92 protein-coding genes and 2 pseudogenes (2 of these 94 cut by a window edge) are annotated in these 115,343 nt (G+C 48.4%); 38 read left to right on the forward strand and 56 right to left on the reverse strand.

The window, feature by feature from the left end; translation table 11 throughout:
• Positions 1-3,428, forward strand: the 3' portion of a protein-coding gene (locus J2T16_RS14475; protein ID WP_499018575.1) for an S-layer homology domain-containing protein. It extends 2,578 nt beyond the left edge of the window; only the last 3,428 of its 6,006 coding nucleotides appear in the window; the start codon falls outside the window, past its left edge; its stop codon occupies positions 3,426-3,428.
• Positions 3,429-3,633: 205 nt separating this feature from the next.
• On the opposite strand, the gene J2T16_RS14480 is transcribed toward J2T16_RS14475, so the two are convergent.
• Both J2T16_RS14480 and J2T16_RS14485 read right to left on the reverse strand, forming a co-directional pair.
• On the reverse strand, positions 3,634-4,182 hold the full coding sequence (locus J2T16_RS14480; protein WP_154959444.1) for a helix-turn-helix domain-containing protein: 549 nt from the start codon (positions 4,180-4,182) through the stop codon (positions 3,634-3,636).
• 41 nt (positions 4,183-4,223) lie between these two features.
• The gene (locus J2T16_RS14485; RefSeq protein ID WP_336122773.1) at positions 4,224-4,589 is read right to left on the reverse strand and encodes a glyoxalase superfamily protein; all 366 of its coding nucleotides are present in this window, start codon (positions 4,587-4,589) and stop codon (positions 4,224-4,226) included.
• 309 nt (positions 4,590-4,898) lie between these two features.
• Between J2T16_RS14485 and J2T16_RS14490 the strand changes: the two genes are divergently transcribed.
• The 4 genes from J2T16_RS14490 to J2T16_RS14505 all read left to right on the forward strand — a co-directional run bounded on the left by J2T16_RS14490 (position 4,899) and on the right by J2T16_RS14505 (position 8,439).
• Complete coding sequence (locus tag J2T16_RS14490) at positions 4,899-5,576, forward strand: alpha/beta hydrolase (RefSeq protein WP_499018576.1); 678 nt, start codon at positions 4,899-4,901, stop codon at positions 5,574-5,576.
• Positions 5,573-6,346, forward strand: a complete 774-nt coding sequence (locus J2T16_RS14495) for a DODA-type extradiol aromatic ring-opening family dioxygenase (protein WP_499018577.1) — start codon at positions 5,573-5,575, stop codon at positions 6,344-6,346. Before J2T16_RS14490 ends, J2T16_RS14495 begins: the two co-directional genes overlap by 4 nt.
• A gap of 297 nt (positions 6,347-6,643) precedes the next feature.
• On the forward strand, positions 6,644-7,252 hold the full coding sequence (locus J2T16_RS14500; RefSeq protein ID WP_499018578.1) for an SMI1/KNR4 family protein: 609 nt from the start codon (positions 6,644-6,646) through the stop codon (positions 7,250-7,252).
• Positions 7,253-7,434: 182 nt separating this feature from the next.
• On the forward strand, positions 7,435-8,439 hold the full coding sequence (locus J2T16_RS14505; RefSeq protein WP_253499466.1) for a cation diffusion facilitator family transporter: 1,005 nt from the start codon (positions 7,435-7,437) through the stop codon (positions 8,437-8,439).
• 172 nt (positions 8,440-8,611) lie between these two features.
• On the opposite strand, the gene J2T16_RS14510 is transcribed toward J2T16_RS14505, so the two are convergent.
• Positions 8,612-9,199: an NAD(P)H-dependent oxidoreductase gene (locus tag J2T16_RS14510; RefSeq protein WP_090924117.1), complete on the reverse strand. Its 588-nt coding sequence runs from the start codon at positions 9,197-9,199 to the stop codon at positions 8,612-8,614.
• A 135-nt stretch (positions 9,200-9,334) separates the two neighbouring features.
• Here J2T16_RS14510 and J2T16_RS14515 point away from each other — a divergent pair, with 135 nt between their 5' ends.
• Both J2T16_RS14515 and J2T16_RS14520 read left to right on the forward strand, forming a co-directional pair.
• On the forward strand, positions 9,335-10,369 hold the full coding sequence (locus J2T16_RS14515; RefSeq protein ID WP_336121708.1) for an AraC family transcriptional regulator: 1,035 nt from the start codon (positions 9,335-9,337) through the stop codon (positions 10,367-10,369).
• Between the two features lie 152 nt (positions 10,370-10,521).
• Complete coding sequence (locus tag J2T16_RS14520) at positions 10,522-11,022, forward strand: hypothetical protein (protein ID WP_154890251.1); 501 nt, start codon at positions 10,522-10,524, stop codon at positions 11,020-11,022.
• Positions 11,023-11,319: 297 nt separating this feature from the next.
• On the opposite strand, the gene J2T16_RS14525 is transcribed toward J2T16_RS14520, so the two are convergent.
• The 5 genes from J2T16_RS14525 to J2T16_RS14545 form a co-directional block, all read right to left on the reverse strand.
• Entirely contained in the window at positions 11,320-12,039 is a 720-nt protein-coding gene (locus J2T16_RS14525) for a CPBP family intramembrane glutamic endopeptidase (protein ID WP_336121707.1), read from the reverse strand.
• Positions 12,040-12,357: 318 nt separating this feature from the next.
• Entirely contained in the window at positions 12,358-13,431 is a 1,074-nt protein-coding gene (locus J2T16_RS14530) for an ABC transporter substrate-binding protein (protein ID WP_090924112.1), read from the reverse strand.
• Entirely contained in the window at positions 13,428-14,237 is an 810-nt protein-coding gene (locus J2T16_RS14535; protein WP_090924111.1) for an ABC transporter permease, read from the reverse strand. The genes J2T16_RS14530 and J2T16_RS14535 overlap by 4 nt, the downstream gene beginning before the upstream one ends.
• Positions 14,212-15,045: an ABC transporter permease gene (locus J2T16_RS14540; RefSeq protein ID WP_090924110.1), complete on the reverse strand. Its 834-nt coding sequence runs from the start codon at positions 15,043-15,045 to the stop codon at positions 14,212-14,214. The genes J2T16_RS14535 and J2T16_RS14540 overlap by 26 nt, the downstream gene beginning before the upstream one ends.
• Positions 15,035-16,144 (reverse strand): ABC transporter ATP-binding protein, encoded by a 1,110-nt coding sequence (locus J2T16_RS14545; RefSeq protein WP_090924109.1) that lies wholly within the window; start codon positions 16,142-16,144, stop codon positions 15,035-15,037. Before J2T16_RS14545 ends, J2T16_RS14540 begins: the two co-directional genes overlap by 11 nt.
• Before the next feature lie 247 nt (positions 16,145-16,391).
• On the opposite strand from J2T16_RS14545, the gene J2T16_RS14550 reads away from it, so the two are divergent.
• The 3 genes from J2T16_RS14550 (at position 16,392) to J2T16_RS14560 (ending at position 18,365) form a co-directional block, all read left to right on the forward strand.
• On the forward strand, positions 16,392-16,643 hold the full coding sequence (locus tag J2T16_RS14550; protein ID WP_090924108.1) for a hypothetical protein: 252 nt from the start codon (positions 16,392-16,394) through the stop codon (positions 16,641-16,643).
• An 85-nt stretch (positions 16,644-16,728) separates the two neighbouring features.
• The gene (locus J2T16_RS14555) at positions 16,729-16,923 is read left to right on the forward strand and encodes a hypothetical protein (protein ID WP_090924107.1); all 195 of its coding nucleotides are present in this window, start codon (positions 16,729-16,731) and stop codon (positions 16,921-16,923) included.
• A 200-nt stretch (positions 16,924-17,123) separates the two neighbouring features.
• Complete coding sequence (locus J2T16_RS14560) at positions 17,124-18,365, forward strand: MFS transporter (RefSeq protein WP_221789659.1); 1,242 nt, start codon at positions 17,124-17,126, stop codon at positions 18,363-18,365.
• Between the two features lie 37 nt (positions 18,366-18,402).
• Here the strand turns inward: J2T16_RS14560 and J2T16_RS14565 are convergent, their stop codons facing one another.
• The 9 genes from J2T16_RS14565 to J2T16_RS14605 all read right to left on the reverse strand — a co-directional run bounded on the left by J2T16_RS14565 (position 18,403) and on the right by J2T16_RS14605 (position 32,258).
• Positions 18,403-19,656 (reverse strand): nitric oxide synthase oxygenase, encoded by a 1,254-nt coding sequence (locus tag J2T16_RS14565; protein ID WP_221789658.1) that lies wholly within the window; start codon positions 19,654-19,656, stop codon positions 18,403-18,405.
• Positions 19,657-19,783: 127 nt separating this feature from the next.
• On the reverse strand, positions 19,784-20,263 hold the full coding sequence (locus J2T16_RS14570; RefSeq protein ID WP_221789657.1) for a Dps family protein: 480 nt from the start codon (positions 20,261-20,263) through the stop codon (positions 19,784-19,786).
• Between the two features lie 404 nt (positions 20,264-20,667).
• Entirely contained in the window at positions 20,668-21,408 is a 741-nt protein-coding gene (locus J2T16_RS14575; protein ID WP_260510994.1) for an HAD family hydrolase, read from the reverse strand.
• Positions 21,409-22,300: 892 nt separating this feature from the next.
• The gene (locus tag J2T16_RS14580) at positions 22,301-26,143 is read right to left on the reverse strand and encodes a GH32 C-terminal domain-containing protein (RefSeq protein ID WP_154890235.1); all 3,843 of its coding nucleotides are present in this window, start codon (positions 26,141-26,143) and stop codon (positions 22,301-22,303) included.
• A gap of 182 nt (positions 26,144-26,325) precedes the next feature.
• Positions 26,326-27,210 (reverse strand): ROK family protein, encoded by an 885-nt coding sequence (locus tag J2T16_RS14585; RefSeq protein WP_154890232.1) that lies wholly within the window; start codon positions 27,208-27,210, stop codon positions 26,326-26,328.
• A gap of 20 nt (positions 27,211-27,230) precedes the next feature.
• On the reverse strand, positions 27,231-28,712 hold the full coding sequence (locus J2T16_RS14590) for a glycoside hydrolase family 32 protein (RefSeq protein ID WP_154890230.1): 1,482 nt from the start codon (positions 28,710-28,712) through the stop codon (positions 27,231-27,233).
• A gap of 95 nt (positions 28,713-28,807) precedes the next feature.
• Positions 28,808-30,415 carry an ABC transporter substrate-binding protein gene (locus tag J2T16_RS14595; protein ID WP_154890228.1) on the reverse strand — a complete coding sequence of 536 codons (1,608 nt, stop codon included), beginning with the start codon at positions 30,413-30,415 and terminating at the stop codon, positions 28,808-28,810.
• Positions 30,416-30,465: 50 nt separating this feature from the next.
• On the reverse strand, positions 30,466-31,347 hold the full coding sequence (locus J2T16_RS14600; protein WP_154890226.1) for a carbohydrate ABC transporter permease: 882 nt from the start codon (positions 31,345-31,347) through the stop codon (positions 30,466-30,468).
• Between the two features lie 17 nt (positions 31,348-31,364).
• On the reverse strand, positions 31,365-32,258 hold the full coding sequence (locus tag J2T16_RS14605; RefSeq protein ID WP_260510993.1) for an ABC transporter permease: 894 nt from the start codon (positions 32,256-32,258) through the stop codon (positions 31,365-31,367).
• A gap of 505 nt (positions 32,259-32,763) precedes the next feature.
• Here J2T16_RS14605 and J2T16_RS14610 point away from each other — a divergent pair.
• On the forward strand, positions 32,764-33,825 hold the full coding sequence (locus J2T16_RS14610) for a LacI family DNA-binding transcriptional regulator (protein ID WP_154890222.1): 1,062 nt from the start codon (positions 32,764-32,766) through the stop codon (positions 33,823-33,825).
• A gap of 244 nt (positions 33,826-34,069) precedes the next feature.
• Here J2T16_RS14610 and J2T16_RS14615 read toward each other — a convergent pair whose 3' ends face one another.
• From J2T16_RS14615 to efeO, 3 genes and pseudogenes are all read right to left on the reverse strand, one after another.
• Entirely contained in the window at positions 34,070-36,184 is a 2,115-nt protein-coding gene (locus J2T16_RS14615; RefSeq protein WP_499018580.1) for an FTR1 family iron permease, read from the reverse strand.
• Positions 36,145-37,423 (reverse strand): annotated as a pseudogene (gene efeB, locus J2T16_RS14620) (iron uptake transporter deferrochelatase/peroxidase subunit). Before efeB ends, J2T16_RS14615 begins: the two are co-directional and overlap by 40 nt.
• Before the next feature lie 4 nt (positions 37,424-37,427).
• Positions 37,428-38,324, reverse strand: coding sequence for an iron uptake system protein EfeO (gene efeO, locus J2T16_RS14625; protein WP_499018620.1), 897 nt, complete (start codon positions 38,322-38,324; stop codon positions 37,428-37,430).
• Between the two features lie 332 nt (positions 38,325-38,656).
• Here efeO and J2T16_RS14630 point away from each other — a divergent pair, with 332 nt between their 5' ends.
• The 3 genes from J2T16_RS14630 to J2T16_RS14640 all read left to right on the forward strand — a co-directional run bounded on the left by J2T16_RS14630 (position 38,657) and on the right by J2T16_RS14640 (position 42,703).
• A complete protein-coding gene (locus J2T16_RS14630; protein ID WP_499018581.1) occupies positions 38,657-39,601 on the forward strand; it encodes a zinc ribbon domain-containing protein in 945 nt (314 codons plus the stop codon).
• 350 nt (positions 39,602-39,951) lie between these two features.
• Entirely contained in the window at positions 39,952-40,668 is a 717-nt protein-coding gene (locus J2T16_RS14635) for a DUF3105 domain-containing protein (RefSeq protein ID WP_499018582.1), read from the forward strand.
• A gap of 313 nt (positions 40,669-40,981) precedes the next feature.
• Entirely contained in the window at positions 40,982-42,703 is a 1,722-nt protein-coding gene (locus J2T16_RS14640; protein WP_499018583.1) for a methyl-accepting chemotaxis protein, read from the forward strand.
• Between the two features lie 191 nt (positions 42,704-42,894).
• On the opposite strand, the gene J2T16_RS14645 is transcribed toward J2T16_RS14640, so the two are convergent.
• Together J2T16_RS14645 and J2T16_RS14650 are read right to left on the reverse strand one after the other, a co-directional pair.
• Positions 42,895-43,848, reverse strand: a complete 954-nt coding sequence (locus J2T16_RS14645; protein ID WP_154984433.1) for a nucleoside hydrolase — start codon at positions 43,846-43,848, stop codon at positions 42,895-42,897.
• Positions 43,849-44,116: 268 nt separating this feature from the next.
• The gene (locus J2T16_RS14650; protein WP_499018584.1) at positions 44,117-46,348 is read right to left on the reverse strand and encodes an MMPL family transporter; all 2,232 of its coding nucleotides are present in this window, start codon (positions 46,346-46,348) and stop codon (positions 44,117-44,119) included.
• 296 nt (positions 46,349-46,644) lie between these two features.
• Here J2T16_RS14650 and J2T16_RS14655 point away from each other — a divergent pair, with 296 nt between their 5' ends.
• The gene (locus J2T16_RS14655) at positions 46,645-47,280 is read left to right on the forward strand and encodes a TetR/AcrR family transcriptional regulator (RefSeq protein WP_499018585.1); all 636 of its coding nucleotides are present in this window, start codon (positions 46,645-46,647) and stop codon (positions 47,278-47,280) included.
• A 110-nt stretch (positions 47,281-47,390) separates the two neighbouring features.
• Here J2T16_RS14655 and pdxR read toward each other — a convergent pair whose 3' ends face one another.
• Positions 47,391-48,902, reverse strand: coding sequence for a MocR-like pyridoxine biosynthesis transcription factor PdxR (pdxR, locus tag J2T16_RS14660; protein WP_499018586.1), 1,512 nt, complete (start codon positions 48,900-48,902; stop codon positions 47,391-47,393).
• Positions 48,903-49,083: 181 nt separating this feature from the next.
• On the opposite strand from pdxR, the gene J2T16_RS14665 reads away from it, so the two are divergent.
• Entirely contained in the window at positions 49,084-49,665 is a 582-nt protein-coding gene (locus tag J2T16_RS14665; RefSeq protein WP_090924095.1) for a GNAT family N-acetyltransferase, read from the forward strand.
• 35 nt (positions 49,666-49,700) lie between these two features.
• Here J2T16_RS14665 and J2T16_RS14670 read toward each other — a convergent pair whose 3' ends face one another.
• Positions 49,701-50,597: a diacylglycerol/lipid kinase family protein gene (locus J2T16_RS14670; protein ID WP_499018588.1), complete on the reverse strand. Its 897-nt coding sequence runs from the start codon at positions 50,595-50,597 to the stop codon at positions 49,701-49,703.
• Positions 50,598-51,069: 472 nt separating this feature from the next.
• Between J2T16_RS14670 and J2T16_RS14675 the strand changes: the two genes are divergently transcribed.
• Positions 51,070-51,732 (forward strand): hypothetical protein, encoded by a 663-nt coding sequence (locus J2T16_RS14675; RefSeq protein WP_499018589.1) that lies wholly within the window; start codon positions 51,070-51,072, stop codon positions 51,730-51,732.
• 275 nt (positions 51,733-52,007) lie between these two features.
• Here the strand turns inward: J2T16_RS14675 and J2T16_RS14680 are convergent, their stop codons facing one another.
• The 4 genes from J2T16_RS14680 to uxaC form a co-directional block, all read right to left on the reverse strand.
• Positions 52,008-53,891 (reverse strand): ABC transporter ATP-binding protein, encoded by a 1,884-nt coding sequence (locus J2T16_RS14680; RefSeq protein WP_336121696.1) that lies wholly within the window; start codon positions 53,889-53,891, stop codon positions 52,008-52,010.
• Positions 53,888-55,615: an ABC transporter ATP-binding protein gene (locus J2T16_RS14685; protein ID WP_499018590.1), complete on the reverse strand. Its 1,728-nt coding sequence runs from the start codon at positions 55,613-55,615 to the stop codon at positions 53,888-53,890. The genes J2T16_RS14680 and J2T16_RS14685 overlap by 4 nt, the downstream gene beginning before the upstream one ends.
• Complete coding sequence (locus J2T16_RS14690) at positions 55,612-56,190, reverse strand: MarR family winged helix-turn-helix transcriptional regulator (RefSeq protein ID WP_221789646.1); 579 nt, start codon at positions 56,188-56,190, stop codon at positions 55,612-55,614. Before J2T16_RS14690 ends, J2T16_RS14685 begins: the two co-directional genes overlap by 4 nt.
• Before the next feature lie 319 nt (positions 56,191-56,509).
• Entirely contained in the window at positions 56,510-57,949 is a 1,440-nt protein-coding gene (gene uxaC / locus J2T16_RS14695) for a glucuronate isomerase (RefSeq protein WP_499018592.1), read from the reverse strand.
• 302 nt (positions 57,950-58,251) lie between these two features.
• Here uxaC and J2T16_RS14700 point away from each other — a divergent pair, with 302 nt between their 5' ends.
• Entirely contained in the window at positions 58,252-59,007 is a 756-nt protein-coding gene (locus J2T16_RS14700) for an MBL fold metallo-hydrolase (RefSeq protein WP_336121694.1), read from the forward strand.
• Between the two features lie 102 nt (positions 59,008-59,109).
• Here the strand turns inward: J2T16_RS14700 and J2T16_RS14705 are convergent, their stop codons facing one another.
• The 3 genes from J2T16_RS14705 to J2T16_RS14715 all read right to left on the reverse strand — a co-directional run bounded on the left by J2T16_RS14705 (position 59,110) and on the right by J2T16_RS14715 (position 64,681).
• Entirely contained in the window at positions 59,110-59,685 is a 576-nt protein-coding gene (locus tag J2T16_RS14705) for a hypothetical protein (RefSeq protein ID WP_253499422.1), read from the reverse strand.
• Between the two features lie 977 nt (positions 59,686-60,662).
• Entirely contained in the window at positions 60,663-62,159 is a 1,497-nt protein-coding gene (locus J2T16_RS14710) for an alpha-amylase (RefSeq protein ID WP_499018594.1), read from the reverse strand.
• 203 nt (positions 62,160-62,362) lie between these two features.
• Positions 62,363-64,681 carry an ATP-dependent DNA helicase gene (locus tag J2T16_RS14715; protein WP_336121692.1) on the reverse strand — a complete coding sequence of 773 codons (2,319 nt, stop codon included), beginning with the start codon at positions 64,679-64,681 and terminating at the stop codon, positions 62,363-62,365.
• Positions 64,682-64,902: 221 nt separating this feature from the next.
• Between J2T16_RS14715 and J2T16_RS14720 the strand changes: the two genes are divergently transcribed.
• The gene (locus J2T16_RS14720) at positions 64,903-65,400 is read left to right on the forward strand and encodes an antibiotic biosynthesis monooxygenase family protein (protein ID WP_154890182.1); all 498 of its coding nucleotides are present in this window, start codon (positions 64,903-64,905) and stop codon (positions 65,398-65,400) included.
• Between the two features lie 267 nt (positions 65,401-65,667).
• Here the strand turns inward: J2T16_RS14720 and J2T16_RS14725 are convergent, their stop codons facing one another.
• The 5 genes from J2T16_RS14725 to cidR form a co-directional block, all read right to left on the reverse strand.
• A complete protein-coding gene (locus J2T16_RS14725; protein WP_154890180.1) occupies positions 65,668-66,339 on the reverse strand; it encodes a GNAT family N-acetyltransferase in 672 nt (223 codons plus the stop codon).
• Between the two features lie 30 nt (positions 66,340-66,369).
• Positions 66,370-67,050 carry a GNAT family N-acetyltransferase gene (locus tag J2T16_RS14730; protein ID WP_499018595.1) on the reverse strand — a complete coding sequence of 227 codons (681 nt, stop codon included), beginning with the start codon at positions 67,048-67,050 and terminating at the stop codon, positions 66,370-66,372.
• A 50-nt stretch (positions 67,051-67,100) separates the two neighbouring features.
• Entirely contained in the window at positions 67,101-67,958 is an 858-nt protein-coding gene (locus J2T16_RS14735; protein ID WP_154890176.1) for a carbon-nitrogen hydrolase family protein, read from the reverse strand.
• A 238-nt stretch (positions 67,959-68,196) separates the two neighbouring features.
• Positions 68,197-68,874: a hypothetical protein gene (locus J2T16_RS14740; protein ID WP_336121691.1), complete on the reverse strand. Its 678-nt coding sequence runs from the start codon at positions 68,872-68,874 to the stop codon at positions 68,197-68,199.
• A gap of 342 nt (positions 68,875-69,216) precedes the next feature.
• Positions 69,217-70,137: a cidABC operon transcriptional activator CidR gene (cidR, locus tag J2T16_RS14745; protein WP_221789632.1), complete on the reverse strand. Its 921-nt coding sequence runs from the start codon at positions 70,135-70,137 to the stop codon at positions 69,217-69,219.
• A 199-nt stretch (positions 70,138-70,336) separates the two neighbouring features.
• Here cidR and J2T16_RS14750 point away from each other — a divergent pair, with 199 nt between their 5' ends.
• From J2T16_RS14750 to J2T16_RS14760, 3 genes are all read left to right on the forward strand, one after another.
• Positions 70,337-70,708 carry a CidA/LrgA family protein gene (locus J2T16_RS14750; protein ID WP_090921718.1) on the forward strand — a complete coding sequence of 124 codons (372 nt, stop codon included), beginning with the start codon at positions 70,337-70,339 and terminating at the stop codon, positions 70,706-70,708.
• Entirely contained in the window at positions 70,705-71,385 is a 681-nt protein-coding gene (locus J2T16_RS14755; protein ID WP_154890170.1) for a CidB/LrgB family autolysis modulator, read from the forward strand. The genes J2T16_RS14750 and J2T16_RS14755 overlap by 4 nt, the downstream gene beginning before the upstream one ends.
• 104 nt (positions 71,386-71,489) lie before the next feature.
• Positions 71,490-72,005, forward strand: coding sequence for an AbrB/MazE/SpoVT family DNA-binding domain-containing protein (locus J2T16_RS14760; RefSeq protein ID WP_090921714.1), 516 nt, complete (start codon positions 71,490-71,492; stop codon positions 72,003-72,005).
• A 105-nt stretch (positions 72,006-72,110) separates the two neighbouring features.
• Here the strand turns inward: J2T16_RS14760 and J2T16_RS14765 are convergent, their stop codons facing one another.
• The gene (locus J2T16_RS14765) at positions 72,111-72,494 is read right to left on the reverse strand and encodes a DoxX family protein (RefSeq protein WP_167375755.1); all 384 of its coding nucleotides are present in this window, start codon (positions 72,492-72,494) and stop codon (positions 72,111-72,113) included.
• A gap of 527 nt (positions 72,495-73,021) precedes the next feature.
• Here J2T16_RS14765 and J2T16_RS14770 point away from each other — a divergent pair.
• Entirely contained in the window at positions 73,022-73,309 is a 288-nt protein-coding gene (locus J2T16_RS14770; RefSeq protein WP_090921779.1) for a winged helix-turn-helix transcriptional regulator, read from the forward strand.
• Positions 73,310-73,433: 124 nt separating this feature from the next.
• On the opposite strand, the gene J2T16_RS14775 is transcribed toward J2T16_RS14770, so the two are convergent.
• The 5 genes from J2T16_RS14775 to J2T16_RS14795 form a co-directional block, all read right to left on the reverse strand.
• Positions 73,434-74,420, reverse strand: a complete 987-nt coding sequence (locus tag J2T16_RS14775) for a Gfo/Idh/MocA family protein (protein WP_336121690.1) — start codon at positions 74,418-74,420, stop codon at positions 73,434-73,436.
• Positions 74,421-74,489: 69 nt separating this feature from the next.
• Complete coding sequence (locus J2T16_RS14780; protein ID WP_336121689.1) at positions 74,490-76,148, reverse strand: glycerol-3-phosphate dehydrogenase/oxidase; 1,659 nt, start codon at positions 76,146-76,148, stop codon at positions 74,490-74,492.
• A gap of 405 nt (positions 76,149-76,553) precedes the next feature.
• Positions 76,554-78,041, reverse strand: coding sequence for a glycerol kinase GlpK (glpK, locus tag J2T16_RS14785; RefSeq protein WP_336121688.1), 1,488 nt, complete (start codon positions 78,039-78,041; stop codon positions 76,554-76,556).
• A gap of 22 nt (positions 78,042-78,063) precedes the next feature.
• Complete coding sequence (locus tag J2T16_RS14790; RefSeq protein WP_154960817.1) at positions 78,064-78,633, reverse strand: glycerol-3-phosphate responsive antiterminator; 570 nt, start codon at positions 78,631-78,633, stop codon at positions 78,064-78,066.
• A gap of 259 nt (positions 78,634-78,892) precedes the next feature.
• The gene (locus J2T16_RS14795) at positions 78,893-79,666 is read right to left on the reverse strand and encodes a GTP cyclohydrolase II (RefSeq protein WP_221789626.1); all 774 of its coding nucleotides are present in this window, start codon (positions 79,664-79,666) and stop codon (positions 78,893-78,895) included.
• A 400-nt stretch (positions 79,667-80,066) separates the two neighbouring features.
• Here J2T16_RS14795 and J2T16_RS14800 point away from each other — a divergent pair, with 400 nt between their 5' ends.
• The 4 genes from J2T16_RS14800 to gntK all read left to right on the forward strand — a co-directional run bounded on the left by J2T16_RS14800 (position 80,067) and on the right by gntK (position 84,900).
• Positions 80,067-81,341 carry an ABC transporter substrate-binding protein gene (locus J2T16_RS14800; protein WP_336121687.1) on the forward strand — a complete coding sequence of 425 codons (1,275 nt, stop codon included), beginning with the start codon at positions 80,067-80,069 and terminating at the stop codon, positions 81,339-81,341.
• 33 nt (positions 81,342-81,374) lie between these two features.
• On the forward strand, positions 81,375-82,325 hold the full coding sequence (locus tag J2T16_RS14805) for a carbohydrate ABC transporter permease (RefSeq protein WP_339833500.1): 951 nt from the start codon (positions 81,375-81,377) through the stop codon (positions 82,323-82,325).
• Between the two features lie 21 nt (positions 82,326-82,346).
• On the forward strand, positions 82,347-83,174 hold the full coding sequence (locus J2T16_RS14810; RefSeq protein ID WP_221789624.1) for a carbohydrate ABC transporter permease: 828 nt from the start codon (positions 82,347-82,349) through the stop codon (positions 83,172-83,174).
• 178 nt (positions 83,175-83,352) lie between these two features.
• Positions 83,353-84,900, forward strand: coding sequence for a gluconokinase (gene gntK, locus J2T16_RS14815; RefSeq protein WP_499018621.1), 1,548 nt, complete (start codon positions 83,353-83,355; stop codon positions 84,898-84,900).
• Between the two features lie 145 nt (positions 84,901-85,045).
• Here gntK and J2T16_RS14820 read toward each other — a convergent pair whose 3' ends face one another.
• A complete protein-coding gene (locus tag J2T16_RS14820; RefSeq protein WP_221789623.1) occupies positions 85,046-85,435 on the reverse strand; it encodes a nuclear transport factor 2-like protein in 390 nt (129 codons plus the stop codon).
• Between the two features lie 201 nt (positions 85,436-85,636).
• On the opposite strand from J2T16_RS14820, the gene J2T16_RS14825 reads away from it, so the two are divergent.
• The 3 genes and pseudogenes from J2T16_RS14825 (at position 85,637) to J2T16_RS14835 (ending at position 87,894) form a co-directional block, all read left to right on the forward strand.
• Positions 85,637-85,948: an ArsR/SmtB family transcription factor gene (locus tag J2T16_RS14825; RefSeq protein ID WP_090921693.1), complete on the forward strand. Its 312-nt coding sequence runs from the start codon at positions 85,637-85,639 to the stop codon at positions 85,946-85,948.
• Positions 85,948-86,801 (forward strand): annotated as a pseudogene (locus J2T16_RS14830) (hypothetical protein). Before J2T16_RS14825 ends, J2T16_RS14830 begins: the two are co-directional and overlap by 1 nt.
• A gap of 133 nt (positions 86,802-86,934) precedes the next feature.
• Positions 86,935-87,894, forward strand: coding sequence for an MraY family glycosyltransferase (locus J2T16_RS14835; protein ID WP_090921690.1), 960 nt, complete (start codon positions 86,935-86,937; stop codon positions 87,892-87,894).
• A 178-nt stretch (positions 87,895-88,072) separates the two neighbouring features.
• Here J2T16_RS14835 and J2T16_RS14840 read toward each other — a convergent pair whose 3' ends face one another.
• The 3 genes from J2T16_RS14840 to J2T16_RS14850 all read right to left on the reverse strand — a co-directional run bounded on the left by J2T16_RS14840 (position 88,073) and on the right by J2T16_RS14850 (position 91,295).
• On the reverse strand, positions 88,073-88,891 hold the full coding sequence (locus tag J2T16_RS14840) for a carbohydrate ABC transporter permease (protein ID WP_090921688.1): 819 nt from the start codon (positions 88,889-88,891) through the stop codon (positions 88,073-88,075).
• Entirely contained in the window at positions 88,891-89,784 is an 894-nt protein-coding gene (locus tag J2T16_RS14845) for a carbohydrate ABC transporter permease (RefSeq protein ID WP_090921685.1), read from the reverse strand. Before J2T16_RS14845 ends, J2T16_RS14840 begins: the two co-directional genes overlap by 1 nt.
• Before the next feature lie 167 nt (positions 89,785-89,951).
• Positions 89,952-91,295 carry an ABC transporter substrate-binding protein gene (locus J2T16_RS14850; protein ID WP_090921683.1) on the reverse strand — a complete coding sequence of 448 codons (1,344 nt, stop codon included), beginning with the start codon at positions 91,293-91,295 and terminating at the stop codon, positions 89,952-89,954.
• Between the two features lie 490 nt (positions 91,296-91,785).
• Between J2T16_RS14850 and J2T16_RS14855 the strand changes: the two genes are divergently transcribed.
• Together J2T16_RS14855 and J2T16_RS14860 are read left to right on the forward strand one after the other, a co-directional pair.
• Positions 91,786-92,808 carry a LacI family DNA-binding transcriptional regulator gene (locus J2T16_RS14855; protein WP_090921682.1) on the forward strand — a complete coding sequence of 341 codons (1,023 nt, stop codon included), beginning with the start codon at positions 91,786-91,788 and terminating at the stop codon, positions 92,806-92,808.
• 542 nt (positions 92,809-93,350) lie between these two features.
• On the forward strand, positions 93,351-93,566 hold the full coding sequence (locus tag J2T16_RS14860; RefSeq protein ID WP_221786633.1) for a hypothetical protein: 216 nt from the start codon (positions 93,351-93,353) through the stop codon (positions 93,564-93,566).
• Here J2T16_RS14860 and cydC read toward each other — a convergent pair.
• Genes cydC through J2T16_RS14880 form a run of 4 tightly spaced genes read right to left on the reverse strand, consistent with a single transcriptional unit; the run spans position 93,559 to position 99,768 of the window.
• On the reverse strand, positions 93,559-95,508 hold the full coding sequence (gene cydC / locus J2T16_RS14865) for a thiol reductant ABC exporter subunit CydC (protein ID WP_499018597.1): 1,950 nt from the start codon (positions 95,506-95,508) through the stop codon (positions 93,559-93,561). The two genes, J2T16_RS14860 and cydC, sit on opposite strands and share 8 nt — an antisense overlap.
• Position 95,509: 1 nt before the next feature.
• Entirely contained in the window at positions 95,510-97,351 is a 1,842-nt protein-coding gene (gene cydD, locus J2T16_RS14870) for a thiol reductant ABC exporter subunit CydD (RefSeq protein WP_499018598.1), read from the reverse strand.
• Position 97,352: 1 nt separating this feature from the next.
• The gene (gene cydB, locus J2T16_RS14875; protein ID WP_261771745.1) at positions 97,353-98,366 is read right to left on the reverse strand and encodes a cytochrome d ubiquinol oxidase subunit II; all 1,014 of its coding nucleotides are present in this window, start codon (positions 98,364-98,366) and stop codon (positions 97,353-97,355) included.
• Complete coding sequence (locus tag J2T16_RS14880) at positions 98,353-99,768, reverse strand: cytochrome ubiquinol oxidase subunit I (RefSeq protein ID WP_221786643.1); 1,416 nt, start codon at positions 99,766-99,768, stop codon at positions 98,353-98,355. Before J2T16_RS14880 ends, cydB begins: the two co-directional genes overlap by 14 nt.
• Before the next feature lie 372 nt (positions 99,769-100,140).
• On the opposite strand from J2T16_RS14880, the gene J2T16_RS14885 reads away from it, so the two are divergent.
• From J2T16_RS14885 to J2T16_RS14900, 4 genes are read left to right on the forward strand one after another with little or no spacing between them, the layout of a single operon-like run.
• A complete protein-coding gene (locus J2T16_RS14885) occupies positions 100,141-101,472 on the forward strand; it encodes a hypothetical protein (protein ID WP_336121680.1) in 1,332 nt (443 codons plus the stop codon).
• Complete coding sequence (locus J2T16_RS14890; protein ID WP_336121679.1) at positions 101,472-102,398, forward strand: glycosyltransferase; 927 nt, start codon at positions 101,472-101,474, stop codon at positions 102,396-102,398. The genes J2T16_RS14885 and J2T16_RS14890 overlap by 1 nt, the downstream gene beginning before the upstream one ends.
• Before the next feature lies 1 nt (position 102,399).
• Positions 102,400-103,839 carry a glycosyltransferase family 4 protein gene (locus J2T16_RS14895; protein WP_341181341.1) on the forward strand — a complete coding sequence of 480 codons (1,440 nt, stop codon included), beginning with the start codon at positions 102,400-102,402 and terminating at the stop codon, positions 103,837-103,839.
• Positions 103,836-104,516, forward strand: a complete 681-nt coding sequence (locus J2T16_RS14900) for a class I SAM-dependent methyltransferase (RefSeq protein ID WP_253499384.1) — start codon at positions 103,836-103,838, stop codon at positions 104,514-104,516. Before J2T16_RS14895 ends, J2T16_RS14900 begins: the two co-directional genes overlap by 4 nt.
• Positions 104,517-105,052: 536 nt before the next feature.
• Here J2T16_RS14900 and J2T16_RS14905 read toward each other — a convergent pair.
• From J2T16_RS14905 to J2T16_RS14925, 5 genes are all read right to left on the reverse strand, one after another.
• Entirely contained in the window at positions 105,053-107,041 is a 1,989-nt protein-coding gene (locus J2T16_RS14905; protein WP_499018600.1) for a tetratricopeptide repeat-containing glycosyltransferase, read from the reverse strand.
• Between the two features lie 78 nt (positions 107,042-107,119).
• Positions 107,120-109,180, reverse strand: coding sequence for a tetratricopeptide repeat-containing glycosyltransferase family 2 protein (locus J2T16_RS14910; protein WP_499018601.1), 2,061 nt, complete (start codon positions 109,178-109,180; stop codon positions 107,120-107,122).
• Positions 109,107-111,557, reverse strand: coding sequence for a glycosyltransferase family 2 protein (locus tag J2T16_RS14915; protein WP_221786659.1), 2,451 nt, complete (start codon positions 111,555-111,557; stop codon positions 109,107-109,109). Before J2T16_RS14915 ends, J2T16_RS14910 begins: the two co-directional genes overlap by 74 nt.
• A 79-nt stretch (positions 111,558-111,636) precedes the next feature.
• Entirely contained in the window at positions 111,637-113,019 is a 1,383-nt protein-coding gene (locus tag J2T16_RS14920; RefSeq protein ID WP_499018602.1) for a DUF6385 domain-containing protein, read from the reverse strand.
• Positions 113,020-113,058: 39 nt separating this feature from the next.
• The gene (locus J2T16_RS14925; RefSeq protein WP_499018603.1) at positions 113,059-113,586 is read right to left on the reverse strand and encodes a DUF6385 domain-containing protein; all 528 of its coding nucleotides are present in this window, start codon (positions 113,584-113,586) and stop codon (positions 113,059-113,061) included.
• 209 nt (positions 113,587-113,795) lie between these two features.
• Here J2T16_RS14925 and J2T16_RS14930 point away from each other — a divergent pair, with 209 nt between their 5' ends.
• Both J2T16_RS14930 and J2T16_RS14935 read left to right on the forward strand, forming a co-directional pair.
• Entirely contained in the window at positions 113,796-114,329 is a 534-nt protein-coding gene (locus J2T16_RS14930; RefSeq protein WP_499018604.1) for a hypothetical protein, read from the forward strand.
• A 30-nt stretch (positions 114,330-114,359) separates the two neighbouring features.
• Positions 114,360-114,941 (forward strand): hypothetical protein, encoded by a 582-nt coding sequence (locus tag J2T16_RS14935; protein WP_221786671.1) that lies wholly within the window; start codon positions 114,360-114,362, stop codon positions 114,939-114,941.
• A 113-nt stretch (positions 114,942-115,054) separates the two neighbouring features.
• On the opposite strand, the gene J2T16_RS14940 is transcribed toward J2T16_RS14935, so the two are convergent.
• Positions 115,055-115,343 carry the 3' portion of an MFS transporter gene (locus J2T16_RS14940; protein WP_221786672.1) on the reverse strand. The gene runs 1,079 nt beyond the window's last position, so only the last 289 of its 1,368 coding nucleotides appear in the window; the start codon falls outside the window, past its right edge — the gene reads right to left on this strand; its stop codon occupies positions 115,055-115,057.

Here is a 115,343-nt window from a genome sequence, read left to right on the forward strand (position 1 = left end):
CAAGTCAGCCGGGCAACAAGACAGTGACAGCGGGACAAACGGCAACGTTCAGTATAACCGCCAGCGGCGACGCGCCGCTTAGCTACCAGTGGAAGAAAGACGGCAATGCGCTGACAGACGACGAAAACATCAGCGGAGCAACGGCGGCGACCCTAAGCATCAGTAACACGCAATCGGGCGATGCGGGCAGTTATACCGTCGTGGTCACCAATGCAGCGGGGAATGCGTCAAGCAACGCGGCAACTCTGACGGTGAACGCTCTGACCAACGCGGCATCACCAAGCATTGATACACAGCCGACGGGCGCCACGGTTAACGAAGGTGACAGTACCCCGAATTTAAGCGTAGCGGCCAGCGTAAGTGACGGCGGAACGCTGTCCTATCAGTGGTACAGCAATTCCGTGAACAGCACGGTCGGCGGCAATGCAATTGCGGGTGCAACCAGTGCAACCTATGCCGCTCCGACAACATCGACAGGCACGACCTACTATTATGCTGTCGTGACGAACACGAACAACAGCGTCAGCGGCTCCAAGACCGCAACGGCAACGAGCAACATCGCTGCGATCAACGTGAACGCTCTGACCAACGCGGCATCACCAAGCATTGATACGCATCCAGCGGGCACCACGGTTAATGAAGGTGACAGCAGCCCGAACTTGAGCGTAGCGGCCAGCGTAAGTGACGGCGGAACGCTGTCCTACCAGTGGTACAGCAATTCGGTGAACAGCACGATCAGCGGCAATGCAATTGCGGGTGCAACCAGTGCAACCTATGCCGCCCCGACAACATCGACAGGCACGACCTACTATTATGCTGTCGTGACGAACACGAACAACAGCGTCAGCGGCTCCAAGACCGCAACGGCAACGAGCAACATCGCTGCGGTCAACGTGAACGCTCTGACCAACGCGGAATCACCAAGCATTGATACGCATCCGACGGGCGCCACGGTTAACGAAGGTGACAGCAGCCCGAACTTGAGCGTAGCGGCCAGCGTAAGTGACAGCGGAACGCTGTCCTACCAGTGGTACAGCAATTCGGTGAACAGCACGGTCGGCGGCAATGCAATTGCGGGTGCAACCAGTGCAACCTATGCCGCTCCGACAACATCGACAGGCACGACCTACTATTATGCTGTCGTGACGAACACGAACAACAGCGTCAGCGGCTCCAAGACCGCAACGGCAACGAGCAACATCGCTGCGGTCAACGTAAACATCGCGTCTACCCATACGATTGCTCCTATTGCGGATCAAACGTTAGCTGCACTTACTCAAGGTTACGCTGTGGGTACCCAAGAGACAAAAACTATCGACGTAACGAATACTGGCACGTGCGATTTGTCGAATCTGTCGGCAACGGTTAGCGGCATTCATGCTAGCGATTTTGTGATTACGCAACCAAGTACAACGTTAGTGAACGGAGCGACCACGTCAGCCTTTACGGTGAAAGCGAAAGATGGCTTACCAGCGGGAACATATACCGCAACAATAACGTTATCAGCAACCCAAATGACGGATGTGACGTTTACAGTGATGCAAGTTGTGAACATGCCGAACGCACCGGAAAATCCGCAAAACCTTGTGGCTGTCGGTAGAAACGGTGAGGTCACACTAAATTGGAGTACGGTAACGGGAGCGACGTATTACAACCTTTATATGTCGACTGATCCAAGTCAGCTTAGTACCGCTTCGGTTGTTATCATCAATTCCTCTACCTACAATGCACAAAACCTGCTAAACGGCACGACCTATTTCTTTACAGTAAGAGCAGGTAACTCGGGAGGCTTGAGTGGGGAATCGAATCAGGCAAACGCCACCCCTGCAACTGTACCGGCAGCCCCAACAAATGTTTTGGCAGTAGCTGGAAACGGAGAAGCCACCGTAACCTTTACAGCTCCAACCGAGAACGGTGGAAGCCCGATTACGGGGTATGAAGTAACCGATTCATCAGGGAATGCAGTCACAACAGGAGCGGCAAGTCCGATTGTAATTACAGGTTTAACGAATGGAACGAGCTATACATTTACGGTGAAAGCGATCAATGGTCTAGGAAAAAGTACAGCATCCGCTAATTCAAATGCGGTCATTCCGCAAAAGTCATCCGGCGGTAGCACGGTCCCGATCGATACGCCATCCGTGCCTAGTACTCCAACCATCCCGGAGAAAACGAATACGGGAATGGATATACTTGTGAATGGTAAAGCGGAAAATGCGGGGACCGTAGCGAGAACCCAACGAAACGGTCAAACCGTTACAACCGTGTTTGTGGATCAGAAAAAGTTAGAGGACAAGCTTGCTGCGGAAGGCCAAAATGCTGTGGTGGCGATACTTGTAAATGACAAATCCCATGTGACCGTCGGCTCATTGAACGGTCAGATGGTGAAAAACATGGAGGACAAGCAAGCTGTTCTTGAGATCAAAACCGATCGTGCGACCTATACGATTCCAGCGCAACAAATCAATATTAATACGATATCCGAGCAGGTCGGCAAGTCGGTAGCCTTACAAGATATCCAGGTACAAATCGAAATCTCCGAACCAACAACAGATATGGTGAAAGTTGTTGAGAATGCGGCAGCCAAGGGAACGTTCACGCTTGTCGCATCGCCGTTAAACTTTACGGTGAAGGGCATCTACGGAGATAAGACTGTCGAAGTATCGAAGTTTAATGCCTATGTCAAACGAAATATTGTGATTCCGAATGGTGTTGATCCCGGTAAGATTACCACAGGAATTGTTGTTGAGACAGACGGAACCATACGTCATGTTCCGACCAAGATTGTCGTGATTGACGGCAAATATTACGCGCAGATCAATAGCTTAACGAATAGCACGTATTCTCTTGTCTACCATCCGCTCGAATTTGAAGATGTGGCCAAACATTGGGCAAAACAAGCAGTGAGCGACATGGGATCACGGATGATTATCGATGGTACGGGCAATGGTATGTTCAGTCCCGACCGGAATATTACCCGCGCTGAGTTTGCAGCCATCATTGTTCGCGCATTGGGACTCAAGACGGAGAATGGAGCAACCTCATTCTCAGACGTACAATCAACAGATTGGTACAGCAGTGCTGTCAATACTGCTTATGCATACCACTTGATCGGCGGTTTTGAAGATGGTACCTTCCGTCCGATGGACACGATTACACGGGAACAGGCAATGGTGATCCTCTCCAAAGCAATGGCGATTACTAGTCTGAAAGGCAATCTTGCTGTTCAATCGAAAGACGTAATACTTCGTCCTTATGGAGATACGGCAGCTGTGTCTGCATGGGCGCTGAGCAGTGTAGCTGATACTGTAGAGGCTGGCATTGTATCAGGAAGAGGCGGCAATGAGCTTGCACCGAAGGATTACATCACTAGAGCTGAGGTTGCCAAAATTATTCAGGGACTATTGCAAAAATCCGGCTTGATTTAAGCAAGGGGACGACGGCAACTGAATTGTGATTTGGCACAGCTAAGACTCGCAAAGAAGAACTAATTAACTAAAACAAGGTGAGGGACACGTGTCCCTCACCTGTTTATGCTTTTGTAATACACTTGAATCAGATCTTTACTAATAAAAGCATACGGCACACATCACATTTTACATTCCGTCCCCTTCCTCAATCGCCTCACTTACCTTACTGGTTCAACAGATGATCCAGCTCCAATTCCTTGGACACCGCAATCAGAACAACGGCGGGTTCCTCGCCGATATTAGTCACTTCATGGGGTACAATCGCGTTCCATGTAAACGAATCTCCCGCTTCCAGCGTCTCCACATCTTCCCCCTGCTTCGCTTGGATGACACCTTGCAGTACCAGATGGCTCTCTTCCCCCGCATGTTTGCTGATCCCGGTCGAAGCTCCCGCTGGCAGTTCTACTATGGACATACGCATCGCACCTTTTGCCGTTAACTGCTGTACTTTAATCTGCCCGCTACCCGCTGTAGTCTCCTTGCGTTCATGCTTGCGAACCACATTCATACGCTGCTCTGATGTCAACAACAGGTAGGGTAGAGGGACGCCCAGGTAGTCCGCGATGCTTTCTAATGTAGCGATGGACGGTGACGTTTTGTTATTTTCCACATTACTGATAAACCCTTTGGACAACCCTGTCCCCTCACAGAGTTGCATAATCGTAATCTGTTTCTGTTTGCGTATCGTTCGAATGGCCAAGCCAATATCCATGTGACCGCCCTCTCTTCTCTCTAACTACCGTTTCATTGAAATCAAGATTCAACCGTTGACTCTACAAAAACAAGGCGATTGCCGAATGGATCGGTAATGGTCATTTCCCGTGAATCCCAAGGCGTTTTTTGGATACCCGGTCTCGCATATTTATATTTTTGCAAAGAAATCCGCTCATGCAGCTCCTCCAGATGCTCCGTCTCAATGCGTAATGCCGCACCAGGAGTACAGTCTCCGTGATGTTCGGACAGATGAATGACAATCTCATCCTGCGACACCTGCATGTACAGCGGCATATCGGCCTCGAATCGATGCTCCCAGTCCACTTTGAACCCCAAGTAATCCATGTAAAATTCCTTTGCCTTCGCTTCATCAAAAATTCTAAGAATAGGTACGATATGTTTCATCATCTTCTTCACGTCCTCCTCTAAAGAAATAAAAGCACAATAATTCTTATTTCAAGTTCCCTTATACAAAACATATTTTCATCATACAAAAAAAGTGTTGACCCTACAATGAAAGCATGATAGATTTTGTTCATAAATAAGAATATTATTTTCACATAGGTGAACTTTTTATTTTTAGTTTAATCCATGTCATTACTTCTTTCCACTCTTTTTGCTTCATTGGTTTGATCTATGCATTGGTTTGATATTTGCATTCATTTTATACATTCGATTTATCACAACTCATCTTTCACCTGGAGGTGTATTGGTTTGAATTCTACTTATATTCATGAGGTGAAGTTACCTCCACATTACGATAAAACCCAGCAATATCCTGTTATTTTTGCCTTGCACGGCATGGGATCAGATGAGCAGGACATGCTTCGCTTGATGGAACCTCTGTCTACCGATTTCATGATTGTTGCCATTCGTGGGCCTATTGTACAGGGCGGAGGTTATGCTTATTTTCAGATCAAAAGCATAGGCAATCCCGTTCGCGAGTTATATGATGCCTCGGTTCAAGGACTGCAACAGCTCATCATCGAGCTGTCGGCTCAATATGCCATTGATCCTGCACGGCGTTATATCGCCGGATTCAGTCAGGGCGGCATCATGGCGATGACGCTTGCCTTGGTCATGGGGGATGCCATCAAAGGCATCGTGGCTATGAGCGGATACATTCCGCAGTTTGTGAAGGAAGAATATGCTTTGCAGCCTTCATCCAATCTGTCCGCTTTTATCTCACACGGTGATCAGGATCACCTTTTCCCGTTACATCTGGGTGAAGATAATGCTTCGTTTTTCCGGAATCATACGAATCAAGTTACTTATGTGCCGTACAGCGGGGGCCACCATGTAACTCCTGAGTTATATGCCAAACTCCAACACTTCCTTCGGACGGATGCTGGGGTATCTACAGAAGATACGAAAGGAATGACTGAATCATGATGCCATCATTGTTTATCGCCCACGGCGCTCCTTCACTTGCACTGGAGGAGAATGCGTACACTGAATTTTTGCAAAAACTTGGGCAGGATCTGCCCAAGCCTAAGGCAATCGTCCTGTTCTCCGCTCACTGGGAATCGACTACACAGCTCGTATCTGCTGTAACCGGCTCATATGACACGATCTATGATTTCGGTGGTTTTCAACCCGAACTGTACCAGATCAAATATCCAGCGCAAGGACATGCAGAAACAACCGCTGAGATCGTTAAGTTGTTCACCGAAGCGGGAATATCAGTGCAGACGGATGAGATGCGCGGCCTGGATCATGGAGCATGGGTTGTACTGCGCCTGCTCTATCCCGAGGCAGATGTTCCTGTAATCGCTCTGTCCGTTAACCGTTATCTGACGGGTGAGCAGCAGTATCAGGTAGGCCAAGCACTCGCTTCTTTGCGTGAGCAAGATGTTCTTGTCATTGGCAGCGGCGGAACCGTGCATAACCTGCGCCGACTGAACTGGGAAAATCAAGGTGTGGACTCCTGGGCTATGGAATTCGACAGCTGGCTCCAAGATAAGCTTGAGCACTGGGATACGGATGCCCTCTTCGCATATGACAAGCTTGCTCCATCTGCACAGGCAGCGGTTCCTACGCCAGAGCATTTTGTGCCAATCCTGATCGCCATGGGTGCAGGAGATGAGAAGAAACAAGCCTCTCTCTTGTTCCGGGCATATCAGCTGGGTAATCTGAGTTTGTCCTGCTGGAGATTTGAATAACAAAACATGAGATCGATTTAAAACCAATAGACCACATAGAGACCAAAGCGTGAGTCACAGGGTAACCCTGCTGCTCACGCTTTTTTTTTGAGATATTGTTAGGTGGTTGAATGCAACTACATAGACCACAAGTGCACTTTTACACTTCCATATTCATTCGTTATTTAGGACTCCCGCTTGGGTCTATGGTTTCTTGTTCGAGTTTCCTGAGTAAATCTATACTAGTGGGAAACCATCTCATCAACAGATTTATTAGATGAGTATGACATGCGAACGCTCATAAGGAGGCGAAACATGATGTCAGAACCAAAGTCAGAACAACGGATCGATGAGCTCATGCAAGAGTTGATGGAACTGCTGGAAGAAAAGGTGCAGGATGAGGAAAACCAGGAGTTGCTGGAGGCCTACCGCGAACAGGAAGGAACAACCGATGAGGAGCTTGACGCGTTCGAGCAATATTACAGTATACGTCTACCGGCAGATTTCCGGGCATTCTACAAACGTAAAAATGGCAGCGGATATGCCTTTCACATCCTTTTTCCAGGTGATGCCGCACAAAATGAAGATATGGTCTTCTACATGTTATCGCTTGAACAAATGAAGAGAGAACATGACGGTACTGTAGAGATTCGGATGGAAGACTATTTTTCCGAAGAAGAAATGCTTGAACTGGACCCGCGAATCAAGCCTTATTTGCATCAGAAATCATGGATCACCTTTGGCAAGCTGGGAGGCGGATCGCTGTATTTGATGTTGGATTTTGACCCAACAGAGCAAGGAACATATGGACAGATTATTATATTCAAACATGATCCTGACTTTGTCTATTACGTGGCTGAAACCTTCATCGAATTGCTGGAGCAATCCAATCGTAATTTGCGTGAGATCGATGTGATCGAATACTAAGTCAAATTGAATGACAAACAATTATATTAACAGCCGTTATCGTCTGGATAGTGATATGACCATTGTTTCATAATGCTGGGAGTTGTAAAGGCGGTTATAATAACATTTAGTGGAAATGCACAAGCTACCGGAAGAAGGACTGTCTTTCTACACCAACTACATATCTGGGAGGAACTACCGAAGTGGCTGAACAACCGAAGTCAGAGAGCTTTATGTCTCTCGTCAAAAAAGGCAACACATCCTCTGCTGTAGCCATGGCGGGTAACGCCATACTTGCACTATGTAAAGGAGGAGCCTTTATATTCAGTGGCAGCGGCGCCATGTTCGCGTCAGCGATGCATTCACTGGCCGATGCCATTAACCAAGGGTTTGTATTTGTCGGAAGTGTATTATCCGAGAAAAAACCTACACGCCGCTTCCCGACCGGATTCGGACGGGTCATCAACATTTTCTGTATGATTGCCGTAATTGTGGTGACGATTATGGCCTATGAGACCATTCACGAAGGCATTCACCTGCTCCAGCATCCTGCTGGTCACTCAGGGGGACTGTGGATCAACATTGGTGTGCTTGTGCTTAATATTGTGATCGATGGAGCCATCCTCATCAAAGCCATGAAGGAAATTTTGAAAGAAGCTCGTGCGCCCAAAGCGACAGGGTTTGCCCTGGTGCCTGCAGCGATTAAAAATGTAGGACGCGCTGCACCTCCAACCCGCCTTGTATTTTACGAGGACGTTGTAGCTGTGCTTGGAGCAACGCTTGCGCTCGTTTCTGTTGTTGTCATTGCACTGACAAACTTCGCTTTGCTAGATGGTATTGTCACCACCATCATCGGATGCCTGATGATTGCCGTTGCTTTCCGTGTCGGCTACGACAACATGATTGGCCTGATCGGTGTCGCCGCACCGCAGGATATTGAGGACAAAGTGTCCCAGACAATTCTGGCAGACAGCCATGTAGCTGATATCCAGATGATGCGCATCATTCAAGAGGGCCGGTATTACCATGTTGAGGGTCTGATTGAGCTGACTAAGGGACTCAGCCTAGCGGATGCGGATGATATCAAGTTCCGGATTCAGGAAAAACTGATGACAAACCCGGATATTGCTGACGCGGCGATCTCGATCATTGAAGACGACGGCGTGAACAGCTGGGGAAAGAAACATTCGGATGTGTTGAAAAAGTAGCGAAAAAGCAGGTTAACAACTGACTTATCGCTGCTTCATCTGCACAACAAAGAAACGAAGCAGGAAGTGCTCTGCCTCGTTTCTTTGTGTTATTGATCCTTTTCTTTGCTCTAATCCTTTGTTCCTCACTCTTTATGAACGATTCTCATTTGATATTCCTATCCCTATTAGATCATCGTGCCTGCCTCATCCCCATTTCCATCACCTTACCCAGCCATTTCTGACGAAACGCTTCCGTGGACTTGCGGATTGGACTAATCTCGGTTACACGTACAGGGGATACCCCACTGAATTGAAGGACGTTGGATTTCATGACCCGATGACCTGCCCGTCTGTATACCAATGCATTGTAGAACCAAGGGGTGTCCATCGTCACAATAAGCTGTGCAGACTTACCTTTCAACAATTTGTCCCAGAGCGGTGAGTTGTCCCGATACCTCATAGCAAACCCGGGCAGGAAAATCCGATCAATAAAACCTTTCAACACAGCGGGCATCGTTCCCCACCACGTCGGATACACAAATACCAAATGATCTGCCCAGCGAATGAGTTCCTGTGCCTTCAGCAGATCAGGCTCGAGCTCTGTCCGCTGACGATAGCCGTATCGGAGATTAAGATTGAACTCGATCTCGCTCAGATCGATCATCTCCACCGTCCCACCTGATTTTCGTGCGCCCTCTGCGTAGGATTCTGACAGTGCCTTGCAATAACTCTGTGGATCGGGATGACCGTTAATGATGAGAATTTTATTTGCATTCATACGTATATTCCTCCTGTATAATATAGTTCATGAAGGCCGATGAAACGGACATATCACAAGCATATAGTGAAGGTAGGTATAAACAAATGATCAACGACGCCAAATCATTGCGGATTCGTGCAAACGGGAGGACTTATGAAACATCTTAACCAGAGTGTCCCGATATCCATGGTATATCCTATTTTAAAAACACTGGTACACAAAGGTTTTGAAACGGAATCCTTTTTCAAAGACATCGATGTAGATCCCTTCATCTTGGAGAACCCGGATGCCCGGATTCCCGTCACTGAATTGGAACGGATCATGCGGCGTGCTGCTGATTATGCAAACGATCCATACTTTGGATTAAACCAGGGTGGGCGGCTGGATTTTGCGGATTTAAGTCTGCCCGGATATGTCATGATGCACTCCAAAACGATTGGTGACGCACTTAGCGCGTACCAGCGGTATAACGATATTTTATATAGTGGATTTCAACTGGAGTGGAAGGTCGATGGACCGGATGTGATCATTCAGTTATCTGTTGAAAATGAAGAAATCCCCATGTCTCGCCATTGCGTAGAGGATATGACTGTATCGGTATTACATCTGATCAACAAGCTGGCGAATCACCGGGCCGTGGTACGAGAAGTTCAATTCCGTCACGAAGCCCCTGTCGAGGCAGGTGATCTGTCTGTTTACGTGAACTCCCTTGGGGTCACTCCCGAGTTTGGTGCTACCCAAACCCTTCTGCGTCTATCCAAAGAGGTCCTGACGTTGCCCGTTTTATATTCGGATGCCAGGATGTTGAAGGTTTTCGAGTCGATGGCAGAGGAGACCCGAGCAGACCTGTATGCCTCTCAGCCTTTCTCCAGCAAAGTAAGCCGTTGGATCACGGAAAGTCTGCCTTCCTTCTTCCCCACATTACAACACACGGCAGCACATCTCGGCGTGAGCATTCGCACACTCCAGAGCAGATTGCGTGAAGAAGGTACAACGTTTAACGAAATCTCCGTTCAGGTACGGAAGGAAATGGCACTACGTTACTTACAAAGAGGCAACTATGCTGTCGTCGATATCGCCTATGCCCTTCATTTTTCGGAACAAAGTGCCTTCCAGAATGCGTTCAAAAAGTGGACGGGACAGACCCCGGGTCAATACCGGGCTAATCTGGGGACTCGGCAGGGATAGGATCGCAACCCCATACCTAGACTTTAGTCTAGGTATGGTTTAACGCCAAAGACGGAGGTTCCCCTTTTCCAGTTCGTGGTATGCTGTATATAACGAAAGTGATGTTACATAATGCACGGATGGAAGATTCCATATTCAAAAGGAGAGAAATTATGGCTAAACGTACGATTCTTGCACCTGTCCTGATTTTGCTCGGTGTATACCTGATTCTGAATCAAGGCGGCACAATGGGCCCAGGCACAATCTTTGGTACTTTCTGGCCTACGTTATTTGTGATTCCGCTCGGACTGTTCTTCCACTGGTTATACTTCTCCATGATTGGCCGTGGCGTTGGATTGCTCGTTCCAGGCGGCTTGCTGCTGACCGTCGGTATTGTATGCCAGATCGCGATGCTGTTTGGTAACTGGGGTACGATGTGGCCGGGCTTCATTCTGGCGCCAGCGGTCGGTTTGTTTGAACTCTACTGGTTTGGCGGCAAAAATAAATGGTTGCTGATTCCGATTAATATTCTGACGGTTCTTTCCCTATTGTTCTTCACTGTCATGTCGATCGGTTCCGTACTGAGCAACATGAGCTATATTCAACCGTTTGTGGCCATTCTGCTGATTGTGGGCGGAGCGTATATCATCATGGGGCGCAAAAAGCCTATGTAGTGGCATGATATCCGATGAATTGGACGACTAGATTTCACTAAGCCACTCCGGGGACAGAACAACTGCGGATTGCTGTTACCCCCGGATTTTTTTGAATCTCCTATCTGATGAGAAAATCCAGTTGTAAAGGCGAGCGCTTCGCTTCCTTCGTTTGTCCTGTCCCCTCCGTTAACGTGTAATCTCATATCCATCGGATATCGCACTTCAAAGCTATTGCTTTAGAGCAGGTAAAAGAAAAGGAACATCCCTGATCCATACGTGATCAAGGGATGTTTTTATTTATTTTTGTTGTTCTTATTAGGGTGAAACTGCCTGTTCATTGGGTTTCGATTGCATAGCTATGTTGTATTTGATCCAGAAGAAAAGGATCAGAGGCAGGGCTGCGTTGGACGCGACAAAAAAAATCAGTGAAGGTATTCCGGCAAGTGGCATGTAGCTTATGCCTGTCACTTGAACGAACAACTGCTCGCCGTTTGGGCCGTCAGAGAACAGGATGGATGATGCCCCGTTCCAGCCTAGATGGCTACCTACTGCAAGAGCCATAGAACCGGTTTTGGCATACGCATATGCCCAAACCAAGCCCATGATAAAGGTCGTTATAAATACAATGAGCATAACCGGGATGTTTCCGAACACACCGTCCGTGAACCAGTGATACATCCCAAAAGCCATGGAAGAAAATACGATTCCCCATCGGACTCCTAACCCGTGAATCATAAGTACAAGCAGTGCACCACGGAAAAGCAATTCCTCAAACCAGACCGACTTGAAGTTCCACCAACTGGCTATCAAAAAATCAGCCCAGGAATATTCGGGGTCTAGCTTCCAGTTTGACATGGTGACCAGAGATTCTGTCCAGTGAACTGCCGAGGAAACGAGGATACCCAAAAGTAAGGCTATCGCAAATTGCTGGAGACGTAGACCTGCCGGACGATACCCGAGCACAGACAACGGTTGCTTGATCGTGAAACGAAGCAAGAGCCAAGATAACAGAACAAGCACGATCATGCCTAACATCACGAACCTCCTTCCCGCTTCATTTTAAGTAAAACAATTGAATTCAAACATCACATCTACACCGTCAGAGTTTCCGTTCCGTTCTCTTTCATCCCGTTCCGTTCCCTCTATCCCGATATACTTTTCATATTCGGGGTTATGGGCTTTAGTACGCACGGGTGTAAATAAAGTTCCCGGCAATCCGAATTCTCAGAGCCCGCGCCGGAATAAATCCAACGTCAAATACCCCCTGAAGCCACCAATAGGCTCAGGGGGTATTTGACGTTGCACTTGTTGTGTTCGTTGCAGTTCCCGCAGTTTGCGGAGACTGGAGGACAATTATTTACTATGCATCTTAAACTCCAGAAACAGGTCGTTATAATGCGATAGCATTTTTTTGCCCAGATTGTTGTAAACCTCCAGCTTGCTTGTCAGTGTCTCGTCTGGATAGAAGCGTTCATCCTGCGAGATATCTTCTGGCAACAGCTTAAGTGCCTCCGCATTCGGTGTCGAGTATCCCACGTACTCTGCGTTGCGTGCAGCATGATCCGGGTCCAGCATAAAGTTGATAAACTGGTGCGCGCCGTCTACGTTTTTAGCTGTTTTCGGGATGACCATGCTGTCGAACCAGAGATTTGAACCTTCCTCCGGTACCTTGTAATCCAGCTTGTCGTTCTGATCCATAATCTCCGATGCGTCCCCAGACCATACGAGTCCAACCGCGGCTTCTTCGTTCGCAAGCAACATTTTGATCTCGTCTCCAACGATGGCTCTTACGTTAGGAGTCAGGGTAGACAGCTTTTTGAGTGCAGCCTGAAGATGATCTTCATTCGTATCATTAAGTGAGTACCCCAGGCTATTCAGCCCCATACCGATGACCTCACGAGCACCATCGAGCAACAGGATCTGATTTTTCAGACGCGGGTCCCATAGGTCATTCCAGCTGTCAAATGTCAGGCCACCCACCAGTTCCGGGTTATACACAATACCAACGGTTCCCCAGAAATACGGGATAGAGAATTGGTTATCTGGATCATAGTTCAAGTTCAGGAACCGGGAATCGATGTTTTTCAGGTTAGGCAGCTTGTTGTGGTCAATCGGAACGAGCAGGTTCTCTTCTTTCATTTTGCTAATCGCATATTCAGAAGGAATCGCCACGTCAAACGTTGTGCCGCCCTGTTCAATCTTGGTCAGCATCGCTTCATTGGAATCAAACGTCTGATAGATGACCTTCATGCCAGATTCTTCTTCGAATTCCTTCAAAAGGTCAGGGTCGATATAATCACCCCAGTTGTAGATCGTCAGCGTGTTTCCGCCGGAATATCCCTGACTTTTGTTCAGATACGAAGCCAAAATCATCAGGGCGAATGCGGCCACAAACACAAGCGCGAATGTCCGTACCAACTGTTTCATGGACGCAGCCCCTTTCCTCCGGCTGGAATGCGTGATGCACGGCGGTTAATGAAGTAATATCCGACCACCAGCAACACCGTGAGCAGGAACAATAGGGTAGACAACGCATTAATCGACAGCGATACGCCCTGCCTTGCTCTGGAGTAAATCTCCACTGAAAGCGTGGAGTATCCGTTCCCTGTCACAAAGAAGGTTACGGCAAAGTCGTCGAGCGAGTACGTCAAAGCCATGAAAAATCCAGCAAAAATACCGGGTTTCACGTAAGGCAGTACCACACGCGTTAGAATTTGCCATGAACCCGCGCCTAGGTCACGAGCCGCATCCATCAAGGTTGGACTCATCTCCTGCAGCTTCGGTAGCACCATGATGACCACAATCGGCACACTGAATGCGATATGGGACAGCAATACCGACGTAAAGCCGAGTTTGATGCCAATCATCGTAAACAAAATCAGGAATGATGCACCGATAATGACATCGGGGCTAACAATCAACACGTTGTTTAGAGATAACAGTGTGTTTTTGGTCCGTTTACGACGTACATGATAAATCGCCAGTGCCCCTGCCACACCCAGAATGGTTGAAATCGCTGAGGACAACAGCGCGATAATAAACGTATTCAAGACAATAATGAGCAGCCGGGTGTCCGCAAAAACTTCTCTGTACCATTCCAGTGTAAAGCCTTCGAACCCCCGCATATGGCCACCACTATTGAATGAATAGAAAATCAGATAGGCAATCGGCGCGTACAAAATGGCGAACACAACCGCCAGATAGACGTTAGACAGCTTTCCGTTTCTTCCCATTTCGCACCTCCTTCTTGCCTGATCCGGTCAGAAACATAATGACTGCCATCGCGATAATCAAAAAGACGGCAATCGTCGAACCCATGCCCCAGTCCTGGGTAACGAGAAAATGTTGCTCAATCGCTGTACCCAGCGTAATAACACGGTTCCCCGCGATGAGGCGGGTAATCATAAACAGGGACAACGCCGGGATAAATACGGCCTGACAGCCTGATTTCACTCCGCTGATCGTCAGCGGGAAGATCACACGGCGGAACGTCAGCCACGATGAAGCGCCGAGATCCCGTGCAGCATAGATTAGGGACGGATTCATCTCCTCCAGCGCGTTAAAGATCGGCAGAATCATAAAGGGAATGAAGATGTACACCGAAACAAAGATAAAGCTGAAATCAGTGAACAAAATCTGTTGTGTCCCAATGCCCACCACTTCCAGCAGAGAGTTGGTCAGACCGTATGTGCCGAAAAGGCCAATAAAGGCGTACGCTTTTAACAACAGATTGATCCAGCTTGGCAAAATGATCAGCAACAACCACAGTTGCTTATGCTTCGTCCGGGTCAGCATATACGCCGTTGGATACGAGATAAGTAGCGAGAACGCCGTAATTAGAAATGCATACCAGAATGAACTGAGCGTCATCTGCATATACACTGGCGTAAAAAACCGCGCATAGTTGCCAAGCGTGAAGTTACCCTCCACATCAAAGAACGAATAATAAATGACCAGCAGCACCGGCGCTACAACGAACAACACCATCCATAACACATAGGGAATCAGATACGCATTGCGCGTGCTGGCTTTAGTCTGCATGAGCGGCCTCTTGGTAAGCTTCGAGTCGTCTGTCGAACTCTTCCTCAGTTTCGTTAAAACGCATAACATGAATGGCTTCCGGGTCAAAATAAAGCCCGATGCGCGATCCGACGGCCGCTTTCTTCGTCGAATGAATCAACCATTCGTTGCCTGCGTCATCGTAGGTCGATATTTCGTAATGCACGCCGCGGAACAGCTGCGAATCCACCTTAACCTTAAGCTTGCCCTGCTCCTCGGTTGTGATCTCGAAGTCCTCCGGGCGGATGACGATCTCAACAGGCTCGTCAGGCTGCAAACCCTGATCGACACATTCATACTGAGCACCTGCAAACTCAACCACAAAGTCCTGCTTCATCTTGCCGGCCACGATATTCGACTCTCCGATAAAGTCCGCGACAAAGCGGTTAATCGGCTCATCATATATATCATTCGGCGTACCACTCTGCTGAATGACACCACCGTTCAGGACAAAAATTTCATCGGACATCGCGAGTGCTTCTTCCTGGTCATGCGTGACAAAAATAAACGTAATGCCCAGCCGTTGCTGCAGCTCTCGCAACTCGTACTGCATCTCGGTACGAAGCTTCAGGTCGAGAGCCGACAAAGGCTCGTCCAGCAGCAAAATTTCCGGCTCGTTCACAATTGCGCGGGCAATCGCCACACGCTGGCGCTGTCCGCCGGACATCTCGCCAATCTCCCGGTTCTCGTAGCCGGATAGATTGACAAACTTGAGAGCTTCGAGCACTTTGCTACGAATCTCGGATGTTTTCATTTTTTTAATCCGCAAGCCAAAGGCTACGTTCTCGAATACATTCAAATGCGGAAATAACGCATAGTCCTGAAATACCGTATTCACCTGACGCTGATGCGCAGGAACCTTGTTAATCAATGCGCCGTTAAAATAAATGCTGCCCTCCGTCGGCTCCGCAAAGCCGGCAATCAGCCTTAATATCGTTGTTTTACCGCAACCGGACGGGCCGAGAAGCGTATAAAATTTTCCACGTTCAATCTCAAAGCTGACAGCTTTTAATACAGCCTCATCCTGGTCATATTGCTGTGTCACCCTCTCGAACCGGATGATCGGTTGTTGTTCTGACATGCTTCACGTCGCCCCCTTATCCTTGGGTTTATCCTAAGAAACCTTACCTATTATACACGACTTTAATTAAGCCATATCTCGAATATGAATAATTTACCCCATTTTCTTTTGTTTTGAAAGGTCAAGCGCGCACGTTAAAGATATAATATGGCAATAAATCTATTTTCTTATTAATTAGTCTTCTATACAAACGAATTAATAGATTCGGAATAGTATAACGTATATCCATCACAAGGAGGTATTCTTCATGGCTAACTACTTGTCCCCACACTCTCCAAAAAGTAAAGCTGCAAACAAAAGCAAACTGGTATCCAAAAACCGCGCAAAAAACAAATCTAAAAACAACGCAGGTAACACAAGCAAGTCAGAGCATATCCAGGAAACTGTCGTTAACGTCATTCTGCCTGAATCTAAAGAGAAAGATACACATCACCACCACCATCATCCACACAATCATCATCACCATCACTGCAATCCCGGCTGCAATCCTTACTGGTAATCTATCTATTTCAATATTTTAGCCTGTCCATGTGAATTGATAGATTCAAAAAAATAAAACGTATATTAATGAAGGAGGCTTTACCATGACTAACTTCTTCTCACCGCTCTCTCCAAAAAGCAAAGCTGCCAACAAAAGCAAACTCATCTCTAAAAATCGTGCGAAAAACAAATCTAAAAACAATGCAGAAAACACAAACCATGCAACACATATTCAAAAAACCGTTGTTAACGTTGTTATACCTGACCATGAAAATAAACACCCTCACCATCATCACTGATGGGAAAAACTGTTCAGCATTGATGTAAATTTCACAGCATAAGTCTCAGACGAAGACGTAGCAGTTACATCTGCTACGTTCCTTTTTGAGTTATTTTAATTTTTCGAAGTGATTCCAAAAGAATGAATGACGCCGGGACTCCATATCATGGAGTTGAGGTGAGGAAGACCATGGAAATGCGTCGTAATTTACCCCTTTTGATGAGTGTCTGTTTTCTTAGCCAGATGGGGGGATTTATGATTCTGCCCCTCTTTCCGATATATATCGACCAACTTGGCCTATCTGGTTGGGAGATGGGGTTCATTTTCGGATTGTTCTATTTAGGTAAAGTAGTCGGCGGGCTCCCTGCCTCTGCGCTCTATCGCCATGTAGGGGTCAAAATATCTCTCGTCCTTATGCTGCTGATGCTCGCTATATGTACAGCCGGTTTTGCCATTGCCTCTACGCCCCTGTTCCTTGGCCTGTTGCGGCTATTGCAAGGAATGGCTTCAACCGGGCTGACCGTCATCGTACGCTCCATCATCAGTGACGAAGGAAATAGCGATAACCGGGGACTATACAACGGATACATCAGCAGTAGTGAGGGTGGGGGCATGATCCTGGGGCCGGTCATCAGCGGCTGGCTTACGCTCCACGTACCGCTGTCCGTTCCGTTCTGGCTGGTTGCATGCTGTTGTCTGATCGCCATGGTTGTTGTTATGGGTATGCAAAACAAAACAACGTATGGATCATCTGGCTCAATACCTATTCTAGAGTCGAAGGATAGTGAAGTTCTTTCTTCGGCTCCTGCAGATCAAACTTCACGTCAAGAAAAGATTGCTCAGGAGTATGCCTCCAATAATACACAGTCTCGCTCAAGCAGTGGCACAGGTCCTATTCCTGTCCCACTTACAGGATACATAACGGTGCATGTCCTGGAGATGAGTGCCTATGCCGTTTTCTTGACGTATTTTGCACTCTATGCAACTCAAATCATGCAGTGGGATACCTTCTCTGCCAGTCTGGCCTTTACCATAGCCGGAATTTCTACGCTTGCGGCTGCCCCTTTTGTCGGTTTTCTCTCCGACCGCTTGGGTGATCGGCTCCTGATGTGCATGCTGGGCATGTTCCTGATCGGGGTTGAAGTCATTGTTTTTCTAAGTACTTCTGTCCACCTCTGGGTGTACATTGGCATGTTCGTCGGTGGCATTGGCGGGGCTTGTTACATGGATTCCTTTTTTGCACATATTGGGGATCACACTCCTGAAGTGAATCGAAGCTCTGTCATTGGTAAAATTGTCTCGTCTGCGGAGATCGGCTCTATGGTATCTCCTCTACTCGCAGCACTCCTGATGGAGACCTTGTCTCTATATGCTGTATTTGTCTTTAATCTTGTTCTGATCGCGGCAGCCATAGCCGTTCAAGCCATCATGCGAAGCAGGCATCGGATGAAAGAGAGCTGAGAGGACTGCTTCAAAAAATAAAACCCGCTCACACAAATTAATGTGCAAACGGGCATTTCATTGGTGTATTCCCTGCCTGTGACTGTTTGGCTTCATCGGACGCATGCTCTCGGTCGTTTTGATGATCCATGTTCTCATGGTGCTTATGGTGTTGCTCACTGATACCGACATCTGCGGCAACAGCCATCCCATCTTGAAAGCTGTATGCAGGGTCCTGATGAAAAAAGTTCGGCTTCACAATCTCATTAAGGTAGGTATTGTGAAAAATATGAGTAGTGGCTGGGGACACTGGTGGAATCAGCCACACCCAGTCTCCGGTCAGCTCGCGTCCAGCCTTTTCTTCCCGCTGTTCAAACAGAGCAAACTGTGATGCAGCTGTATGGTGGTCCACGATACTCACGCCGGCCTTCTTAAATGAATGTAGCACAGCAACATTAAGCTCCACCAGAGCCCGATCTCTCCAAAGTGTCGTTTCACTCGACGTGTTTAACCCTAGTGCAGCAGCTACATCTGGCAACTTGTTGTATCGGAATGTATCGGCAAAGTTTCGCGCTCCGATCTCCGTTTCCATATACCAACCGTTAAACGGCGCAGCCGGGTAGTTAATGCCTCCGATCTCGACCCGCATATCCGCAATCATTGGCACACCGTACCAACGCAGGCCGAGTTCAGCAATCTCCACTCGCTCCGGGTGCTCAATCTGCACTTCGATGATCTCCTGCTCTGGTATTACATACCACTCTGGGGCCTGTCCTTGAGCTTGAATAATGATCGGCAACACATCATAATCGCCTCCAGCTCCCTGCCAGCCGAGCGAATTGGCCGCTTTGGTCAGTTCAATGGAAGCAGGATCACCCACAATACCTTGCGCTGTCTCATATCCAGCATAACGGATCAACTGATGATTCCAGATACGGATGGGGGCTCCAACTGGGCCTTCTGGCGGCAAGAGGGTAATCGTCGGGATGATCTTGCCTCCGTTTGAAGCGTTATGGATATGATCCAGTACGGCCTGCGCAGCCACTCCTGCGGTATCAGCATGACGTGCATCCACAATGCGCAGCTTGTCCCAAAACAGCCGCCCGATACAGCGGTTGCTGTTCCGCCATGCCATTTTGCAGCCATGTTCCAGTTCCTCTGCAGTATGGGTATAGGTTCCCGTTTTGTCCATCTCTTGCTTAATGGCAATAAGCCGGGCCTCTGCGTCTTTACGCGTATGGCCCAGCTCTTCATAACTAGTATATATAAACCGTTCAGCTTCTTCCTGCAATCGATCCAGGTCTGTCCGCATTTCTCATTCCACCATTCTGTACATCTTGGATGCCATTATTATACGGGAAGCACACCGGATTTGTAAGCGAACGGGACGTTTGTTCACGGACTCTACATATCGTTGTCAGGGCACAGGTTAGCCTAGATTATTTGCCCAAAAATGCGTTTAACATCCAGATCTCTTTATCCAGCGCAGCAGTGAATCCGATCATCATGTCTTCTGTCGCATTGTCTTCTGCTTCTCCAGCTTCATGAATGCCTTGGCGAATCACATCAAGCATTGCATTCAGATCGGCAACAACATGTTCAACCATCTCTTCAGCAGACAGTTGTCCTTGTGCCTCCACAATTGGTGAAAGGCGAAGTTGTTCTGCAATCGTTGCTACAGGACGACCACCAATGGTCAGAAGGCGCTCAGCAACCTCGTCCATATTCGCTGTAGCCAGGTTGTACAGTTCTTCAAATTTGGCATGAAGTGTGAAGAAGTGTGGTCCTTTGACATACCAATGGAAGTTGTGCAACTTCGTGTAGAGGACAGACCAACCTGCGATCTGACGGTTCAATACCTCTTGAAGTTTAGCTGTGTTTGTTACAGAAGTGTTTGGGTTAGTTTGGATTGTACTCATGGAATTTATCCCCTTTCGAATATCTCATTTTAGTTTTGTTTGTCATATGATTTGTTTGGAATCGCTTCGTTATTCTTTTCTTTTAATTTAGACTTAATCTAAATCTTGTTTTAATTATAGCACTGACTATATACTTTGAAAAGAGCTTTGACCTCTCTTCCAAATGAAGATTCCATGAAGCCGGGCTTCATGATGAACTTTTGGGTGCTTCCACTATGAACAAGGCTGCTCATGTAGTTATACCGCCAACCTTACCGACCTTCAGTGAACATTCTCACACGTCTGAGTGAAAACAAAAAACAGCCCTTCATCTGCAATCACAGATGACAGGACTGAATGCCTTGTTAGAACATGATCATTATTTAGTTAGTTCTTAGAAGTGCTTCGATTCTCCGAGTTCCCGCCTATGAACGAACCTGTTCAAACGTAAGAAGATGACTGATTTCCTCGTAGTTCCGTGCCGTAAAATGAGGTTGATGATCCGATTCGGGCGATGCCTCACGGTGATTAAACCAGATGATCTTCCAGCCTGCATCCACCGCTCCGGCAACATCGTTGCGCCACGAATCTCCAATATAGTAGCTATGATCAGCTGTTGTTCCTGTCTGCTTGTTCACATGCTCAAACAGTCTGCCGTCCGGTTTCGCATAACCGATTTCACCGGAAATAAAGACCAGTTGCTCGTCCACCAGACCGAACACATCTAGCGCTTCTAACTTACGCCGTTGATGCTGACCTTCTCCATTCGTAATTAGCCCCACCGTATGTCCCTCCGCTTGAAGTCTGCGAATAAGATCATATGCTCCTTGGAAGGGAGTAATCTGAAACTGTCTGCTCAAATACCTTCGTTGCAGTTCTTGCGCTTGTCCAAGCTGCAGTTCAATCCCAAAATCAGCCATCGTTAGCTCGAATCTACGGCATCTCATACGCTCTACTGCATCCGGTTCAGGAACTGCTGATAGGTCTTCCTGTGCAGATAACCAGTCACTGTAGTACCGAAAACGATGATATGCCAATGCATAATCAAACGATTCCGGCAATCCGAGCACCTCCTTCAATGCTCCCCGAAGCGGCTGTAAGTGATCATATAAGGTATCATCTACATCGAAAAATATGGCTTTGGCTGTACGTGCGGTGTCCATCATCTGTGCTTGTCCTCCTGATCTGCTCTCTCTAATCTAATTCAAGTTCTAATCTATTCGTAGTATCTATTTAACACGTATTCTAAACTACTAATTATCAATTCATATGTAATCAGTGTAGTTTAAGAATGAGGGGGATTCAAGATGATTACCGAATCGAGAATTGCTCCAACAAGTTTAAAAGAGCAACTTAACAATTCCTCAAATTAAAACCTCACTGGCGAGATGATATCGGCTACACAGACAATGATCCTTTGCTGCACCGCTCATCAAGGCAAGAACAACCCAACCATTAAGTTGAACGACATGGATAACACATCTTGCGTAGAAGACAGAATGAACCTGGAGTAACGAAGGGTTCGCCTTTATCCACAGATTTCCACCTTAATTAAAGGCAAAAAAATTTTTGGGGATAACAGCAATCCAATGGTCTTCCTGATTTGCGAAGAATTGACTGTGTTACGAAGGGCTATTTCGACTTAAAATACAAAAAGAAAAGCATTCTTGTATAAACAAGAACACTCTTCTTCCTAAACAGAGGAAAGCGACACCCGCTGCCGATACATCATCGGTTTCTGCTTCAGAATCAATCCGAAGGCAGACACCAGAATATGAATTTTTACGGAGATAGAGCGTGAATCGGATTACGCCGCTGGATGTCACCGCAAAAATGAATTCTGCTGATCCATCCTAGGCCTGTTCCAGAATCACATTCGTGATCGCTCACTGGGTGGACGCATCATATTTCCGCAATATAGCTTAAATAGACAAACCCATGTGTTGCTCGAGCTTCTCCCGGAATTTCTTCTTATATAAGACTATGTTCTGATCAATGGTCACTCTCAGGAGAGTTGTACCAAATCCGAATAGCTCCTTCGAGATTTCGTTATAACCATTACTGTTGCTTCAGCACCCACTTTTGATGCTCGTTATCTTCAAGGAGTTCACCCATCACCAATTTTGACCCGTCCTCAGTTATGCCGAGTACGTTCCCATTATGAGCACTGGTAATGCGTATCGTCCCATCCTCGTTCTTGGAAATGTGCCAACGTTGATTCGCATACCCGAGATACGAATAGAGCTGAATGCGATTCTGTCCTACATCCCAATCCAGCGCCATTCCGTTCAAAGTTCGAATAGAGTAAGAGCCAGACTCATCCCCAGTTGGTACCAGCACCCATTTGAAACCTCCACTTACATTCTCTGCCTCACTAGTAACCTTTATACCTTCTCCTTCATCAGTTAGAACAGCTTGAATCACAGCAGAACGTCCTGCGTTACGAATGATCACCTGCTCCAACTCGGCTTTCTTCCTATGGGTTGCATTCACATGCTGAAAGGAGGCACTTCCTCCAAATACATGAACACCGAAATGTCCTTCCGCAAACGTCCCATCCTGAATGTCCATCATTCGCTCTCCATCAACATCAACCCGAATCCGGGGACCATCTGCCTGAATTCGAATATGATACGGTTGATCCTTACGAATGAATCTCGGAACTTGGGCAAGTACCTGCCGATTTTCGAATCTCCCGTTTACTTTATAAAAAAGTCGGACGGCCTTCATGTTGGGGTCCACATTCAAGTAATAACCGCTTCGTCCATCCTCGCTTGCACGGAATATAACAGAGCCTGCTCCCCCCTGTGCACCCAGCTTCAGGTCCACATCATATTGGAAATCTCCTGCCGTTTCCTGAGCAATATACTGTGCATCACCGCTTGAATTGCCCTGCATACCTTGGTCAGTAACAAACCAATCGGCAGATGATATATCCGACTTCCAGCCAGATAGGTTGGTATGAAATGTGCCACTGGATACCACAATAGGGATTATGGCAGAAGCTTTACCATTAGCCGTCGAGGCCGTCACCCAGACTTTTCCTTTGCCTACAGCACGAACCAGCGCTTTTGCTTGGTCAGAATGAACGATCTTCACCACTTTAGGATCACTTACTTTCCATTTCAACGGTTGAACACCTTTTCCCGGTCCGCCCTCCACCGTCGCGTACAACGTATGGGTCTGCCCTATACTCGCTGTTCTTCTATGAGTATCTGCAAAGACTTGAATCCCGGGAGATGTGCCCTCTTTCCACATATTGTCCAAGGCGTACACCTTCATGGAACTCACCTTCACTTCCCCGCCAAGGCTATAGAAAGCCATTGTTCTTCCCGCCGGGTCTGGAAAAATGACATCCGAGAAAACAACCTTGCCATCATTGCCAAAGACCTCAACGGAGGACTCATCCACAAATAAGTGTAGTTTAACCTTCTGGTTCTCCAGTGGTAACGGAGCCTCATGAACTTTGGTGAACAAGTCGGAAAAGCTCACGTCCCCCGAGGCAGTACGGTCCACAAACATATTTTGCTGATCCACCCTGTATCCTACTGTGGTTTTCTGCCCCTCCCCTTGACGCAGATGAAAACCGAACTCGGTTACAGCACGGTTAGCCGGAATTTCCACTTCGACTTCAATTTCATATGCTCCTGCGGTAAGGCCATCAAGCGGATTTTGAGATTCAGGTGCTACCCTCAACTGTTCCGTGCTGTACAGGTTTTGCCGCAGTGTCTGAAGCTCATGGATTGGTGTTTGTACCAAACGAACTCCTTCGTTCGTGGTTCGAAGTGATACTTCTCTCGGTATGGTTAGTTGCCCTTTCCAGGTAGAGGTTGGAAAGGCAAACGGATAATCCCAATTCGTCATCCATGCAAGCATGACTTTCCGCTGATCAGGCATATTTGCAAAGGACATCGATGCGTAGAACTCCTTGCCGAAGTCCGTCCTTAGCACCTGACCTGCCGGAAGATCATTCAGAAATTTCCCTTCCGCTGTCAGCTCGCCCACAAAATATTCTGCATCAGATCCCTGAGTTTGGGGATTCGCACCTGTACTGATCATCAGCACCCACTTCTGCTGCCCCGTTCCATCTACAGGTAGCTGAATGAGATCGGGACACTCCCATACACCACCACGAACGTATTTGCCGTATCCGAAGTTATCGGTTAACGTCCAATCGAGCAGATTCGTAGATGTAAAGAACCGGATGTGATCTCCGCCAGACACAACCATCATCCAGCGGTTATGCTCCTCATCCCGTACAACCTTGGGATCACGGAAATCCCAGCTTCCCGGATCATCGCCATTCTGGCCAGGATTATCAATCACGATTGGACGATCTGAAGCATACTGCCAATTCCGACCTTGATCGGTGCTGTACGCGAGACCGATACGCTGATTGCCGCCAGGTTTATCCGGATGATAGGAAGTATAGTACGCAATCAGACCTTTCCCACCTGAATTCGTGAACAGACCCGATGTATTGCTTAGATCAGCAACCGCTGATCCCGACCACACATGACCCTGATCATTCCAAGGCAAGGCAATAGGTAAGCGCTTCCATTTTATAAGATCAGTACTCACCGCATGAGCCCAGGTGCCTCCATCCTGATGAAACAGATGATACTCCCCTTCGTAATAGACCAGTCCATTCGGATCACTGACCGATCCCCGAATCGGAGAATAATGGTACTGCGGTCGATAGTTCTCCTTGTAGTAATTGGACTCTTCCGTCACAAAGATATCCTGAAAATAAGCCATACCTTGTTGAACCACAAGTCCGACATTCCCCTTGGCATAACTCGTGTCTGTGACCTCAACAGCCGGAGGGCTGTAACCATCCACATACACCTGAATCGAGCTACCCGAAGCTATAATTTCGATGTGATGCCTCGCTCCCGGCTCACTTGGGTACTTCAGATTCGAAGTGGCGAGTACAGTACCATCTGCTTTTCGAAGTTGTACCTGAACTTCTTCTCCTTCCTTCATCAAAAGTGCTTCATATCCTTTCGTTCCGTCTGTATTTGCCCTGATTAACAATGCCGCCGAGGAACTTGCATTCGTATGTGCCATGGATATATTTCCCTCATATACAAAATCAGATGCCATCTTCTCGTAAATAACCCTTCCTTTTCCCGGAGCGTCTCCCGTCCCTCGATAACCTTTCACATCCGGCTGCCAATCGCCTGTACTGTTAATTATTTTGCCTATGTTGTTATTCATGGTACTCACCTGCACATTCTGGAATAAAGCCGATCCATCCCATACATGGAGCCCCAGATGTCCTGAAGAATAGGTACTGTCCTTTACATCCATTACCGGGTCATACCGATTATCCCAATATACCAGAAGGCTCCCCCCGTCCGCTTTTACCTTCAGATGATAGATACCTCCCAATTGCAGACTCGTCTTATGTTCTACATTTAATGTTCCCGGCTGCCCGCTTGCATCTCTTAGACGTATCACACCAGCCTCTGGAACGACTTGAAGCATATAGGAAGACCAGCCTGTATCATTGGATCGAAAAATAAGACTGGCATCAGCCTTCATATTCTGAATCTTCACATCAGCTTCATAAATAAAATTATCGGCTCTTGTGGCTGATACAGCCATTACGTTCTCCCCTTCATCCGAAGTCAGATGGAGTCCTTCATCCGTATCTTCCAGACTGCCTCTACCTCGTAATGTCCAATCCGATAGATTGGTATCTGCTTTGGACCCATCAGTCAACACGGCACTCCCCTTTCCCTGTTGTTTCGCTAATCCCTCAGATGTCTGCTTTCCTCCTTGCTGAGTATCCCTATCGGTATCCGTTAGAACGGCGGTCGAATATACTCCTGCAGAAGATGAACCAAGGACACATGATAATAGAACACAACTGATGGATCGGAAGATCCATTTCATGAGCATTCCCTCTTTTCCTGTTGTAGTGGATGACACAAAAATCCCATAAGGGATGGCGCAGCAGTCTCTTCAAGCGAACATTTCGCATACATTCAGCCTTGCGACTTCCCATGCAAAACGCTGAAGCAAAAGTAAACCTGCAACCATCTCCTATGGGATACAAAGGATCAAATACTATGGATTCAACATGGCTTGTTGCTGAACGCTTCCAACCCCAATGCAAGAGCACCGCATAGTCCGGCGTGCTGTCCCAATCCGGGTTGGACAATATATTGGTCGATATGTTGCGTGATCTGAGCTGCATTCAAATATCCATTCAGGTTCTGTACAACCCGCTCCCGGATCATGGGAAGCAGATGATGTTGCTGCATCACTCCACCGCCCAAGATGACCTTTTGCGGCGAATGAAGCAGTATCGCGGTCGTAACAGACTCTGCAATGTAAAAGGATTCTATCTCCCATGCCGAGTGGTCTGCTGGAAGTTCACTACCTGGACGCTGCCAGCGGGCCTGAATGGCCGGGCCTGCAGCCATCCCCTCCAAACAGTCTCCATGATACGGGCATAATCCGGCAAAATGATCCTCTGGGTGCCTTCTCGTCCGGATGTGGCCGCCCTCAGGATGCAATAATCCATGCACGCGCTTGCCACCCGCCACAAGTCCGACCCCAACACCTGTACCGATGGTGTAATACACACAGTTGTCCATGCCTTGCGCTGCTCCCCAGGTGACTTCCCCTAGGGCAGCTGCATTCACATCCGTATCCCATCCGAATGGAATCGCGAATTCACTGTTCAAGGTTCCGACAACATTACAGTTTTCCCAGCCCGGCTTCGGAGTCGTTGTAATGTAGCCATAGGTGGGACTGCCCGGTTGCAGATCAATAGGACCAAAGGAGCCAATACCGATAGCTGCAATGTCTTTATTCCTGAAATAGTCGATAACCTTCGCAAGTGTGGTATCCGGAGGTTCCGTTGGAAAGCTGCACCAATCTTCAATTTCCCCTTGTTCGTTACCTATTCCGCAGACAAACTTTGTTCCGCCCGCTTCAATAGCTCCTATCCGCATTTCCCTGTCCCCCCTTGCGCTCATTTCGACTGACCTTTGGCTTGGATAGGGGATATTTCATAGATATGAAGCGAATTAAATATCATATCATTCTGTTCGGCATGAACAGCGATTCCTATGGAATCCGCATCCGGATAGATCAGATCGGTAATCACTGCCTCACCGTCATTGGCAAATACCTCTACGGAGGAATGATCCACAAAGATACGCAAACGTTGATTGCCACTCACCGCTTTTAACCCGGCCGTATGCCGACCCAGGAAATGCTCATGGAAATTGATAATACCGGATCGACTGCGATCGACATATACTTCACCCTGCGCGGCGTCCAGACCTACAAGCGTTTCATGATCCGCACCACTTCGTAGTACAAATTGAACGGAGGATGCTGAAGGCCATTCCGCATCAATCTCATAGTTCACAAGCTGCAATGCATTCAACTGCTCGCTTACTTGTCTGATCGACACATTCTGTAGCGACAATACGGGCTTGCGGGCCTGCTCCAGCTCACGTGCAGGATACTGAACCAGCATGACTTCTCCGTCCCTTGTCTCCAATGTCAACTCCCTCGCAATCGTCATTGCGCCGCGGTAATCTTCGGTTGGCGTCTGATTGGCGTACATCCAGTTGCTCATCCAGCCCATAAACAAACGTCTGCCATCTTCTGCCGGAATGTCCGACCAACTGACTCCTGCATAATTATCCCGGCCATGATCTAGCCAGCGAACGGTATGCGAAGCTTCGTCTGGAACAAATACCATTCCATCAAATTCTCCAGTGAAGTACTGGGTTCTGGAGCCTTCCTTGAAGGCAGGATCTGCACCAATGCTAACAAGCATCACCCATTTTTCCTTCCCTGAATCCCCATCTACTGCTAGCGGGAACAGGTCAGGACACTCCCATACGCCGTCATGCGAACCAATTCCTGCACCGAACTCACTGCCAAATGTCCAATCCTTTAGATTAGGAGAATGGTACAGACATACCGTTTGACCACAAGCGATAATCATGATCCATTCCTCAGTCTGCTCATGCCAGAATACTTTGGGATCACGGAAATCCACGAACGACTCATGCTCCAGCACTGGATTACCCTCGTATTTCACCCATGTTCTGCCGCTATCCTTGCTATAGGCGAGGCTCTGCCGCTGAATTGGGTGATCGTTCGGCACTTCTAAATGATGAGTGAAAATCGCTACCAATCCTGGCTCACCATCAAAGAATCCAGAAGTATTGTTCCAATCCACCACTGCACTGCCAGAGAATATCATGCCATGTTCATCCGGGGCCAAAGCCACAGAAAGCTCTTCCCAGTTAAGAAAATCTTTAGTTACCGCGTGTCCCCAATGCATCGGTCCCCATGTGGTGCCAAACGGATGATGCTGATAGAACAAGTGATACTCGCCTTTGAAAAATACCATTCCGTTCGGATCGTTCATCCATTTCTCCTTGGGTGAGAAATGATAGACGCTCCGGTAATCAGAAGTTGAAATTGTAGACATGTTGGTTAACTCCTTTGGACAAACCCGTGGTTGGGGACCCTGCTTCACTCGCACAATAGCTGCTATGTAGGGCAGAGTCCCCCATTCAGTTTGTTTTATTTGTTGTTGCGGTCATATCCCGCTTGTTTAATCTGAAGCCATTCTTGCAATCCAAGACGATCCAGTTCTTTCAGATAAGCGTCCCACTCCTGATCGACCTTTCCATTCTGATACCACTCCGTGCGCATACGAAGTACGTAAGCGAACAAATCCGTCTCAATGGTAGATAGGCGGTCGAGTTCATCAATGGAAAAGAACACGCTTGGATAGACGTTTTCCGCTTTCATGTGTGGAACCATAACTTTATCGAGAAGCTCCATACGCCATGCGGCATCTTCCGGTTTGGTTGTGTATTTACCGTAGTAACTGTCGAGAATCGCCAGCGGTCCTGCAATACTTGTTTTTTGTCTAAGCTCAACAGGAGCAGCGCCTTCCAGCGGAAGATGCTTCAGCATCCCCTTGGCTTCATCGAATTCAAAAATATTCTGCTGTGTCTCATCGCCGTACGTTCCCCAGTTGTTCTGTACCGATTGTAGCGGATCGTACAATTGGTCCACCCATTTCGCTGTTGATTCCAGATTTTTGTTGCTGCTCGTAATGACCATGCGTCCCCGATCCAGGCCGATTCCGTTCGTTCTTGTCACATTGGCCTCGCCACCTGGTCCAGCAACGGGGGGAAGCACATCATAGGTATCATTCATGCCTGTGATGTTGGCCTTATCCCAAGTGAAATACATCCCATACTTGTTGTCTTTGCCCTTGGCCAGATACGTATTCCAATCCTGCTGATATGCTTCCACATCCACAAGACCCTCTTTAACCAGTTCGTGAATGTATTGGACCGCTTCCTTGTAACCTTTATCAGCTGCTGTGAAAACCACTTTGCCTTCATTGGTCACCACGGTATGGTCCCAGTTCTCCCCAAGACCAAATGCCGCAAAGAGAAAGGTCAGGTCTTCTCCACCCGGCTTGTTAATGAAAGACAACGGAATTTCGTCTGCTTTGCCATTGCCGTTCGGGTCCTGGGTTTTGAATGCGATCAACACATCTTTCAGTTCTTCGGTTGTTGTCGGCATCTTCAGTCCGAGCTTGTTCAGCCATTCCACGTTGATCCAGGGTAAGTTATCCACCGCCTGAATCCGTTGTTTGCCACTGCCAAGTTCCTCAATCCAGGGGAACGAATAGATATGTCCGTCCGGAGCTGTGATCATGCTCTTGTACTCGGGTGCTTCCTCCAGCACTTTCTTAAAGTTGGGCATATGTTGCTCAATCAAATCTTCCAGTGGAATGATGGCCCCGTCCTTCGCCAGCTTCAGAAGATCATAATCCCCATAACCTGCATCAAAAATGGCATCTGGTAAATCACCGCTGGCTACCGCCAGGTTTCTTTTTTCTGCAAACACATCACTCGTATAGTTTTTCCAGTTGATATGCACATTGGTTTTCTCTTCGAGTCTTTTGTTAATCAGCTTATCGTTTGGATCAGCGGGGGCCAGCGGAGAGCTCTGGGTTATAAAATTCAATGTCACTTTGCCATCAGGTGACTGGGCTTCACTCGCAGCACCGCCTCCACCCCCGCCACAGGCTGAAAGCAGAAGCATCGTAGACAGCATGGCAATAGATGCGGTAGTAACGGCTTTTGGGGACTTGCTTACTTTTTTCATGATAATGACCTCCTTGGGTTGTGTTGGGTAACAATAATTCTAGCTGTTCATTATTTGAGCGAACCTACCATGACACCCTTCTCGAAATATTTCTGAAAGAACGGATACATGATGATGAGTGGCAGACTCGAAATGACAATCGCTGAATATTTGATCATTTCAGAGAGACGTTTCAGTTCCGCCATGGCCAGTTGATCACTAATCATGCCCGGTGCAGCCTGATTCTGAATCAGAATGGAACGCAGTACGAGCTGTAATGGATGCAGGTTCGGATTATCCAGATAGATCATAGCGTCGAAATAGGAATTCCACTGACCTACAAACGCGTACAACGCGAGGACAAAAATAATGGGTTTGGATAAAGGAATGACGATCTGAAAAAAAATCTTCATCTCAGAAGCACCATCGACATTAGCGGCTTCTTTCAGCTCCCGTGGTACGCCTTTGAAGAAGGTTCTGGACAGAATGATGTTCCAGACATTGACGGCACCAGGTAGGATAATCGCCCACACGGTATCCAGCATGCCTAGATTACGGACAAGTAGATACGTTGGAATCAATCCGCCTCCGAAGAACATCGTAATGATGAATATAATCATGAAAAAACCGCGTCCGGCCAGCCTTTCATCCGACAAGGCATAGCCTGCAAATATGGAGACGGTTACGGTCAGCAATGCAAAGGAAACCGAGTACAGCACCGCATTCGCAAAACCTCGGATCATGGCTGGATTGGACAAAATCATCTGATACCCATCCAGGCTCCAGTCGGATACATTAAAGGATAACCCCCGGTTCAGCAGCACCGTCGGGTCCATAAATGAGGCCACAACGATGTAAACCAGGGGGACGACCACAACCAGTACAGCACAGGTAAGAAAAATCGCGTTTAGTGCGAGGATCAGACGATCGAGTCCCGTATGTTTGACGACCATGGATAACCTTCCTTTCCTTAATAAAGACCTTCGCCTTCATTCAATTTTTTTACGATCAGATTCACAGTAACCAGCAATATGACATTGATGACCGAGTTGAACAATCCCACTGCGGCAGAATAAGCGTAATCCCCGGACTGCAAGCCCACCTTGTAGACATACGTGGCGATAATCTCGGAGGAAGGAAGGTTCATGGACGTTTGCATCAGGTAGGCCTTCTCGAATCCAATGGACATGATCCCACCAGCAGCAAGAATAAAGACGATAGCCATAATCGGACGAATCGTTGGAAGATCGATGTGGCGAATACGCTGAATAAGGTTTGCTCCGTCCAGATTGGCCGCATTGTGAAGTTCAGGATCAACATTAGCCAAGGCAGCAACATAGATGATGGAAGCCCAGCCTGCTCCGGTCCAAATGTCCGACAAAATGTAGATCCAGCGGAAATATTCCGGCTCAGACATGAACATGATCGGCTGACCCGTAATCCATGTAGCAATTTGATTGATCGGCCCTGTCGGTGACAGAAAAATAAACAGCATACCAACAACGACAACCACCGATATGAAGTTGGGTGCATACAGAAACAATTGAATATTTTTCTTCACGCCGGCTTTCCGTACCTGATTCAGCATGAGCGCAAGTATAATGGGAACCGGAAAGCTGAATATCAACCCAAAAAAGCTGAGTTTAAGCGTATTCATAAAAATGACATCAAAATTGGGCGAAGCCAAAAACTTCTCGAAATGCTTTAACCCTACCCACTCACTGCCCATGATACCTTTGATCGGACTAAAATCTTTAAATGCAATAACGGCTCCGTACATCGGGATGTATTTGAAGATAAGGGTCAGGATCAGAGCTGGTGCAAGCAACATATACAAAAAATAATGCTTCTTGAATTGCTGCATCCTGTGGCTGACTGATGTCCTATCTTTCAATGCCCTCCCTGTACCCTTTCGGGTATCCATCGTGTTATCCAACACTTTGACCTCCATTCCATCCTGAAGTTTACAATTGTTTGTAGTAAGGGCTTTCAAATTTACAATTGTTTATTTATTGATTTACAATTTAGCAGTAAATATAGGCATTAGTCAATACATTATGTAAAAATAAATTGTGCATGCGAACACATTTTTGTGTTCTTTTCTAAACTATACGTTTTAGAAACGCATAAATAACGCTAGTTCACATATTTAAAAACGCTTCTTTTCCCTGTGAAAACAAGAAAAAAGAACTTAGCAGTGTAAACAAGAGTGGACTATAAAGGAAAAAACAAGCGAACTATACGAACCTAAAATGTAAACTAAATTGTGCATATGTAAAATTAAGATTGCTATTTAATCCGATCTATTATACATTTGACTTAGATCATACTATGGACGATCATTTGATTAATTCGAGGTGAAGGACGAGATGGCAAAAGAAAAAGTTACGATTCAGGACATCGCGGATGCTCTGGGCCTCTCCAGAAATACAGCTTCCAAAGCCCTGAATGACAGCGGGAATATCCCGGAAGAGACACGTAATCGTGTGATTAAGAAAGCAATCGAACTTAAATATAAACAATTCGCCTATATGGAAAGCGAGCATATTGTAACCAAAGTACCACGCAACATTGCCTTGTTAACGGAAAATCTGCCTAACACATCTCATTTTGGCTCGTTGTTGATTAGTGGTCTGGAAAAAAGAATCAGCGCTGAAGGGTACAATCTTTCGATTCATATCGTTCGTGAGATGGATCAGGATGCACTTGCACTACCTAATAATTTCGATATTGCCAATGTGGACGGTATCATATGCATCGAATTGTTTGACTTGAAATATACACAACTGATTACCGATCTGGGCATCCCCACGATCTTTATCGATTGCGCTTCCAACATATGTTACCCGGAGTTTAAGGCAGATTTGCTACTGATGGAGAACGAGCACAGCATATATCAGATGACGAAACAACTCATTGAGGGCGGATGCAACACGATTGGTTTTGCCGGGGATTATAATCATTGCAAAAGCTTTAACGAACGATGGGTCGGTTATCACCGAGCCATGCTGGAAGCAGGGCTACAAGTCGATCTATCCCATTGCATTGTGGATAATGACCGTCTGTGCTTCTCCAAGCCCGGCTGGTTGAACAAGCGAGTGGCCGAACTGAAGTCACTACCTGAGGCTTATATCTGTGCCAACGACTTTATTGCAGTCGATATGATTCGGGCACTGCGAGCGAGGAAAATTACCGTTCCGGAGGATATCGTTGTATGTGGATTCGATAACGCACCTGAATCACGAATTATTGAGCCACAATTAACAACAGTTCATATCTATAGCAACGAAATGGGCATCAAGGCTGCGGAGATGCTGTTATCCCGCATCCATAATCCTTCCCAGCCATATCAAATTTCACATATTGTGACCAAACCAATTATCAGAGAGTCCACTCCTGCATTAATGAAAGCCGATCCACAGACTGTCTAATCTGTCTATATAGGGCTATCCAGAGGATTCATTTCAACCTTAACCTTGCTTTCCTTCTAAGAATCTGTTCTCCTAAAAACAAAAAGCCGTATCTCTCACATCTAATGAATCGTGAAGGATACGGCTTTCTGTATGACTGATCATGTCCGCTAAACAGTGACTATTCCCCATGTCCTTGTCCGTTGCGGCAGGGAAATTCACCCATTTTATCTCTCCATTGATTTGCAGCTCTTGCAGCTCTGTTTTACACAGAAGCTTTCGAAGCTCCCTTGATCGAACGTTTCTCGGTGCGAATCAGACTAAAAATTATATAGAGCAATACCGCCATCTGCGGAACAAAGGTTTCCCACGTTGGATACAACCCAAGCCAACTGAGAGCAGGCAGATCAGGGGCCACATGTGCAGGGAGTGTTGCCGACACCTGCAGGGCATGTATGCTCTCACCCAGAAAACGAAACACCAGATAATAGATTAGCAGCGTTGCTGTAAGGAAAAACCAACGCACGGGCAGACGCACACTGAACTGAATGATAGCTACTGCGAGAACAATAAGAATGACCAGGGCTATACCGATTCCGATAAGCAGCTGGGATAGCTGAATAGCAGGAGCCATTCCGATGTAGAAGCTGGTCGTTTCCGCACCCTCTCTTAATATGGCAAGCCCGGCTACCGCAAAAAGCGACCATAGGCTTCCTCGGGCAAGCGCCCCTCCAACCTGACGTTCTACATAGCTGTTCCATGAGCGTGCGTTAGACTTGCTATGCATCCACTGTCCAACGGTCAACATCAGCACAACCGCCGCAAGTCCGGTGTAACCTTCAATCATTTCGCGTGTACTGCCTGAAGACGCCGCAGCCAGCACCAGTGTTAACACTATAGCCATAATTGCACTAAGCAGCAAGCCACTGCCCGCACCAGCCCAGATCCAGCGATGTGCAGCAGGCTGGCCGCTCTTCTTGGCATAAGCTAGCAAAGCGGCCAAGACCAGAATCGCCTCCAGTCCTTCTCGCAAAAGAATCAGCGCCGCATCCCATGCTGTGTAAGAGGTGGAAGCCGTAAGTGGCCGCAGCCGTTCGATCATACGCATTACAACGTCGGGGGCTTTGGCGGTATTCGGCGGATTAGATACCAGATATCCCGATGCTTCCGTCATATCATTCTCGGTTGCGGTATACGAAGCAGGGGATGATATCTGCACCTGTCCTTCCACGGACGGCCAAGCAATAATAAACTCTTCCATGCCTGTAGCCGCTCCTGAGCTGTCCCCGGCCTGAATCTGTTGCTGCACCTGTTCCAGCAATTGCAACAGATCAGCTAGCGATGCAGAACCAGCGTTGATTGCTTCTTTATCCAGTTCTCCATCCTTGAGTGTACCCATACTGTAATCCGTCAGAAGCGTCACCATTTCGTTCATTTGCTGGATGGCCTGTGTTTCCTTGCGCGGTTCAGCTTGCATTGCAATCCGAATCAGGCTCATCTGTTTCTCAAGCTGGCTGTATACACCAAAGTGATCCTTACGAATCGGAGCTTCCGTGCCTTTCCAGGAAGTAACGATTCGTTTATACGTACGCTCTGCCAGTGGCCAGTCTCCTTTTTGCATTGCGACAAGACTACTGCGGGAATCCGGAAGTAAATGTGCTGCCGCCTTTCGGCCTGCGTCACTACTGCCTTGCGCACTTTGGAATGCTTCTACGTAGGCATTAACTGCCCTTGCAAGGTCAGCCAGTGCGCTCTTGGCTGTATCCGTGTCTTTGTCTTGCAGCGCTCCTTGAACCTTGACAAGTGCATCATTTACGGACGCCGCTAATGCAGTCACCTTCTCTGCATTTTGCTCCGGCTCCAATTGTGCCGCCTGTTGCCATAACGTCTGAAACTCCGTTACATCCCGATTGGCTTCGTCCAGCTTGCCCTGACCCGCCTCTACCAGTGCACTGCCTACAGGAGGAAGCAGGGCATTAAGCTGATCCAGCTTAGCCCTTTCCTTTTGTACAGTAGAAGCTTGAGCACCGGACGCATGAGCAACATCACCGAAAATAGCAGAAGTAATCGCTCCTAAGGTATAGGTACTGCTGTCAGAAGCATCTCCAGCTGCTGCAAAAAAACCTCCTCCCGCCCATGCAAAAGGAAGGACGAGGCATACGAGTATAGATAATGAAACACGCAGCAGACATCTTCTGCTGTGCTCCCTAACGGATGAAAATGTGGCTGTGGTAGATGTGCCGTTGGTCTTCATCCGTGGTTCGCTCCCCCTCTGCTCGCTGCCTGAATGTTGGCCATGCTCCTCTCGAACGATGCCTGTATATCCGCTTCGCCGCATCATCAGAACAATATCTCCCCGATATATCCACCCTGTTTGCATCCGGGGAAACAGGCAAAGACGGCACTACCCACATGCACCGTATATTCATTCAGCTTGTCACTCTTCGCCAGCCGTGTCTGGATGGGGATAAACTGCTTGTCCATATCCCGCTGGTAGATAATAAATAGCAAGCCTGCGTCGAGCTGGCCTGTTTTGGCATCGAGGCCGCTCGAATACGAGTACGAGCGGCGCAAGATCAGTTGACTCCCGTCTCCCTTGGCGAGCCGCAGATGCGATGTTGCCGGGATTAAGGGCTGTCCATCGGTGGATCTCGCCTGCAAATCCACCGGGTCGAATTCTCCACGGCTGCCAATCGGCGCGCCGCTATCACGGTGGCGACCAAACGTCGCCTCCTGATCCTTCAAGGTGGAGCGGTCCCAGACCTCCACACGCATGCGCACCCGGCGGACGGCCATGTAGCTGCCGCCGGCCATCCACCCCGGACCGTCACTCGGCTGCGCCCAGACGGTCTGGTCCATGAGAACGGCATCCGTAGTATCCGGATTGCCGGTGCCGTCTTTGAAGCCGAGCAGATTGCGCGGTGTTCCACCCGCGGGGTCGGCTCGGCCTGTGCGCTGGAAGCCCTCCTGGGTCCAGCGCAGCACCGCATGCCCTCGCGCAATACGCGCGAGGTTGCGGATTGCATGGAAGGCGACCTGCATATCGTCTGCGCAGACTTGCACGCACAGGTCGCCACCACACCACTTGGGGTCCAGCGCATCCCCGGCAAATGCCGGCAGGTCACGCAGTCCCCGCGGCTTCGGTCCCTTCAAGCCGAAGCGCCCTGTCAAACAAAGACGGCCCCACACCAAACGTCAACGTGGTACGTGACGGTGTCAGGCCTGCCGCCTCCCCCGTATCGGTGGGGGGCGTATTCAGCGTGGTGTTGTGCTCGCCGATCATCTGTCCGGAAGCCATGGCAGCCGAGGCTGCCGTCCAGTCCCGGAACAGACGGCGAAGCTCTTCCACGCTGCCTGCGGTAACGTCAAACGCCGCAAAGCAGATAAAATCCTGCGCGGGCGTAATAATACCTGCCTGATGCTTGCCATAGAAAGGCAATCCCTTATCAGCCGCCGCAGGTTCTACAGCGGCGACAGAAGAGCCTTTGCGGCCCAGCGCCATCAGTCCGCCTGTGCCGCCCCCGCCAATAAGCAGACCAAGCCCGGCTACGCCGGTCAGCTTCAGCATTTCACGCCGTGACAACGGCTTTTTCAACGAATCCTGCTTGTTCTCCGTCATCGTTCTACACTCCCAGTACCTGTCCCATATTGGACAGCGGCTCCGCGAGCGCATCGAGATTCTGGCTTAGCTTGCGCACATCCTCATCCTTCAACTTCTTGTAAGAAACGTACCCGTCACCTTCCTTGAACGGAGCCAGTTCTTTCTCCAGCGCATCGAATCGATCCGCAATCTGCTGGTTCAACTCTTTGTCCTTGGATGCCAGATCATCCTTCAGCAAGTTGTAAATCTCGCGTGCTCCTTCTACATTGGCCGCAAAATCATACAGATCCGTATGCGAATACCGCTCCTCTTCCCCGGTCACCTTGCTGGAAGATACTTCGTTCAGCAGTTCGACCGCACCCGTGACCATCAGACTTGCATCGATATCCATCGTTTCCACTTTAGCCCGTAGCAGCTTCGCATCACTGAGCAGTGTGTCTGCATATTCGCTCATGCCGTCGGTTGTTTTGTCTGCCCATAATGCTTTCTCAATCCGGTGAAAACCACGCCAGTCTGCAGCTTCAACGTCACCATCACGTGCATCAATGTTAGGGTCCAGATCACCTAGCGCCTCCGCTACCGGTTCAATCCGTTCATAATACATACGTGCCGGGGCATAGAGCAACTTGGCCTTTTCCAAGTCTCCAGCCTTCACCGCATCCGTAAACTTCTCGGTTTCCTTCACAAACGCATCAATCTGCTCTACGGCAAATGTACGATATCCCTCTACCGCAACAGAGTAATCTGCAACAGTTGCCTCTTGGCCTCCCTTGCTTGTATCCTGAGATGCTGTTTGAGCTTCACTCGTTACAGCTGTCTTCTCAGATGCCTTGTTCAAAACCGCTCCATCATTGCCACACGCTGCAAGCAGCACCGAAGTCACCATCACGACAGCTGGCAAAGTCACACTTTTTCTCATTCTCAACACGAACACTCCCCTATGAACGCAGTAATTAGGCAACAAACCCTTCAAACAATCCTTTACCGATACAGGAACGTCGAGCAGACATAAAATATCGCTCTTGACTCCCCAGCTTTTAATTGATAATGATTATCAATTTCGATAATGACATCATAATTCCGCCCCATCTTTATGTCAATATGAAAATATGGCAGGTTATTACGCCTGTTTCATTAGGTTTATTTTGGGTATTTAATTCTGCGATCCATAGACAAAGTTCGTCATAGAACGTTAAAATGAGACACAATGTTAACTTGTTCCATAATTTAAGAAATTGGAGGCTTATGAACATGAAATGCCAAGTATGTAATCATGAAAATGGAGATGCCCAGTTTTGCGAGAAGTGCGGCTCTAACCTGACGGGAACCCATGCTTCTTCTGATCCTGTGGATTCCGTAACACGCACAGATTCAGCTTCCGCTGACTCGGAATACACGCATTGGTCCAGCAACAAGGAAGCTGCTTCTCATCAACCAGAACCTACACGCTCTTCTTCGGCTTCACCTGTACCATCGCTTGTAAAAGAAACAGCAACGGTACATTCCAGTAATCATGAAGCTCCTGATCACGATACTAACCAAGGTAGCGCAGGAAATCAGTGGAACAACTTCGTTCAGAATGAAAAAGTACAGCAAGCCAAAGAAGTAAGCAAACAATACCTGACCTATTTCCTCAGCGTACTGGCTCGTCCGTATCAATCGATGAAAACCGTCGGTGAACAGCATGCTCTGAATGGGTGGCTAACGATGGCATTGTTTGCTGTATTAACCTCTACATATGTTCTGATCACATTTGGCCGCCTCGGTGCGGAAGGCATATTTGTTAGCGGATTTTTGCGCCCGCTCCTGTTTTCAGCTATTATTCTGGTTGCTGCTGTTGCGCTCATCTATGGTGTACTTAAGCTGGAACGGATTACGTTCCGTCCCAAAATTCTGGTTGCCCAGTTCGGAACCTTGCTGGTCCCTGCAATCGCTACGCTTCTGCTCGCTAACTTGATGATTGTGATCTCCTACTCGTTCGCGATCTCCCTACTGGTGCTGTCGTATATTATGGTGTTTGTTGCGATGAATACGGTGCTGTTCCAGCATCCGCTCAATCGGACCAAAGCTGCCATTGACAGCACGTACAGCGTGTTGATTGTGAATGCTGTATTGTTTTACTTAATGTATCGTTTGTTATTTTCGACTATAGCTGGCTTACTTAGCCCGTTATTCTCGCCGTTTGGACGCTTGTAAATTCGTTTCTTCTACTCAAGATTGCTGAAATGGAGACTTCCCCCGATTGTGGGGGGAGTCTTTTTCATTTGCGAAAGGCAACATTGCGCGGATCATATTCCATACACTATAATGTGTAGTGTGAAAAATATGTTTGTATTTACTTATATGAGCCAGCATTTAGTTGAAGTAACTTTGCTCTACTGTTTTTTCTTTGTTTCTTGCCTGGTTTTTAATGCTTATTAGCTTGTCTGTATGTTTTCTTTATTTTGCTTCACCTTTAACACTACAATATGTAGTGTAACTATTCATTATTTGTTGACGAAAGCGGAGGAATTGGAATGGACATGACCCACATGGATCATATGCAAATGGAACAACAAACAGGCACCTCATATCTATGGCTGATTGTTGGAGCCGCCCTGCTGCTACTCTCGATTGCCGCCTATATCTGGGCATCACGTACGCGCGGCAAAATTCTTAGCCACATGAAAAAGAATGAGCGAGCAGCTATTCAGAAGAAAAGCCGCTCGCTCCGGCTCACAGCACATGCCTTGATCGCTGTATCCATCGTAGCCTTCGGCGTATTTTTCCTTCAAGGTGCCGGAAAGACATACGATGTAGCCGACCTCCCGAACAATGCAACCATCGATGTGACGGAAGACAAATATTATGGAGCTACCCACACCGAGGAGCCAATCCAGTATGAAATGAAAATACCAACCTCGGGGCCACATAATCCACATGATATCCAATTTGGCTTTTATACCGACTTTCCCGGGTATCCTTATCTGGTTCACAACATGGAGCATGGGGACATCATCATCTATTATCGTGAAAATGCCAGTGATGAACTGAAGGATCATCTCCAATATCTCGCAAAATTTCGCCAAGCCGGGTCAGGCATTCTTGCCGTACCCAACAAAGATATTCCTGACGGTAGCGAGGTCGTTGTGACCGCCTGGACCAAAACAATGAAGCTGGACAAGTTTGATGATGCCAAGGTAGGTACGTTTATCCATCGTTACATCAATCAGGGGCCTGAGAAGATCCCGCCATCCATTCGCCAAGGCGGCGGAACAATGTAGCTTAGCAAATTTAAATGTAACGATCTCCAGAAACCTTATCTTCTGAAAAAGGAGTGCTTAAGCTCAAAAAAAATCCTTTTGAGCAAAATAAGGTCTTTCAGGAATCGTTACATTTTCAACTGTTCAAAAAAGGAGCAATTAGCGCTTCTCAGGATTGTTAGACCCCACAACTGAACGCAGCAGGACACGGCGACATAACATACCAGCGTCAACTTCCGCCCCCTCCCCTAATCCTTTCCCAATCATATGCCGATAAATTGAAGTAGAAATGCATACATAACATATACGCTCACAAGGGGGAGCAATTGGAACGATGAATAGTTTGTTTATGCGAATTTTTTTGTTTTTTTCCTGTTTGATGCTGGCTGCTGGGGCCATTTTAGGCATCACGATGTATCGGGCATCTGCTCAATTGGTTGAACAATCCATGGGGATGCAGGCACAGGCTGTAGCTGAACGGGCAGCCGCTTTGATCGATACGACACTGTATGCTCCACTCAGCACGGGGCAGGACAAAACGGCGTATTACGATACGCTGCGCGCACAACTTAGCCAGTTGCGTGAAGCCAACGGACTCAAATATTTGTACACACTTGGCACACGCGAGGAAAGTGGAAAGGCTGCGTATTATTACGTGGTAGACGGGGCCGCGCCGGATGTAGCCGAGGATGATTTTTCCCCATACGGTACAAAAGAGGAAACACTGTACGATGGCATGCTTCAAGCCTTTGCACAAGACACATCGGTTCGCGGAGAGCTTACTCGGGATGAAGATTACGGGGCTACGATTACCGCTTATGTACCGATTCATGGATCAGATGGCAAGATGTTAGGTATTGTAGGCGCAGATCTGGACTCTACCGCTGTCTATGCACTCATGTCGAGCAACCGCGTCACGATGGTTTGGACAGCACTGGCGATTGTACTGCTCAGTGTATTGCTGGTGTATATTTTCGCACGTTATCTGACAAGGCCACTGGTGAAGCTGAAACAGCTCATTACCGAAGTTGGGAAAGGGGACCTCACCGTCAATGTGGAGCTTGGACGCAAAGACGAAATTGGCCAGCTCGCTTCCGAGTTCAAACACCTGGTCACGGATACCCGGCAAGTCATGACGGGCATTCGCCAAAGCTCGGATTCCTTGCTTCACGCTGCAGAAGGTGTATCCCGGCATTCCCAGGCAACGGCCGAGGCCAGTCAGCGGATTGCAGAGCACACGAATCATACTGCACAGGGGGCTTCCGAACAGGTGGTACGCGCTGGAGAAGTCACTGTAGCCATGGAAGAAATCACACGTAGCATGCAGCATATTGCTCATTCTTCTTCCAGAGTTGCCGACGTATCACAGCAAACAACAAACGAAGCCATTCAAGGACAGGCGAAGCTGGATACAGCGATCCGCAGCATGGACGGGATTCATCAGGCCAACGTACAGATGGCCGCATCGACGACCCAGCTTACGGATTACTCCAACCAGATTGAATCGGTTGCCCACTTGATGAAAAATATTGCTTCACAGACGAATCTGCTCGCACTCAATGCCAGTATTGAAGCAGCCCGTGCAGGTGAACACGGTAATGGTTTCGCCGTAGTTGCTTCCGAGGTCCGCAAGCTTGCAGGAGAATCCGAGCAATCTTCACAACATGTAGCCGAGTTGATTGCCGAGATGACACGTCAGACCTCTTTGCTTGCAGAACATATGTCGGCAAGCACTACAGCGGTGCAATCCGGTCTGACTGTTGTGCAAGAGGCAGGTCAATCGTTCTCCTCCATTCATGGCGGCATTGAAACGATCAACGAGCGCCTGCATGAAGTGTCCGCAGCTTCTGAACAGCTGTCAGCAAGCTCAGAGGAAGTGTCGGCATCCATTGAAAACATGGAACACATCTCGCGAGAATCCTCATCCAGCATCCAGAAGGTATCGCAGGCTGCCGAAACGCAGCTACAATCCATGGGTGAGATCAGTGCTTCCGCAGAGTCACTGCGTGTTTTATCCAGCGAGCTGAATGGTCTGATCAGCCGCTTTAAGATCTAGTTCGGTGCCCGCTTGCTCCATACCAAAAAGCCGCATGGCCGTAATCCACATCATCGGGGTTCTCCCCGATCATCGGAACACAGCCTGCGGCTTTCTTTAGCTCTTACCTTTCTACCGATTCGTATCTTTGATGCGTATCGTAGAAAGGTCTTTTTATCTTACATGAAGGTCAGCCCTACGGCTGCCGATCATTAGTAACGCTGCGGAGCAGCTTTTTTACCCAAATCAGTCATGTATGTGAAAAATGCTTCCGGATCTGTATCATACACCAGTTGTACCGGACGTCCGTCCGCCTGCTCCACCGTGCGGCCTTGGCTCGGGCCATCTGGGATGACGATGCAATGCACGGTTTTTTTCTTCACGATGTCCTCGCGACCTACGGAAGCCGTAGTCAACACATCCCACAGATAATACGTGGAATTGGTTTCACTGTACACCAGTGGCGGACATCCTGCATAACAGTTCCCCAGGAAATCCACACCTTCGAAGCGGCGTTCTGCTGCCCAGCGGTTACGGACTGCGGGTGTAAGAGGTACTTTGTTAGTGCTTTCGAGTGCGACCAGATCAATCTGGATGCCGCTCTGCCATACGCGATAAGCTGCTTCCGGGTCCCAGAATACGTTCCATTCCGCCGTACCGTCATGCTCCGGCTCTTCTACGTTTCCGCGTTCGAATGTACCACCCATCCATACCAGCTTGTCGATTTTCTCTTCGATGTCCGGTGCTTCGTCCAGCGCACGCGCGAGGTCCGTCAGCGGGCCTGTGAACAACAACAGCGTTTTGCCTTCGGTATTGCGTACTTTCTCAATCAGATGCTGATGCGCAGGAATAGCGGAGAGCGGCGCTTCCATTTTGCCGGATTCATTCAGCACAGGCAGTGCATCTACATAGAATGAGTGCAGTCTCCATGCAGCTGGAAACGGGTTTTTGCCTCTGGAATTGGATTTAGCCACTTCAATAGAATACGTCCCGAAACGATCGATAATTTTACGGCTCGCATCGGTTGCCGGCTCCAAATATCCGTCTGCCGGAATAACCGATACACCGGTTACGTTTACATTGTCCATTTGCAGAAGCATAAACAGCGATACGAGATCATCCACGCCGCCGTCATGATTGAAATACACATTCAGTTTGTTCGTCATGCTTGCTTTCATCCTTCCTCTGGTTACCCCATTGATGTGAACTTGTCCGTCTGCCCAAGGCCGACGCTTCTTCTATTATGTCCCATAACCCTAAGCCGAGTAAACCTTCCACACCCAAAGAATCCCGTATCTATAGCATCCCCTGCGCATTTTTTACCAGCTTATCCATTCCATCTCAGACATACATACCCAAGGCTCTCGCCTCTGGTAAAAAGAAAGATGGACCACGGGCATCAAGCCCCGCCGTCCATCTGCCCCTCCTCCTGAATTACAGGGATCGGGTTGGTTTCTTCTCTTGCTTCTCGGCAATCTCCGTATACTTGCCTGGCCAGAAAGCCCATTTGCCCAGCAACGCTGTAATCGCTGGCACCATGAACGGACGAACCAGGAACGTATCGAGCATAACACCTACCGCGGTAATAATCCCGAACTGCACCAGCACCTGAATCGGCAATGTTGCCAGAACGGCGAACGTACCCGCCAGAATCAGACCTGCAGAGGTAATGACCGACCCCGTCTCGCCTACACCTTCTCTAATCGCCTGGCGAAGCGGCATCGTTTTGCGTTTCTGCCAGATGCTTGAGATCATGAAGATGTTATAATCCTCGCCGAGTGCTACGAGGAAGACAAAGGAGTACAGCGGGATGGCTCCCTGAATCGCTTCTGCTCCAAGTCCATAGTGGATAATGATCCAGCCTAGGCCCAGTGCGGAGAAATACGACAGGACTACAGTGACAATCAGGTATGCGGTCGCAACAACCGAGCGCAGATAGAGCAGCAGTAAGAGCGTAATCATACCGATCACGACCGGAATAATAATCTTTGCATCCCGCTCTCCAGCGACTTCGATATCATATTGTTCAGCTGTCTGTCCATCAATCCAGACTTGTTGATCGACGTTAGTAACTCCGGCATCTTTCAATGCCGCTTCGGCCGTAGCTCGCAAGTCAGGAATATGCTGCATCGCTTCAATGGAGTAAGGATTGAGATTGAACTCTACGTTATACGCCGTAATGTTGGCATTCTCCGTGCCTTGCTGCGGGTCTCCCACCTTGCTGATATAATCCAGTGATTCGAGACGTGTTTTCAGATCTGTCTCTTTGCCCCCGGCATCCACGATCACTTTAACTGGAGCGAGCTCTCCTTGCGAAAATTGCTCCCCAATGACCTTAAAGCCTTCGCGGGAAGGTACATTTTCCGGGAAGGAAGATAACAAGTCGTACGTAAATTTCACCTGAGTTGAAAATGCAGCTAGTCCACCGAGCAGCACTACCGTAATCGCCAAAACCGTCCAAGGTTTAGTCGTTACGATGCGTCCGATCCAGCTTTCACGGACTTTACGCGGAGCCGGAGCCGGTTTGCCTTTTTTCTTCGCCCGCTCCACTTCCATCTCGTGAGTACGTGGAACGAATGGATAGAATGATCCACGTCCGAAAATGGCAAGTAGCGCCGGAACCAGTGTCAGGCTTGCAATAAACATGATGAAGATGGACAGACTGAAAGGCACGGCAAAACGATGATATGCACCGTATTCAGCTAACAGCAATACGAGTAGAGCTGCGACAACCGTAAATCCACTCATCGCAATCGCGCCGGATGATCCGGTAATCGCTTGGAATATAGCTTTCTTTTTATCCTGCTCATGATAGAGAATTTGACGGTATCTGGAGATCATGAACAGACAGTAGTCCGTACCTGCTCCGAAGAGTAATACAGTCATGATGGAGATCGACTGGGCGTCAACTGTAATCCAGCCTTGATCCGCCATAAATCCTAGAATCGGACTAGTGACCATATAGGCGAAGCCTACGGCAATAATCGGAATAATCGCTAACACCGGTGAACGGTAGATCAGCAAGAGCAACACGAGTACAAGCACGACAGTTGCGATGAGCAGAGACACATCGGCGGATGAGAACAATCCGCTTGCATCAATCGATATGCCCACTGGTCCAGTTACGCGTGCAATTAACTTGCCTTCAGTATCTATAGCCGTATCAAATGGATTCATGCCGAAGATGGCTTTTGTTTTCTCCTCTAACCCTTCGACACCTGCCTTCAGTTGCTCTGAATCGGCATCTTTGTTGAAAAACAGCGGCATGACGATGGTGCTTCCGTCTTCCGAAAGCTGACCTTTAATCGCCTGCGGTGGCAGCTGATAGAGCGGTACAACCGACTGTTGCTGCTCCACCGGGTCTTGATCCAATCGCTCGGTTAACGCCTGAATCTGCTGGATCTGATCCTCTGTGAGTCCGGCAGAGTTACGCCAGACAATCAGCGCGGGTAAGCCCTCGCCGCCAGGGAATTCCTTTTTCGCTAAAGCAGCGGCCTGTACAGATGGTTTCGAATCACTTAAATCTTGTGCGTTGTTGGTCTCACGCTGATTTACTGCGGGCCACACCAGACCAAGTACAACCGCAATGATAATCCATACGAGCAGTGTCACCCATTTACTTCGTTTGCCCGCTACGAAGCGGCCATAACCTGAACCTTCCTGCATGGTCTATTCATCTCCCTAGTTTTGTTTTAATCCATATAAGTTGAACAGAAAGATGGTTTGCACAGACACTTCGATGACAGAATAACCTGGAAAGTAGCTGTGCAAAATATATAGTTCAACTCATACGAGAAATCTTTTTATCAAAAATAGCTTTTAAATTAATGTCATGGCATGGAAATGAACCATGGGTCATAATATAATCGAGTTAATTATATATACCGGAAGGTTAATTATGCAATCCCTAATTTTTTGAAAAGTCACAATACGTATTTTATCCGTAAATGAGGTCGAGTATGATGAACAAAAAAACAAGAAAAGAAGCACGCCCGACGCGTGCTCCAGGCAGACCCAAAACAGGTACAGATCAAGCTTCCGCCTACAATAACATCCTAATGACGGCCTCACGGCTGTTTATGGAATACGGATACGAAGCCGTTTCCCTTCAGCAGATCGCTTCGTTATGTCAGGTGACCAAAGCATCGATCTATTATCATTTTTCGAGCAAACCGGAACTGTTCACCATAGCCATTACCCGTATGATGGCGATGGGTATGCAGCAGACAACACTGCGGCTTGAAGAACCCGGCACGTTGTACGAACGGCTGGTCAACGTGGCGGCTGCCAAGATGCAACAGTCTCATGTGGATACGAAAACGATGATGCGTGAAGCCGAAACGTATCTGAATGCCGACCAGTTTGCTCAGATTCGGGATGCAGAACATCGTATCTTCGAAGTTCTCGCTACACATTTCCAGCGTGAGATGGACAACGGGTATTTGAGAGAAGCCAACCCCTTGTTGCTTGCTCAGGCCTTCACGTCCCTGTTGATGTTAGCCAACCGTGAAGATGTACGCCGTATGCACGATACGATTGCCGAACTGGCCGAGGAACTCGTCGGACTCTTTTTGAACGGAGCAGTTAAACATCCATAGGATGATTAGACGTGTAAACACAACTTACCCATGTGCGCATCTGGAGAACATTTAGTAAGGTTTCAGTGATCGTTAAATCGACCGAATGGCTAGTGTAACCTTGACTTAAATCAACAGATAGTCTCCCATACACGCGCCAGCGCGGCGATGCCTGGCTCGATGTTCTCTGCTTCAATGCCGGCAAATCCGATGATAAACTCTCTTTTGCCGTCAGCAGGAGCACTTCCGTCTGCCCACAGATACTCCGTCGAGGCCACACGTATACCCATCTCTAACGCCTTAGCCACCATATTGTCGGCTGGATTCGGGTTAATCAGCCTTAAGACCAGATGGAATCCGGCGTGTTCGCCCTTAAGTTCAATTCCTGGTTGATCGCCGAAATGCTGCTGAATGGCCTGCACAGTCAGGTCATGTTTGCGTTTATACAGATTGCGCATTTTACGAATATGTTTACCCAGCTCTCCTTCCCGCATGAATAACTCCAATGTCCGCTGATGCAGACGTGAAGCTGACTGTTCGAACAGAACCGTTCGATAAACCTCGCCAAAATGAGGAACGAGTTCCTTCGGGAGAACCATGTAATGCACGCAAAAAGCAGGGGCAAGCACCTGAGAGAATCCTCCCATGTAGATAACAGGTGCGTTCTCCCGCAGTCCCTGCATCGAAGAAATAGGACGACCGGAATATCTGAATTCGCCGTCATAATCATCCTCAATCAGATAGGCCCCGGAACGTTCCGCCCAGTCCAGCAAGGCGAGTCTGCGGCTGATGGGCATCGGCATACCCATGGGAAACTGATGCGACGGGGATACACCAGCCAGTGACACATCTGCCTGATCCAGTTCATCCAGATTTATGCCTTCGCTGTCCAGTGAGATTGGGATAATCTCATATCCATAATTCCGAAAGGTTCCAGGTAACAGGCGATACCCGGGGTTCTCCACGGCAATTGATCTAACCCCACCTTTGCGAAGCAAAGTCTGTGTAAGCAAGGACATGAGCAGATGTTGCTCTGCACCTATTACAATCTGCTCAGGTATACAACGAACTCCTCTAAATTGTCCTAGATAGGCCGCAATTTCATTGCGCAGTCCCCACTCACCCTGCGGGTTTCCGTAAAATAATAGACCTCTTGATTCTTCACGCCAAACCCGGTTCGCGTACTGCTGCCATTTCATATAAGGAAACAGGCTAAAATCATTATGCGACATGTGAAAATCATAGGTAACATTCGTCACCGGACGTAGGCTCTGTAAGTCTTGTGATACTTCTCTAGAACCTTCCTGCCTGTTGATCATGCTAATATGTTTAACCCCTTTTTCATTTCCTGCCGTATGTATATCGGACTTCCCCGGTAACATATCGTGATAACCTTCAACAACAGCTCGAACGCGGTAACCTCTGCGTGGCTCGCTATATACGTATCCTTCCGCAATAAGTTGCTGGTATGCCGCTTCCACTGGTGTTGTGCTTATGCCCAGCAGTTCTGCCCATTTTCGTACAGAAGGAAGGCGGCTGTGTTCCACCAATTCCCCGCGGAAAATCTCCCGTTTGATATGATCCGAAAGCTGAATATAGACGGGTACACTGTCGTGCTCATCAAGTTTAGGTAATTGCATCATAACTGACTCACTCCATCTGTCCTTTTCATTTTATTAAAACTGTATATTTGGAAGTATACAGTATTGGGATATACTCATGTCAGAAGCAAGGACTTACAAACAATATTCAGGCGAAACAACACGCTAGATGCCTTACAGGCCCCACAAGTTTGCTTGAATAGATCAGGAGGAGAACAAACCTATGTCACACCCTACATCTACAAATCGCATCGCCAAACTCATGCAGACCGAACGCATTTACCTGCGCCCATTCGATATCACCGATGTCGATGCTTATTATCCAAGCCTGTTTGAGCCCGAAATGCGTAAACAAACAGGAACTCAAGCGAGCTTTATCCGTTCTCAGGTTGAAAAGTATGTAGAGAGTTTAGCTCAAGACGACTCACGCCTGAACCTGCTTATTGCATTACAAAACACAGACGAAATCATCGGCGATGTCGCCCTGATGGACATGCATGCCAAAAATCGCAGTGCACATATTCGCATCGCCATTGATCAGCCAGCTCACCAAGGCAAGGGATATGGTAGTGAAGCCTTGCTACTTATGCTGGACTACGGCTTTGGCATTGCCAATCTGCATCGGATCGAACTGGATGTCTTTGCGTTTAACGAACGCGCCATTCATACGTATGAGAAGCTCGGCTTCCAGCGTGAAGGCGTGAAGCGGGACATGTTGTACTACAATCATCAGTATCATGATGCCATTCTGATGAGCATTCTTGAGCATGAATTCCGGGAGAAACATCTGAAAATAGACAAATGATAGAGTTCACGCAAAAAATACAAAAACCGGGGAGGTTATTCCTCCGCCCCGGTCAGGAAATGCAGATGACCCGCCAGCACCAACAGCTCGGCGGGTGTCTCCATGTACAATTCGCCATCCGTATCGGCCGGCATCGGTGCATCTGTTTTTATTTTCAACGTCGACGCCTTGAAGTAGGAAATACTCTCATTCCGCGGTTGCCATTCTCCCTCTGGCTTATGTGAAAGCACCTCACGCAGAAGTGGAATGCCTGTCTCATGAATAATAAGCACATCCAGCTTGCCATCTTGTAACGCATCCGGAGCAAACGGTAACGCATTCGTGCCCAGAAAACGTCCATTCGCCGCGTAGATCATCACCGCTTCGCCTGTTGTCCGCTCTCCATCAATCTCTAGCTCATACTGAAATGGCTCGGAACGGGTTATCGTCTGGAGTGTGCTGATGAAATAACTGACTTTGCCGAGCGCCCCTTTTAAATTCTCGTTAATATTCTGTGAAGCTTCACTGATGAGCCCTATTCCGAAAAAGTTCGTAAACACCCGATCATCTGCTCGTCCGACATCCACCGAGATAACTCGACCTGACAGCATCTCTTGTGCTGCTGTCTCCGCATCTGGGGAAATCCCAAGTGATCTTGCAAAATCATTACATGTACCGCCTGGAAGTACGCCGATCTGTGGAGGATTTTGCAAGGATGCCAGCCCGTTCACACACTCATGCACCGTACCATCGCCGCCTAGAATAAACACCACATCGAACTCTTCTCCGCGCTCCCGGCACAGCTTCTCTCCTTCACCCGGTTCATCCGTCCGAACCACGACCAATTCATGAATGGCTGGAGCAAGTACGCCTGTGACCACACCTAATGTATTCTCCCGATTGGCTTTCCCTGCATGAAGATGATGTATTAACAAGGCTTTATTCCATTCCATGCTGCTTTCCTCCATTCCAATGCTTGTTTCCCTTTACCCAAAAAGGTTGAAGTGATAAACAAAACCATGGCTCAGCGCATGAACGTGACATGCGAACCGTGGTTGTGAAGGTGAAACTTCATATGAAGAAGCGACAGACGGAATATGCATCGTTTTTGTTGTTCATGCGTAATACCAGATAGCTGTACAGGACAAGCTACTTTCATTTCATTTATGGCAACGTGAGCTGTATGTTATTATTCTATAAAAATAAAGCTTCTGTTCTGTCTGGAGCCACATGATTACCATCATTTATTATCATGGTTTCGCCTCTCCGGTCTTATAGCCATTACCTGCTTTAACCGGATGTATGCATGAGAAAAAAGGTTCCTCCGCAACCTATGAGATATAAGCAACAACTTCGCGGGAGCAACCCATTCAATTCGCTTCAAAACGGTTATATGTACACTATACACGAATGGAGGAATTCCCTATGATTCCAGCTACAATGGAGCAATTAGAGCAAGTTCGCAAGGAATGCCGTACGATGGTTCGCAAAAGAGCAACCGCTTCTGCTGGCTCCACACTCGTACCTCTTCCCGGTACAGATGTCATCGCTGATGTGGGCATGCTGATGCAGCTGTTACCTGCCATTAACAATAAATTCGGATTATCTCAAAAACAGCTCGACGGCATGGACCCTGAGACGAAGTCCATGATTTACGGATTTGTGATGTCGATCGGGAGTAAAATCATCGGCCGCATGGTCACGAAGGAATTAGTCGTTCAGGTGCTCAAACGGGTGGGTGTACGAGTAGCGACGAAATCGGTCGCCAAGTTTGTTCCGTTTGCGGGGCAAGGTCTCGCCGCCGCTCTCAGCTTCACTGCCATGCGGTATGTGGGCAACAAACACATCGACGACTGCTATGAAGTGGTTAAACGTATGATTGAACAGCGCGAAGGCCTGCCTGGCGAACCGGCAACGGCATCACTGGAGGAAGCTACCCGCCATCACCTTGAGGAAAACTTGCAGGATATAGCTGAACATGAAACAAAGCAGCATGCTGATACGAAAGAGGAAGAGGAAATCAAACAGGACCATCAGAGCACCAGTGAAGGTAAGAAGGGTTTCCTGTGGAGACCATGGCTTAAATAGTACGTTAAATTGTCTTCCATACATTGCATATCTGCAAGCGAACATGGCTGGCGGGACAAGGCACAACATCTATCCGCAGGAAAACGTTGTGGCATAGCAGTGATAACACAAACGGGACGAAGCAGTTCAATAACTGCGACGTCCCGTTTGTTTGGGTTTATGTTACACCAGAGGTGCGAAGAGCACCGTGGTGGAGGTTCTATTTTTCCAATAGAATATGGTTCTAGATGTTCCTGACGGGTCCTGACAGCCTTTTAGATATCCACTCTAGTCTGTTAGATCGCCTGCGGCTGCTGCTCCGTAAACTGACTGTTATACAGATCCGCATAGAAGCCCTGCTTCGCCATCAGTTCCTCATGATTGCCCTGCTCAATCACGTTACCATGATCCATGACCAGAATGAGATCGGCACCACGAATGGTAGACAAACGGTGAGCGATAACAAAACTTGTACGGTCTTGCATCAGCTCATTCATCGCTTTCTGGATAAAGACCTCGGTCCGTGTATCAACGCTACTGGTTGCTTCATCCAGAATCAGGATGGACGGGTTCGCCAGAATCGCTCTCGCAATCGTCAACAGTTGTTTCTGACCTTGAGAGATATTGGACGCCTCTTCATTCAAAATCGTATCGTAACCGTCCGGGAGTGTGCGAATGAAATGATCAGCATGGGCAGCTACAGCGGCTTTAACCACTTCCTCTTCAGTTGCGCCTTCCCGTCCATACGCAATATTATCCCGGATTGTACCATTAAACAGCCACGTATCCTGAAGCACCATACCGAACAGACCGCGCAGATTACCACGAGACATGTCTTTAATGTTAATGCCATCAATGGTAATCCGGCCACTCTGGAGTTCATAGAACCGCATAAGCAAGTTAATCAGTGTTGTTTTCCCGGCACCTGTCGGTCCAACAATAGCTACAGTCTGACCTGGTGCAACATTAATATTCATATTGCGAATGAGCAGTTCATCTTCTTTATAGCCAAAATCCACTGCCTCAAAAGCTACAGCCCCTGTCGGGTAACGCAACGTTGCAGGTTGTTTCGACTCAGGAACTTCCTCTTCCTCGTCCAGCAGTTCAAACACACGCTCTGCCGAAGCAATCGTTGACTGAATAATGTTGGAGATGTTGGCAATCTGGTTAATCGGCTGTGTGAATTGCCGCGAATATTGCGTAAAGGCCAGAATATCCCCGATGGAGATCGAACCCCGTGTAACAAAAATCCCGCCGACCACACAGATCAGTACATATCCCAGGTTCCCGACAAAGTTCATCAAGGGCATAATAATCCCCGAAATAAACTGAGCTTTCCAACCCGATGCATACAGTTCTTCATTCACTTTCTCAAATTGCTGTACAGATTGTTCCTCACGTCCAAAGGCTTTGACCACCTTGTGTCCGGTATACATTTCTTCTACATGACCATTCAGTTCACCGAGCGATTTCTGCTGTCCCGCAAAATGTTTCTGCGAACGGGAGGCCACCAGCATAACGACCACGACACTAAGCGGTAAAGTCAAAATCGTAATCAGCGTCATCCATGGACTGATCGTCAGCATCATAATGATGACACCCACAATCGTCACCACGGACGTAATAAACTGGGCCAAACTTTGTTGCAGCGTGTTACTGATATTGTCCACGTCATTGGTTGCACGGCTAAGCGTCTCACCATGTGTACGGGAATCGAAATATTTCAGTGGCAAACGTCCAACCTTGGCACTGATCTGCTCGCGCATATCATAGACGACCCGCTGAGCTACACCCGCCATCAGATATTGCTGTACATACGCAAAAGCAGCACTGAGCAAATACAGTCCAAGTAGCAGGTACAATACTCGCATCAGGGCTGGGAAATCAATCCCGGCTCCCTGCACACCCTGCATAATCGCAATGGCTCCATGGGCAAGAATATCTGTACCCTCTGCCATAATCTTCGGACTAATTATGCCAAACACGGTACTTAAAATGGCAGCGATCAAAACAAAGATCAGACGAGAGCTGTGTGGCCGAAGATACTGAACCAGGCGGCGCAGTGTGCCTTTGAAATCCTTCGCTTTCTCGACAGGAGGCCGCATGCCCATTCCGCCGCCAGGATGTCCTGGTCCGCCTGGGTTGCTCGGTGTTTTGCGTGGTGCTGTACGTTCACTCATGCGATCTCCTCCTCAGTCAGCTGGGAGGATACAATCTCACGATACACTTCATTGTTCTCCAGCAGCTCTCTATGTGTTCCCGAACCGACAATTTCACCCTCATCCATAACGAGGATACGATCTGCATCCATAACCGTGCTTACCCGCTGAGCTACGATCAGCACAGCCGCTTCCGTCGTTTCCGATTTGAGCGCAGCACGAAGTTTGGCATCCGTTTTAAAATCAAGGGCCGAGAAACTGTCATCGAAAATATAAATTTCAGGACGGCGAACGAGTGCGCGTGCAATGGACAAACGTTGTTTCTGTCCACCTGACACATTATTCCCGCCTTGTGCGATCAGGCTGTCATACCCTTCCTTCATCTCGGAGATGAAGTTTTCGGCTTGGGCCGTACGTGCCGCATGAATCACTTCGTCCATACTCGCATCATCCTTACCTTGCCGAATGTTATCTGCAACCGTACCGGTAAAAAGGACAGCTTTTTGCGGGACAAACCCGATTTTGGATCGAAGCTCTTCTTGTTTAAGCTCCCGCACATCGGTTCCATTCACACGCACAGTACCTTCGGTCACATCATAGAAACGCGGAATGAGGCTCAGCAATGTAGTTTTGCCTGAACCCGTTCCGCCGATAATCGCTGTCGTTTCACCGGAACGAGCCGTAAACGAAATATCGGACAACGCAGCATTTTCTGCACCCGGATAACGGAAAGTGACATGGTCAAACTCAATCGTTCCTTGCATCGATTTCATTGTGCGAGGCTGTGCAGGATCAGACAGATCAGGTTGCATATCCAGTACTTCATTGATCCGCTCAGCCGATGCTGATGCTCTTGGAATCATCACGAAAATCATGGACACCATAATCAGTGAGAACATAATCTGCATCGCATATTGTACAAAGGCAATCAGGGAACCAATGTTCATATGACCCCCATCAATACGCAGACCACCAAAGTACAGAATGGCTATCATCGAAAAGTTCATAACCAGCATCATCACTGGCATAACTGTCGCCATTAGGACATTGACCTTAATGGATGCATCTCTTAATTCCGTATTTGCCCCATTGAAACGAACACGCTCATGCTCGCCACGGTTAAAAGAACGAACAACCCGGATACCTGTCAGCTGTTCACGCAGAACCAGATTAAGCCGGTCCAGCTTTTTCTGGATTTGCTTGAATAGCGGAAATCCTTTGGAACCGATTAAGGCGATTGCTCCTGCAAGTACAGGCAGAACAACCAGGAAGATGGTGGATAGCTTCGCGTCCTGAGAAACGGCCATGAAAATCCCCCCGATACACATCATCGGAGCCATAATCATCATGCGCAGCATCATCGTTAATACGTTCTGTACCTGTGTAATATCATTGGTTGTACGCGTAATCAGTGAAGCTGTGCCAAGCTTGTCGAATTCCTGCAGCGAGAAATTCTCAACATGCCGGAACACTCGGCTGCGTAGCTGTTTGGCAAATCCGCCCGCTGTGCGCGAAGACAGATAACTCGCGATAATGGAACATGTGGTTCCGCCAATGGCAATCAGCAGCATGAAACCGCCAATTTTCCAGATATAAGGTACATCACCTTTGACGATACCCAGGTTGACGATATCAGCCATTAACGTTGGCAGGTACAGCTCCGCCATCGTTTGCATAAAGATAAGCGCCAAAATAAAAATAATCGGAATACGATAGGGCTTTAACATGCGAAATAACTTCATCATGGCGTATCATCTCCTTGTTCGGGTGTTTCTGTATCAGGTGCTTTATTGTCGTTTTCATGTCCTTCATCGTGACCAGAAACCTGTGCATCAAAGAAGGTATACACCTTGCTGAGCAGTTCCGCCAGTTGCAAACTATCCTCTTCGCCCAAATGTTCAACCAGTCTGTTGAAGGTAGCCATTCGTTCTTCATGGGCTGCACGAATAATTGCTCGGCCTGCATCTGTAATTGTAATCCGCACCGCCCGCCGATCCTCGGGGTCCATCGTCCGCTCAACCAGCCCTTCATCCTCCAGGCCACGAATCACGGGCGTAATCGTTGGTGATTTCACACGCATTAATGCGCTAATTTCGGACACTTTTAAACCCGGATGCTCCTGGTTCAGATGGCTCTCGAAATCAGGCGGATTATCCCGCCAATCCATACGCTCCCCTGGATGTGCACCATGAAGCAAACAAGCGAGTACCATAATTTCGTTGTGATTGCGCCCATGTGGTTTATGTTGTCTCCATTTGCCTTTGTTAAACTGCATAATGGAATATAAAAGCTTCTGGGCTACCGGATCTATGCCAGTCATCACATCACCCTCCTTCTTCGGAACATCATGTTCCATAAAATAATCATCGCCTGTCTATTAGATAGGACTTGTATTTAATAGCCTACCGATTTAATAGATGACCAATTTAATAGTTAATCAATTAATTAGGTTACCTAAGTATATTATCAGCTTATGTATATGTCAATCATTTCATCCATGTCAAAAGCATCCATTCTCCAAGTAACTTATAGTGCTATTTGATCACCTGTTTCATCAAGACAAAAAAAAGCCCTCCCTACCTCCGTTTGCTTAAGAACAAACCGAGGAAATGGAGAGCGTAAATCTGTTGAATCGATATTTATTTTGAAGCAGATACACTCTTCGGCACAGCAGCAAACGGGAAATAGTCTTTAGCATTATTATAGGATATGCCTTGCACGATCTGACCGAGCAGCTCCATATCGTTTGGTGCTTCACCTTGTTCTGCCCATTCACCAATCAGATTACAGAGCAGGCGGCGGAAATATTCATGTCTCGTATACGAGAGGAAGCTTCGGGAATCGGTCAACATGCCGACAAAACGGCTGAGCAATCCCACATTCGCGAGTGCCTTCATCTGAGCGAGCATACCATCCTTCGTATCATTGAACCACCATGCAGCGCCAAGCTGAATTTTACCTGGTACGCCTCCACCTTGGAAGCTACCAATAATGGCTGCCAGCACTTCATTATCCTTTGGATTAAGGGAGTAGAGGATTGTCTTTGGCAAAGCATCCTGCTGCTCTAACGTATCCAGCAATCCAATAACAGCCGCCGATAATGGCGTATCATTCACAGCATCGTACCCTGTGTCAGGCCCGAGCTTCTTGAACATTTTCGTATTGTTGTTACGCGCTGCATTGATGTGGAACTGCATAACCCAGCCGCGCTCTGCATACAGCTTGCCAAGGAATGTCAGTGTAACCGTCTTGTATCCGTCCTCTTCCGCGCGCGAAACTTTCTCCCCCGCAAGTGCTCTGGCAAAAACAGCAGCCGCTTCCTCGCGAGTTGCATCAACATACGGCACGTAATCCAGTGCGTGGTCAGAGACACGACCACCTACGGAATGGAAGAATTCCACACGGGATTCAAGCGCAGCCAGGAATGAGTCATAATCCGTAATGGCTGTGCCCGCAACCTGTGAAAGCTTGCCTACCCACTCGATGAAAGTATCCCGGTTCAATTCCAGTCCTTTGTCCGGACGGAAAGACGGCAGAACTGCTGTATCGAAACCTTCGATCTCCTGAATCTTCAAATGATATTCCAGAGAATCCGTTGGATCATCGGTGGTGCACACCACGGTGACATTGGATTTGGTAATCAGATCACGCGCACCGAAGCCTTCGCCGGTCAGTTTGGCATTTACTTTTTCCCAGATCGCTGGAGCGCTTGTCTCATTAAGCACTTCATGTACATCGAAATAACGTTGTAATTCCAAGTGAGACCATGCATACAGCGGGTTGCCAATCATCATCGGAACTGTTCTGGCATACGCAAGGAAACGTTCATAATCCGTTACCCCTTCGCCGCCCGTTACATACTTCTCTTCCACACCGTTAGCCCGCATCAGACGCCATTTGTAATGATCGCCGTACAACCAGGCCTCTGTCAGATTGCCAAATGTTTTGTTCTCGTAAATTTCCTGAGGACTGAGGTGGCAGTGATAATCCATAATCGGCATGTCTTTCGCATACTGCTCGTACAGCTTGACCGCCGTTTCATTGTGAAGTAAAAATTGTTCATCCAGAAAAGATTTCATTCGCCTTGCACGCTCCCTTTAGGTGAGTTTACGTTCATTTAGGTTCACTTTCCATCTTTACGCTACACCGTTTTCGCATAAAGTTCAATATAAAATGATAGCGTTCTCAAAAAAGGTTGGTTTAGGCACACTCTTGGAAACACAGTATACTGGATTTAACGTCAATGATACCGATTTAAAGATCGATGCTGATGTTACTAATATCAATATTGATATACTAAGATAGAATCAGTACAGGTTATTGCAATGGAAGCTTGACCCTACAGCGGTCTTACATTTGCCAAACAAGGAGATGAAATGCGATGAAAATCACTTTTCTAGGCACAGGAGATATGTTTAGTGTTGAACAGCATCACAACAGTATGCTCGCTGAATTCGGCGATACACATCTGGTTATTGATTTTCCAGAGTCCAATGCCAAAGCGCTCAAGGAATACGGATTCGCGATGACAGGTATTCATAATGTGTTTATCACCCATCTACATGAGGATCATATTAATGGGGTTCAGATGCTCGGCTATTATGGACAGATTGTCGGTGACCGCAAACCACGCCTGTTCATTCATGAAGAGTTGGTTGACCCACTGTGGAACATCCTTTCTCCAGGGATGCGGTATACAACAGACGGCGAGCGTACAATGAGTGACTATTATGATGTGATTCCGCTTCCGGATGGCGGAAGTTTTGAGCTTGGCGGGGTCACGTTTGAGACATTTCGCACACAGCATGTTCCCGGCATGGTCAGCAACGGGCTGATGGCAAAGCCTTATTTTTACTATAGTGCAGACAGCACACTGGATCGTGAGCGAGTGGAACGGGTTGCACCCGATGTGCAACTCATTTTCCATGAATGCCATATGCATGACCTGGTGATCAAATCCCATACGTCACTGAAAGATCTGGAGCAGCTACCCGCTGAAGTGAGACGGAAAACGGTACTGATGCATTATCATGATGAATATGCCGATGCAGACAAACGCGCAGCATTCAACCGTACGTACGCGGGTGATCTGCGCATGGCTGGCACGCTGGAGTCTTTTGAGTTGGGGGCATATTAGTAAACGGGCTATGGCCTACAAAATAGAACAGATCATCGGCATGGGAATGAGAGATTAGGGGGTCAGGACGATCCCTGGCCCTCCGTTCCCCCGTTATTCTCATCACTCCCAAAACTTCATATATTCAATCATTCTTGAAGATGGCTTGGCTTGAAGGTGAATATAATCCTCTTCCCGCTGATCTTCTGGTCCATATGAGATTTTGACATACACATCAGTATAGTTCTGAAGATATTCTGCGCTAATTTCGGATTTGGGTCTCAGAACATAACTTCTGGATAAGCCTAATCCCAGCGGCTCTTTATCCGGCCGCAACGTAGTTTCATATGTATTGCCCACATTCGAATGGAATAGTTCAGCTGCATCAATAACTTGAAACATATCGGGATCGAGAGTGAAGGTTTGAATGACATTCATCATCGGCATGCGAACTTCATCAATCATAACCTCATAGGTGATCCCATCCACTCCAGATTCTCGGTCAGGGTTTACATCCACCGTTGCAGCCAGATGATACTCTCCTGGCAAGGCTCCTTTGAAACTCTCCTGATCCTTTGTTACCCGCTGGGTTATATCCCTGCGTTCTGTGTTAAATGTATAGTTGTCCGCGCGCTTAACTTGTCCATTTGGCCCTTCTTCCACGCCAAAATTGCACGCCGTTAAACTTATTGCTATCACAAGTAGATAGAGGACAAGCCATAAGGGAGACGTTCTTGCTCTAACTTTTGTAGTTCTGTTTATTGTAGTTCTGGTTCTTGTAGTTCTTGTTATTGCACGTGTTGTCCTTGTTTTTGTATTGGTTTTAGTTCTACGATGCATACCAGTGCTAACTCCCTTCTCTCTTTCATATATTCCATTCTCGAAACTTATCGCCCATCCATATGAACAACATATCCGGTATGATACTTAATACGTTAATAAAAGTGTCCAACATCATTGATATTATCTTGTAAACTCGAGAGACTACCTAACTAGTCTAGATTCCAAATGAACTTTTCCCTATATTTGGAATATTGTAGCATATATTCTAATATTAATCTCACATAATCTCTGTCATGTGTGTGACGTAAGTAGTGAATATGTTGGATGGTTGGATGGTTGGTTGGTTGTTGTAGTTAAGCATAAGTGGGATGTGCGTAGAGTAGATCGAGAGTAGATAAGTCGTTAGGAAGTAGCTAGAGTAGAGGCCTGACTATATAAATGCGGGGAAATTCCATCAGTGTACACTCTGTTTTAAGTTTCCATTGTACGTTAACGATCACCAGAAGCGTTATTTGGATGAATTCGCTGTAAATGATAGCATTTGACCGAATTTCAGCAAAATAAGCTCCACTGGGATCGTTAGAATTCCAAGGACCCTGTCTGGGGGCAAATAAGGCTTCCTGAGATCGTTAGAGTTCCGTACCTGCTTCCAAACTATAAGTTACTAAAATGGGAAAACCACCTGAACTATCAGCACGCAGCAACGCGTCTGTTTGAACGTCCTCCACTCGTTGGATACTATTGGACGAGTGAAGATACCGTTCAGTTTCAGGTGGTTTATTTATAGTTGCAGTGCTGTATCATATCGACCTTTTTTACTTGTTACGTATCACTTATGCAGAGACATTGTCCTACAAATATTCACAAACAATTACTTTGGCGATTCTCAACATCTAGTTTGAGCCATCTACAGTGTCTTCACCGCAGTCCTCATTCTGCTCAGACAGTGCCCAGACGGACACCCCTCCGCCGCAGACGTGGAACGTAGCCCAGCCATCTTCCTCAATGGTGATTGAATCTTCACAACTACCGGTCAGGTCTTCCCAGACTTCCCCTGCACGATGCTCTCCGACAAACATTCTCTTCTCACCGTCATCTCCGTTTGAGATGACCACTGCGCAACCCGAGCCTTCAAACTCTTCCAATCCGCGACGAACCCAACCAATGGTGTTGGGATGATCGAAATAGTCTTCCTGCTCTCCATAAGCTTTGTTGCAACGAGCTGACAACAGAATGTCCAAAATCTCTTTTTTGCCCTCCACCGGTTCAGGTCCGCCAATCCCGTAATAATCGCCGTAAAAGACGACGGGATATCCGTCACGACGCAGTAGCGTCAGTGCATACGCGCTCGGCTTGAACCAATCGCCAACCCAGGATTCGAGCGCCTCGTGGGGCTGCGAATCGTGGTTATCCACAAAAGTCACCGCATGGGTTGGATGAGTCTGAACCAAGGTGTCGTCAAAAATTTTGGAAAGATCGAAATTGCGTCCAGCCAATGAGGCCTCATGAAATTTATAGTGAAGCGATACGTCAAACAAGTCAATTTGATAATCCACTGTATCTAAAAAGGTACGACAAGCATCCAGGTTGGGATTCCAGAACTCACCGACGATATAGAAATCTTGCCCGCGTTTGCGGATCATCTCTGCAGTAAATTCCTTGATAAACTCATGGTTAATATGTTTGATCGCATCCAGTCGGAACCCACCACATTGTAGCGTATCGATCAACCATTTGCCCCACTCGATCATCTCATGCCGTACATCCGGGTGGTTATAATCTATATTCGCAAACATCAGATAATCATAGTTGCCAAACTCATCATCGACGTTTTCATTCCAGGTTTTGTTCTCGCCGGCAATGCGGAACACACCCGTACGTTCTTCTTTTGCATCAAAATCGGTGCCGTTGAAGTGTTCGGATGTCCATTTAAAGGAAGAATATTCGTTGCCCCGGCCCGGGAATGTGAACTTCGTCCAGCCTTCGATCTCGAATGGCTCGGAAATCTCCTTCGTTCGATCATTGGGATCAACCTCGATCACTTTAAAGACTTCCTTCTCATCTGCTCCGGCCTTGTGATTCATTACGAGATCCACATAAACGACAATGCCGCTCTTCTGACATTCTGCGATGGCTTCCACCAGTTCCTGCTTGGTGCCATATTTCGTGCGTACCGTACCCTTTTGATCAAATTCACCCAGATCGTACAAATCATATACGCCATAACCTGTATCCTCTGCAGACACTGCCTTTGTTACAGGAGGCACCCATACAGAGTCTATGCCTTTTGCTTTCAGTTCCGGGGCCATGTCAGCCAGTCGCTTCCAATGATTTCCGTCTGCAGCCAAATGCCATTCAAAAAACTGCATCATGGTATGATTTCTCTTCATCACAAACCGACCTCCTTGATTTGCATTCGAAGCGGACCGCGGAACGGATAGGGTATCGCCGTTGTTCGTTCGTGCTAACCAAGTTATAACCCGATTGCCCTATGTTTCAATCATGAAAATGAAAGAATGTTAAGAAATTCAAAGAATTTTTTTTGTAAAGCACTGAAAACAGCACGATAAATACATAAAAAACGTAAACATCATCAAATCCGTTTATAATCCATCCATTCGTCAGGTAAAAGAGAACGATACGGCTCCTGCGTGAAACGGTCATCAACTAGCACGAGCACACCCTTATCTTCTTCCGTTCGAATGAGCCTGCCCCCAGCCTGAAGCACTTTATTCATGCCTGGGAAAACATAAGCATAATTAAAACCGTTACGTCCTGATTTATCAAAATAATCCTTAAGCACGTTGTTCTCCAGACCAATCTGCGGCAACCCTGCTCCTACAACGACAACGCCATTCAGACGGTCTCCTGGCAGATCGACCCCTTCCGAGAACACACCGCCCATTACAGCAAAAACAAGACGTGTGCGCTCGGGATGCGGCTGGAAAGCCGCCAGGAACTGCTCTCGCTCCTGTTCGTTCATACCTTGCTCCTGCATCACCGTATCCGCATCGCTGGCCCCCGGAAGCTGTGTATATGCTTGATAGATTTCACGCATGTACGGATAAGAAGGGAAAAAGACCAGCAGGTTGCTGCGCGGCCACTCGGATACGAGCTGCTGTAACATCTCGGCAATCGGGCGTTTGGATCGCTCCCGGTCTTTATAACGCACAGACAGAGGCATGAGCCGAACATCCAGCTGTTCCCGGTGGAACGGCGACGGAATCTGCAATGTGTAGTCCTCTTCCTCTGCCCCCAGCATATCACGGTAATAACGAAGAGGTGACAAGGTTGCCGAGAAATGAATGGTTGAGCGGAAGCCCTTCGCCGTCTGACGCAGTAGCAAAGATGGGTCCAGACAGAACAGTTTCACCCGTACCTCGCTTCGTACACACTCTGCATAGGTGATAAAACGCTCGTCATATAACCTGGCAATTCGTACGAAGTTCTGTGCTGTAAAATAGGCATCGAGCAGCAGCTGATCCATCTCAGCATTGCCAGATCCACCCTCGGCCAGACATTGCTCCGCCACCATGACAAAAGGCTCAAGCCGTTCAATCAGCTCCTCTGGCGCTTCTTGCTGAATGATCCTGCCCTCTTCTCCGCCGTTCTTACGAAGGGTGATCAGATACTTGTCGATGGCCCCGGTATAATCCACAATCGCTTTGGCGGCAGGCACACTGCTGCCCAGCGTCTGGAACTCTCTTTTGACATCGAGAAAAACGGCCTTTTCCAACTCTGCCGAGAACATCATACGCCCACGATCCACCAGATTATGTGCCTCATCTACTAGCAGCACCGTCTTGCGCTTCTGTTCCTCCAGCATCCGTTTGAGTGAAATACGCGGATCGAAAATGTAGTTGTAATCGCAGATCACCGCATCGGCTGCATATGCCGCATCCAGCGAGAACTCAAACGGACACACCCGATGTTTGCGGGCATACTGCTCAATGACTGGCCGTGTCATCAACGTTTCATGTTCCAGCATGTCCAGCACAGCACCATTAATTCGGTCATAATACCCTTCACACATGCCGCATTGTCCTGTATCGCAGGCTTCCTCGTCCTTGAAGCAAATTTTGTCCTTCGCCGTCAGGCTGATGACATGCATGTTCAACCCTTCTGCCTGCATCCGGGCAAAAGCCTCCTCCGCCGCCACTCTCGTTGTCGTTCTCGCGGTCAAGTAGAACAAACGACTGGCCTCACCTTCACCGATGGCTTTCACCGTAGGAAAGAGCACGGACATGGTTTTGCCGATGCCTGTAGGTGCTTTGGCCATAAGTCCCTGTCCTTCACGAATCGTTTTGTACACTGCACCTGCCAGCTTACGCTGTCCTTCCCTGTATTTGCGAAAAGGAAACGGCAACTCGCGCACACTAACGTCCCGCTCCGCTTCATAAGCAACAATCATCTCCGCATACGGCGCATATCCGGCGATAACTTCTCCTGCAAACTGCTCGAGCTCCTGCCGCTCCGCCATGCGGCGAAACCGCCGCTCTTCACCCGTCACCGAATGCACATACGTCAACTGCACCTGCATCCGCGGCTCATCATGCTGAGCGGCATACATAAAGGCATACATCTTCGCCTGGGCCCAGTGCACGTCGAGGCCGCCTTCCAGTTCGTCCAGGTTACCCGCCGTGGATTTGATCTCATCCACCGTTAATTGCCCCTCCAAGCGAATCAAGCCATCACATCGGCCTTCAATGACGTAGGTCAAATCCCCATGTTGAAGCTCGGCTTCGAGTACAACTTCTTTTAAATCCTCTTCGGTATATGCCTTCTGCACACGCTGATGGATTCGCGTCCCCTCCTGCATCGAGGCATTGGTGCGGAATCCCGGACGGATGCTGCCGCTCCGATAAACATACTCGACCAGTGGCCTGACTGATATCCGAATTGTTGTTTTCATACGATCACCCGTTCTGCTTGTAGTGGTTCTACTTTATCATGAAACAGGTTCCTCTAACCAGATTATTGGCAAATTGGACTCGTCCGTTCCCGTATGCTATGTTGAGTTGTATGAAGCGAACGCTCTGCTTCTCCAGCTTATTTCTGTCCTCTACGTTCTCGCGTGTAAAAGTATAGGCAAACTTATTTTGAATTTACGTATAAAGAGGAGGCAAACTTCCTATGTATATTTATTTGATCCCATCCCCGTTACCGGATGCACTTGCGGCATATCCACATCTGACACTGCGAGCTGAAGGTCAGGTACTTCTCGCTATGGAAACCACTGATCGTCTGCTGGATATTGAGTCAGATGAACAGGTAGCTTCTTATGAAGCATTCGATGATGCAGGAGCATGGGCAGGCGGTGGATTTGCTGTGCTGAACAACATTCCTGTAACCGAAGATGGCCGGAATGATTTTGAGGAACGTTTTAAGAACCGTGCCCGCAAAGTTGAAGATGAACCTGGATTCGTCGGTATTCGTGTACTCCGTCCATTGAAGGGTGATACGTATGTCGTGCTGACACTGTGGCAAACAGAAGAACATTTCAAAGGCTGGCAACAATCGCAAGCTTATAACCACGCCCATCGTAACCGCAGCACTAGTGAGGGCCTGACCGCGCAGAAGCCAACTATGTTCCCGCGACCTTCATTTGTGACCACATATACAATCGAGTAGAGAGAGTAGAGTTGGCGAGTCACGATTAGTTGGAGTTGCTTGGCTCAAACGCCTAAATAAGGCTTTATGAGATCGTTAGCGCATTCCCTCACTCTTTCCCTTTACTCAAGAAAACCACCACTGTCTTCCCAGAAGAACAAAGTAAAATACCCGTAATTCAGACTGAGAAGACTGAATTACGGGTTTTAAATTTAAACTTTAATCACACTAGCGCCATGTTCCAGCTTAAGCACCCTATTTCCTCTATATCCGCTGCTACGCATCAACTTACAACGGACGTAATGCCACGGATTCACGCGCGTTCAACTGCTCCACCATAGACAGCCATTCCTGCGGTTTGTTTGGAAGTACAGCATAGTAACGGTTCAGGAAATCGGACACCAGACTGGCTGGCAGTTCCGCAAGAGACTCATCACCCGGCATAAAGCACAGGTCCAATCCTCCCACAGCTTCACCGTCACCTTGCCAGGATGGATGAACATAAGGGAAGTCCAGGCGCTGATACCCCAGATGGGACAGCACTTCACGGCGTACATAAGGGTCCATCGGTTTGATACCGCCAAACGCGTGATCCTGAGTCAAATATGGATTGTAGATTTCAGCAAACATGCCGAACAACGATTTACCATTAGCAGCGGCGAGCTGCTGCAGATCAAGCTTGCGATGATTCGCCAAGAATGCGCCGATTCCCAAACCTTCGCGTCCGATAATCGTAAAATCAGTCATGGCCACATTCCAGTCCTCATAGTAACGGTACTCCGTCGCACCAACCACTTGGCCTTCATGTACAGCGACAAACACCCGAATGCCCGGGTCTTCCAGTGGTTCAGCCCATAACGGGAAATCGAGCACTTCCTCTGGCGGGAAAATGTCCTGCATCAACTTGTGCATTTGAGCAAACAACGGGTCCTGAATGGATGTAATACGTGTAAATTCCATAGATAAAAGCCTCCCTATTTAGATATGTATTTACTTAAAAGGATTACGCCACTCCATCAGAGCCGCGTAATGACAAGATTCCTCGTCATCCAGATAATCGGTAGCCACTCCAACAGGCATACGCCCGCATCGTAGCAGAAAAGAAATAACCGGGTCATGCCTCTCTCCAGCGGCAACCTGATCCAGATACTGTTGTGCTGACATTTGCTCAGCTACCTGGTGATATCCAGGCATCCGCCCTGCTCCAAGCAAACGATCCATCCCCTGTGCAATCACAAGATGGTACATCGCCTGCATCATCAGCTGGGCCAGCCCCCACTTACGATACTTCGGACGGACACAGAGGTCAACAATGTATAGCGTGTTCCCATCCGGCCGGTGATTGCGGATATATCCATCATCTGTGACCTCTGCCCACGTATGGCTGGATGGGTTCGCAGCATCCCACTGCATTCGCAGTGAAGTCATCGAGCCAGCCAGTTCCCCATCCACCTCGATGCAGATGGCTCCTTCAGGATAATGCTGAATATGGCTACTAAGTTGCTCTTGGTTCCAAAGAAGTTCCTCCGGATATGGGGGTGGGAAGCTCTCTGCCTGGATACGAATAAGCTCTTCAAAGTCATGGGCCACATAATTGCGGATGACCGCTGTAGCTCTACCATGTTTACCACTTCCACCGGGTGCCGTTATCAGCATTTCTTTGACATACATCCCGCTTAACCCCTCCTTTGTACAGCTTTAATCAGCTTCCAAAAACAGATCTATTCCCAATCGGTGTACAGATCTGTACGGCGGTCACGCCAAGTTGTTACCGAGCCACGTTCGCGCACCTCGTACAGCAAATCCAGATCGAGATCGGCCGTTACAATCATATCGTTGTTAATCTCACCTTCCGCAAGAATGCCGCGCGGCGGAAATGGCACATCATTCGGGGTAATGATCGCAGCTTGTCCGTAATTGGCACGCATGAAATCCACTGTAGGCAGATGGCCCACCGTTCCCGTTAATACAACGTAAACCTGATTCTCCACCGCGCGAGCATGACTCGTATACCTTACCCGGTAAAATCCGTGGCGGTCGTCCGTACAGGAAGGACAGAAAATCACATCTGCTCCCTTGGCTTTCGCCATACGCACAATTTCGGGAAATTCAATATCGTAACAAGTCAGCATCGCAATGCGGCCTTTATCCGTATCAAACACTTCCAGTCCGTCACCTGCAGCCATATTCCACTCCGTTACTTCGGTCGGCGTAATATGAATCTTCGCCTGACGTGCAATCCGTCCATCCGGGTAGAACATATGCGCTGTATTGTACAGCTTGCCTTCCCGCCGGATAACGTGAGTGCCTCCGATCAGATGCATGTTGTATTTGGCTGCAAGGGAGACGAACAACTGCTCATACTGCTCTGTAAAATCAGGCAAATCTTCAATCGTTAACGCATTCCCTTGTGCGTCTCCAATGGACATTAATTGTGTTGTAAAAAATTCAGGAAACAGCACAAATTCCGTTCCGAATTCGGAAGCTGTCCGTATGTAATGCTCCGCCTGGGCGGCAAATTCCTCAAATGAGCGGATCGTTTGCAATTGGTATTGTACAGCGGATACCCGCAGTTTCATAAGTCCCACACCTCCACCAGTATTGTGGTTATATTGTATCAATGATCCGACGATTTATCTAATGCTATAGCTACGGAGGTAAGGCAATGTAGCGACAATACTTACACGTTATTCATCCCTCTACATCCTTCACTTTTATACAAAAAAGCCTCTTCATATGATGAAGAGGCTTTAGAAGACTCATTTATTCAATCCAATACCTAGAACCCATTTATCTAATCAAATGCCTGGAACCCTTTTATTCAATATCCGAACGTTTCGCAATATTGCCGTCACCAAAGATGATTTGATCCATCTCAAACTCAACTTTGATTTTATCTAAAGGTGTCTCCCTAAGTTCAGTATCTTTATCCATAAACTGATTTAATTCGAAACTACCCTCATAAGGCGTGGAAGCTCCAGATTTGATGGGTTCATCATATTTAACGTTTAGTGACTTGATCTCATTATCGAACATGTCTTTGAAGGTAATGACCCCCTGAAACCCTTTAATATCCTTGTCCGAAATGTTCTTCAAGTCAAGCGTCATATGTATAACATCGCTGAAGATCCATTTATTCGTGTCTTTCAATGTCACACTTTTTTTGATTAAACCAACCTGCACAGACTCATCCAACAGTTTTAGTTGACTTTGTTTCTTTGCTTCAGCTTCTTCCTGTTTTCTCTTGATTTCTTCCTGTCTCTTCTTCTCTTCTTCCTCAAGCTTCAGCTGTCTTTGCTTCTCATCGGTTATAATTTGTCCCACCGTTTTAGTAGAAAGATCGGTATTGCTACCCATTGAATATAAAATGGCTTTTCCCAAGAGGTCTTTATCTTCTTGCGTGATTTCAGTGCTATTCTTGATATCCTCGGGTACCGTTTCTGAATATAGTTTTTCGGTTAACGGCTTACCACAAGCCACCAGCATAATCGTCATCAAACCAATCACTATAGACAACTTGAACCCTTTATTCGCAGTACGTTTCTTCAACTTTACACAACCCTTTCGAATTCGGAATAATTGGCAACAAACACGTCATACTTCACACGTCATAGATGGAAAATATATGTAAGCAACACGCACTCTACTCTGTATAACTTTCACAGAATTTAAATCATCTAACTTCAGAACGCCCAGGCACCAACCCATTTTTTAATGATCTTTTTCCAGCAATCTTGTATGCTTCCTTTACTAAGTATCTTCCTAAATCACACCCCCTCAGTAACTTTATATCGGTTGAAACAACAATAAAATTAGAAGAAAAGATCGATAACTCACCTATGGATGCTCAGCCTCAGCAATCGACCTTACTCTCTGTTCCCCCAGCATCGACTGTGTAAATCCAATCCATTCCCGGGTAGCAAAAGACAGATACCGATCCTTCCGCCAGATCATACCGAGCTGCCAAGGAATGACCGGTTCAATAACCGGAATGATCCGTACGCGCATATGATCAACCTCACGGCAGATCGTTTCCGGTAGCAAGGCCACACCCAGATTCGCCGCAACCATCGCACTTAACAGATCCCACTGGGAACTCTCATAGACCACACGCGGCTGGAATCCAGCTTGCTGGCAAGCCGCAATAATGCGGTCATGGAGCGCAAAATCTTCCCGAAACAAAACAAACGCATCCTGTTCCAGTTCATGGAGTGCGACCGACTCCTTTTCAGCAAGGGGATGGGAAGGATGCACGAGCAGATTAAGCTTTTCCTGAACAAACACAAAATGATCAAGCAGTTCATCGACCGTTGGCAACACCGCCACACCGATATCCAGCGCACCACTGATGACATCAGCCTCCACTTTTTTCGCCCCATCCTCGAACAATTGAATGCTCACTTGAGGATACGCTTTGTGGAACTCCCCGATAATCATCGGAAAGAAACTCGACCCCACCATTGGCGGCAGACCGATGCGCAGATGTCCCTTCTTCAGATTCATCAGATCGTCCAGCTCGGACGAAAGACTGCGGAACGATTTTTCAATCTCCAGCGCCTGCCGAAAAAAAACATGCCCGGCATCTGTTAGCTGCACCTGTTTACCGTAGCGATCCAGTAAGGTTACGCCAAGTTCCTCCTCCAGACTTTTAACGGTTTTACTAATTGTAGGCTGGGTGATATACAGCACCTCGGCGGCCTTTGTAAAGCTTTGTTGCCTTGCAACTTCGAGAAAATATTGCAAATGACGAATATCCATCTTTTCCTCCCCCTCCTATCCTGCTAGTCAAATCTATTTTAACTATAGACAAACGGAATAGTAAACATTCTTAATATGCATTTTACTCATGAAAGAATGCGTTGTAAAATTTGTGATACGAAGCAACGTTTCCATTCATTTTCATAATCATACGAATTAAATCGATCAGATACATGTTGATATACAAGGAGGGATTTGCGTGAAAAAATGGGGTGTCGGGATTGCACAAATTGCGTTATTAATGGTTTTTTCACTGCTGATGGACCTGCTGGCCCGTACTCTCCACCTGCCTGTACCTGGCTCCATTCTCGGAATGATCGTGCTGTTCATCTTGTTACAAACTGGCGTGGTGAAGCTTCGGTGGATTGAGGTCGGAGCGGCGTGGCTACTTGGTGAACTACTGTTATTCTTTATCCCGTCGGCGGTCGGCATCATGAACTACATGCCCATGCTGGAGCATGACGGATTGCAGATTTTATTTATCGTGCTGCTAAGCACGTTTCTGGTTATGGCCTGCACCGGCCTCGTTGCTACACGCATTGCCAAACGAAAGGAGCGTCACACCGGATGATTGGACTTTTATGTTTGTTGTTAACGGTCGGAATCTACATGGTTGCCAAGAGAATGTATCGCAGTCTGCCCAAAGTATATCTGTCACCGCTACTTATTACGCCGCTACTCGTTGTAGGCGTACTCCTATTAACCGGAACGGATTATGCCGCATACAGCAGCGGAGGCAAATGGCTTAGCCTTTTGCTACAACCTGCTACGGTCGCTTTTGCGGTACCGCTCTACACCTTCTTCCATGTGCTCAAAAAACATATTTCCGAGATTGTCATCAGTGTTATGACCGGATCGGTTGTTGCCGTACTCTCCTCGGCTATGCTTGCAAAATGGTTGCACCTCGACTCCGGCTTGATTCACAGTCTGATTCCGCGCTCGATCACAACGCCCATTGCGATGAATGTATCGGCTTCCATCGGAGGCATCCCGGCAGTGACGGCCGTATTTGTGATTATGACGGGGCTACTTGGGGCTATTATGGGGCCTTCCATCGTCAAAATGCTGCGTATTGATGGCGAGATTGCACGCGGTACACTCCTCGGAACAGGTGCTCATGGCACAGGAACTTCGAAAGCCTTTGAGCTGAGTTCATTGACAGGAACGATCTCCAGTATCTCCATGGTTTTGGCTGCACTCTTCACTTTAGCCGTCGCTCCCGCGCTCTCTAAACTTATTTTCCCATAATAGTTGGAATAATCCCTTTTTTTTGAAATATTATTGTTGTATTAAAGCCCTTTCTTCCTTACAATAAAGACAGGTTTTAATGTTAATATTGCGGGGGAGATGCGATGAAAAGAACCGGAATGAAGAGATCTCTGGACCGTCTCGGACGAATTGTCCTTCCTAAAGAAATGCGGGATACAATGGAAATCCATATCGGCGATCCGCTTGAATTTTTCATTGAAGGGAAAGAGTTGATTTTAAGAAAGTACAAATCAACATTGTGTATTTTTTGCGGTGACGTGGATACGGAAATGTATTTCAAAGAGCAATTCATCTGCCGGACTTGTGCAATTCAACTAAAACACCCAGATGACACTCCCGACTGGTTCGTACCTGAAAACAAACAGGTTTCTGCACCCAAAGAACGTCCTGTTGCTAAACCCGTAGCTTCCTCAGCTTCCTCTTGGGAAGAAGGAGATGCTGCGAGCAAGGACTACCCCGACCTGCGGCCAAAGACGGCGCGCATGCTGCAACAGATGAAAGAGATTATCGAACAGCACCCTGGACTCGCTCAACAGCAAATTGCGGAGAAACTTGGCATTAGCCAGGGACGTGTCTCTCAACTAAAAAAGCTATTATAGCTAGAATTTTGATACTCATGAATATACAACATACTTCCAAGCAGGAAGTTACACTGAAAAAGAACCCATTGTTCCATCGGGTTCTTCTTTTTTGTCACTATTACTTTATGCCTGTACGATATCCATATCCATATTGCTTTCTTCTTCTTCCAGTCTGTGCAGACTAACCAGTAACACGGCGATATTGGCTACAAGTAATACTGCCGGGAGAGGTATAGCCGCATATTGTGCATAGATTAGGTGGCTTCCTACAGCTCCGATCAGAATGAACGTTAGTATGCCTGAAGCCAGAATACGGGTACGCGGAATGAGCAACCCAACCGCACTAAGCAGTTCCAACGCACCGATCAAGTACATTGTCCAAGTAGGGTAAGAGAAACTCTCGAAGGTGTCAATCATCATCTCCGCTCCCGTAACTTTCGTATATCCCGTCATGACGAAAACACCCGCCAGCACCACCAAAAAAACATATCCCAACACTCTTTTCATATCTTCCATCTCCCATTCATCCAAGTATTATTTTGAGAATCTTTAACTTATTGCTAATCTCTTCTGCACAAAAATCAGCAAAATACAGTATGTATTGCAGCACTCATCTATGTAAAAGTTCCCTAGAAGAAACTGTAGTTTACTCAGGTTCCTCTGGAACTTGGATAAGGTTCTAATTTCCGAGGTTTATCCACTGCTCTGGTTGTGTGACTGCTCACCCGGAAATGGTATGTACATTTATAATACGCATTATTACTCACAAACTTACTTTTATGAAGTGAGTATATAATAATAAGATAATTTCTTCAAGTAATTTTTTGTGAAATGATGTATAATACATACAAAAGGTATGTTACAGTATATTTTGTAGTGACCACCTTTGACTTGAAGGTGCTTTTATTTTTCAGAGCGGCAGAAACTTTTGTCCTTTTATATAGGTTATATTGCACATTTGCCATGAATCGAGGTGAAACACGTTGAAGCTGAGAAAAGTAAAATCCCCAAGCCCTTGTCTGATTACACAAGCAATGGACATCATCGGGAAAAAGTGGGTACTGCTGATTATGTATCAGCTGCTGTCCGGACCAAAACGGTTCACGGAACTGGAAGCCGAGATGGCAATTAGCGGACGTCTGTTATCGGAGCGTCTGAAAGAGATGGAGACGGAAGGCATCGTAACCCGGCATATGTATCCCGAGATTCCGCCCCGTGTGGAATATGAACTTACCCCTAAAGGTAGAGCGATTGAACCTGTCATTAATCAAATCTACAGCTGGTCTTCGGACTGGTTAAAAGAACAGCAACAATTGAAGTAGTTCAGATACAAACTACAACAAGAGGTCTTATTTCACCCTAAGTTTTATACGAAAAACGCCTGCACCCGGAACCACAGAGAACATGGTTCGGGGTCGCAGGCGTTTTTGTGCGCTAACGATCTGTTTAAGCTTTGATCTTTACTGGCAGACCGGAGTCCACGGATTCCTGTGCAGCGACAGTAATTGCCTGTGTACGGCAGGCATCTGCGTAATCGGACAAAATGCGGGAACGATCTCCCGTGCGAAGTGCATGAATAAATGCTTCATTCTCCCGTTCATAGGGATTCTGTCCTGCTGAAACCTCAAGTCCTGCCATCGGATGCGAAGCCGCGCTCGGTAGCAGAAGGCGGTCGGGCGTCCAGTCCCATACACCGGCATCCGTGTAGAATTGCAGCCCTGCTCCACCCTCGCCGTCAGGCAGTAAACACGTATTCGCAATGCTTGCAATCGCACCACTTTCCAGCTTCAGCGTCACATTAGCGACATCATCAACCGTCACATGCTCATGTTTCTCATGCATGCTACGTTGGACTGCTACGGCATAAACTTCCGTCACTTCGCCTGCGCAGAAACGCAGTAGATCCACAATATGGGTTGTCTGCTCCACAAACTGACCTCCCGATCCGTCTTGACGGCGCCACCAACTAACGCCAGGCATACCGCCCATCCAGCGTCCTAGAGCCATGCCCACCTTTTGCTCCTGCATGGCTTGTCTCATGACCTGCGCAGCACCCTGATAACGGAAATGATATCCTACAGAGGTTAACAAAGAAGACTGTCGCACTTGCTCCAATATACTGAGTGGTACGTCCATTCCTGTGCTCAATGGTTTTTCCACCAGGAACGGAATGCCCCGTTTGATCAACTCTGACTCAATGAATCCGTGAGACATGGGAGGCACACAGATATATACGGCATCCAGTTTCTCACCGTCCAACATATGTTCAAGCTCATCGTATCCCGTTGCATCATACACGGAGGCCATCGCTTCTGCCTTTTCGAGTGTTGTTCCACATACACTTGCGACACGAACACCTTCCATGCGTGTAAGAATATCTGCGTGTACTTTACTAAACCAGCCTGTTCCTATGATTCCGATCTGCAATGTCATGGATGTAATCCCCTCTCTGTTACGCGCTTACATGTTCCATTCGACCCCACTCGGCAAATTCCTGCTCCCCTAGCTCTTGCCGGATGCTTCCAGCAACAGTTGATCCAATTCCTTAGCGTAGGTTGCTACCTGCTGTTCTGACCAGCCAAGCTGTTCTGCCATATACATGCTGACTGCTGATCTATAACGGCGTACCTCATCGATGCGGAAAAATAAATCACCCGTTCGCCGTACCCAGAAATCGGCTGGCGTTGCCGTCATCTCTTCCTCCATCGCGTAACGAAGCATCAGCAAAAGCTCTTGCGACATGCCGTGAAGCTCTGCCTTGGCTCGCGGGTCAGGCATGCGCTCATACAGCGCATCCACGTTGGAGCCGTACGTACGGGCAAGCCGTTCCGCCGCTTTCCGGTCCAGACCTAGCGCAACGCCATCCTTGATCTTGCGTTCGGTGTACGTGACGTATCCGGCCGAACCGCCAACATCCCCCCCGGAGATCGGCATCTTTTTGGTTACACAAGGTCCCGGGGTGTAACCAAACTCTTGTTGCATCTGACGCGCAACCAGATCCACGACCATCTCGGCCATTTTGCGATACCCCGTCAATTTACCTCCAGCAATGGTAATCAGGCCGGAATCCGATACCCAGACTTCATCCTTACGCGAAATCTCTGAAGGGCCCTTGCCCTCCTCATGGATCAGTGGACGCACGCCTGCCCAGCCTGACTCCACATCCTCTGCACGAATCTGGACATCCGGGAACATGCCGTTCACTGCATCAATGACATAATCACGGTCTGATTCCGAAATTAACGGATGAGCCGGGTCATCACGGAATACTGTATCGGTTGTACCTACATAGGTTTTGCCATCCCGCGGCACCGCAAAGACCATACGTCCATCTGGCGTATCAAAATAAACCGCTTGCCGTAGCGGGAATCGTGCGCCGTCAAATACCAGATGAATGCCTTTGGTCATCTGTAGCGTTTTACCCTGGCGTGAGCCATCCACTTCACGGAGGGTATCCACCCATGGCCCTGAAGCATTGATTACTTTTTTCGCCATAAGTTTGTAACGATTCCCGTTTAGTTGATCCATCACATGGATGCCTGTTATCGTTCCATTCTCCTTCTGAAAAGAAGTTGCTTTCATATAATTAACAGCCAGCACCCCGTGCCGCACTGCTTCCTTCATGACTTCAATCGTAAGTCTCGCATCATCCGTCCGGTACTCCACATAACGTCCGCCTCCCAGCAGTCCCTGCTTCCGCAGCAGAGGCTCACTTGCAGATGTATCACTGGCGTTCAGCATCTGGCGACGTTCACTGCGCTTCACTCCAGCAAGTCGGTCGTACACCATCAGACCCATAGATGTACTGAAACGGCCAAACGTGCCTCCCGTGTATATGGGCAATAACATCGGTTCCGGTGTTGTTACATGTGGCCCATTCTCATAAACCACCGCCCGCTCTCTTCCAACCTCGGCTACCATCTTCACTTCAAACTGCTTCAGGTAGCGCAAGCCGCCATGAACCAGTTTTGTGGAACGACTCGATGTGCCTGCCGCGAAATCCTGCATCTCCACCAGTCCCGTCTTCAATCCACGAGATGCCGCATCCAGTGCAATGCCGGCACCTGTAATGCCGCCACCAATCACCAATACGTCAAAATGTGCATTCGACATTTGTTCCATGTATTCGGTTCGTTTTGCCGCCGAGAACGTTGCTGTCATGTAAAAACCCTCCATAATTTCCCTTATTTTTCTCTAAAAAACAACAAAAAAAGGACCACGTCATTCGTTCAGCAATTGCTGAACGCACGTGGTCCCTCCCGATCTCCAGACATCATTTTTTAACTTGTAACCTAATCCTATCACAGATTTTCGGTGGCGTGAAGGCCTGATTTGACACATTATTCAAAAAAATTTAAAAAACTTTTTTTGTGCAAGGATGGAATTTCAAAGCAACCCACTAACTCTACAATTTTCCTTATTGTGGACAATACTTTCTCTCCATCCAGGAATATAATCCCTGTAAATTAAGTATCATTTTCCACCAGTAAATATCATTTATAACATATGTTTAACGAAAAAGTACAAATAACCATTTGCCTATAATGAGGAAGACGTAATTCTATTTTATTTAAAAGCCATGGCCGCCTTGATCGCTCGCTGCCAACCCGAATACAGCTGCTCCCGCTCGTCCTGGGCCATCACAGACTCAAAGACTCGCTCCGTATGATCATGTTGATTCAGTTCTTCTGTATTTGACCAGAACCCCACGGCTAGGCCCGCAAGATAGGCTGCACCGAGAGCTGTCGTTTCGTTCACTGATGGACGCTCCACAGGAATGCCCAGAATATCACTCTGGAATTGCATCAGGAAATCATTCGCCGCAGCACCTCCGTCAACACGTAACGTATGTACGGGGTATCCAGAATCGGTCACCATGGCCTCCAGTACATCCTTGGTCTGATAAGCCAGCGCCTCAAGTGTCGCGCGGATAAAATGCTCCTTCGTAGTGCCACGAGTAAGGCCAAATACAGCTCCTTTCACATCGCTGTCCCAATACGGGCTTCCGAGTCCCACAAAGGCAGGCACCATATAGACCCCGTCCGTCGAAGGCACTCGCTTCGCATAGTCCTCACTGTCTTTGGACGAACGAAGCATGCGAAGACCGTCCCTCAGCCACTGCACGGCTGAACCTGCTACGAAAATGCTGCCTTCCAGCGCATATTGAACTTTACCATCCACACCCCAGGCAATCGTTGTAATCAGCCCGTGATCCGATTGTACAGGCTCCTCGCCCGTGTTCATCAACATGAAACATCCGGTACCGTATGTATTTTTCATACTCCCCTGGATATAACATCTCTGACCAAACAATGCAGCCTGCTGATCCCCTGCCGCACCCGCGATCGGAACCCTGTGGCCGAAGAAATGGTAATCTGTCGTATGTGCATATATCTCGGAAGAGCCCCGCACTTCAGGCAGCATCGCCTTAGGGATATCCAGAATATCCAACAATTTATCATCCCACTGCAACTCATAGATGTTATACATCAGGGTGCGCGAAGCATTCGAAACGTCCGTAACATGGGTACCGCCACTGAGTTTCCAGATCAACCAACTGTCGATGGTGCCGAACAGTAACTCCCCTTTCTCCGCCCGTTCACGTGCACCAGGGACATGATCCAGAATCCATTTTACTTTTGTACCCGAAAAATAGGGGTTAATCAGCAAGCCTGTTTTCTGATGAAACAGGTCGTCCAGCCCTTGCGTTTTCAACTCATCACAGATGGATGCTGTCTGTATGGACTGCCATACCACTGCGTTATAGATCGGTCTGCCGGTTTGCTTATCCCACACCACTGCGGTTTCCCGTTGATTGGTGATGCCGATACCTGCAATCTGTGCAGGTTTGATGCCACTCTCCGCCAGACAGGATGCCATTACGGCGAGGATCGAACTCCAGATTTCGTTGGCATTTTGCTCTACCCAGCCCGGTTTGGGAAAATACTGCGGGAACTCTTGCTGTGCCATATGCACAATCTCGCCGCTATGGTTAAACAGAATTGCCCGGGAGCTAGTTGTGCCCTGGTCCAGAGCCAAAATAAATTTTTCCATACCTTGTGCCTCCAGTGTGTAATTATAATGTAAGCGTTTTCCCAAAATACTTGATCAAATCATCATTGGATGTCGTTACAGCCGCCGCTCCCACACCGAGTGCAAGTTCCACTTCTTCAGGTGTACGAATCAGCCCCCCTGCAATGATGGGAATACCTGTCCGTTCAGACACCTCCGCAATAATATGCGGAATGACTCCAGGCAATACCTCGATATAGTCGGGCTGTGTTTTGGCAACCAATTGGTAACTTTTCTCCAGTGCATGGGTATCCAGCAGGAACACCCGCTGAATCGCCGTAATGCCTTTTTGTTTCGCTTTCTGGATGATGCTGGCCCTTGTGGAGATCAGTCCAGCCGGACGAATATGCTGGCACAGATACTCTGCGGCGTACTCGTCGTTTTTCAGCCCTTGCACCAGATCGGCATGTAGCAAAATCTTCTTCCCATACCGCCGAGCCTGGTCCATCATACTTTGCAGTTGTGCAATATGCGTTTCTAACATGACCCCGTAAGTATATGGGCCTTCGATGATTGCTTCAAACTGCTTCATACTCTTCGCCGCTGGCAAAATACGTTGTCCCTCAAATGCCACCATCGTTCCCCCTGCATTCATCAGATGTCTATATTGTATAATTCGTCACACACCAACGGCAAGTGATTTGGGGGAAGTCACCAAATTCAAGAATTCAGGCGACATACCGCATATTCCTCCCGGCAAATTATCTTACACCGCAAAAAGACTGCTACTGCACTTTTCAATATGAAAAGCACCGTAACAGCCCGTATACATTACAACCAACGTATGATCACTATAAATTACCATGTAAATCCAAATATTTATTCTTAATCAATCAAGCCTGTGCATGTGGAACACGTGTCTCTGTCGCCGTCTCTGTCCAGCTATCGCTTTCCGCCAGGTGACCTGAACGCTTCACTTTCGTTTGCAGATACTTCTCATTAAATGCCGACCGATCTCCCCAGAGCGGAACGCGTCCGCCCACATTGAGTCCTGCTTCCTGCAGTGCAGCCAGCTTACGTGGATTATTCGTGATCAACGTAACCGGAGCTGACCGAAGTGCACGCAATACAGCAATCGCATCGTCATAATTACGCGCATCATCCGTGAAGCCAAGTTGCAGGTTCGCATCTACTGTATCCAGACCTTCTTCCTGCAAAATGTAAGCCATTGCTTTGCTGAACAGGCCAATGCCCCGTCCTTCATGATTCGCAAGATAGAACAGCGCACCTGCGCCATGTGCCGCAATCATCTTCATGGACTGCTCCAGTTGGAATCCGCAGTCACAGCGTTTGCTGCCGAAGATATCGCCTGTGTGACAGATGCTATGCATACGAATCAGCGCATCCTGCGCCTCAGCAAAATCGCCATACACCAGCACGCTGGATTGCTGACGCTCTGCCAGTTCAGCACCCGCAAGAGATGCGATTAGCTCGCCGCTTTCCATCGCTTTGTCCGTTTTCAGCCAGCTGTACCATTGAAATGTTCTCGTTTCCCCATCCAGATTGACCGGCAGTTTAATCGGTCCCACCAAATGTATGAATTCTTTTCCGCTCGGAAAAGTCTGGATTTTAGGGGCAAGCAGTTGAATAATATGTGAATTGATCATCGTTCGTTCCTCCTGTTAAGCATCTTCATCTCAAAATGTCTCATAATATTATGCATTCGCATCCGCTTTGATTTTGGATCACTTACTGACGTAATACATTAAAACGTCTTATTTTCAAGCTCTGCTCACAGCGAAATATTACGTATCTATATAATCCTCACTATAATTAGTTACTTAATGTAAGTTAGTTTAGAATAAAAATTATATTGTGTCAAGTAACTTTTATTTTTAAAGTAACTACTAATTTTATGTTAGGTAATGGACACAACCCATGTGTTTCATTTAAGGAAAATTGGGTATGAGTTTAGAAACTACTCATACACTATTGGTGTAGTCCACGAAGCCCAGCCTTAGTCTCTGATACTTCTTGCGTCAAACCTAATGATGAGGGGGTTAGCCTATGAACCGCCGTAGAAGAACCTGTTGGATAGCCATCATCATGGTCTGTGTCCTGCTAATCAGCGGATGCTCCATCTGGCCGGGACAGGATGATTCAGCATCCAGTAAAAAGGTAGCGCTTACATTGTGGTATTGGAATCGATCCATTGACGACAAACTCATTGCCAAGGCCAAAGAGGAATTCCCGAATATTGAACTGACTGCCCAGAAGATCGGTGGGGATTTCAAAGCCAAGCTCAAAACCACCCTCGCTGCACGCTCAGGCGAGCCAGATATCGTTGCACTTAACGACTGGATCATGGAGTTATTCCCGAGCGAGGATCGCTTCTATAACCTGTATGATCTAGGCGCAGGAGAGGTCGAAGACCAGTATTTGCCGTGGAAATGGAAGCAGGGCGTGACGCCAAATGGACAGATGATCGGCTTTCCGATGGACACGGGGCCGACAGCACTTTTCTATCGTGCAGACTTGTTCAAGGAAGCAGGGCTACCTTCCGAACCGGAGCAAGTTGCACGCCAGATTGATAACTGGGATGCCTACGCTGCTGCCGGAGAGCAGATTAAGGAGAAGTTTGGCGGAAAGGTTTTTCTGACCGATAATATCGGAAGCGTTTACAATCAGGTGCTTTCTCAAGCTGCAGAACGGTATTTCCGTCCTGACGGGTCGTTTATCGGCATGGATTCTCCTGCTGTACGCAAAAGCTGGGACACAGCCGTTGCTTTTAAGGAAAAGGGACTGCTTGCTAACGCTGACGGCTGGACACCCACCTGGAATGCAGCAATGAATAACGGCGAGATTGCCTCGTTCGTTGGTGCAGTCTGGATGAAGCAGGTGCTTCAGGAGGCGGCACCAGACACTTCGGGTAAATGGCGTGTTGCCCGAGCTCCTGGGGGAGATGGCAATAACGGCGGCTCCTTTCTCTCCATTTTAAAATCAAGCAAACATCCGAAAGAAGCCTTTGAATTGATTCGCTGGCTGCAAAGTCCAGAGAACCAACTGGAGCAGTATCAGACGCTCAACCTGTTCCCGTCAGCTCCAGGTGTGTTTGATAAACCAGCCATGAAAGAAGAGGAACCTTTCTTCGGCGGGCAAGCAACAGGCCCGGTATTCGCTGAATCCGCACAGCATGTGCCTGATGCTTTTTTTGGTGAACGATACCCTTCGGTACACAATATCATCACCCGTCGGCTGAACGATATTGCCAAACAGAACGCTGATCCACAGCAAGTCTGGTCAGATACGGTGCACCGCGTCGAGCGGGAATTACAGCGTTAAAGCATGCATGTGATCCGTAAAGGAGGAGTTGTTATGGCTGTCACCGAACCTCGCACGTCCCCTGATTCCGGGCCGTTCCAGCCTGATCTGGACCGGCAAAAATCACTTTGGGCCCGTATATGGGAGCATCGTGCGCTCTATGTTGCCATCTCGCCTTTTTACATTCTGTTCGCCGTGTTCGGTCTATTCCCGATCGCATTCTCACTGTATCTGGCTTTCCACAAATGGGATGGAATCGGTGTGATGACGTATAACGGCTTGAACAATTTTAAATATATGCTCACCGATGTCGAGTTCTGGCAAGCGGTTGGCAACACGTTGATGATCTGGATCTATTCGACCATTCCGATGCTTTTCTTCGCTCTTATTATTGCGTTTCTACTACATGCGCCTTTCATCAAATTCCGTACCTTGTTCCGGGTCGGTTACTTTCTGCCCAACGTCACATCAATTGTGGCGGTAGCCATCATCTTCGGGGCATTGTTCGCAAACAATTATGGCTTCCTTAACTATCTTCTGCAGTCGGTCGGCCTCCCGGTCGTCGAGTGGCTGAATGCTCCCTGGGGCATCAAAATCGCTATCTCCTCCATGGTGGTCTGGCGCTGGACCGGTTATAACGCCATTATCTATCTAGCCGGACTTCAGAGCATCCCGCAGACGCTGTATGAAGCGGCCAGAATCGACGGGGCATCCGCTGTGCAATCCTTCTTCCGTATTACCATTCCGATGCTGCGTCCGGTCATTCTGTTCACGGTCATTACATCTACGATTGGCGGCATGCAACTGTTCACTGAACCGCAGGTGCTGGTGGGCAATGACGGAGGTGCCGGAGCAGCTGGTATGACCATCGTACTTTACTTGTATCGTGAATCCTTTATCAACAATTATTTTGGATACGGTGCAGCCGTTGGATGGGGCATGTTCCTGATTATCGCCCTGTTCTCCATCGTGAACTGGAAGCTTGTTCAAGGCAAATCATCCTGATGTGACAAGGGGGGAGCGCTCATGGCGTCCAAACATCTCAAGTCGCTGGTGCTGTATACCGGCCTGATCGGTGGCATGCTTCTATCCATGTTCCCGTTCTATTGGCTCATTGTTATGTCCACCCGAACAACGTCCGACATTTACAAGTTTCCGCCCCAGCTCTGGTTCGGCGGTGAACTGTGGAACAATATTACACGGGTTTTGCAGCAGATTGATTTTTGGGGAGCCTTTCTGAATACCTTGTTTGTATCAGGTGTAGTAACCATTCTGGTGTTATTTTTTGATTCACTGGCGGGATTTGCGTTTGCGAAGTTTGAGTTTCCGGGCAAAAAATGGCTCTTCGTCCTGCTGCTCGCCACCATGATGGTGCCTTCCCAGCTGTCGCTGGTGCCTTCCTTCGTGCTGATGGCCACGTTCGGGTGGGTAGGTTCCTTCAAAGCCCTCATTATTCCGGGCATGGTCAATGCCTTCGGCATCTTCTGGATCCGTCAGTATGCGACGGAATCCATCCCAAACGATCTGCTCGATGCAGGGCGGATCGACGGATGCAATTTCTTTCGCTTGTATTGGAACGTCGCATTGCCGATTCTGCGGCCAGCATTTGCCTTTCTTGGTGCATTCACCTTTATCGGCGTGTGGAATGACTACCTGTGGCCGCTAATTGTACTGACAGATGCACGCAAGTACACGTTGCAGATTGCATTGTCTCAATTAAACGGACTCTATAACACGGACTATGCGATGGTCATTGCAGGTACACTGCTTGCCGTTCTTCCACTCATCATCATGTTCCTGTTCATCAGCCGCCAGTTTATCTCGGACATTGCGGCAGGAGCGGTGAAGGATTAACTGAGGTGAGGTAGGTATGAGAGGGATGAGGGGGATGAGAGATAACCAGAGCACTGGGAGCAAAGTACCGATATGAAGCCATTTTGATCCTTCCTTCAAGTCTGATATTCTTATTCTATAGATGAGATACCAGACTTTATATAAGCTTGGATATTGAAATGGAAGAGGGATGATCACCATGGCGGCTTCACCTTATATGATCGGCGTAGATATCGGCACAACCTCAACCAAGGCTGTGTTGTTCAAGCAAGACGGTAGCATCGTGGCGCAAGGCGGTGCAGATTATCCGTTATACACACCAACACCCGCGATTGCAGAGCAGGATGCAGAGGACATTTTCCAAGCAGTTATTTCCTCCGTGCAACAAGCTACCTCTAAAGCTGGGGTACAGCCGGACGACATTCTGTTTGTTTCGTTCAGCTCGGCCATGCATAGCATTCTGCCTGTAGATGCACAAGGCAAACCGTTGATGCGAGCAATGACATGGGCAGACAATCGCAGTGCCGAGTGGACAGAAGCACTCAAATCGGAGATGAACGGACATAAAATCTACCTCCGAACGGGTACACCCATTCATCCCATGTCTCCACTGACTAAAATGATGTGGCTCACCCGAGAAGAACCGGACTTATTCAGGCAGACACATAAATTGATCTCCATGAAGGAATATGTTTTCTACAAGCTATTCTCTGAATTTGTTATCGATCATTCGATGGCCTCTGCCACCGGACTTATGAATCTGGAAAAACTCGAATGGGATGCGGAAGCATTGCATGTTGCTGGCATTACGCCGGAGCATCTGTCCAGCCTTGTACCCACAACTCATGTATTAAAAGAGGGGCTTAACCCCGAATATGCCAAAGCGATGGGTATCGCGGAAACAACTCCGTTTGTGATTGGGGCAAGCGACGGCGTGCTCTCGAATCTGGGCGTGAATGCCATTGACCCAGGGGTTGTTGCTGTGACGATCGGCACCAGCGGGGCAATTCGTACGGTCGTAGACAAACCAGTGACCGATCCAAAAGGACGTTTCTTCTGTTATGCGCTAACGGAAGATCAATGGGTCATCGGCGGTCCGGTGAACAATGGCGGCGTAATTTTCCGCTGGATTCGGGATGAGTTCGCGGCCTCTGAGGTGGAGACGGCAAAACGTCTCGGGATCGATCCGTATGAAGTCCTGACACGTGTCGCTGAAAATGTACCGCCAGGTTCAGACGGACTGTTGTTTCACCCCTATATGACCGGGGAGCGCGCACCTCTCTGGAACCCGAACGCACGCGGATCGTTTTTCGGCCTGACGTTGCATCACAAGAAGGAGCATATGATCCGTGCCGCGCTGGAAGGTGTGCTGTTTAACCTGTACACGGTTATGCTCGCGATTGAGGAGAAGATTGGTCGTCCGAAAAAGATTCAGGCCACCGGCGGCTTCGCCCGCTCCGAGCTGTGGCGCCAGATGATGGCCGATATATTCGATCAGGATGTCATCATTCCGGAAAGCATCGAGAGTTCCTGCCTTGGTGCTGCTGTGCTCGGGCTGTATGCCACAGGCCGCATCGATTCCCTGAGCGCCGTTTCCGGCATGATTGGCTCGACACACCGCCATAAGCCACACCCGGAACGTGTACGTGTGTATCGCGAACTGTTGCCGATCTTCATCCGCATCTCACGCAAATTCGAAGAGGAATATGCCGATATCGCGGCGTTCCAGAATCGAATGATGCAGTAAATGAAGGCTCTTCCCTATTCTAAAGAGGGGAAGGGCCTGTTTCATTCCATCTTTTTTTCAAGAAAATATGTCCATGATAAGGTGTACACACTCTCCAAGATACAAATAAACCCCACAGCTTAAAGCCGTGAGGTTTATAACACACCTACGAATTATATTTGCTGAACGCATTCTCGTCCGCTTGTACATTTTCCAAGTATACAATCTGGCCTGCATCATTCACACGCGCAATATCCACGCCCGTCTTCGCATACACCGATCCATCCGCTGCTTGTCCGCACACAGCCCAATTGGTTTGATAACTACCGTCCGGCTGGGGCACCCAGGCATCCCACATATGTTTAATGTCTTGGTTATAATCATAAAAGGCTTTCATAAACCCCTCAAACCCGGCATGACTGGTGCCATTCAACACAATCTCGGCATCTGGCGTAAACAGGGATAACAAGTCCTGCATAGCCTGTTTATCTGTTCGTGAAGCATCAAATAATCGGAAATAGTTATTCAACATCGTAATGTTCGCTGCTGTATTCATCAATGGTTAGCCTCCTGTTGTCTCTTGCTGTCTCGAATGAAATATTTCATACCGTATGCTCAGCACATGCTATCAATTCGAATAATTTCGAACTAATTATTACGATAAGAACTGTATCACACTAGCTTACCGAATCGCAATACATATTTCGAAATTTTTCGAACATTGAAAGAAATAGCCAACTATGCTAACGTCTATCTTATGAGAACTATAACGATACCTACCGCTTCGGAGATGAGTTTGACCACAGTCTGCAATGCACTCGGTGACCCCATTCGCATGAAAATCGCATACTGCCTGGCGAGCTCGGGTGAGAAAAATTGCTCGGCTTTTGAAGTCGACCATATCTCCAAATCCACGTTGTCCCACCATATCAAAATCCTGCGAGAAGCTGGCATTATTCAGCCACGTATTGAAGGCAAACACCACTTTTATTCCCTTAGAAAGGACGAACTCATTGCACGTTTTCCAGGACTGGTCGCTATGATTCTACAAACAGGAGGCTCAGATTAATGGATAAAAAGGCAATCAAGATTCTAATGAGTACATTCTGGGGCGGTGGCGGTTGGAAATCACCCATGCCCCCTTTTCGGGTGATGATTTCGAATATGCCAAAAGCAAGGGCGTCATGTTCGACCCGCTCACGATCAGCCATGACGAGATCGTAGAGCGTCTGCATCACATGCATCAGAACCCTGCGCTTAAAGAGCGCGTCATTGCAGCCTTTCTACACAGTCTATCCACCAAAAAAGTGTATCTGCGCAGCGCATTATCCAGCTGGGCTTTGACACGAAACATGCCTCTGCATACCTACGGTGAACGCCCGGCTTTACATGCCAATACAAGTGCCTGCGGGGACTGTAACTTCCTTCGTTTACAATCGGATAAACAATATGTGGATGCAGATTTAAACGTGCTCAATTTTGAACGAATCAAATGGAGCGGGGTACGGCACGGTTGGTTGCTCTACTGCCTGATGGATCTGGAGTTACTGCTTCAGGATTACAACGATAACAGTAGCAACAGCACGGAGAGCAATCACATTTCCCCTTACGAAGTGACTGAGGAAGACCGAACGATTCTTGCCAAGATGCTGGAAGCCTCACAGACAGGAGATCCAACGGACAGTGCACGCTCCCTGGAGAAAAAGTGGAAGGATTGTGTACCATCCAGTAAACAAGAACGGGATTCACTACTAGAAATCTGGGCGGCCGCTGGTATTCTCGTTCCTATGGATACGCCAAGAAAACGTAAAGGTGGTTCAGGCGACTTTATCTTTGTCGCTTCTTGGCAGGGCGATGATGGGTATCATGCCGAAAACGTACTTGATTACTTTGGCCCTTATCTGCCTCCAAGTAACCTCTAGATTGGTTTCATCTATTACATCTGATTCGCATGACCATCCATGCTCCAGGTTACAATACTGATATCGACAGATTTCGGGTTGAACTCGTATAATAAGAGGAAATGAGGATGATGGGAGTGAACCAAGCGAGTTTATGATGTACATACTGGCTTTCATATTGTCTTTTGCTGTCGTGGTTCTGCTGATTCCGCCGCTGGGCCGACTGGCGCACAAGCTGGATTTTGTGGACAAGCCCCGGGAAGATGTGGAGCGTAAGCTACACAGACAACCGATACCACTGACCGCTAGCTACGCGATATTTACTGGATTTTTCCTGACATACATTGCTCTTACTAAAGAATTGACCTGGGAGACAGCCGCATTGGTTGCGGGCGGCATGCTTCTCCTGACGATCGGTACGATTGATGACTGGTACAAAACCAAAGGAAAAGACTTTCCTGCGCTACCTAAAATGATTATTCAAGTCTCCGCTGCAGTGCTCGTTTTTGCTTCTGGTATTGCGTTTACCGGATTCGTGAATCCGTTCAATGCAGAGTATGTGCTCCTGCCGATCTGGTTGCAATTCATTCTGACGATCCTGTGGATTTTCGGAGTTACGACGGTGATTAACTTCTCGGATGGTATGGATGGACTGGCTGGTGGTTTATCCGCGATCTCGGCGATCACGCTATTTATTGTAGCGATCACTAAGGGCCAGAGCGATTCAGCACTGATGTCCATTACTTTAGTTGGGGTAACGCTTGGTTATCTCAAATATAACAAGGCTCCAGCCAAAGTGTTTATGGGCGATGCCGGCGCTACGTTCCTAGGCTTCATTCTAGCGGTTATCGCACTTGACGGTGCATTCAAACAAGCAACGATGCTGTCCATTTTCATTCCGATTCTGGCGCTGGGCGTACCGATTTTCGATAATATTTTTGTTGTGATCAAACGTTTCCTGCAAGGCAAAGCGATCTATCAAGCCGATGCAAGTCAGGCTCACTACCGCCTGCTTCGTGCCGGTTTGAACCACAAACAGGTGGTTGCCGTGCTCTATCTGGTCAGCACTTGTCTGTGTCTGTCCTCCATTATTTTATTGTTAGTCGATATGTAAAAAAAGTCGTTGGATCACACAATGCAAGCTATGCCAATGAATGATTCAATAGAAATACAAGAAGCCACCCCCATGTCGAATGAGGGTGGCTTCTTTTGTTATTGAATAACTTGTTACATGAGTATCAACTCATCAAGAACACATCAAGATTAGCCGTTTTTTTCTTATTCGTAAAAAACTATGATTTAACCGCACCCGCCATTGCACCGCCAACGATAAAACGCTGCAACGCAACGTACAGCACAACCAGTGGCAACGTCACGATCAGAATACCACACGCTAGTAGCGGCCAGTTATTCATATACTGCCCATAGAAGGTAAACAAACCTTTGGTAACCGGCTGATAATTCGGATCAGACAGATAAATGGTCGGCCCAATAATATCATTCCATACCCCGATGGCTGTGAGAATAATGCCTGTTGCCAGAATCGGCTTCATTAGCGGAACAAGGATGGTAAACAGATAACGGGTGTATCCGCATCCGTCCATGGCAGCCGCCTCATCCAGCTCGCGGGATACCGATTTGATATAACCGACAAACATCAGAAACGCAATGCCTGTGCCCGTCGTTTTCAGCAAAATGTAACCCGTTTGCGTATTATACAGCCCCAGTTGATTGATCAAAGAGAACTGAGGAATCAACGGGTTCGGCAAATACATGGAGATCAAAAAGAAAATATAAATCAACGTACTGAATTTCACGTATCTGCGAGCAAGCGGGAAAGCTGCAAATATGGACAAAATTAAGGTCAGCAGTGTGGACATGCCCGTGTAAAGCACACTGTTCCACATGTACTGCGAGAAACTGCCCTTCGTCCATGCTTCGGCAAAGTTCTCCAGCCGAATGCCTTCCGTAAGTGCTACGGGATTCAGTAAATACTCCGTCTGTGTTTTCATGGACACATTAAACAGATAGAACAGAGGGAAGACGTATAGCGCAAGCATCAGCAGCACAATAATGTAGCTGATTGTTCTTGATGTTCTGCTCTGCTTCATTATACTTCCACCTCTCTTTTGCGAAGATAGAACAACGCGACCATCGAGATCGTAAACACAAACAGGAACTGAATCATTGCTACCGCAGAAGCCAGACCATAATCGGCTGAGCCGCTACCAAACGCTGTTGCATACACGTCAAATGCCAGCGTTGTTGTATTAAATTTACCGCCTGTGAGGACGTAGATAATGTCAAAGGTTTGCAGTGCGCCGATGATGGACAACAGCATATTCACGGTAAAAGAAGGAGCAATCATCGGGAACGTGATGTTAGTGAATGCTTTCCATCCCGATGCACCATCCATATAAGCCGCCTCGTACAGATCACTCGGAATCGTCTGCAGCCCGGCAAGGAAGATGGTCATGGAATACCCCATATACATCCAGATCTGCACGAAAATAATCAGCTCAAAGGCAATATTATAATCCCCGAAAAAGTTCGAGCTGGTGCCAAAGAAATTCAGAATTGACTGCGCCGGCCCGCCAAGCGGATTTGCTACGAGCTGCCAGATCAATCCGGACACCGTTACACCAAGCACCACGGGCAGAAAGAATACCGCACGATACAGCTTGTCGCCTCGAAGCTTTTTGTTAATCAGAATGGCCATAAACAGACCTACTGCGTTTTGGATGATAACTACAGCAAACGCAAAATATAAGGATCGCCCGATCGCATCCAGCCGGTCACCTGCATTAGATGCGCCAAAGAAGGTTTTATAATTTTCGAAACCGACAAAGCTCCACTCTTGTCCTCTCACTCCAGTCGCATCGGTAAACGAAAACAGCACCGTCACCAGCGATGGACCAAAACCAAACACGACATAAAGCAGTAGTGGAATGCTTAAATACAGATAAGGAATCAGCCGGGCCTTCCCTTTTCCAAACGGATACATCGTCCTCACACCTTTCATCGGGTAAAACCAAAAAACCGGAATAACAGCTTGACTTGGTACGGGCTGGCCTGAAGGCTCTTACCCCAAGCGCTATTCCGGTGGTTACTCTGTATTGAATCTTAGATCGATACTCGAACTATCTTTAGTACACGAGTCCAATCATTTGTTTATTTCGGTGCTGCCGCATCCCAGTCTGCTTGCGATTTGCTCGCAAGTTCCTCTGGTGTAGCAATTGGCCCAGCCGGTTTAAGCATCTCTGCATGAACACTAGACTCAGCAATGTACTGTCCTACGTTCTGACGATTAATGAACAGCTGATCCCAGGAAAGCTTGAAGTTCTCCAGGTATGGTTGAATGTCTTTGATAAACTCGCTCTTGATTTCTACATCAGGCTGTGTCGGAAGGAATCCGGCTGCATTAACAAAATCCGTATAGTTCCCTTTCTCCGACAGCATTTCAAGCCACTTCAGCGCATAATCCTTGTTTGGTGACTTATCTACTACCATCCAGGTCATATCGTATTTACCAGCCAAGTCTTTGTTCTTCGCTGCATCGTTACTGCCCGGAATCGGGAAATACCCAAACTTCAGATCAGGGTTAGCTGCTTGAATCGTCGTTGCATCCCACGTACCGTCCGCAATCATAGCCACCTTACCTGTAGCAAACAGACTTGGCAGTGTGCCGTAGTCAATCCCCATGAAACCAGGCATTGCACTGTTCATCAGCGTTTGAGCCTTTTGCAATACTTCAATCTGTACCGGATCAGTCAGCTTGGTTTGACCTGTCCACAGACCTTTGATGTAGCTCAGTTGATCATCATGGATGGAGGCTTGAAGACCTTGCACCGCAAGGCCAATCGGCCAAACATCTTTACCTGCGAAGCCGAGTGCTTCTACGCCGTTATCTTTGAATACTTTGATGACGTTTTGCAGTTCATCCCATGTTGTCGGCACTTGCAGATTGTATTTGGCAAAAAGGTCTTTGTTGTAGAACAGGCCTGTGAATGCCACTTTACCCATATTGACACCGTACACCTTGTCGTTGTACGTCATCGCGTTCTGCACGTCAACTTCGTTATAATTTTTGATAAAGGCCTGACCAGACAAGTCACTGATCAGCCCTGCGTCGATCCACTGCTTCCACATCGGATCAGCCGCACCCTTGGACCAGTCTTGCGGAGCACCAACGAAGCTGGACTTGAGCGGAATGATATCTACATCGCCCGTGTTACCTGCGTTCATCCGTGTTTGCATTAGTTGATCATACGTTGCATCTGCCGGAACTGTTGTGTACTCCACTTTCACGTCCGGGTACTTCTCTTCAAATTTTTTATTAAATTCTTTGATGTAATTGTTGATATTCTCTTGTTGCCAGTGAATGATCTTTAACGTCACTTTTTTGTTTCCATCCGTAGACGCCTTCCCATCCGAATCAGTCGAACCGTTACCACATGCTGCAAGTACAAACATTAAAGCGGTTACAAGTGTAATAGATAAAATCTTTCTCTTCATATCACTTTCCCCCAACCATTCAAGATTAATTTACGATTCAACAAATTTACGAAATCAGTTTCGTTAATTACACCCTCATTATGACTTCACCTGATAAATTTGTAAATAGTTTATTTGAATTTTTACAAAATATGTGATGAAAACCGCATCTGATATGGGATTGGGCGTTCTTCCATGGGTGGATTCACACTTTGTTTTACGAAAACTCTATTCGCTGGCTTTATTTTCCCACCTCTACTCTTCCTTCCACTCTAGTTAAAATGAGCCTCTGTTTGTAGGAAATAAGGTTATTTTCACTAAAATCTAGTAGTATTTTCGTTAGATTTGAGAGAAAATACTTATAAAATATCCATACATATCATAATCACCTCGACGATCACCCTTTCTGTTATTGACTCTCAGAAGCTTGTGACATAGAATGTTGGCAAGAAAGCAATAAAAAGGCACAGCCACAATCTACGAAACTAGTTTAGAATTTGAGGGATATATAATGAATATCAAAACGATAGCTCGTTTGGCCGGTGTGTCTGTTGCAACGGTGTCTAAAATTATTAACAACTACCCTGACATTGGTGAAGAGACACGCCAACGCGTACTTAAGATTATGGAGGAAACGGGTTATCGCCCCTCATCTTCCGCCAAAACACTGGCAACTAAAAAGTCCAATCTGGTGGGTGTGGTCTTTGCAGGGAAACTGAATGTCGATTTCAGTCACCCTTTCTTTGTAGAGGTCATTAATGCCTTTAAGAAACAGATCGGCCTGTTAGGATATGATCTGCTCTTCTTTTCCAATGAAAAGTTCCTAGATCAGGGTGAAGACTACCTGGCACGTTCCAAATATTTTCAAGTGGATGGCTGTATTATTATTGCGGGGGATGAGGTGGAGAGCAGCGTGTCTGACCTTGATGCAAGTCCCATTCCGTGCATCGGAATTGACATTGAGATGAATGGACAGAACTCCTGTTATATCATGTCGGATAACGAAAAAATCTCTACCAAAGTGGTGGAACAATTTTATATGAATGGGTATCGGGATCTCGGGTTTATCGGGCTCCAGCGCGCCTCCCTCGTGATGCAGCATCGGGAAAAAGCCTTTAAACAATCCCTAAAGCAGTTTAGTCTCGAAGAGAAACCGGAATGGTTGGTATACAGCCAAGATTATGCCGCTACCGATGGTTACGAGGCAGCCAAACAGCTGTTACAAGCAGATGTCTTGCCGCGAGCTGTATTCGCCGCCACGGACTTGCTTGCATTCGGAGCAGTACGAGCCTTTAAAGAGGCGGGATTACGCGTTCCCGAGGACATTGCTGTTGCAGGATGTGATGACATCGAAGCCTGTCGTTACAGTGATCCTCCACTCACGACCGTTAAGCAGGATACAGACAAAATTGGACGTCTTGCGGCAATGATCCTGTTTGACCTGATGAACAAACAAATGGATAATCGTTGCATTAAAGTAGAGCCGGAACTGGTACTGCGCCGATCCTGTGGCACGTTGCTGGCATACCAGTAAAAGAGTCGGGCAGTGTAAAGAAGGACTAGGCTGCTTGACTGGATATCGCATTATTCAAGTTGAGCGGCACTGTGATTTGAGAGTGACGTCGAGTAGAAACATCGTCTGTCATGTCAGGTATATGTTGAAATCGAGGCTCTGATTATATGGATGGTTCAGCTAACGATCACCAGAAGCCTTATTTGCCGGATTTGGCCTTGGTAAAAATTCTAACGATCACCAGCGACGCTATTTGAACCAAAACGGCTTGTTCACTACGGTTTTCGGGCACAAATGAGAAAATAGCGTTCCTCGTGATCGTTAGAATTCGAAAAGAGTTAAAACGGGCCAAATAGGGTCACCTGTGATCGTTAGCCGCATTGTCATCAAGGCAAAGATGTATAACTGACACTGAAAGGTGATAGAGACGGCTCAACGAAACCTTCATAACAATAAGGGCATACACGTCCTTTCCATTGTAGCTTGGCAGTGAATAGATAGAGAGTACTTAAGCAGGCGCGAGGGTGTTCATTGGATACGAGTCAGCACATGATGAGAGCTAAATGGACAGACTTCGGGCGATTGTCGACTTCGGGCACAAACAACAAAAAGACGAAGCAGGACTGCGCCTGCTTCGTCTTTTTTCACATTATTCACCTGCATTATGTCATTTTCCTGCATCCTATCTGCTACTCGGTGACATCTACAAGACTAGTGGAGGGACGGAATCCCTTCACTCACGGACAGGTCATAATCTCCTGCCACAGTCGGTTACTTGAGAGTAGCGACAGGAGGCAGCGGGGATTTGCGCTGCCGCTCCAGCCATCCGGGCCGATCCAGCTCAAGGAGTCGGCGATATCGTTCTTCCCGAGCCAGCAGTTGTTCGTGAGAACCCTGCATGACGATGTTTCCATTTTCCACAAACACAATCTCGTCCATCTTCTCTGCACCAATCAGGTGGTGAGTGACCCAGATTAATGTTTTGCCTTGCAGGCTGTCCAGCATGGTGCGCATCAGTTCGCGTTCTGTCACGGGATCTAACCCTACAGTAGGCTCGTCAAAAATAACAACGGGCGTCTTCCGTAGCAACACCCTGGCTAGTGCAATCCGCTGACGCTCCCCGCCGGAGAAGCGCAGTCCTGTCTCTAGCATCGGTGTCTGATACCCCTGTGGCAGAGACTCGATCAGTTCAGCCAGACCAACCTGTGCAGCGACCTGACGTATCTCTTCATCCGTTGCATCTGGACGACCAATCCGCAGATTGCCTGCAACCGTCGTATTAAAGAGATGTGGACTCTGATTGAGTACTGCTATCACTTCGGTTATACTCTCGCCAAGCATCTCTACAGGCAGATCATTGATTAGAACCTTGCCGGATGAGGGAGACAAAGCACCTTGAATCAGCTTCAGTAATGTCGATTTACCACCACCGCTACGTCCAAGAATAGCCATACGTTTGCCCTGAGGCAGATGCAGAGAGATATCCTGAACGGCATATGCTGTCTCTGCTTCATACCGATAACTCACTTGCTCAATGCTAATATCCGCGCGCAGTTTCGGCGGAATGCGCAGACGGATTCGTCCATCTGCAGTCGTTCCCCGATCCGCTGCGGCTATATCATCGGTCGATTGCACCGCAACTGAACCAGATCGATGTCTGTTATGAGACTCCAATACTTTAGACTTCTTTTTCTGCTCTTCCCCATTCTGACGCACCTTACCCTCCGAGCCTTCCAACTTGCTTAATCGATCTAGAGATTCACGGTAATCCGGAATATGTCCTAGTGCATCGTTAACAGGTAGCAGTGATTCCGTAAGCGGGAACAAGACGAGCACAAATGCCGCGATCATAACCGCAGGTAGCTGGGCCGCTGTAGTCGTTTGTCCTGCCCACATGGTCACCCAAACAACCATCCCGCCAATGAAGCATTGCGCAATAAAATCGCGCGAGCGGTTCCAGCGACGCAATCTACGGCGAATCTGATCAGCATGCTCCTCGTCCTCTTCCTGCCATTGCACGAACGCTGCCGCTCTGCCACTGGCAATCCAGTCTCCCAGCCCGAGTACGCCGTCGGTCAGACGTGTGTACAGCTTGCTGTTTTCTCTTTTGAGCTGCACACGCCATCTCCAGGTCAGCTTTAAAGAAATTGCAGGAAGCAATGCAACAATAAACAACATATACAGTGCCATCCATAGTGCAAACATCGGATCTACACTGCCGAATGCCAGTACAGCCGCTCCGTAGATCACAAGTGCTGTAACAGCCGGGAATACGGTACGAAGATATATATCTTGCAGACGTTCTACATCATCGGCCAGTGCACCGAGCACGTCACCGGTTTGCATTCGCGAACGCAGAAACAGAGCCTGTGGTTCCAAAATGCGATAGAGCTTCACTCGCTGATCTGCGAGCACACGCAAAACAGCATCATGTCCTGCCAGCCGCTCGACATAACGGAACACCGCCCGGAAGATACCAAAGGCACGTACACCTACAATCGGAACATAGACCATCAAAATATTTTCAGGACGCAGCGCAGACTTGGAGATCAGATATCCGGAGGTGAAAAGGAGCATCACCGCACAGAGAGCCGCGCAAGTGCCCAGTGCAATCGCACCGATCAATCGCCAGCGGTACTGTACCGCGTATGGAGTAATCCAGCTATTTTTCTCACCTTGTGCGCCTCGTTCGGTCTCTGTCCCTGGGTGTCCGGATCTCATCTCATATCGCCTCCATCTGCGCTTCAATCATGTGATAATATACCCCTTTTCGTGCAAGCAGTTCCTGATGTGTGCCTGTCTCCGCTACCGTACCGCCATCCATGACAATAATGCGATCCATATGCGGCATCCAGTGCAGACGATGCGTTGCCAGAAAGACAAGTTTACCTTCGAACAAGGGTAACATCGTCTGCTTCAATTCATATTCGGTCTCGACATCCAGATGTGCCGTAGGTTCATCAAGCAACAGCACACTGCGTTCACTCAGCAAAGCTCTTGCCAGCGCTACACGTTGCTCCTGACCGCCGCTGAGCTGTCTGCCCCCTGCACCAATCGGTTCATGCAGTCCATTTGCCAGAGATGACAATAGCTTTGTCAGCCCCGCTACCTGTGCCGCTTGAGCTACTTCCGCATCGGATGCCTCCGGCATGTAAAAACGAATATTATCCGCAATGGAACCACTGAAAATATACGGATGCTGCGGAATCGCCGCCGTCTGGCTACGCCAGGCCTTGAGCCGTTCCAGACTTAGAGGCTGGCCATTGACCAGAACTTGTCCGGCTGTTGGAAGCTGAAAACCTGCGAGAACATCGATGAGCGTTGATTTTCCGGCTCCACTAGCGCCAATGATTCCAATTTTCCCAAGACCCTTCAGCTGGAAAGTAACATCCTGAAGGGAGTAGGCTCCCTCTGCTTCATGCTGAACCTGAATATCCTTCAGCGCTAATCGGCTATGCTCTCCCCAAGATGATGAAGTTGCCACATCATACATCCCATGTTTATCCCGGTTAAATACCACTCGCAGTTGTGAAGAGGAGACAGAACCATTTTCATTTTCACCCAACACTTCAGCTTGATCCAATGCACTTGCACAAGCCTCTGTCTGACGTTGTTCTGCGGCCTTGCCTCGTTCAATCACTTGATTAATCGCTTCGCCAGCTTCCTTGCCATCCAGAGTCGCGTGGTAATCCGCACCCAACATGCGTACGGGCAGGAAATACTCAGGTGCTAGAATTAATACCGTTAGAGCAGGAAACAGTGACATATGTCCTTCCGTAAGCCGGAGTCCGAGACCTACTGCAACGGACGCAACCGACAACATGGTGAAGAAATCCAGCGCAAATGAGGACAAAAAGGCCATACGTAGTGTGGACATCGTTGCTTTTCGGTATCGCTGGCTTACTTGCATGATGGAGCCTTCGTGTGTTTTGCTTTGCCCCAGCGTTTTCAACGTTTCCAGTCCACGCAGTGCATCCACAAAATGATTCGCCAGCGCTTTGTAGGACTTGAATTGTCCATCGATCTTACGCTGAGTCGCCAGACCAATGAGAATCATAAATACGATCAGAATCGGTAGCGTCAGCATTAATATCACACCGGACATCGTATCCAGTTTGAATACATAAAGCAGAAGGACAACAGGTATAAACCCCATGCCCAACATACGCGGGATAAACAGCTCCAGATACGTTTTATATTGGGAAACCCCTTCACGTGCCAGTGTCACCAGATGTCCCGTACCTTCTGTCTTGGCATAACGTGGCCCGAGTCTAAACCATTGTTCCGTCATCTGTTTACGCAGATCGGTTCCGGTTCTCTCCGCATACCGCGTAGTGACAAGTTGTAACCAGAATGACAAGGCATAGCGGGCGGAAAAAGCAGCCAGAAACAGCAGCAGCACCGGATACTGTGACGAAACCGCGGCACCTTCGAACAACGCCGTAATCGCCTGTGCCAGCCATTTGGCCTGCATAATAATCGTCATCGCCTGCAAGAGCACCAGCGCAGATGCCAGTGCGAGTACCGGCCGGATGCCCGGCAGCTTCATTAGCCCGCGTCCCATGTCAGTACTCCAGGTGGTGCTGTTCGTTCAGACGTTTGCGGAAAATATAATAACTCCAGATCTGATATCCAAGTACAAACGGTAACAAGGTGCACGCAACAATAGTCATCACTTTTAATGAGTAAGGTCCCGATGCTGCGTTATATACGGTCAGATCAAATGCCGAATTGATGGAACTCACCATAACTCGTGGGAACAATCCGATAAATACGGAGGCAAAAGCAATGGCAATAACCGCACCTGTCATCCCGAAAGCCCAACCTTCACGCTGCTGACGAATGAAGTAAGCCGCAAGAGCCAGTGCCATGGCACCAAGCAGAACCATAATCCAGAGCGCCCAGCCACGAACAGCAAACACATCGGTCATCAGATAGGTCAATAATGCGTATATCGCAAGCACTGCAACCAGCGGTATCATCAACTTTTTCGCCATATAAAGTGCACGTTCTCTCAATTCACCTACGGTACGCAGGGAGGCAAATAACAGCCCGTGAACCAGACATAATAGCGTTACACTCAAACCACCCACAACGGTGTACGGATTCACAATATCCAGGAAACCGGCATGCATTTGCATTTGCTCATCAATGGGCAGACCTTTCATCAACGTTGCAAAAACAACCCCAAACAGGAATGGCAGTAAAGTACTTGCCACTACGATAATAATGTCCCATGTTTTACGCCAGCGCTGCTGTTTCATTTTACTGCGGAACTCAAAGGCGACGCCGCGTCCAATCAACAACAGCAACACAACCACCAGTGGCAGATAGAATCCGCTGAACAGCGTTGCATACCAGTGCGGGAAAGCCGCAAACATGGCACCGCCTGCGGTCAGCAACCAGACCTCGTTTCCATCCCAGAATGGCCCAATCGAATTGATTAATGTACGACGTTCACGATCTGTTTTGGCAATCAGACCCGTAGACATCCCTACCCCGAAGTCGAATCCTTCGAGAAAGAAAAAACCGATAAACAATACGGCGATCAGTACAAACCACAACTCACTTAGTAACAACGGAATACCCCCCATCTACGCCAAACGGATCAGCCGGCTCATCATGCTCGTCTGACTTATCGACGGCATATGGACCTGCTTTGATTTTGCGTACAAACAGATACACCATCACGATGCCAAGAACCGTATACGCCGCAGTAAAGGCAATCGTGGAGAACAAAATCATTCCTGCGGAAACATTAGGTGACACACCTGCCTCGGTCGTCATATACCCGAACACCGTCCATGGCTGTCTTCCGACTTCAGTCATAATCCATCCTGCTGAATTCGCAATAAACGGCAGGGAGATCGCAAAGACCATCAGACGCATAAACCAGGGTTTCGCCACTTCCAGCTTCTTGCGCCAAGCCAGATATGTACCATACATCGCAAGCAGAATCATCAAGCCGCCTGCAGCAATCATGACACGGAAGCTCCAGAATGTGGTTCGCACTGGTGGAATGTAATCTCCGGGTCCATACGTTTGCTGGTACTCGGCATTCAGTTCTTTCATGCCTTTGACACTACCGGAAAATTTACTATAAGAGAGATAACTGAGTAATCCAGGGATTTTGATCTCACCGGAGTTCTCCTGTTTATCCGGGTCAATGGAAGCGATAACCGTCCACGGTGCCGGGTCTTCAGTTGTTGTCCAGGTTCCCTCACTTGCAGCCATCTTCATCGGCTGTGTTTCCACCAGATATTGAGCCTGGAAGTGCCCTGAGAAGGCCACGCCCAGCGAGGAGACAAGACCGATAATAACCGCGATGTTAAAGGATCTGCGGAATACTTCGACATCCTTCTTTTTCATTAACTTATAAGCACTAATGCCCGTCACGACAAAGGCTCCCGTCATTAACGCACCAAAAATCGTATGCGGGAATTCAACGAGAAACTGTCCATTTGTAATGAGTGCAAAGAAGTCATTCATCTCCGCCCGGCCATTATTGATGGCGAATCCAACGGGATGTTGCATAAACGAGTTCGCTGCCAGAATCCACACCGCTGACAGGAATGTGCCGACAAATACAAGCCAGATACAAGCCAGATGTACTTTTTTGGACAGTCGATCCCAGCCGAATATCCATAAACCGATAAATGTGGACTCCATAAAAAATGCCAGCAAAGCCTCGATCGCCAGCGGCGCACCGAAGACATCACCAACAAAGCGGGAATACTCCGACCAGTTCATACCGAACTGGAACTCTTGCAAAATACCGGTGACCACACCGACGGCAAAGTTAATCAGGAACAACTTGCCCCAGAACTTGGCCATCGTTTTGTAAATCTCTTTTCCCTTCGCAACATACAACGTCTCCATAATGGCTACCAACAGCACGAGGCCAATGGATAGCGGTACGAAGAAAAAGTGGAAAATCGTTGTAAGTGCATACTGGATACGCGATAACATAATCGGATCCATACCTTTACCCCTTCTTTCTGCTCGCTTTAGCAAGATACGTAAATGGCTTTGAAGCGGGCTTCTTCGCTGTCTGTCCTCCAAATACGTTGATGAACGTATTGTGCCAGATTACCTAATTTTCACATGTGATAATTATCACTAACTCGTCCCTCTTACGTAAAAAAAGTGACCTCGGTCACACAATAGATAAAATTAAGCCTATTTATCAGGCTTGTTCGTTGCCTGATTGGTCTTGACTGATGCACGTATTCATGGAAGTTGTTCATGTTTGGAGACAAATGCCCATATGTTAGTGTCAGACGGAGATATGTGAAGTGCTACAGCGGCTTTTTACATACCAAAAATCCCTTATCAAGGTGTGGTGAGTTACAAATGGAACATGCTGAACCGTTAACAGATGCGGATCCAAAGCCAAAACAGAGGCAGGAAGAGGATATAAAACAGGCAACAATGGACCTGTCTGTGTCCACAGATCTTGCCGTTCAATATGTGATTTTCCCGCGAAAAGGAGGCTGGTTATCCTTCCCCTACCCGGACATCGTTGCTTTATTTGCAGCTCAAGAAGGCACGATCTTATATGTCAGTAGCCGTACGGCTGAGGAAGAAGAATTACCAAAATCCATTCAGGTGATCTCTCTTTCGGAAGCGGAGAACCGATTACAGGAACCACATACAGTTGCAATCGTCGCACACCCATACTGGCTTATAGCGGTAGCTTCACTACAACCTGAATTATGTATTGCACTATTGCCTGAACCCGTAGGAGATGAAGCTGCATCTCCACTCTGGGAGAGCAATATCTCCAGACTTGTCGGCATTGCCGATCTAGTGGCCACATCCTCGGAAACCCGGTATATGAAGCTGCTCTTTCAAGGTACCCGTGCCATCTGGCTAGGGGGAGAAGACACTTCACCAGCCGGTTACATCCATTATGACGGTACACGTATTCCACTGCGCGATTATGAGATATTTTTTATGCATGCACTTCAGCAGGTACTGACTGGTAAACCAGACCGCGTTACCACGCTTCAATGTCGTTTGCGAGCCGACTACTACAGACAGCTCCGAGCCAAAACAGGTGCTCATGAAACCATCTCGTTTCTTCTGTCCGCATATGAGTATTTACTGGAAGATTCACGTGCCGCCGCCTCACTCAAGGAAGCATTCACTCATGCTATCATCAACGGAAGGCAGGATTGTGTGGTGTCTCATTACCGGTTCCTCTCCGCCATCTATGCGAGATCAGGTCAGATTGAAGAAGCTCTACAGGTGTTTGGCATCAGTGCAAATAATGAGCAGGAACGTCATCATTATGAGCAATTGTGCCGCTGGCTTGAAGCCGGAGAAGAACAGTTGGTTCGAGCAGAACTGCTGCGCATCAATGATGATTATGGCAGTGCTCTGCGCGTCCTGGATGAGCTTGGCGGGGAAACGGCAAGGCATTGGAAGTTCCGTATCTATCAGGAAACAGAGTGTGTGGAGGATGCGCTCGCGCTCGTTCATGCCAGTGATATTCAGGATGCGACCAGCCTTCTGCAATATCGACAACTATCCGGGACGGCACTGGCTCTTCGAGGGGAACGTCACGGTGCGGTAAGGCTGTTTCTGGAGACAGCTGTGGAGGATGAAGAGGCCTTAGCTCGGATTATGGAACTGGAGCTGCTCGATCAAGCCGTACAGCAGTTGCTTGGGGAGGTGCCTTAATGATAGACCCGAAGAAGCGCAGAACCCCTGGAAGTAGGCCCGTTATGCATGATTCACTTCAATCGACTTCGAGTTCCGAAGCCCAAAGCCAAAGCTTCTCAAGTCAAGTTCATCGCATCATTAACTCACGGATCGAAGAGGAAACGAATTCTTCCGCGAGCCGTGATGTAGAGGTAGACGCGTACGAACAAAACTCTCCCGTGCGTCGGGTGCGCAAAAATAAAAACAACAAGCTGACTGCTATGCTTCAGGTACGTAATGAGCAAGGACGTTATCTGGAAGAAGTGTTGCAAAATCTGAGTGAATTCGTGGATGAAATCGTCATTGTGGATGATGCCAGTACAGATGGAACACCGGAAATATGCAGAGCTTTCCCAAAAGTAGTTCGTCTTGATGTGTTAGAGAAGCCATTGTTTGCCGAAGAATGGCGCCTTCGCAACACGTTATGGCAAGCTGCAGTCAGTACAGATCCAGACTGGCTTCTCTCGGTAGATGCCGATGAACTATACAGTGCTGAAGCCAAAAAGGCAATGCGCAAACTCATTGATCAGGACTACGCAGACTGGTTTGCCTTCCGATTCTACGATATGTGGGGTTGCCGAACACATTATCGGGAGGATGAGCTGTGGTCCATGCACAAACGTCACACTGCCTCCCTTGTCCGTTATATGCCGGGCTATCCTTACTTTTACCCGCAACAGAATCACCATGTTCCTCGTCTTCCCGCGTCCTGCACCGTGTTACCAGGGGTATGCACTGAACTGAAAGTTCAGCATCTCGGCTGGGCTGGAAGTTTGGAGGATCGGGTACGCAAATATTTACGTTACAAACGTATTGATCCGCATGGGGAATGGGGCAACCCAGCGCAGTATGAGTCCATTCTGGACCCTGAACCGCGCCTGCTCCCTTGGAAGGAGGAGTCGTAATATGGGTGTGGTCAGCATACTGACCCATAGTTTTACCGATGGTTACAACCGGGAGTTTGGCCGGGTATTTGGCGGCGGGCTGGAACGTTATATTCTCGATCTATGCAGTGTCATCCGCGGACTCGGACATATTCCCGAGGTACACCAGCTGTCCTATTTCGAATCATTCCAGACCCGAACCGAACAGATCGACGTCTATGGTTACGATTACGACATGGAAAATGTACCGGAAGCTTTTGACCGGATGGCCGCAGCCGCTCGCGGTCCAATCATCTATGCCAGTTGCCTGTGGCAACCCATCACCTATAAACCTGGCAGTCTCGGAATATGCCATGGCATTAATTGGGATCGCCCCCGTCTGCCGCTTGAGACGAAACGCCAGGTTGCCGATCACATTCAGCTCGCGCTGGACGGACTGGTTCGCATCGTTTCGGTAGACTCTCATTTCCAGACTTTCTGCAGGGCAGCTTGTATGTATACCGATTCAGAACAAATTGTGCTGATTCCCAACGCAGTGGACACCTCTTATTTCATCCCGGCTCCGCCAAGCAGGATGCTCACACCGCAGCATGAAGAGGAATGGATGACGGCATGGAAAAGAGACACCGCACTTCAGGCTGAACATGAAGACACCCTTGTTCAGGAATACAAAGAGGATGCAGCAGATCATCATACAGCAGGCCTTAATGATTCAGAGTTATATCGCAGTTCAGGAGAAAAAGCCAGAACGAAGAATTTTAAGCGAGAGCAAAGTGAAGACTCCGGCGCTGATGCTGTTTCTTTCGAAAACGGGTTTGCGGAAATCACTCCTCATCAAGGTCAGGGTCATACGAACAACGCTGTGGATGTACCAGTCCCACGTCCAATCCGCATTCTATATCCACGCCGCATCAGTAGCGAGCGCGGTATTATTCCTATGATGCTGGCGGCAGATAAGCTGCTCGGGGCTTTTCCAGATGTGGAGGTTGAATTTGCCGGAGAACTGGTCGAAGGCAGTACGGTGGGCAGAGCCTTTCGCTATTGGCAGCGTACACATCCGCATACAGCCCGCATCTACCAGCATACGTACGATTTCAAAGATATTCGTGACGCTTACCATCAGGCAGATATCGTTGTCATTCCTACCCTATTCTCGGAGGGAACCTCCTACGCATGCCTGGAAGCGATGAGCTGCGGTCTTCCGGTGATCGCTTCCAATGTCGGCGGACTCAATGATCTCATTCAGGATGGGTTCAACGGATTGCTCGTACCTCCGGGTGAGCAGGCACTGACTGCCGCGCTCATCAGGCTCGTTCAAGATCGCTCCGAGCGGGAGCGGCTGGGGATCTATGCGCGCGAAACTGCACTGTCTTATGATCTGTCCATATGGCGCAGCCGGTGGAGCAGGGTACTGGAATCTTTTTTAGCTGAAACAGGATTGAAGGAGGCGATTCAAACATGATGGACACACCCGACACCACGGCAATAATGGAATCAAGGTACATCCGGCAAAGCGATCCGAAGACAGACACGCTCGTTTTTCCGCTTCATCCCGCATGGTGGAGCCGTCCTTATGAGTATGAATGGGCAAGGCAATTCGCGCGTTCAAGCGACGTAGTGCTGGATGCAGCCTGCGGTATTTCGCACCCGTTCAAGTTTTGGCTCACGGAACATTGCCGCGAAGTTCACGCATGTGATTGGGATGAACGCATCTTGTCGGAAGAGGCGATTCGTCTAGATATTGCGGCTGATTTTGGCGAACAGGCGGCTCTCCATCTGCCCGAACATTACCTCACCCGGCTTCACCGCGCTCAGGCCAATCTGGCTCAGCTTCCATATCGTCCCGAGCAGTTTGACCGCGTATTCTGCATCTCTGTTCTGGAGCATCTGGACACGGGCACGATGTTGCGGGCTTTTCGCGAATTCGCTCGGGTGTTGAAACCACGCGGACAGTTAATCGCCACTTTTGATGTGCCCGAGATGCGACCGGATTTGCTGGAAACGATCATGGCTGTCACAGGGCTGATGATTGAAGATAAGTTAACTGTGGAAGAGCCTACGGACGCCATCTCCTCGGAGATGTACGGCGCGCCCATCCGCTGTTTCAGGGCTGTCATATGCAAGACGGGAAAGGGATAGTGTCGTTAGTGAGGCACAACATTTTAATACACCTATCTTTACACACGTTATACAGTACTTCATCCGATCTATATAATTTGAACTAAAGATTTTACATAGTCCACTCCGATGACAGAAGAACCTGGAGAGTAGCGGTTATCCCCAGATTTTTTTGGATTCCATTTTCTACAGGGAAAAATCCGGTGATAAGCGTATGCTTCCGATGCTAGCTTTCTTTCAGAAAGCTTTTAGCTCCGCTTTTCCAGGTTTTTTCTGTCCTCTCGTTATTGTGTAAAAGAATAGTTCAACTTATATAGCATCTAAATAAGCACTCTCATAGAGGCTTTTGATAAGAAAACGATCGGGTGTCCAAACGTAATATGAGGAAACGGTAGTGTTACGGATTGCATAACGAATTGCATAGTTATATGTTTATCCGTCTGAACCAGCAGGCCAAACTTGTGGTAAATGCAGTGTGTGCCGGGATGCCCCCGGCTTTTTTGCTATGCTGTGAAGTCGGGGCATCCCGGGGTATCCGGCGCTATGGGTACGCCGGATTACAGGTATACCAGCAGCATGTTGCACTGCTGCTGGAAGGTTGGGGCATGGGCTGCGCCAGAGGCCGTCAGGCGCAGCAGGGTCTGTAGGCCCGGCGGCGGGGTCTTCGCCGGGCGGCCTTGGGCGGCAGCAGGCCGTGCCGTGATCCGGGCCGCGCAATCGGCCCAATCACGCGCCAGGCTCTGCCGCCTGGCGAGCAGCGCGAGCGTGCCCGCCAGGAGCGCATGCGCTGCGAGCGCCGGGGCGGGCACTTCGTCCGCGCAGGGCTGCTGCGCGCCGCTAGGCGTGCCGCATAGCGCAAGCAGCCCTGCGCGGACGTGAGCGGGCGCGCGCAGCAGCCCGCAGCGGGCCGCAGGCGGGAGCGCTGCAAGCAGCGCCAGCGCGGCGGCTGGCGGCAGGGCCTGCAGCAGGTGCAGCCATGCGGGCCAGGCGCCCACGGCGGCGAGCGCTTGCGCGGGTAGCGCCATGCTGCTCGCGTAAGCGCCGCACGTTGCTGCGCCCTCGCCCTGCAGCAGCGCCTCGGCCGCACGCGCCACCTCCGGCACGGCTACATGCTGGCGCGTCGCCGCCGCACGCCTGGGCACGCCGCGCTCACGCTGCTTATAGCCCAGCGCCCACAGTGCCAGCACAGCCTCTGGCCCATGCTGCGCATGCACTGCCCACGGCCGGAGTGCCGCCCTCGCGGCTGCGTCCTCACCGATCTGGGCCAGCGCCAGCCCAGCGGCAAGCGGCTTCGCGCGCTGCGCCGGGACCAGTGCCCCCGCATGGCGCAGCAACCATTCCGGCCGATGCGCAGCCAGCGCGACAGAGACCAGTGCTTGCCATGCCGCTGGCGGCAAGCTCACCCCCTCGGCTACGCTAGCAATGGCCTGCGGCCGTCCCGTGGCTGCCCCAAGCAGCAACATTCGCTGCCATGCCGCCCCGTTGCCGGGCTGTATGCCCAGCGCTTCCGTATAGGACGCTTCCGCTTCTGCCCAGCGGCCATTCTGTTCATGTGCCATGCCTTCCAACGTTAGGCTGCGGTAGCTTCCGGCACCGGACACCGAGGTATACCTCCCTGCTGTCAATGCGGCGGATTTCGCCTGTTTTAACCATTCTAATGCATGATCTGCACGGTTCTGATCCAGTTCCAACACAGCCGCAAGTTCAAGCAGGTCCGGGAAATCATCATATACCGTTACCCAGTTCTCCACCACAGAGAGCGCCAGCTCAATCTGCCCCAACTCTCTCCACGTATATGCTGTTTTTAGTACCACATCCGAATGATATCCACACGTCGGATCAAGCTTTGCCAGCAGCGGCAGCAGTAATCGAATTGCTTCATCATACTTCGCTTGCTGAAACCACTCTGCAGCCAGCGCATAGAGCAGTTCCTGCTGATCTGGTGTCTGTTGCAGAGCCAGCCGAATCAATCTCATGTTACGCACATCTTTTCGTTTAGTAGCAATCACTTTATCCAAATAACCGTAATGAACAACCTCGATGTCCGAATGACGAATCCCTTGCGGCATCAACGCAAGAATAGAAGAAGCGACTTCCTCATGGATTCTCCCATGAAAAGCAATTCGGGGGTCATTTCGAAATAAACGGCACACCTCGTCCGTTACACGTTCTTCGCCTGAGTTACCCAGCAGACTCGTCACCTTAACCCAATACCCCCAGCTCTCTTCACTCCCCGCTTCGAGCCATTCCATTAGCTCTGACTTTGTCCATAACGTATGCATCCACATTTCATCGGCATCCAGTACCAGAATCCATGTAAAACTTGCGGCAGCAAGTGAAAGATTACGCGCCTGGCTAAAGTCTCCGTTCCACTCTGCACTAATGATGGTTGCATCATATCGCTGAGCAATAGCTACGGAATCATCCGCTGAACCTGTATCCACGATAATGATCTCGTCTATGATTTCACGTACAGAAGCCAGACAACGTTCCAGAAACTCGCTTTCATCCCTCACGATCATACATAAGCTAATACCTTCCTTCACCCGTACCCTGCCCTCCTTCCGTCAAAACCCTCCCTGCATATCCTTCGCCTTCCATGTATTGTCCGCCGCTCTTCCGACTCAGCCCTCGAATCCGTCTGCTCCAGGCAACTCCAGCCGAATATGCTGAATGACAGGCCAGTATGAAAGACGCTGCCTTTTCCCAGGCTCCACCTGTTCCGTATCAGACGTCAGTTGCGCCAGATGGTGATCTGCGGCACGAATTAGTCCTTTAACTAGCCAGCTCGTTCCGCTAAGCGTATCCGAAGCTCCTGTAAAAGGTTCTCGAATCAACTTTTCGGCATCGATTATATCCCGTTCAACTTGTTCTCCCTGACTTCTCTCCTTCGCCAGTCTTTTTTCAGTTGCATCATGCACCTCATCCAGCAGTTGCCTCCCCCGTTGAATCAATCCATGCAGTGCCTGCCATCTTCCAGACTGAACACACCCTTCCAGCATCAGCCCGAGAGCTTGCCATCCGTCGTACAACTCTGCATGATCTGCGTCCGCCACACCCTCAAGTGTAGCTGCATTCTCCATGTTCGATCTGTTCCCCATCTCTACTGCGACCTTTCCCCATCCTGTAGACCCTGACTCTTCCTCAGATGCACTCTCCCTGCCCTCGCCTACCTGTGAGCCGTTCATCAGCCAACGGGTGAAGGCATCCTGGAATTTCGTTTCCTGCCCCTCTTTCCCACTCAGCCATTGCAAACGTTCAAGCCAACGGGCAGCCATAGGCGCAAATGAGCCCTTTTTTCGCTTCACCGTTTCGAGTTTCAAACGCGCGCTACTCCAGTCCCCTCGCTGTACATGCAGAACAGCTTCAGCTATAGAACGTTTCTCCCGTTGCTCGCCGGAAGAAGCAGATGGTAACTCCCCGAGCAGTTCAAGCGCCGCATCGTAACAATGGTACTGTTCCAGAATACCTAGTACTTTAGATAAAGCTTCCTCCGAGCTCATGGCAAAACGCGACTCCATCACCGCTGGAATTTGCCCCTCCTGCCCGGATACCCGCATGATTCGAAATAGGCGATACAGTGGCGGTACCAAGCTGGATTTTGCCCGCACCGTTTCCACATAAGCATCGACCGCTCCCTCAAGATCGGCCTTTCCTTCCAGCAAGCGGCCCAGCGTGTACCATGTCTGGTATGTGCCCATGCCTTCCTCTGTGTGAAAAATCGCTGGCGGTGGCCCCTGCTGAACGGCTTTACGAAGCCACATCTCAGCAGCATCCGTATCCCCCACAGCATCCGCACATATCGCCCGATGATGCATCAGGTCTGTGTATTCTGGAAAAAGTTCCAGCGCCGCGTCCATAAGTTCCAGCGCCTCCTGCCAGCGCTCTAAATGCTCCAGACAGCGGACTTCGTATTTCAATAGCAGATGAGCATAACTGGTCACTGCAGCATCATCAATCATCTTCCGGGCTTTACCGAACGATTCCAGTGCCTGCTCCGCTTCACCCACACGCAAATACTCCACGCCCAAGTTATAGTGATGGAACGGTTGATCTGGCTCTTCTTCCACCGCCTGTTGTAGCAAACGCACGTTGCGATTCACCTTGTCCTTGCGCTCCACAACAACCGTCTGATACCCGTAATGGTGAATCACCATGTCCGTGATATGAAACGCGGCCTCCGGATTTCGCTCACAGATCGCCGCCGCAATCTGCTCATGGATGCGACCTTTGAACCGATGCTCAGGATGACTGCGAAACAAACGTAGCACCGGATTGACCGTTGCGCCCTGCTGACCCGAACCCGTATAGTTATGAATATTTAAAAACAATCCGTCGCATCCGCTGACTTCCGTCCAGCTCCTGATCTGCTCCCGAGCTGTCGCTTCCAGCGCCTCGTCCGCATCAAGAAAGAGAATCCAGTCGCCGGAAGCCTGCTCCAGGCCAGCATTTCGTGCGGCGGCAAAATCATCGCACCACGCAAACTCAACCACCGACGCGCCATACTCCCGCGCAATGGCCACACTGAGATCAGATGATCCAGTATCTACTACAATGATCTCATCTACCACATCCCGCACACTTTCAAGGCAACGTGGCAACATCTCTTCCTCATCCTTGACGATCATGCACAGAGAGATCCGCTCGGCCTGACTCCGCTGTCTCTGATGCTGATGTGCCTGCATGATGATTCCTCCTTTCTTTTGCATGATATACTGTCCGCCAAGGTATCCCCTCCGCTGTTCGTAACTGTTTCTCCAAAACCAGCTGCTGATCCGCAAGCACCCTAACCTCGGAAGAACGATTCCGTTCCTGACGAATTAAACCAAGGGCCATCTGCAAGTAACAGATAGCCGCTCCAGCACGGGCTTCACTGAAATCCGGTTTTTGCTCCAGTGCCTGTTCCAAAAGCGACAGTGCTTGATCCAAATGTCCTTTGGAGTACAGCGTTTCGCCCAGACAGAACAGCCCTTCCGCATCCAGTTCTCCTTCCGTCATACACTGAATCAGCATCTCGGCGGCAATCATCGTGTATCCATGCTGGTGCAACAGACCCGCATAATTCCGCCGAATTTCTGTTTCTGTCCTCTCAGGATCTGACATGATACGAACCAGTCGCTCATGCAACTGCTGTGCGATGACCAAATGCCCGCTCTGAATCGCACGAGCCACTAACTGCCTTGCGATCATTTGCACAGGTTCACTCCATTGCAGAAGCTGCCCATCCGATACAGCAGGTACAGGAGCGATAGAAGAACTAGCTGATAGAGCCGCAGGCTTATACTCAAACAGTAATCGGTCCGCTACCTTCCACATTCCCCTCTCTAGAGGAGATACTTTAGCGAAGAAAGATGAAGGCAACCGCCTGCCACTCGCCCAACACGCTAGCGCCCAATCACTTCGCTCATCCGATTGAAGGCTCATATCAGCAGCATCCTCCACTCCTGACGTGATGACAGCCGAGAAAGAGGTCCGTTTATGATCCTCTCTATCCGCTTCTCCCCAGCTACTCTGAGCGAGATTCCATGCATCGGTAACTTGGCCTGCACACAACATCCAGTGAAGTTGATCACCTACTGGAATATGAATATGGGATGCCTCACCACCCAGAAGAAGTAGTGCTTGTTTATACGCTCCACAATTAGCGAGGGCATAGAGCATATGCATCAGCACAATCTCCGTTTCCTTTCCCAAAGAGGGATGTGGCCGGTTCATTTGATCTGCATGATCTGTCGTCACATGGATCTGATGTAATCGATGAGCTAGATGAAGCAACCGATCTGCAATGGATTCGTCCGAAACTCCCTGTTGTTGCAGTGCATCCGCCAGCCCCATCCAAGCCGGTCTGTAGGTAGATAGATGCTCCAGGGCAAGCTCATATAGCCGAACCGCTTCCTGCCCGAATCCCCGTTGCTGTGCCAGCCGAGCCATCGATGTATATGCCCGGTAACTGCAAGAGCCTGCTTCTGTCACGTAAAAAGCTTTGACCACGGCTTCACCGCCGCCAGACCTTCCGTGATCATTCGGACTAGAGCCACAGTTGCACGCCCGTGCATAGGCACGATAAGCCCGTTCCTGCAAGCCTTGTCGCTCCAACACTTCACCGTATATCAAATGCAGATCAGCGTATGCAGGGTAACGTTGAGTTTCTTCGGAAAGCAACAGATGTGCTTCTTCGTAACGCTCCAGTTCTACTAGCACTTTGGCCAAATCTCTCACAAGGGTGGAGCGATAGGGAGCTCGCCATTTGGCCTGTTTCAGTGACTCACGAAATGCCTCCACCGCCTGTTCCAAATCACCCAACTGGCAGCGTGTTACGCCCAGATTATACAAGTGAAAAGGATCTGCAGGATGATCGGCAAGCTCCCGCTCAATCAGGCGCAAATTACGCTTGCTCTTATCCCCTTTGGCGATTACGGTAGCAAGATAACCATCATGCCCCAGACGCAAAGGAGCAAGCGGCTCTTCTTCGACTTCTACATCTATTTCTACTTCAACAGCTGCTGAATGATCTACTGTACTTATTTCCAGTGAATCTAAGTGTATATCGCTCTTACTTATGGACTTATTTGGTGTAACGGCATCGCTCTGATGGTCCGTGTTTTGGCGAAACAACTGCTCATGAATTCGCCCTGTGTACTGGTAACCTTGCTGAGCACGGAACAGCCGTACAGGATGGGACAGGATCTTGTCCTCTATCCCTTCGCCGTATTGATTTTCGATCGTGATGCGTAATCGGGTGATGCTTTTATGGACGTTTGGCAAAACATTCATCAATTGATCCAGACCTTCGATGACATACTCATCGGCATCCAGACAGAGAATCCATTCGGTCGTTGCCAGGGGCAGGCTAATATTTCGAGCTTTAGCAAAATCATCTTCCCAACTGGCGTGCAGTACTGTCGCACCATATGTTCTGGCCATATCAGCTGTCCGATCGGACGAGCCTGTATCCGTAATGAACCATTCCGAACCCGCTTGCTTCAAGCTGTCCAGACAGCGGGGCAGGTGATGCTCTTCATTTTGCACAATCATATGAATGCCGAGTAACCGGTTCTGCATCCGCAGTGACCTCCAATACAAAAAAATACATGAAGCCCACTAAAGTGAACTCCATGTACCTATATGACAGCAGAGCAGGTTATGTGCCTTGTCCATTGAAGAACACGTCAATCGTGCTTGGTGCACCGAGCAAGCTTGAGCGATAAGAAAGACGTGTGTATTTCAGGAAACGTTGCGGTACCAGAACATCTACAGAACCGGATAGAATCCCTGTTACCGTAGTCACATCGGTGTACCAGTTGGTTCCGTTCGCACTGATCTCCACTTGGGCATCCACCCTGTTCACACCTGGTCCCCTGTTATACACGAAAAAGGAGTATGTGCCGAATACACTCGTGGTCACAGCAGGTAGCGGTGTGAATGTGTTAGCAGTCGGTGTGCCGACAAGTTGGTTCTCCTGAAAACTTTTTTGCGAGATGGAGGTTACGCTGCTCAGTGTACCGGCCGTAATCGTTGCGCCAAGCACGCTGGTAATTGTACCGTTCAACAAGTTGGTTAACGTTCCGGCTGTGATCGTGGCACCGAGAACACTTGTGAGTGTACCATTCAGCAAGTTCGTCAATGTGCCAGCCGTCACAGTGGCACCAAGCACACCGGTAATCGTTCCGGCCGTGATTGTTGCTCCAAGCACACTCGTAATTGTACCTGCTGTGATCGTTGCTCCGAGAACATTCGTAATCGTTCCGTTCAACAAGTTCGTTAACGTACCTGCGGTAATGGTCGCGCCCAGTACACTGGTGAGCGTACCATTTAACAGGTTCGTTAAGGTACCTGCCGTCAACGTTGCGCCGAGCACACTGGTTATCGTTCCGGCGGTAATCGTAGCACCTAATACACTCGTGATGGTTCCCGCCGTGATCGTTGCTCCAAGCACATTGGTTATCGTACCGTTTAGCAAGTTCGTCAGGGTCCCCGCCGTCACCGTCGCTCCTAATACACTCGTGATTGTCCCAGCTGTAATCGTCGCGCCGAGCACGTTCGTGATAGTACCATTCAGCAAGTTGGTCAGCGTTCCAGCCGTGATGGTTGCACCGAGTACGCTGTTAATTGTTCCTGCGGTGATCGTTGCTCCGAGCACACTGGTAATTGTACCGTTCAACAGATTAGTTAATGTTCCGGCAGTGATTGTTGCACCGAGGACACTCGTGATGGTACCGTTTAGCAAGTTCGTCAGGGTCCCTGCAGTCACCGTAGCTCCGAGCACACTGGTGATTGTTCCGGCTGTAATCGTCGCGCCGAGTACGTTCGTGATGGTACCGTTCAGAATGTTGGTGATTGTACCCGCGTTAATGGTAACCGTGGTCAGACCTGAAATGTTGCTGATCGTCCCGTCTAGAATGATACCTACCACATTCCCGCTTGTATCCGTTCTGACGGGCTGAGCCGTACCTGTACTATCCTGACCAAAAATCAGTGTTCTCAAGTTATCCGGATTCGTATTAAACGTTGTAAAGTTAGGCATAAGCCTCGTCCTCCTCCCTGGACAATCTGGGTAATTAAACTACCTTACGAGCATACGCTGTGCCTGAAAGTATACATCAAGCCGAGTAGGCTGAGCCGGATCTACAGGCAGGAGCACAAGCCGGGTATAGTGTAGAAATCGCAAGGGAACCAGCGCCTTCGTCTGTCCCCCCTCAATGACTTCCTGACTATCCACTGCATAATCTACGGCATTCGGACTGACCTGAACTTGAACGATCGCTGGATGTTTTCCGCGATTCACCACGCCATAACTGTACATGCTCAGAGATGAGGTATCCTGCGGCGGGAGGGCATGTTCACCCTGACCTGTCTCTGCTCCAGTGTAGGTATGCTCTGTAAAACAGTGAGTAGCACCAGGGAGTTTCGTGCGTGAGAAAGCACCCTGTTTGAACCTAGGACGGGTAATCCGGGAACAAGGGGGCTTCAGCAGTTTGGCGCGGCGAGAACAACGGGATGGGCGGCGGCTGACATATTTATTTTTTGGTTTCATTGTCTGCTTGGCTGAGGGTTTCGTTCTCTTCCTGCTTCGCTTGGCTGTTCGACTCATCTCGATTTCCCCTTAAAAAATGTGCTTACGCATCGTATGCCCGGAAGGAAAATACGGGCACGGCATCCGCCGTTATTTGGGGATTCGGATGTAATCCCCAAACGCTTCCTCTTGCTTCTACATATCATGCTAGTAATGAGGACAGGCGAAATAACGCAGGCTATAGGCTTTTTTCCATCTATTCCATGCTTCAGAGGAGGTCAAGCGGGATGACCAATACGAATGTGTTCAACCAGTCTAACGGCCCTTTATTCACACAGCTAACCAATACGTACGCGGCCCCGGGAATCGGAGCAGCTCCAGACACCGGTGCGGCTGCGGCAGGCAGTTTTTTCGCCCTGACCACAAACAATGTCTCTATTCCTTCGAGCCAAAATCTCCTTCTACAAATTCTAAATGCCGCCGGAAGCGGCAGAACGATACGCATTGCGAGCTTATCAGGAGGCACAACAGCAGCGGCCACACTTGTGGTCTATTCCGGCGGAACCGTCACTGTCGGTAGCACACCCGTGCCTGTCAATACATTGCTAGGCAATGCCAACACCAGTATCGTAACGACAAGACAGAATACAGGGACACTTGGAGGTACCTTCACCAGCCTGCTCAGCATTCCGCTCACCGCAGGTCTGTATGCTCTCGATTTGAATGGATCTATTGTTGTGCCTCCGGGTCAATCGTTATCCATAAGCTTGGGAACAGGAAGCCAGGTGGGATCTATCAATCTATTTTGGTGGGAATTCTAACCTGTATTTTGAGTAAAGGTGGAGCGAATCATGCCGAACAATAATGTATTTAATCCCTTGAACCAACCCGTTTACACCTCCAATACCAACACATATATCTCACCTGGCATTGTTGCCCCACCTGAAAATAATGCGGGCAGCACAGGTAACCTGTACAATGCAGGTTCCACTAACTCCACCACACTGGGTTTGCTTGGAGGGAGCGTAACGGCCACTTTGCAACTCGCCAATCCAACTGGAAGCGGCAGAACATTGTATGTTTCCCGTTTGTCTGGTGGAATTACTGTTGCACTCAATCTGCTGTCTTCGTTCAGCGGCACGTTGACCCTAACTGCAAACGGTACACTCTCATCGCCCAGCACACTTACAGCCGTAAACAGTAATCTGTCCAGTAGTAACACAAGTGTTGCTCTTGTTCGATTTTCTACAGCAGCCCCATCCGGTGCTACCGCTATAATGTCCATGCCTCTGCAAGTTGGTCCATTTCAATCCAACGAGTTCGGTAAATACGTGATCCCTCCGGGTCAGGCCATAAACCTGTCCGTAACCGGATCACTCTCCGTTGCTGGTTTGTTAGCCTCCACGACGTATTTCACTTGGTGGGAAGTATGATGGTCTATAGCCTTGCCTCTGTGCAGGCCAAAGAACAGAAATAGCCACGTTCGGATAAGGACCGAATGCGGCTATTTCGTATGTTAGGATATGGAACGATCCAAACAAGCAATTTAGGAGACGCCTTGCTGTTGCTGTGCAGATCCCACCTTTTCACTCGAAGTGGATCTTCTGTTAAGCGACCACAACATACGCTGGAACAGGATGCCTGTCAGACCAATGGCTAGCGTAGCCAGACCGATCATTTGAAAAGTCGGACTCGGTCCCGCCAAGCGGATGATCGCACCGCCAGCAAGCGGGGCAGCGACCAGCACAACGCTGTATAACGAGTTTTGAATGCCGAATACACGTCCTACATAGTCAGGAGAGGTCTCTTTTTGCAGCAAATAATTCATCGTGACC

The sequence above is a fragment of the Paenibacillus intestini genome, from assembly GCF_030803945.1.
GTDB classification, from domain to species: domain Bacteria; phylum Bacillota; class Bacilli; order Paenibacillales; family Paenibacillaceae; genus Paenibacillus; species Paenibacillus polysaccharolyticus.

Bases quoted from the DNA above. Each gene is read 5' to 3' on its own strand.
- J2T16_RS14590 (WP_154890230.1), bottom strand. From the start codon at position 28,712: ATGTCTACAATTTCAACTTCTGATTACCGGAGCGTCTATCATTTCTCA.
- J2T16_RS14730 (WP_499018595.1), bottom strand. From the start codon at position 67,050: ATGTATGTCAAAGAAATGCTGATAACGGCACCCGGTGGAAGTGGTAAA.
- J2T16_RS14515 (WP_336121708.1), top strand. From the start codon at position 9,335: ATGAAACATCTTAACCAGAGTGTCCCGATATCCATGGTATATCCTATT.
- J2T16_RS14710 (WP_499018594.1), bottom strand. From the start codon at position 62,159: ATGAAGAGAAATCATACCATGATGCAGTTTTTTGAATGGCATTTGGCT.
- J2T16_RS14715 (WP_336121692.1), bottom strand. From the start codon at position 64,681: ATGAAAACAACAATTCGGATATCAGTCAGGCCACTGGTCGAGTATGTT.
- J2T16_RS14685 (WP_499018590.1), bottom strand. From the start codon at position 55,615: ATGATGAAGTTATTTCGCATGTTAAAGCCCTATCGTATTCCGATTATT.
- J2T16_RS14610 (WP_154890222.1), top strand. From the start codon at position 32,764: ATGGCAAAAGAAAAAGTTACGATTCAGGACATCGCGGATGCTCTGGGC.
- J2T16_RS14510 (WP_090924117.1), bottom strand. From the start codon at position 9,199: ATGAATGCAAATAAAATTCTCATCATTAACGGTCATCCCGATCCACAG.
- J2T16_RS14835 (WP_090921690.1), top strand. From the start codon at position 86,935: ATGATGTACATACTGGCTTTCATATTGTCTTTTGCTGTCGTGGTTCTG.
- J2T16_RS14650 (WP_499018584.1), bottom strand. From the start codon at position 46,348: ATGCAGGAAGGTTCAGGTTATGGCCGCTTCGTAGCGGGCAAACGAAGT.
- J2T16_RS14700 (WP_336121694.1), top strand. From the start codon at position 58,252: ATGAAAATCACTTTTCTAGGCACAGGAGATATGTTTAGTGTTGAACAG.
- J2T16_RS14885 (WP_336121680.1), top strand. From the start codon at position 100,141: ATGGAACATGCTGAACCGTTAACAGATGCGGATCCAAAGCCAAAACAG.
- J2T16_RS14525 (WP_336121707.1), bottom strand. From the start codon at position 12,039: ATGTTAGGCATGATCGTGCTTGTTCTGTTATCTTGGCTCTTGCTTCGT.
- J2T16_RS14855 (WP_090921682.1), top strand. From the start codon at position 91,786: ATGAATATCAAAACGATAGCTCGTTTGGCCGGTGTGTCTGTTGCAACG.
- J2T16_RS14765 (WP_167375755.1), bottom strand. From the start codon at position 72,494: ATGAAAAGAGTGTTGGGATATGTTTTTTTGGTGGTGCTGGCGGGTGTT.
- J2T16_RS14495 (WP_499018577.1), top strand. From the start codon at position 5,573: ATGATGCCATCATTGTTTATCGCCCACGGCGCTCCTTCACTTGCACTG.
- J2T16_RS14675 (WP_499018589.1), top strand. From the start codon at position 51,070: ATGATTCCAGCTACAATGGAGCAATTAGAGCAAGTTCGCAAGGAATGC.
- J2T16_RS14880 (WP_221786643.1), bottom strand. From the start codon at position 99,768: ATGGATCCGATTATGTTATCGCGTATCCAGTATGCACTTACAACGATT.
- cydD (WP_499018598.1), bottom strand. From the start codon at position 97,351: ATGGGACGCGGGCTAATGAAGCTGCCGGGCATCCGGCCGGTACTCGCA.
- J2T16_RS14860 (WP_221786633.1), top strand. From the start codon at position 93,351: ATGGACAGACTTCGGGCGATTGTCGACTTCGGGCACAAACAACAAAAA.
- J2T16_RS14740 (WP_336121691.1), bottom strand. From the start codon at position 68,874: ATGACGATTATGCTGGTGGCTTGTGGTAAGCCGTTAACCGAAAAACTA.
- J2T16_RS14915 (WP_221786659.1), bottom strand. From the start codon at position 111,557: ATGCAGAACCGGTTACTCGGCATTCATATGATTGTGCAAAATGAAGAG.
- J2T16_RS14920 (WP_499018602.1), bottom strand. From the start codon at position 113,019: ATGCCTAACTTTACAACGTTTAATACGAATCCGGATAACTTGAGAACA.
- J2T16_RS14585 (WP_154890232.1), bottom strand. From the start codon at position 27,210: ATGCGGATAGGAGCTATTGAAGCGGGCGGAACAAAGTTTGTCTGCGGA.
- J2T16_RS14560 (WP_221789659.1), top strand. From the start codon at position 17,124: ATGAGTGTCTGTTTTCTTAGCCAGATGGGGGGATTTATGATTCTGCCC.
- J2T16_RS14635 (WP_499018582.1), top strand. From the start codon at position 39,952: ATGGAACAACAAACAGGCACCTCATATCTATGGCTGATTGTTGGAGCC.
- J2T16_RS14735 (WP_154890176.1), bottom strand. From the start codon at position 67,958: ATGAAACTGCGGGTATCCGCTGTACAATACCAATTGCAAACGATCCGC.
- efeO (WP_499018620.1), bottom strand. From the start codon at position 38,324: ATGAGAAAAAGTGTGACTTTGCCAGCTGTCGTGATGGTGACTTCGGTG.
- J2T16_RS14555 (WP_090924107.1), top strand. From the start codon at position 16,729: ATGACTAACTTCTTCTCACCGCTCTCTCCAAAAAGCAAAGCTGCCAAC.
- J2T16_RS14670 (WP_499018588.1), bottom strand. From the start codon at position 50,597: ATGGAATGGAATAAAGCCTTGTTAATACATCATCTTCATGCAGGGAAA.
- J2T16_RS14615 (WP_499018580.1), bottom strand. From the start codon at position 36,184: ATGCAAACAGGGTGGATATATCGGGGAGATATTGTTCTGATGATGCGG.
- glpK (WP_336121688.1), bottom strand. From the start codon at position 78,041: ATGGAAAAATTTATTTTGGCTCTGGACCAGGGCACAACTAGCTCCCGG.
- J2T16_RS14545 (WP_090924109.1), bottom strand. From the start codon at position 16,144: ATGTCAGAACAACAACCGATCATCCGGTTCGAGAGGGTGACACAGCAA.
- J2T16_RS14680 (WP_336121696.1), bottom strand. From the start codon at position 53,891: ATGAGTGAACGTACAGCACCACGCAAAACACCGAGCAACCCAGGCGGA.
- J2T16_RS14850 (WP_090921683.1), bottom strand. From the start codon at position 91,295: ATGAAGAGAAAGATTTTATCTATTACACTTGTAACCGCTTTAATGTTT.
- J2T16_RS14640 (WP_499018583.1), top strand. From the start codon at position 40,982: ATGAATAGTTTGTTTATGCGAATTTTTTTGTTTTTTTCCTGTTTGATG.
- J2T16_RS14575 (WP_260510994.1), bottom strand. From the start codon at position 21,408: ATGATGGACACCGCACGTACAGCCAAAGCCATATTTTTCGATGTAGAT.
- J2T16_RS14535 (WP_090924111.1), bottom strand. From the start codon at position 14,237: ATGGGAAGAAACGGAAAGCTGTCTAACGTCTATCTGGCGGTTGTGTTC.
- J2T16_RS14540 (WP_090924110.1), bottom strand. From the start codon at position 15,045: ATGCAGACTAAAGCCAGCACGCGCAATGCGTATCTGATTCCCTATGTG.
- cydC (WP_499018597.1), bottom strand. From the start codon at position 95,508: ATGAGATCCGGACACCCAGGGACAGAGACCGAACGAGGCGCACAAGGT.
- J2T16_RS14690 (WP_221789646.1), bottom strand. From the start codon at position 56,190: ATGACTGGCATAGATCCGGTAGCCCAGAAGCTTTTATATTCCATTATG.
- J2T16_RS14780 (WP_336121689.1), bottom strand. From the start codon at position 76,148: ATGACAGCAACGTTCTCGGCGGCAAAACGAACCGAATACATGGAACAA.
- J2T16_RS14890 (WP_336121679.1), top strand. From the start codon at position 101,472: ATGATAGACCCGAAGAAGCGCAGAACCCCTGGAAGTAGGCCCGTTATG.
- J2T16_RS14805 (WP_339833500.1), top strand. From the start codon at position 81,375: ATGGCTGTCACCGAACCTCGCACGTCCCCTGATTCCGGGCCGTTCCAG.
- J2T16_RS14720 (WP_154890182.1), top strand. From the start codon at position 64,903: ATGTATATTTATTTGATCCCATCCCCGTTACCGGATGCACTTGCGGCA.
- uxaC (WP_499018592.1), bottom strand. From the start codon at position 57,949: ATGAAATCTTTTCTGGATGAACAATTTTTACTTCACAATGAAACGGCG.
- J2T16_RS14900 (WP_253499384.1), top strand. From the start codon at position 103,836: ATGATGGACACACCCGACACCACGGCAATAATGGAATCAAGGTACATC.
- gntK (WP_499018621.1), top strand. From the start codon at position 83,353: ATGGCGGCTTCACCTTATATGATCGGCGTAGATATCGGCACAACCTCA.
- J2T16_RS14930 (WP_499018604.1), top strand. From the start codon at position 113,796: ATGACCAATACGAATGTGTTCAACCAGTCTAACGGCCCTTTATTCACA.
- J2T16_RS14480 (WP_154959444.1), bottom strand. From the start codon at position 4,182: ATGGATATTGGCTTGGCCATTCGAACGATACGCAAACAGAAACAGATT.
- J2T16_RS14630 (WP_499018581.1), top strand. From the start codon at position 38,657: ATGAAATGCCAAGTATGTAATCATGAAAATGGAGATGCCCAGTTTTGC.
- J2T16_RS14570 (WP_221789657.1), bottom strand. From the start codon at position 20,263: ATGAGTACAATCCAAACTAACCCAAACACTTCTGTAACAAACACAGCT.
- J2T16_RS14910 (WP_499018601.1), bottom strand. From the start codon at position 109,180: ATGCAGGCACATCAGCATCAGAGACAGCGGAGTCAGGCCGAGCGGATC.
- J2T16_RS14825 (WP_090921693.1), top strand. From the start codon at position 85,637: ATGAGAACTATAACGATACCTACCGCTTCGGAGATGAGTTTGACCACA.
- J2T16_RS14925 (WP_499018603.1), bottom strand. From the start codon at position 113,586: ATGAGTCGAACAGCCAAGCGAAGCAGGAAGAGAACGAAACCCTCAGCC.
- J2T16_RS14935 (WP_221786671.1), top strand. From the start codon at position 114,360: ATGCCGAACAATAATGTATTTAATCCCTTGAACCAACCCGTTTACACC.
- J2T16_RS14845 (WP_090921685.1), bottom strand. From the start codon at position 89,784: ATGTATCCGTTTGGAAAAGGGAAGGCCCGGCTGATTCCTTATCTGTAT.
- J2T16_RS14840 (WP_090921688.1), bottom strand. From the start codon at position 88,891: ATGAAGCAGAGCAGAACATCAAGAACAATCAGCTACATTATTGTGCTG.
- J2T16_RS14820 (WP_221789623.1), bottom strand. From the start codon at position 85,435: ATGAATACAGCAGCGAACATTACGATGTTGAATAACTATTTCCGATTA.
- J2T16_RS14645 (WP_154984433.1), bottom strand. From the start codon at position 43,848: ATGACGAACAAACTGAATGTGTATTTCAATCATGACGGCGGCGTGGAT.
- cidR (WP_221789632.1), bottom strand. From the start codon at position 70,137: ATGGATATTCGTCATTTGCAATATTTTCTCGAAGTTGCAAGGCAACAA.
- J2T16_RS14550 (WP_090924108.1), top strand. From the start codon at position 16,392: ATGGCTAACTACTTGTCCCCACACTCTCCAAAAAGTAAAGCTGCAAAC.
- J2T16_RS14500 (WP_499018578.1), top strand. From the start codon at position 6,644: ATGTCAGAACCAAAGTCAGAACAACGGATCGATGAGCTCATGCAAGAG.
- J2T16_RS14600 (WP_154890226.1), bottom strand. From the start codon at position 31,347: ATGGTCGTCAAACATACGGGACTCGATCGTCTGATCCTCGCACTAAAC.
- J2T16_RS14605 (WP_260510993.1), bottom strand. From the start codon at position 32,258: ATGCAGCAATTCAAGAAGCATTATTTTTTGTATATGTTGCTTGCACCA.
- J2T16_RS14565 (WP_221789658.1), bottom strand. From the start codon at position 19,656: ATGCGGACAGACCTGGATCGATTGCAGGAAGAAGCTGAACGGTTTATA.
- J2T16_RS14530 (WP_090924112.1), bottom strand. From the start codon at position 13,431: ATGAAACAGTTGGTACGGACATTCGCGCTTGTGTTTGTGGCCGCATTC.
- J2T16_RS14760 (WP_090921714.1), top strand. From the start codon at position 71,490: ATGAAAAGAACCGGAATGAAGAGATCTCTGGACCGTCTCGGACGAATT.
- J2T16_RS14665 (WP_090924095.1), top strand. From the start codon at position 49,084: ATGTCACACCCTACATCTACAAATCGCATCGCCAAACTCATGCAGACC.
- J2T16_RS14655 (WP_499018585.1), top strand. From the start codon at position 46,645: ATGAACAAAAAAACAAGAAAAGAAGCACGCCCGACGCGTGCTCCAGGC.
- J2T16_RS14800 (WP_336121687.1), top strand. From the start codon at position 80,067: ATGAACCGCCGTAGAAGAACCTGTTGGATAGCCATCATCATGGTCTGT.
- J2T16_RS14520 (WP_154890251.1), top strand. From the start codon at position 10,522: ATGGCTAAACGTACGATTCTTGCACCTGTCCTGATTTTGCTCGGTGTA.
- J2T16_RS14795 (WP_221789626.1), bottom strand. From the start codon at position 79,666: ATGATCAATTCACATATTATTCAACTGCTTGCCCCTAAAATCCAGACT.
- J2T16_RS14770 (WP_090921779.1), top strand. From the start codon at position 73,022: ATGGACATCATCGGGAAAAAGTGGGTACTGCTGATTATGTATCAGCTG.
- J2T16_RS14595 (WP_154890228.1), bottom strand. From the start codon at position 30,415: ATGAAAAAAGTAAGCAAGTCCCCAAAAGCCGTTACTACCGCATCTATT.
- J2T16_RS14775 (WP_336121690.1), bottom strand. From the start codon at position 74,420: ATGACATTGCAGATCGGAATCATAGGAACAGGCTGGTTTAGTAAAGTA.
- J2T16_RS14895 (WP_341181341.1), top strand. From the start codon at position 102,400: ATGGGTGTGGTCAGCATACTGACCCATAGTTTTACCGATGGTTACAAC.
- pdxR (WP_499018586.1), bottom strand. From the start codon at position 48,902: ATGATGCAATTACCTAAACTTGATGAGCACGACAGTGTACCCGTCTAT.
- J2T16_RS14755 (WP_154890170.1), top strand. From the start codon at position 70,705: ATGATTGGACTTTTATGTTTGTTGTTAACGGTCGGAATCTACATGGTT.
- J2T16_RS14580 (WP_154890235.1), bottom strand. From the start codon at position 26,143: ATGAAATGGATCTTCCGATCCATCAGTTGTGTTCTATTATCATGTGTC.
- J2T16_RS14485 (WP_336122773.1), bottom strand. From the start codon at position 4,589: ATGAAACATATCGTACCTATTCTTAGAATTTTTGATGAAGCGAAGGCA.
- J2T16_RS14725 (WP_154890180.1), bottom strand. From the start codon at position 66,339: ATGGAATTTACACGTATTACATCCATTCAGGACCCGTTGTTTGCTCAA.
- J2T16_RS14810 (WP_221789624.1), top strand. From the start codon at position 82,347: ATGGCGTCCAAACATCTCAAGTCGCTGGTGCTGTATACCGGCCTGATC.